At 73.2% G+C, this 115,343-nt stretch carries 84 protein-coding genes, 1 other RNA gene and 4 pseudogenes (1 of these 89 running past the window's edge); 56 read left to right on the forward strand and 33 right to left on the reverse strand.

The annotated features are described in order from the left end of the window. Positions 1 to 343 precede the first annotated feature (343 nt). Positions 344 to 727, reverse strand: coding sequence for a VOC family protein (locus ACIP4O_RS11180; RefSeq protein WP_401573971.1), 384 nt, complete (start codon positions 725 to 727; stop codon positions 344 to 346). Between the two features lie 119 nt (positions 728 to 846). On the opposite strand from ACIP4O_RS11180, the pseudogene ACIP4O_RS11185 reads away from it, so the two are divergent. Together ACIP4O_RS11185 and ACIP4O_RS11190 are read left to right on the forward strand one after the other, a co-directional pair. Continuing rightward, a pseudogene (locus tag ACIP4O_RS11185) lies at positions 847 to 1,018 on the forward strand (IS5/IS1182 family transposase); the annotation flags it as partial. Between the two features lie 70 nt (positions 1,019 to 1,088). Continuing rightward, complete coding sequence (locus tag ACIP4O_RS11190; RefSeq protein WP_401573973.1) at positions 1,089 to 1,484, forward strand: hypothetical protein; 396 nt, start codon at positions 1,089 to 1,091, stop codon at positions 1,482 to 1,484. Positions 1,485 to 1,494: 10 nt separating this feature from the next. Here the strand turns inward: ACIP4O_RS11190 and ACIP4O_RS11195 are convergent. After that, positions 1,495 to 1,853: pseudogene (locus ACIP4O_RS11195) on the reverse strand (IS5/IS1182 family transposase); the annotation flags it as partial. Between the two features lie 43 nt (positions 1,854 to 1,896). After that, the gene (locus ACIP4O_RS11200; protein ID WP_401573975.1) at positions 1,897 to 3,207 is read right to left on the reverse strand and encodes a hypothetical protein; all 1,311 of its coding nucleotides are present in this window, start codon (positions 3,205 to 3,207) and stop codon (positions 1,897 to 1,899) included. 157 nt (positions 3,208 to 3,364) lie between these two features. On the opposite strand from ACIP4O_RS11200, the gene mtnA reads away from it, so the two are divergent. From mtnA to ACIP4O_RS11235, 7 genes are all read left to right on the forward strand, one after another. Then, positions 3,365 to 4,498, forward strand: a complete 1,134-nt coding sequence (mtnA, locus tag ACIP4O_RS11205; protein WP_401573977.1) for an S-methyl-5-thioribose-1-phosphate isomerase — start codon at positions 3,365 to 3,367, stop codon at positions 4,496 to 4,498. Between the two features lie 4 nt (positions 4,499 to 4,502). Next, positions 4,503 to 5,192, forward strand: a complete 690-nt coding sequence (gene mtrA, locus ACIP4O_RS11210) for a two-component system response regulator MtrA (RefSeq protein WP_007822956.1) — start codon at positions 4,503 to 4,505, stop codon at positions 5,190 to 5,192. Between the two features lie 17 nt (positions 5,193 to 5,209). After that, a complete protein-coding gene (gene mtrB / locus ACIP4O_RS11215; protein WP_401573978.1) occupies positions 5,210 to 7,345 on the forward strand; it encodes an MtrAB system histidine kinase MtrB in 2,136 nt (711 codons plus the stop codon). Positions 7,346 to 7,487: 142 nt separating this feature from the next. After that, positions 7,488 to 9,248 carry an LpqB family beta-propeller domain-containing protein gene (locus ACIP4O_RS11220; protein WP_401574921.1) on the forward strand — a complete coding sequence of 587 codons (1,761 nt, stop codon included), beginning with the start codon at positions 7,488 to 7,490 and terminating at the stop codon, positions 9,246 to 9,248. A gap of 285 nt (positions 9,249 to 9,533) precedes the next feature. Continuing rightward, positions 9,534 to 10,073, forward strand: coding sequence for an ArsR/SmtB family transcription factor (locus tag ACIP4O_RS11225; RefSeq protein ID WP_401573980.1), 540 nt, complete (start codon positions 9,534 to 9,536; stop codon positions 10,071 to 10,073). Positions 10,074 to 10,102: 29 nt separating this feature from the next. Next, entirely contained in the window at positions 10,103 to 11,425 is a 1,323-nt protein-coding gene (locus ACIP4O_RS11230; protein ID WP_401573982.1) for an MFS transporter, read from the forward strand. A 151-nt stretch (positions 11,426 to 11,576) separates the two neighbouring features. Then, positions 11,577 to 11,975 (forward strand): VOC family protein, encoded by a 399-nt coding sequence (locus ACIP4O_RS11235; protein ID WP_361331933.1) that lies wholly within the window; start codon positions 11,577 to 11,579, stop codon positions 11,973 to 11,975. 45 nt (positions 11,976 to 12,020) lie between these two features. Here the strand turns inward: ACIP4O_RS11235 and ACIP4O_RS11240 are convergent, their stop codons facing one another. After that, on the reverse strand, positions 12,021 to 12,431 hold the full coding sequence (locus ACIP4O_RS11240; protein ID WP_401573984.1) for a DUF1330 domain-containing protein: 411 nt from the start codon (positions 12,429 to 12,431) through the stop codon (positions 12,021 to 12,023). Between the two features lie 132 nt (positions 12,432 to 12,563). Between ACIP4O_RS11240 and ACIP4O_RS11245 the strand changes: the two genes are divergently transcribed. After that, on the forward strand, positions 12,564 to 13,391 hold the full coding sequence (locus tag ACIP4O_RS11245; protein ID WP_401573986.1) for a helix-turn-helix domain-containing protein: 828 nt from the start codon (positions 12,564 to 12,566) through the stop codon (positions 13,389 to 13,391). 104 nt (positions 13,392 to 13,495) lie between these two features. Here the strand turns inward: ACIP4O_RS11245 and ACIP4O_RS11250 are convergent, their stop codons facing one another. Further along, positions 13,496 to 14,929, reverse strand: a complete 1,434-nt coding sequence (locus ACIP4O_RS11250) for a hydrolase (RefSeq protein ID WP_401573988.1) — start codon at positions 14,927 to 14,929, stop codon at positions 13,496 to 13,498. A 279-nt stretch (positions 14,930 to 15,208) separates the two neighbouring features. Here ACIP4O_RS11250 and ACIP4O_RS11255 point away from each other — a divergent pair, with 279 nt between their 5' ends. The 3 genes from ACIP4O_RS11255 (at position 15,209) to ACIP4O_RS11265 (ending at position 18,123) form a co-directional block, all read left to right on the forward strand. Further along, positions 15,209 to 16,009, forward strand: a complete 801-nt coding sequence (locus tag ACIP4O_RS11255) for a ComF family protein (RefSeq protein WP_401573989.1) — start codon at positions 15,209 to 15,211, stop codon at positions 16,007 to 16,009. A 307-nt stretch (positions 16,010 to 16,316) separates the two neighbouring features. Further along, on the forward strand, positions 16,317 to 17,024 hold the full coding sequence (gene hpf, locus ACIP4O_RS11260) for a ribosome hibernation-promoting factor, HPF/YfiA family (protein WP_401574922.1): 708 nt from the start codon (positions 16,317 to 16,319) through the stop codon (positions 17,022 to 17,024). Between the two features lie 346 nt (positions 17,025 to 17,370). Further along, positions 17,371 to 18,123, forward strand: a complete 753-nt coding sequence (locus ACIP4O_RS11265; protein ID WP_361331943.1) for a response regulator transcription factor — start codon at positions 17,371 to 17,373, stop codon at positions 18,121 to 18,123. A gap of 61 nt (positions 18,124 to 18,184) precedes the next feature. Here ACIP4O_RS11265 and ACIP4O_RS11270 read toward each other — a convergent pair whose 3' ends face one another. Both ACIP4O_RS11270 and ACIP4O_RS11275 read right to left on the reverse strand, forming a co-directional pair. Then, a complete protein-coding gene (locus ACIP4O_RS11270) occupies positions 18,185 to 20,371 on the reverse strand; it encodes a 2Fe-2S iron-sulfur cluster-binding protein (protein ID WP_401573991.1) in 2,187 nt (728 codons plus the stop codon). Between the two features lie 10 nt (positions 20,372 to 20,381). Continuing rightward, on the reverse strand, positions 20,382 to 21,140 hold the full coding sequence (locus ACIP4O_RS11275) for a siderophore-interacting protein (RefSeq protein ID WP_401573993.1): 759 nt from the start codon (positions 21,138 to 21,140) through the stop codon (positions 20,382 to 20,384). A gap of 146 nt (positions 21,141 to 21,286) precedes the next feature. Between ACIP4O_RS11275 and ACIP4O_RS11280 the strand changes: the two genes are divergently transcribed. Beyond that, positions 21,287 to 21,952: a TetR/AcrR family transcriptional regulator gene (locus ACIP4O_RS11280; protein ID WP_401573995.1), complete on the forward strand. Its 666-nt coding sequence runs from the start codon at positions 21,287 to 21,289 to the stop codon at positions 21,950 to 21,952. Between the two features lie 57 nt (positions 21,953 to 22,009). Here ACIP4O_RS11280 and ACIP4O_RS11285 read toward each other — a convergent pair whose 3' ends face one another. Further along, positions 22,010 to 22,885 (reverse strand): LysR family transcriptional regulator, encoded by an 876-nt coding sequence (locus tag ACIP4O_RS11285; protein ID WP_401573997.1) that lies wholly within the window; start codon positions 22,883 to 22,885, stop codon positions 22,010 to 22,012. Positions 22,886 to 22,981: 96 nt separating this feature from the next. Here ACIP4O_RS11285 and ACIP4O_RS11290 point away from each other — a divergent pair, with 96 nt between their 5' ends. Beyond that, complete coding sequence (locus ACIP4O_RS11290) at positions 22,982 to 23,701, forward strand: SDR family oxidoreductase (RefSeq protein ID WP_401573999.1); 720 nt, start codon at positions 22,982 to 22,984, stop codon at positions 23,699 to 23,701. Between the two features lie 159 nt (positions 23,702 to 23,860). Here ACIP4O_RS11290 and ACIP4O_RS11295 read toward each other — a convergent pair whose 3' ends face one another. Continuing rightward, positions 23,861 to 25,087 (reverse strand): winged helix-turn-helix domain-containing protein, encoded by a 1,227-nt coding sequence (locus tag ACIP4O_RS11295; protein WP_401574000.1) that lies wholly within the window; start codon positions 25,085 to 25,087, stop codon positions 23,861 to 23,863. 343 nt (positions 25,088 to 25,430) lie between these two features. Between ACIP4O_RS11295 and secA the strand changes: the two genes are divergently transcribed. Continuing rightward, positions 25,431 to 28,226, forward strand: coding sequence for a preprotein translocase subunit SecA (gene secA / locus ACIP4O_RS11300; RefSeq protein ID WP_361331956.1), 2,796 nt, complete (start codon positions 25,431 to 25,433; stop codon positions 28,224 to 28,226). 464 nt (positions 28,227 to 28,690) lie between these two features. Here secA and ACIP4O_RS11305 read toward each other — a convergent pair whose 3' ends face one another. Further along, the gene (locus ACIP4O_RS11305; RefSeq protein ID WP_401574002.1) at positions 28,691 to 29,152 is read right to left on the reverse strand and encodes an Rv3235 family protein; all 462 of its coding nucleotides are present in this window, start codon (positions 29,150 to 29,152) and stop codon (positions 28,691 to 28,693) included. Between the two features lie 181 nt (positions 29,153 to 29,333). On the opposite strand from ACIP4O_RS11305, the gene ACIP4O_RS11310 reads away from it, so the two are divergent. From ACIP4O_RS11310 to ACIP4O_RS11320, 3 genes are all read left to right on the forward strand, one after another. Beyond that, the gene (locus ACIP4O_RS11310; RefSeq protein ID WP_401574003.1) at positions 29,334 to 29,858 is read left to right on the forward strand and encodes a DUF6912 family protein; all 525 of its coding nucleotides are present in this window, start codon (positions 29,334 to 29,336) and stop codon (positions 29,856 to 29,858) included. Beyond that, on the forward strand, positions 29,859 to 30,557 hold the full coding sequence (locus ACIP4O_RS11315) for an HAD family hydrolase (protein WP_401574004.1): 699 nt from the start codon (positions 29,859 to 29,861) through the stop codon (positions 30,555 to 30,557). Positions 30,558 to 30,832: 275 nt separating this feature from the next. After that, positions 30,833 to 33,205: an ATP-binding protein gene (locus ACIP4O_RS11320; protein ID WP_401574923.1), complete on the forward strand. Its 2,373-nt coding sequence runs from the start codon at positions 30,833 to 30,835 to the stop codon at positions 33,203 to 33,205. Between the two features lie 60 nt (positions 33,206 to 33,265). On the opposite strand, the gene ACIP4O_RS11325 is transcribed toward ACIP4O_RS11320, so the two are convergent. Both ACIP4O_RS11325 and ACIP4O_RS11330 read right to left on the reverse strand, forming a co-directional pair. Continuing rightward, positions 33,266 to 33,679, reverse strand: a complete 414-nt coding sequence (locus ACIP4O_RS11325; RefSeq protein ID WP_401574006.1) for a PIN domain-containing protein — start codon at positions 33,677 to 33,679, stop codon at positions 33,266 to 33,268. Then, positions 33,676 to 33,939: a CopG family transcriptional regulator gene (locus ACIP4O_RS11330; RefSeq protein WP_361331963.1), complete on the reverse strand. Its 264-nt coding sequence runs from the start codon at positions 33,937 to 33,939 to the stop codon at positions 33,676 to 33,678. The genes ACIP4O_RS11325 and ACIP4O_RS11330 overlap by 4 nt, the downstream gene beginning before the upstream one ends. 742 nt (positions 33,940 to 34,681) lie before the next feature. Between ACIP4O_RS11330 and ACIP4O_RS11335 the strand changes: the two genes are divergently transcribed. Then, positions 34,682 to 39,652 carry an NAD-glutamate dehydrogenase gene (locus tag ACIP4O_RS11335; protein WP_401574008.1) on the forward strand — a complete coding sequence of 1,657 codons (4,971 nt, stop codon included), beginning with the start codon at positions 34,682 to 34,684 and terminating at the stop codon, positions 39,650 to 39,652. A 75-nt stretch (positions 39,653 to 39,727) separates the two neighbouring features. Here ACIP4O_RS11335 and ACIP4O_RS11340 read toward each other — a convergent pair whose 3' ends face one another. From ACIP4O_RS11340 to ACIP4O_RS11355, 4 genes are all read right to left on the reverse strand, one after another. Continuing rightward, positions 39,728 to 41,455: a glycosyltransferase family 2 protein gene (locus ACIP4O_RS11340; protein WP_401574010.1), complete on the reverse strand. Its 1,728-nt coding sequence runs from the start codon at positions 41,453 to 41,455 to the stop codon at positions 39,728 to 39,730. After that, positions 41,452 to 43,731, reverse strand: a complete 2,280-nt coding sequence (locus ACIP4O_RS11345) for a CDP-glycerol glycerophosphotransferase family protein (protein WP_401574011.1) — start codon at positions 43,729 to 43,731, stop codon at positions 41,452 to 41,454. The genes ACIP4O_RS11340 and ACIP4O_RS11345 overlap by 4 nt, the downstream gene beginning before the upstream one ends. Before the next feature lie 148 nt (positions 43,732 to 43,879). Continuing rightward, the gene (locus tag ACIP4O_RS11350) at positions 43,880 to 44,767 is read right to left on the reverse strand and encodes an ABC transporter ATP-binding protein (RefSeq protein ID WP_401574013.1); all 888 of its coding nucleotides are present in this window, start codon (positions 44,765 to 44,767) and stop codon (positions 43,880 to 43,882) included. After that, positions 44,760 to 45,740, reverse strand: coding sequence for an ABC transporter permease (locus ACIP4O_RS11355; protein WP_401574015.1), 981 nt, complete (start codon positions 45,738 to 45,740; stop codon positions 44,760 to 44,762). The genes ACIP4O_RS11350 and ACIP4O_RS11355 overlap by 8 nt, the downstream gene beginning before the upstream one ends. A gap of 130 nt (positions 45,741 to 45,870) precedes the next feature. Between ACIP4O_RS11355 and ACIP4O_RS11360 the strand changes: the two genes are divergently transcribed. Then, positions 45,871 to 46,605 (forward strand): TetR/AcrR family transcriptional regulator, encoded by a 735-nt coding sequence (locus ACIP4O_RS11360; RefSeq protein ID WP_401574017.1) that lies wholly within the window; start codon positions 45,871 to 45,873, stop codon positions 46,603 to 46,605. 71 nt (positions 46,606 to 46,676) lie between these two features. Then, complete coding sequence (locus tag ACIP4O_RS11365; protein WP_401574019.1) at positions 46,677 to 47,399, forward strand: leucine-rich repeat domain-containing protein; 723 nt, start codon at positions 46,677 to 46,679, stop codon at positions 47,397 to 47,399. Between the two features lie 36 nt (positions 47,400 to 47,435). On the opposite strand, the gene ACIP4O_RS11370 is transcribed toward ACIP4O_RS11365, so the two are convergent. The 5 genes from ACIP4O_RS11370 to ACIP4O_RS11390 all read right to left on the reverse strand — a co-directional run bounded on the left by ACIP4O_RS11370 (position 47,436) and on the right by ACIP4O_RS11390 (position 51,930). Further along, on the reverse strand, positions 47,436 to 47,828 hold the full coding sequence (locus ACIP4O_RS11370) for a type II toxin-antitoxin system death-on-curing family toxin (RefSeq protein WP_401574021.1): 393 nt from the start codon (positions 47,826 to 47,828) through the stop codon (positions 47,436 to 47,438). Further along, positions 47,825 to 48,019, reverse strand: coding sequence for a ribbon-helix-helix protein, CopG family (locus ACIP4O_RS11375; protein WP_361331981.1), 195 nt, complete (start codon positions 48,017 to 48,019; stop codon positions 47,825 to 47,827). The genes ACIP4O_RS11370 and ACIP4O_RS11375 overlap by 4 nt, the downstream gene beginning before the upstream one ends. 124 nt (positions 48,020 to 48,143) lie before the next feature. Next, the gene (locus tag ACIP4O_RS11380) at positions 48,144 to 48,521 is read right to left on the reverse strand and encodes a peptidase inhibitor family I36 protein (protein ID WP_401574024.1); all 378 of its coding nucleotides are present in this window, start codon (positions 48,519 to 48,521) and stop codon (positions 48,144 to 48,146) included. Positions 48,522 to 48,664: 143 nt separating this feature from the next. Continuing rightward, positions 48,665 to 50,254, reverse strand: a complete 1,590-nt coding sequence (locus ACIP4O_RS11385) for a glycosyltransferase (protein ID WP_401574026.1) — start codon at positions 50,252 to 50,254, stop codon at positions 48,665 to 48,667. Continuing rightward, on the reverse strand, positions 50,251 to 51,930 hold the full coding sequence (locus ACIP4O_RS11390) for a hypothetical protein (protein WP_401574028.1): 1,680 nt from the start codon (positions 51,928 to 51,930) through the stop codon (positions 50,251 to 50,253). Before ACIP4O_RS11390 ends, ACIP4O_RS11385 begins: the two co-directional genes overlap by 4 nt. A gap of 254 nt (positions 51,931 to 52,184) precedes the next feature. On the opposite strand from ACIP4O_RS11390, the gene ACIP4O_RS11395 reads away from it, so the two are divergent. Continuing rightward, the gene (locus ACIP4O_RS11395; protein WP_401574030.1) at positions 52,185 to 53,138 is read left to right on the forward strand and encodes an MBL fold metallo-hydrolase; all 954 of its coding nucleotides are present in this window, start codon (positions 52,185 to 52,187) and stop codon (positions 53,136 to 53,138) included. Between the two features lie 247 nt (positions 53,139 to 53,385). Here ACIP4O_RS11395 and ACIP4O_RS11400 read toward each other — a convergent pair whose 3' ends face one another. The 3 genes from ACIP4O_RS11400 to ACIP4O_RS11410 are packed head-to-tail and all read right to left on the reverse strand — an operon-like array spanning position 53,386 to position 57,078. Beyond that, positions 53,386 to 54,309 (reverse strand): carbohydrate ABC transporter permease, encoded by a 924-nt coding sequence (locus ACIP4O_RS11400; RefSeq protein ID WP_401574032.1) that lies wholly within the window; start codon positions 54,307 to 54,309, stop codon positions 53,386 to 53,388. After that, positions 54,306 to 55,727 carry a carbohydrate ABC transporter permease gene (locus ACIP4O_RS11405; protein ID WP_401574034.1) on the reverse strand — a complete coding sequence of 474 codons (1,422 nt, stop codon included), beginning with the start codon at positions 55,725 to 55,727 and terminating at the stop codon, positions 54,306 to 54,308. The genes ACIP4O_RS11400 and ACIP4O_RS11405 overlap by 4 nt, the downstream gene beginning before the upstream one ends. Positions 55,728 to 55,731: 4 nt before the next feature. After that, positions 55,732 to 57,078 (reverse strand): ABC transporter substrate-binding protein, encoded by a 1,347-nt coding sequence (locus tag ACIP4O_RS11410; RefSeq protein WP_401574036.1) that lies wholly within the window; start codon positions 57,076 to 57,078, stop codon positions 55,732 to 55,734. A gap of 416 nt (positions 57,079 to 57,494) precedes the next feature. Between ACIP4O_RS11410 and ACIP4O_RS11415 the strand changes: the two genes are divergently transcribed. After that, a complete protein-coding gene (locus tag ACIP4O_RS11415; protein ID WP_401574038.1) occupies positions 57,495 to 58,370 on the forward strand; it encodes a glycosyltransferase family 2 protein in 876 nt (291 codons plus the stop codon). A 143-nt stretch (positions 58,371 to 58,513) separates the two neighbouring features. Beyond that, complete coding sequence (locus ACIP4O_RS11420; RefSeq protein WP_401574040.1) at positions 58,514 to 61,258, forward strand: glycoside hydrolase family 97 catalytic domain-containing protein; 2,745 nt, start codon at positions 58,514 to 58,516, stop codon at positions 61,256 to 61,258. Positions 61,259 to 61,357: 99 nt separating this feature from the next. Here the strand turns inward: ACIP4O_RS11420 and ACIP4O_RS11425 are convergent, their stop codons facing one another. Continuing rightward, entirely contained in the window at positions 61,358 to 61,837 is a 480-nt protein-coding gene (locus tag ACIP4O_RS11425; RefSeq protein WP_401574042.1) for a GNAT family N-acetyltransferase, read from the reverse strand. After that, positions 61,834 to 65,331: an FHA domain-containing protein gene (locus ACIP4O_RS11430; protein ID WP_401574924.1), complete on the reverse strand. Its 3,498-nt coding sequence runs from the start codon at positions 65,329 to 65,331 to the stop codon at positions 61,834 to 61,836. Before ACIP4O_RS11430 ends, ACIP4O_RS11425 begins: the two co-directional genes overlap by 4 nt. 437 nt (positions 65,332 to 65,768) lie before the next feature. Here ACIP4O_RS11430 and ACIP4O_RS11435 point away from each other — a divergent pair, with 437 nt between their 5' ends. Together ACIP4O_RS11435 and ACIP4O_RS11440 are read left to right on the forward strand one after the other, a co-directional pair. After that, a complete protein-coding gene (locus tag ACIP4O_RS11435; protein ID WP_401574044.1) occupies positions 65,769 to 67,529 on the forward strand; it encodes a protein kinase in 1,761 nt (586 codons plus the stop codon). Positions 67,530 to 67,760: 231 nt separating this feature from the next. After that, positions 67,761 to 69,005: a serine/threonine-protein kinase gene (locus tag ACIP4O_RS11440; protein WP_401574046.1), complete on the forward strand. Its 1,245-nt coding sequence runs from the start codon at positions 67,761 to 67,763 to the stop codon at positions 69,003 to 69,005. An 86-nt stretch (positions 69,006 to 69,091) separates the two neighbouring features. Here the strand turns inward: ACIP4O_RS11440 and ACIP4O_RS11445 are convergent, their stop codons facing one another. Then, positions 69,092 to 69,955 carry an LLM class flavin-dependent oxidoreductase gene (locus ACIP4O_RS11445; protein ID WP_401574048.1) on the reverse strand — a complete coding sequence of 288 codons (864 nt, stop codon included), beginning with the start codon at positions 69,953 to 69,955 and terminating at the stop codon, positions 69,092 to 69,094. A gap of 79 nt (positions 69,956 to 70,034) precedes the next feature. Here ACIP4O_RS11445 and prfB point away from each other — a divergent pair, with 79 nt between their 5' ends. Both prfB and ACIP4O_RS11455 read left to right on the forward strand, forming a co-directional pair. After that, positions 70,035 to 71,150 carry a peptide chain release factor 2 gene (gene prfB / locus ACIP4O_RS11450; protein ID WP_361332011.1) on the forward strand — a complete coding sequence of 372 codons (1,116 nt, stop codon included), beginning with the start codon at positions 70,035 to 70,037 and terminating at the stop codon, positions 71,148 to 71,150. Positions 71,151 to 71,444: 294 nt separating this feature from the next. Beyond that, a complete protein-coding gene (locus ACIP4O_RS11455; protein WP_401574050.1) occupies positions 71,445 to 72,161 on the forward strand; it encodes a hypothetical protein in 717 nt (238 codons plus the stop codon). A gap of 69 nt (positions 72,162 to 72,230) precedes the next feature. Here ACIP4O_RS11455 and ACIP4O_RS11460 read toward each other — a convergent pair whose 3' ends face one another. Next, positions 72,231 to 72,431, reverse strand: coding sequence for a hypothetical protein (locus ACIP4O_RS11460; RefSeq protein WP_401574052.1), 201 nt, complete (start codon positions 72,429 to 72,431; stop codon positions 72,231 to 72,233). Between the two features lie 266 nt (positions 72,432 to 72,697). Between ACIP4O_RS11460 and ftsE the strand changes: the two genes are divergently transcribed. From ftsE to ACIP4O_RS11515, 11 genes are all read left to right on the forward strand, one after another. Then, the gene (ftsE, locus tag ACIP4O_RS11465) at positions 72,698 to 73,387 is read left to right on the forward strand and encodes a cell division ATP-binding protein FtsE (protein ID WP_007822907.1); all 690 of its coding nucleotides are present in this window, start codon (positions 72,698 to 72,700) and stop codon (positions 73,385 to 73,387) included. A 57-nt stretch (positions 73,388 to 73,444) separates the two neighbouring features. Then, positions 73,445 to 74,362 (forward strand): permease-like cell division protein FtsX, encoded by a 918-nt coding sequence (gene ftsX / locus ACIP4O_RS11470; protein ID WP_401574053.1) that lies wholly within the window; start codon positions 73,445 to 73,447, stop codon positions 74,360 to 74,362. A gap of 129 nt (positions 74,363 to 74,491) precedes the next feature. Then, a complete protein-coding gene (locus ACIP4O_RS11475) occupies positions 74,492 to 75,652 on the forward strand; it encodes a S41 family peptidase (protein WP_401574055.1) in 1,161 nt (386 codons plus the stop codon). Positions 75,653 to 75,670: 18 nt separating this feature from the next. Continuing rightward, a complete protein-coding gene (gene smpB, locus ACIP4O_RS11480; protein ID WP_401574057.1) occupies positions 75,671 to 76,153 on the forward strand; it encodes an SsrA-binding protein SmpB in 483 nt (160 codons plus the stop codon). Positions 76,154 to 76,313: 160 nt separating this feature from the next. Next, positions 76,314 to 76,700: a transfer-messenger RNA gene (ssrA, locus tag ACIP4O_RS11485) on the forward strand. A gap of 419 nt (positions 76,701 to 77,119) precedes the next feature. Next, entirely contained in the window at positions 77,120 to 78,055 is a 936-nt protein-coding gene (locus ACIP4O_RS11490; protein WP_401574059.1) for a sterol desaturase family protein, read from the forward strand. Positions 78,056 to 78,187: 132 nt separating this feature from the next. Next, positions 78,188 to 87,604 (forward strand): amino acid adenylation domain-containing protein, encoded by a 9,417-nt coding sequence (locus ACIP4O_RS11495; RefSeq protein WP_401574061.1) that lies wholly within the window; start codon positions 78,188 to 78,190, stop codon positions 87,602 to 87,604. Beyond that, complete coding sequence (locus tag ACIP4O_RS11500; protein WP_401574063.1) at positions 87,601 to 89,460, forward strand: phytoene desaturase family protein; 1,860 nt, start codon at positions 87,601 to 87,603, stop codon at positions 89,458 to 89,460. Before ACIP4O_RS11495 ends, ACIP4O_RS11500 begins: the two co-directional genes overlap by 4 nt. Positions 89,461 to 89,572: 112 nt before the next feature. After that, positions 89,573 to 91,303, forward strand: coding sequence for a phytoene desaturase family protein (locus ACIP4O_RS11505; RefSeq protein WP_401574925.1), 1,731 nt, complete (start codon positions 89,573 to 89,575; stop codon positions 91,301 to 91,303). Next, entirely contained in the window at positions 91,300 to 92,355 is a 1,056-nt protein-coding gene (locus ACIP4O_RS11510) for a zinc-binding dehydrogenase (RefSeq protein WP_401574065.1), read from the forward strand. The genes ACIP4O_RS11505 and ACIP4O_RS11510 overlap by 4 nt, the downstream gene beginning before the upstream one ends. An 85-nt stretch (positions 92,356 to 92,440) precedes the next feature. After that, positions 92,441 to 93,622 carry a cytochrome P450 gene (locus ACIP4O_RS11515; RefSeq protein ID WP_401574067.1) on the forward strand — a complete coding sequence of 394 codons (1,182 nt, stop codon included), beginning with the start codon at positions 92,441 to 92,443 and terminating at the stop codon, positions 93,620 to 93,622. 187 nt (positions 93,623 to 93,809) lie between these two features. On the opposite strand, the gene ACIP4O_RS11520 is transcribed toward ACIP4O_RS11515, so the two are convergent. Next, positions 93,810 to 95,309 carry an MFS transporter permease gene (locus tag ACIP4O_RS11520; protein ID WP_401574069.1) on the reverse strand — a complete coding sequence of 500 codons (1,500 nt, stop codon included), beginning with the start codon at positions 95,307 to 95,309 and terminating at the stop codon, positions 93,810 to 93,812. Between the two features lie 138 nt (positions 95,310 to 95,447). Here ACIP4O_RS11520 and ACIP4O_RS11525 point away from each other — a divergent pair, with 138 nt between their 5' ends. The 7 genes from ACIP4O_RS11525 to ACIP4O_RS11555 all read left to right on the forward strand — a co-directional run bounded on the left by ACIP4O_RS11525 (position 95,448) and on the right by ACIP4O_RS11555 (position 106,290). Continuing rightward, entirely contained in the window at positions 95,448 to 96,398 is a 951-nt protein-coding gene (locus tag ACIP4O_RS11525; protein WP_401574926.1) for a LysR family transcriptional regulator, read from the forward strand. A gap of 200 nt (positions 96,399 to 96,598) precedes the next feature. After that, the gene (locus ACIP4O_RS11530) at positions 96,599 to 97,681 is read left to right on the forward strand and encodes a translation initiation factor IF-2 (RefSeq protein ID WP_401574071.1); all 1,083 of its coding nucleotides are present in this window, start codon (positions 96,599 to 96,601) and stop codon (positions 97,679 to 97,681) included. 177 nt (positions 97,682 to 97,858) lie between these two features. Beyond that, positions 97,859 to 100,204, forward strand: a complete 2,346-nt coding sequence (locus ACIP4O_RS11535) for a glycosyltransferase (protein WP_401574072.1) — start codon at positions 97,859 to 97,861, stop codon at positions 100,202 to 100,204. Next, positions 100,201 to 101,514, forward strand: coding sequence for an acyltransferase (locus tag ACIP4O_RS11540; protein ID WP_401574074.1), 1,314 nt, complete (start codon positions 100,201 to 100,203; stop codon positions 101,512 to 101,514). The genes ACIP4O_RS11535 and ACIP4O_RS11540 overlap by 4 nt, the downstream gene beginning before the upstream one ends. Positions 101,515 to 101,619: 105 nt before the next feature. Continuing rightward, entirely contained in the window at positions 101,620 to 102,759 is a 1,140-nt protein-coding gene (locus ACIP4O_RS11545) for a uroporphyrinogen-III synthase (protein ID WP_401574076.1), read from the forward strand. Positions 102,760 to 102,941: 182 nt separating this feature from the next. Further along, on the forward strand, positions 102,942 to 103,568 hold the full coding sequence (locus ACIP4O_RS11550) for a CGNR zinc finger domain-containing protein (protein ID WP_401574078.1): 627 nt from the start codon (positions 102,942 to 102,944) through the stop codon (positions 103,566 to 103,568). 349 nt (positions 103,569 to 103,917) lie between these two features. Continuing rightward, positions 103,918 to 106,290, forward strand: a complete 2,373-nt coding sequence (locus ACIP4O_RS11555) for a HelD family protein (RefSeq protein ID WP_401574079.1) — start codon at positions 103,918 to 103,920, stop codon at positions 106,288 to 106,290. A 114-nt stretch (positions 106,291 to 106,404) separates the two neighbouring features. On the opposite strand, the gene ACIP4O_RS11560 is transcribed toward ACIP4O_RS11555, so the two are convergent. Further along, positions 106,405 to 106,914 carry an ArsI/CadI family heavy metal resistance metalloenzyme gene (locus tag ACIP4O_RS11560; protein WP_401574081.1) on the reverse strand — a complete coding sequence of 170 codons (510 nt, stop codon included), beginning with the start codon at positions 106,912 to 106,914 and terminating at the stop codon, positions 106,405 to 106,407. Positions 106,915 to 106,993: 79 nt separating this feature from the next. Here ACIP4O_RS11560 and ACIP4O_RS11565 point away from each other — a divergent pair, with 79 nt between their 5' ends. The 3 genes from ACIP4O_RS11565 to ACIP4O_RS11575 are packed head-to-tail and all read left to right on the forward strand — an operon-like array spanning position 106,994 to position 108,940. Beyond that, complete coding sequence (locus ACIP4O_RS11565; protein WP_401574082.1) at positions 106,994 to 107,425, forward strand: ArsR/SmtB family transcription factor; 432 nt, start codon at positions 106,994 to 106,996, stop codon at positions 107,423 to 107,425. Continuing rightward, positions 107,422 to 108,540, forward strand: a complete 1,119-nt coding sequence (gene arsB, locus ACIP4O_RS11570) for an ACR3 family arsenite efflux transporter (RefSeq protein WP_401574084.1) — start codon at positions 107,422 to 107,424, stop codon at positions 108,538 to 108,540. Before ACIP4O_RS11565 ends, arsB begins: the two co-directional genes overlap by 4 nt. After that, positions 108,533 to 108,940, forward strand: coding sequence for an arsenate reductase ArsC (locus ACIP4O_RS11575; RefSeq protein WP_401574086.1), 408 nt, complete (start codon positions 108,533 to 108,535; stop codon positions 108,938 to 108,940). The genes arsB and ACIP4O_RS11575 overlap by 8 nt, the downstream gene beginning before the upstream one ends. 281 nt (positions 108,941 to 109,221) lie before the next feature. On the opposite strand, the gene ACIP4O_RS11580 is transcribed toward ACIP4O_RS11575, so the two are convergent. Beyond that, positions 109,222 to 109,497 (reverse strand): DUF6087 family protein, encoded by a 276-nt coding sequence (locus ACIP4O_RS11580; RefSeq protein WP_401574089.1) that lies wholly within the window; start codon positions 109,495 to 109,497, stop codon positions 109,222 to 109,224. A 42-nt stretch (positions 109,498 to 109,539) separates the two neighbouring features. Next, positions 109,540 to 110,025: a hypothetical protein gene (locus tag ACIP4O_RS11585; RefSeq protein ID WP_401574091.1), complete on the reverse strand. Its 486-nt coding sequence runs from the start codon at positions 110,023 to 110,025 to the stop codon at positions 109,540 to 109,542. 286 nt (positions 110,026 to 110,311) lie between these two features. Here ACIP4O_RS11585 and ACIP4O_RS11590 point away from each other — a divergent pair. The 6 genes and pseudogenes from ACIP4O_RS11590 to ACIP4O_RS11615 all read left to right on the forward strand — a co-directional run. Further along, positions 110,312 to 110,461: pseudogene (locus tag ACIP4O_RS11590) on the forward strand (helix-turn-helix domain-containing protein); the annotation flags it as partial. Positions 110,462 to 110,532: 71 nt separating this feature from the next. Continuing rightward, positions 110,533 to 111,120, forward strand: a complete 588-nt coding sequence (locus ACIP4O_RS11595; RefSeq protein ID WP_401574093.1) for a DUF5753 domain-containing protein — start codon at positions 110,533 to 110,535, stop codon at positions 111,118 to 111,120. Further along, positions 111,117 to 111,320 (forward strand): DUF397 domain-containing protein, encoded by a 204-nt coding sequence (locus tag ACIP4O_RS11600; protein ID WP_401574095.1) that lies wholly within the window; start codon positions 111,117 to 111,119, stop codon positions 111,318 to 111,320. The genes ACIP4O_RS11595 and ACIP4O_RS11600 overlap by 4 nt, the downstream gene beginning before the upstream one ends. Positions 111,321 to 111,434: 114 nt before the next feature. Continuing rightward, on the forward strand, positions 111,435 to 111,872 hold the full coding sequence (locus tag ACIP4O_RS11605; protein WP_401574097.1) for a DUF397 domain-containing protein: 438 nt from the start codon (positions 111,435 to 111,437) through the stop codon (positions 111,870 to 111,872). Continuing rightward, positions 111,869 to 113,677, forward strand: a complete 1,809-nt coding sequence (locus ACIP4O_RS11610) for an RHS repeat-associated core domain-containing protein (protein WP_401574928.1) — start codon at positions 111,869 to 111,871, stop codon at positions 113,675 to 113,677. Before ACIP4O_RS11605 ends, ACIP4O_RS11610 begins: the two co-directional genes overlap by 4 nt. A 207-nt stretch (positions 113,678 to 113,884) precedes the next feature. After that, positions 113,885 to 114,382: pseudogene (locus ACIP4O_RS11615) on the forward strand (AAA family ATPase); the annotation flags it as partial. Positions 114,383 to 114,425: 43 nt separating this feature from the next. Here ACIP4O_RS11615 and ACIP4O_RS11620 read toward each other — a convergent pair. Next, positions 114,426 to 115,343: the final stretch of an FtsX-like permease family protein gene (locus ACIP4O_RS11620; RefSeq protein ID WP_401574099.1), read on the reverse strand. The gene runs 1,392 nt beyond the window's last position; the window shows 918 of its 2,310 coding nt (coding positions 1,393-2,310); the start codon falls outside the window, past its right edge — the gene reads right to left on this strand; the stop codon is at positions 114,426 to 114,428.

Genomic DNA, 115,343 nt, shown 5'->3' on the forward strand with positions numbered 1-115,343 from the left:
CTAAGCTGCGTAGCGCCGATGGTACTGCAAGGGGGACCTTGTGGGAGAGTAGGACGCCGCCGAACAATATTTGTGGGGGAGCCCCGCACCATTCATGGTGCGGGGCTTTTCCGCGTTCGAGGCTCTCCCTTCACCACGTCCGCCGCTGCGGCCGAGCACGCTGTGGGCCTGGGGGCGCGGGCGGACCCGCCACCGGATCGGATCCACGGGCTCTCCGCCCGCACCAGCCTCGTGATGCATCGAGTAAAAAGGCGGCGCCGACGCGCTGGCGACACGAGAGGTGAAGACCCAAGGTCCGCCGGACGGCAGCGAAATGGACACAGCAGGTCAAACGTTGCCTGATCTATTCCTCGTCGCGGCACAGGCAGAAGGGGTGGCCGGCCGGGTCGAAGAGCACCCGGATATCTTCCCGCTGCTGGAACTCCGCAACGGTGGCGCCGAGGGCGACCGCTTCGGCGACCGCTGAGTCCAGGTCGCCGACCTGGAAGTCGAAGTGCATCATCGGGCGTTGTTCCCCGTCAGCCGGTGGCCACACCGGAGCCCGATAGCCGTCCGCCTGCTGGAACACGAAGAACGGCCCTTGAGGGGAGGCCGCCACGATGGCTGTTCCCGGCTCTTCGTGCCCGATGTGCCAATCGAGGAGCTCGGCATAGAACTTCGCCAAACCGCTCGGGTCCGGCGCTTCGATCGTCGTCCCCCACCACATGCCGCCTCTTCGGGATCGCATGCTTGAGCGTATCCGGGGCCCCCACACACGTCGAGATCACCCGTCGAGATCACCCGGTGGCTTCGAAGCGGCTCAGCCCGCGCGATACGACAGGGCGAAGGTGGCCTGATGCAGCACCAGATCCTGACCGCGCTGTCGACGGCTCGCATGTACGGGCCCTCCGAGAGGGGCCCCCTCGGCCCCTCGCCGGTCGACCGTGTCCATCCTGACTCCAACCCCCACCTGACAGCCGATCGGCACGGAGCCCCCCTCGCCGTCTCGCTCACCGGCGGCAACCGCCACGACGTCACCTAGAAGTCGTCCGATGGGTCGTGAAAACCGATCACGGCTGGCCTGGTCTTCGCTGAGCGAAGGGGGTCGCATGTCGCGCTACACAGCCGAAGCAGAGATGAAGATGAAGGGGATCACGTTTCCGGCCTGGCACGGAAAGCACTACGTGACCCTGGCCGAGCTGCTGGTTCGCCTCGGCAGCTTCGGCCTGGACCTGACCTGGCGCGTCGAACTTGACGAGATCGTCGATCCTCGCTGTACCGAGGTGGAGAGACGGTCCGCCGACTCCGGCATGGACACGTTGACGCTTCTGTCGCTGACGACCCCCTCCCTCCAGTTGATCGACGCCGAAGCATGTGGGTTCGCCGGGGATGACCTGGTGGTCGTCCTGACCGAATTCGACAGTTCCTTGTGGGACGTCAGGGTTGTCGACGAGCGCGTACTCAGCGAACTCCGCCACCACTACCCGGGGGCTACGGACCTCTGAACGGGGCGCTTTACTTCGGGCGCAGCCATAGGCGGATCGCGGCCACGGTGACCGTCCCGTGGAAGACGTACGCCCGTTTGTCGAAGCGCGTGGCGATGGCGCGGAAGTTCTTGAGCCGGTTGATGGTCGCTCGACTTCGTTGCGCCGGCGGTAGATCGTCTTGTCGAACCCTGTTGGCTGGCCGCCCTGGCTGCCGCGGCGCCGGCGGTTGGCCCGCTGCTCTCTCGGCTCGGGGATCGTGTGCTTGATCTGGTGTCTGCGCAGGTGAAGCCGGTTGCGGCGTGAGGAGTACGCCTTCCGACGTTGCTTCGGCGCGGTTAGTCGGCGGTACGAGGGTCGGGTGCCCTGCGCACGTGCCGTGCGTGCCTCCATCCGTACCCCAGGGGCCCTGAACAGGGGGAGTTGGGGGCTGTCAGAGGGGGGTGGGGGCGGCCGGGTGGGTGGTGGACGCTGCCGCCAGATCGATGTCGAGGGACTCGCGGCGGATGCGCTGGTCCACGTAGAGGAGCACCGTGACGCCGGCGGTCAGGGGGAAGACGAACGTGGTGGAGGCGATCATGCCGGTGCCCGCGAAGAGCCAGAAGGCGGGGCCGTCGGTGAGGCTCTCCGCCGAGCCCGCGAAAGCGACCAGCAGGCCGAGGGCGTCGAAGGGGAGCATGATGACGAACTGGGCCACCGACGCGATGAGTCCGGTCAGCAGCAGGATGCCGAAAGTGCGCCACCAGGCGCCGTCGACCAGTTTCGCGGAGCGGCGCATCGCGGCCACGATGCCCTGACGCTCCAGAACGAGCGCGGCCGTGCTGAACGACAGGCGAATGTACAGCCATATCGCGAGAACCACGCCGCCCAGAATCCCGAGGACCGTCAGACCGTCACCGCCGCCCGCCGCGTCCACCAGGAGACCGGGGACGAGGCACACGAGGACGGCCGCAGCGACGACGAGGGACACCAGCACCGTCAGCCCGAGCAGCTTCCAGAAGCGCGGACGCGCCTCGCGCCAGGCGCCCTTCAGACCGAGGGGGCGGCCGAGGACCGCGTGGCTCGCCACCGAGGTCAGCATCCCCACCGCGAGCGTCGAGCCGAGCAGCGAGAGGAACTGCGCGGGGACCGATCGGGCGTTGGAGAGGCTCGTTCCGTCAGTCAGCGTGCCCTGTACGACGAGCGTGACGACCACGACGAGGACCGCGACCCCCAGCGAGATGCCCAGGACCGCCCTCCAGTGCGAGCGCATCATGCGGAAGGCGCCGCCGAGGATGTCCCCGAGGTCCAGCGGACGCAGGGGGACGATGCCCGGCTGGGGAGCGGGGGGCGGGCCGCCCCAGCCGAGTCCCCCACCAGGGCCGCCCCAGCCGGGACCGGGGCCCCCACCGGGTCCCCCACCAGGGCCGCCCCAGCCCGCACCCCAGCCCCCGGCGACCGGCCCGCCCGGCCCGGGCTCGCCCGCCCGTGTTCCGCCGTGGTGCCACCTGCTCGCCCCGGGACCGTGCGCCCCGCCCCGCTGCCCCGGCACCATCCCCGGCCGCCCCGAGCCCTCCGACCGCCCCGAGCCCTCCGACCGCCCGGCCCCCGCTCCCGCAGAGCCCTCCGCCCCCGCGACGCCCTCCGCCCCCGCCTGCCCCGCACCGCCCGGTGGTGGCGCCGAGCCGTCGCGCGGGAGTGGGGTGGGGTGTGGGGAGTCCGGTGTGGGGTCCTGGGGCGGGGTGGGGGCAGGGGTGTCCGTCATCGACGCTCCTTCGTGGGTGGTGCCGGGGCCGCTCAGGGGCGGTGGCGTGGGCACATCGTGTCACGCGAACAGGTGAGTCGACGGGGCTCCCGAACGGGTGGAACGGGCGGTCTCCGGTGGCTTCTGCCGGGCCCGCCGAGGAGGGCAGACTGGGGGGATGGCCGAAGAGTCCCCCGTACCGCAGAGCCCGCCCTCCCCGCACCCGGGGCAGTCACCCTCCGTGCTGCGCTGGTCCGAGCCGCCCGAGGGGCCCGTCGTGGTGCTGCTCGACCAGCGGCGGCTGCCGGACGAGGAGGCGGAGCTGGTGTGCACGGACGCGCCCGCGCTCGTCGAGGCCATCCGCTCGCTCGCCGTGCGCGGGGCGCCGCTGCTCGGGATCGCGGGGGCGTACGGGGTCGCGCTCGCCGCCGCGCGCGGCTTCGACGTGGACGAGGCGGCCGACGCGCTCGCCTCGGCGCGGCCCACGGCGGTGAACCTGGGGCGGGGCGTACGGCGGGCGCAGCGCGTCTTCCGTACCGCACGGGCTGCCGGAGCGGACCCCGCCGCCGCGGCCGCCGCGACGCTCGCCGAGGCGCGGGCGCTGCACGCGGAGGACGCCGCGGCCTCGGCGGCGATGGCCGCGCACGGCGCGGCACTGCTCGACGGGCTGCTGCCGGGCGGCGGCTACCGGCTGCTCACGCACTGCAACACCGGGGCGCTCGTCTCCGGGGGCGAGGGCACCGCCTTCGCCGTGGCGCTCGCCGCGCACCGCGCCGGGCGGCTGCGCAGGCTGTGGGTGGACGAGACGCGGCCCTTGTGGCAGGGGGCGAGGCTGACCGCGTGGGAGGCGGCGCGGCGCCAAATGGCGTATACCCTGCTCGCGGACAACGCAGCCGGTTCGCTCTTCGCGGCCGGTGAGGTGGATGCCGTGCTGATCGGGGCGGACCGGATCGCGGCGGACGGGGCGGTGGCGAACAAGGTGGGCAGTTATCCGCTCGCTGTGCTCGCGCACCATCACCGGGTGCCGTTCGTCGTCGTCGCGCCGCTGTCCACGGTCGATCTCGCCACGGAGAACGGGGCGGCGATCGAGGTGGAGCAGCGGGCCGGGCACGAGGTGACCGAGGTGCGGGGGCGCGGGGGTCTCGCGGTGCCGCTGGCGCCGCTCGGGACGAGGGCGTACAACCCCGCGTTCGACGTCACACCGCCCGAACTGATCAGCGCGATTGTCACGGAGGCCGGGGTCGTGACCCCGGTGACGGCGGAGGGACTGGCGGCTCTGTGTGCCAGTTCACGTCAGGCAACGATGAGCTAATGGGATGATGTCAGTCATGAAGGGACGAGTCCTTGTCGTCGACGACGACACCGCACTGGCCGAGATGCTCGGCATCGTGCTGCGTGGTGAGGGTTTCGAGCCGTCGTTCGTCGCGGACGGCGACAAGGCGCTGGCCGCTTTCCGCGACACCAAGCCGGATCTGGTGCTGCTCGACCTGATGCTGCCCGGCAGGGACGGCATCGAGGTCTGCCGGCTGATCCGCGCCGAGTCCGGTGTGCCGGTCGTCATGCTCACGGCGAAGAGCGACACCGTGGACGTCGTGGTCGGCCTGGAGTCGGGCGCCGACGACTACATCGTCAAGCCGTTCAAGCCCAAGGAGCTGGTGGCCCGTATCCGGGCCAGGCTCCGCAGGTCGGAGGAGCCGGCGCCCGAGCAGCTCACCATCGGTGACCTGGTCATCGACGTGGCGGGGCACTCGGTCAAGCGCGAGGGCCAGTCGATCGCGCTGACGCCGCTGGAGTTCGACCTGCTCGTCGCGCTCGCGCGCAAGCCCTGGCAGGTCTTCACCCGCGAGGTGCTCCTCGAACAGGTGTGGGGATACCGGCACGCCGCCGATACCCGCCTCGTCAACGTGCACGTCCAGCGGCTGCGCTCCAAGGTCGAGCGCGACCCCGAGCGTCCCGAGATCGTCGTGACGGTGCGCGGTGTCGGCTACAAGGCCGGACCGAACTGACATGGCCGGGGACTGACATGAGCAGGGGAAGCGCCGCACGATCCGCCGGGCCCGGCAGGTTCGGCCGGATCGTCGCCCAGGGCCGTGCCCTCGGCGGGGGCGTGGGTGCCAACGGCAGCCCGTTCCTGCGGCTCTTCTCACGGTGGGTGCGGCGGCCCTTGCTGCCCGTGGCCCGGCTGTGGCGCCGCAATCTCCAGCTGAAGATCGTCGCGACCACGCTGCTCATGTCGGTGGGTGTCGTGCTGCTGCTCGGCTTCGTCGTCGTGGGGCAGGTCCGCAACGGGCTGCTCGACGCGAAGGAGAAGGCCGCGCAGAGCCAGGCCAGCGGTGGCTTCCTCGTCGCCCAGCAGAAGGCGAACGCGGAGGGTCCCGCGACGGGCGCGGCGGCCGACGGCACCTCGCAGGGCGACGGGCAGGAATCGGGGACGGACGGCCGGCAGAACGCCAGCAGCTGGATGTCCGAACTCGTCACGCAGCTGGCCAGCGGTGGCCAGGGCTCGTTCGACGTCGTCGCGCTCGGCGCGGGCCCCGACAGCGGCACGACCGCGCGCAGCCCCCGCTCCTCGGGGCAGGTCCTGCCGCTGGAGAGCGTCCCCGCCTCGCTGCGCCAGGAGGTCGCGCACGGGACGGGCGCGTACCGCTCGTACACCCGCATCGTCTACGAGGCGGGCGCCCCCCGCCCGGCGCTCATCATCGGCCGCCAGGTCAACGACCTCTACGGGCAGCCCTACCAGCTCTACTACCTCTTCTCGCTCGACCAGGAGGCGAAGACCCTCAGCCTGGTCAAGACGACGCTCGCCACGGCCGGGATGTTCGTCGTGGTGCTGCTCGGCGCCATCGCGTGGCTCGTCGTGCGGCAGGTGGTCACGCCGGTGCGCATGGCCGCCTCGGTCGCCGAGCGGCTGTCGGCGGGCAAGCTCCAGGAGCGGATGAAGGTCACCGGCGAGGACGACATCGCGCGCCTGGGCGAGGCGTTCAACAAGATGGCGCAGAGCCTCCAGCTCAAGATCAGGCAGCTGGAGGAGCTGTCGCGCATGCAGCGCCGCTTCGTCAGCGACGTCTCGCACGAGCTGCGCACCCCGCTCACCACGGTCCGGATGGCGGCCGACGTGATCCACGAGGCACGCGCCGACTTCGACCCCGTCACCGCGCGCTCCGCCGAACTCCTCGCCGACCAGCTCGACCGCTTCGAGTCGCTCCTCGCCGACCTCCTGGAGATCAGCCGCTTCGACGCGGGCGCGGCGGCGCTCGACGCGGACGCCGTGGACCTGCGCCTCGTGGTGCGGCGGGTCGTGGACGGCGCGCTGCCGCTCGCGGACCGCAAGGGCAGCCGGGTGCTCGTCGTGGGCGACGAACAGCCCGTCGTCGCGGAGGCGGATGTGCGCCGGGTGGAGCGGGTGCTGCGCAATCTCGTCGTCAACGCCGTCGAGCACGGCGAGGGCCGCGACGTCGTCGTACGGCTCGGGGCGGCGGGCGGGGCGGTCGCTGTGGCGGTACGGGACTACGGCGTCGGCCTGAAGCCGGGAGAGGCCACGCGGGTCTTCAGCCGCTTCTGGCGCGCGGACCCGGCGCGGGCGCGTACGACGGGCGGTACGGGTCTCGGCCTGTCGATCGCCCTGGAGGACGCGCGGCTGCACGGCGGCTGGCTCCAGGCCTGGGGCGAGCCGGGCGGCGGTTCGCAGTTCCGCCTCACGCTGCCGCGCACGGCGGACGAGCCGCTGCGCGGTTCGCCGATACCGCTGGAGCCGGAGGACTCGCGGGCGGCCGCCGCGCGCAGGGCCGCGGACGGTACTTCCGGTACGGAGCCGGGCCGGCGCACCGCCGCCCCGTCCGAGCCGCCCGCGCTGCCCGCCGCGGTACGGGCCCCCGCCACCTCGCGCGGACCCGTCGCGGCCGACCCGACGGCGCTGCCGGGCAGCGGCGCGCGCGTGGTGACGCGGGCGCGGCGGCCGGAGGAGGCGGCGGGGCGCGCCGGGGATGCGGCGGGGCGCGCGGAGGACGCGGTACGGGGGCCCGGGGGCGTACCGGAGCAGGGCGGGAAACCCGCAGGGGAGCGCGGCGACGTGCCCGTACGGGAGACGGGTGCCGTACGGCGGACGGATGCCGAGCGGGACGGGACCGAGAGGGAGGCCGAGGTGCGCCATGCGCGATGAACGGGATCGTCGGGCGGCTGCCGTCCCCGAGCAGGTCGCTCCTGGCACCCCGGCCGCTCCGGCCGTCCCCCACCCGCGCCGTCGCTGGAGTGGGGGGCTCGCGCTCGCCGCGGTCGGGGCGCTCGTCGCCGGGTGCGCCTCGATGCCGGATCACGGGGACGTGCAGCCGGTGGACTCCTCGACGCGCAACGATCCCCGGGTGCGGGTCTTCGGGGTCGCGCCGCGGGACGGGGCGCGACCGATCGAGGTCGTCGACGGCTTCCTCGAAGCGCTCACGAGTGAGGACAGGGACTACGCCGTCGCGCGCAAGTACCTCACGGAGAAGGCGTCCGAGGACTGGCAGCCCGGCAGCAGGACGACGGTCCTCACCGACAGCGCCCTCCCGAGCGCGGCGCGCGGGACGCCCCCGAACGAGGCCGACGACGCGGAGCAGGCGACGAGTTACACGTACACCCTGACCGGCAAGAAGGTCGCGGTGGTCGACGACCGGCTCTCGTACCACCCGAGTGATGCCACGTACCAGGAGACCGTGCGGCTCGTGCGGACGGGCAAGGACAAGAAGGAGTGGCGCATCGACCGCCCTCCGACCGGTGTCGTGCTCGGCAAGAACGACTTCCAGCGCTTGTACTGGCCCGTCAACAAGTACTACTTCGCCGCGCGCACCGAGGCGGGCCGCGAGCCGCTCGTCGCCGATCCCGTGTACATCCGCTCGTGGGAGGACTCGGTCACGCAGACCGTCAAGGCGGTGCTCGACGGCCCCTCGGCGTGGCTCGGCGGCGTCGCCCGGAGCAGCTTCCCCGACCGGGTCGCGCTGCGCCGCGGCACGACCGCGCTCGTGCCCGACGACGACAACAGGCTGACCGTGCCGCTCGATGTGAACCGCGGCGACGTGAGCTCCGCCGAGTGCCGGAAAATGGCGACCCAACTGCTGTATTCGCTGCGTGACTTGGCGTCGACCAGCGTCAAGATGGTCGAACTGCGGGCCCGCAAGGGCTCGTTGTGCACGCTCGACGAGGACGAGGCGGACGCGGTCGTCCGGCAGGGCGCCGGGAAGCCGGAGGAGCCGAACCAGTACTACCTGGACAAGGACCACCGGCTCGTGAACTTCGATGACGCCGGCCGCGACGACGGGGTGCCCGGCGGGGTGCCGGGGCCGCTCGGCACGGGCGACCAGGAGTTGCGTTCGGCCGCGGTCTCGCGCGACGAGAAGTACGCGGCCGGGGTCTCCCTCAGCGGCGACCGGCTCTTCGTCTCGGCCCTCGCGGGGACGGGCGAACTGCGGCCCACGGGCGTGCGGAGCAAGGCGGCCGACGAGAAGGACCGCCTCTCGACGCCGAGTTGGGACGGCTTCGGTGACCTGTGGGTGGCCGATAAGGACCCGGAGAACCCGCGCCTGATGTGGGTGCGCAAGGGCTCGGCCGAGCCGGTCGAGGTGAAGGTCGCCGGGCTCGGCGAGGGAAACCGGATCGAGGCGGTGCGGGCCTCGTCGGACGGGGTGCGGATCGCGCTGCTCGTCCGCGAGGGCAAGCAGACGACCTTGCGGATAGGGCGCGTCGAACGCGTCGGCGAGGGCGAGGAGACGAGGATCGCGGTCGGCGGACTGCGTTCTGCGGCACCGCAGTTGGAGGAGGTCACCGCGATGTCCTGGGCGGGCGGCAGCCGCCTCGTCGTCGCGGGCCGCGAGGAGGGCGGCGTGCGCCAGCTCCAGTACGTGCTGAGCGACGGCTCCGTCCCGCCGAAGTCGACCCTGCCCGGCCTCAACGGCGTCACCGACATCGCCGCCTCGGACGACCCGGGCCTGCCGCTCGTCGCCCACTCCTCGGACGGCATCGTGCGGCTCCCGGCGGGGATGAACTGGGAGACGGTGTCGAAGCAGGGGACCGCGCCCTTCTACCCGGGGTGACGGTGCGGGGCGGGGCCCGCCGGGCCCGGCCCCGTGCCGCGTAGGGGCGCGCGGTCCCCTGCCCCCGGTCGGCCTCGCGGCCCGTACGCACGCCCGGCCCCGCACCCGTACGCACGCCCGGTCCCGCACCCGTACGCACGCCCGGCCCCGTACCCGTGCCGCCGGCTCGTTCCCTGCCCGTGCGCGCGGGCGAAGTGCCGTCCCCTCTTGCGAAGTTGAAGACCCCAAAGAAGTTCCGGCGATACCCTCTTGCCCAATGGTCAAGAAACGTTGACCATTGCTCGCATGCCTACCGATGAGCCCCCCGAGGCGTTTCACGTCACCACTGACGAGCAACTGCGCGCCGTCTCCTCCCTCACGCGTCACCGGATCATGGCCGTGCTCCGCTTCGAACCGGCGACGATCACGCAGATCGCCGAGCGGGTCGGCCTCGCGAAGGGGAGCTCCAGCTATCACGTGCGGCTCCTGGAACGGGCCGGTCTGGTGAAGGTGGTGCGGACGCGGAAGGTGCGCGGGGTCACCGAGCGGTACTACGCGATGGCCGCGCGGTCGATCGTGCTGCCGGAGCCCGGGGCGGGGCAGCCGGACGTGCTGATGCGGCATGTGGTGGCGGACCTGGAGGCGGCTCCGGCCTCGGGTGAGCGGCACGTACAGCTCAGTCATCTGCGCCTCACGCAGGAGCAGTTCGCGGAGTTGGGGGAGCGGCTGGAGGCGCTGGCGGCCGAGTACCGGCAGCTGTCCGACCCCTCGCTGCCGGACGTCTCCCTCGCCTTCGCACTGTTCCGCCCGGCAGCGGGGGACGAGGCGGGGAGGGAGGCCGAGTGAAGCGCCGAATGGGCCGGGAGGAAGGGAAGTTGCCGACCGGGTTCGGGAGGCTGTGGAGCGCGCAGACGATCTCCTCGCTCGGTGACGGCGTCACGCAGGCCGCGTTACCGCTGCTCGCCCTGACGCTGACACGGGACCCGATGGCGCTCGCCGTCGTCACGGCCGCGGGGACGCTGCCGTGGCTGCTCCTCGGGATCGTCGGAGGCGCGCTGGTGGACCGCTGGGACCGGCGGCGCACGATGTGGATCGCTGACGCGGGACGGGCGGTGCTGCTCGCGATACCAGCGGCGGCGGCCGTGCTCGACGTACTCAGCATCGCGCTGCTCGCGGCCGTCGCCTTCCTCCTCGGCCTCGGCGGCCTCTTCTTCGACACGGCAGCCAGCGCCTACCTGCCGGAGCTGCTCCGCCGCGACTCCGTACTCCTGGAGCGCGCCAACTCCCGTCTGCGCGGCGCCCAGACCGTCATGTCCGGCTTCCTCGGGCCGCCCGCGGGCAGTGTGCTGCTCGCGTTGGGACGGGCGGTTCCGCTGCTCGCCGACGCGGTGTCGTTCCTGTGCTCCGCCCTGCTCGTCCGTACCCTGCCCGGCGTGCCGCGGGCCGTGCCGGAGGTCCGGGAGTCGCTGCCGCGGCAGGCGCGGGCCGGGGCCTCGTACGTCTTCAGGGACCGCTTGCTGCTGGGGCTCGCGCTGCGGCCGGCGGTCGGGAACGTCGCCTTCCTCGCCGTGGACACCGTCCTCGCCCTCTTCGCCCACGACCGGCTCGGCATCGACACCTACGGCTTCGGTCTGCTCCTCACCGCCGAGGCCGCCGGTGGCCTGCTCGGCGCGGTCGTCGCCTCCTGGCTCGGCCGACGGCTGGGCACCGGCACGGCGCTGGCCTGCACGGCCGCCACCGAAGCGCTCGCCATCCTGGGCCTGGCCGCTGCCGCCAACCCGTACGCGGCCGGGCTCGCGCTCGCCGTCTGCGGGGCGGCCATGGGCGCCACGATGGTGCTCGGGCCCTCCCTGCGGCAGGCGATCGTCCCGGCCCACCTCATGGGCCGGGTCACTTCCACCTCCCGGATGCTGGCCATGTGCGCCGCTCCCCTCGGGGCCTTCCTCGGCGGCTGGCTGGCCACCGCCTACGACATCCGCACCCCGATCTACGCCGCCGCCGTCCTCCTCCTGGCGACGACGGCCGTCACGGCGTCCATGACGAGCAACGGCCGGGTCGAGGCGGCGCGGCGGGCTGCGACTGCGGAGGGTGGCGCGGGCGGGGCGGGCGGGGCGGAGCAGGCTGTGGCTGTGCCGGACGGTGCGGAGCGGGGCGCGGCCGGGGAGGGCGTCGGGGAGAGTGCGGCGGGGGCGCGGTGAGGGGGCGGGGCGGGGTGGGGCGGCGCGCGGGGGTGGCGAGCGGGCGGGCCCTGGCCCTCAGCGCCTGCCGCGCCTGCCGCGCCTGCCGCGCGCGGTGCCGTGCGTGCCGTGTCTCCCGGGTGGTGGGTCGCCGCGCCCGTAGGCTCGCGGCATGAGCGCTCACGGCCCCCTCCTCGTGCACCATCTCGGCGTATTCGTCACCGATTTCGCGGCGGCGGAACGGTTCTGGACGGCGGCCCTCGCCCCGCTCGGCATCGTCCCCGGCTACCGCGCGGACGGCCTGGCCGAGTACTGGCACGACGGCCACGACACCCCCTCGCTCGCGCTGCAACACGTCACGGACCCGGCCGCCGAGACCCGCGGCCTCCACCTCGCCTTCGCCGCGAGCACCCACGCCGAGGTCGACGCCTTCCACCACGCGGCCCTCGCGCACGGCGGCACGGACCGGTACGCGCCGCGGCACTGGGCGGAGTACCGGGCGTACTGCGCCTTCGTGAGCGATCCGGTGGGGAACAACGTGGAAGCGCTGGTGAAGGAGGGACGGGGGTAGCGTGCGCTCCCGCAGAGGGTGTGCCCCGCAGCGGGGTGGGCGGGCTCAGCGCGTACGGTCCGTGGGGGCTTCGCGGCCGGGGAACAGCCGCGCGATCTTCGCGTCGGCCCGGTAGTCCTCGCGTACTCCCTCGACCGCGAGGACCGTCGAGTCCGCGTGCGCGGTGCGCAGCGGAAGGATCTCCCGGTACTCCGGCGAGTCGTACCACTGCCGCGCCCTGACGAGGTCGGGGAACTCCAGCATCACGAGGTCGCCGTCCCACGTCCCCTCGTGCACGGTGGTGCGGCCGCCGTGCACGAGGAAGCGACCGCCGTACGGCGCCATCGTGGAGTCGATCCGCTCCAGGTACTCGGCGATGTCGGGGCACGTCTCGACGTTCCTCAGGTGGCCGATCACGAAGGCGCGCGGGGCGTCGATTCCCCTGTTCTGCTTCGGTGTTGGGACGGTGTACGGCATCGTCTTCTCCCTCGCGTTCCAGGCGGGTCCACCCGCTCGGGCCGATGCCCCGATCCTGCGCGCACCCGTCCGGCGCGGCCATGACCTCACAGGTCAAGGAGGGTCCGGTGCCGGGTCCGTACACTCGCGGGCATGAGCGGCCGGGGCGAAGTCGACGCGGTGGGGACGCTGTTGCGCACATGGCGCGAGCGACGCCGTTACAGCCAGCAGGAGTTGTCGGACCGCTCGGGCGTCTCGACGCGGCATCTGAGCCGGGTGGAGACGGGCAAGGCGCGCCCGACGCCGGAGATGCTCGTCCATCTCTGCGAGAACCTGGACCTGCCGCTGCGCGAGCGCAACCGCCTTCTGCTGGCCGGGGGTTACGCGCCGCGCTACCGGGACCGTCACCTGACCGACGCGTCGAGCGCCGTCGTCATGGACGGCCTGCGCGTCCTCCTCGACGCCCACCACCCGTATCCCGCACTGCTCCTGGACGAGTACTGGGACCTCGTGGACGCCAACGCCGCCGCCGACCGCCTGCTCACCGGTTGCGCGCCCGCGCTCCTGGAACCCCCGGTCAACGTGGCCAGGATCGCCCTGCACCCGGACGGACTCGCCGGACGGATCGGCAACGCGGCGGAGTGGGGCGGCCACCTGCTGCGGCAGATCGACCACCGCGCCGAACGCACCCACGACGAGCGGCACCACGCGCTGGCGGCGGAGATCGCCGGGTACGTGGCGGAGGCCGCGGCAGGGCGGGCCGCGGGCAGGGGCGCGAGCCGGTACACCGCCGCGCCCGCCGGTCCTGTGCTGAGCCTGGACCTCGCCGTGGACGGGACGCCGCTCCGCTTCTTCAGCACCTCGGCGGCCCTCACCACGCCGACGGACGCCGGCCTGGCCGGCCTGCACCTGGAGACGTTCCTGCCGGCGGACGAGGCGACCAGGGGGTGGCTGGCGGGTCCGCCGGGGGAGCGGGGGTGACGTCGGAGGGCGGATACGGGCGGTGGACGGGCGGGGGCTGTCTGGACGCGAGCACCCCGTGCGAAGGCGGGACGGAGCGGTGCCACGCTTGTCCGCAGCCCCGTTCACACCTTGAGTCTCACCGCCTCGATCCACAGCTTGTTGTCGTGGGTGCCCACGTAGGTGAAGGCGAAGCCGCTGTTGGGATCGTCGCAGGCCAGGCCGAGCCACGTGTCGTCGTGGACGTAGGAGGACTGGCAGACGGCGTCCTTGCCGCGGTTGACGCTGATGCTGAAGCCCATCAGGTACGGTGCGCCGTCGTCGGTGCTGCCGAGGTAGTGGTCGACGCCGTCGGCCGCGTTCGTCCAGGGGTCGGGGTAGTGCCCCTCCCCCTTGGTCGAGGCGGGATCGGGCACGTAGGCGCCGCCGGTCGTGCCGTTGGTCCCGGCGGCGGAGACGTTGACGGCCGTGAGCTGCGCCCCCGAGCCCGGTGTGCCCGCCGGCGCGTCGTCGCACGCCGGTTCGGTCCAGCCCTTGTCCTTCACGTAGACCCGGTAGCAGATGTGCCGCCCGTCCGGGTCCTTCGCCGCCAGTTCCCTGACGGCGGTCGCCGCGGTCCGCTCGGGTGCCTTCTTTGGCGGTTCGGACTCCTTCTGGCCGGAACCGCCCCCGCCGCCCGTCCCGCTCTCCTGCCGCGGCTCGGCGGCGACCGGGGGAGCGGAGGCGGCCGGCGGGGCCTTCGGCGCCTCCTGGGTCGGCTTGGGCTCGGGCGGCAGGGTGCTGACGCCCGCCTGCTGGAGCTGCTCGGTAGCGGCGGTGAGGACCTGGGGCTTGTAGGCGATCCACAGCATCACGAACGTGATCGCCAGCGCGGTGAGGACGCCGAGGCAGGCCGCCAGCCAGCGCGGCGCGAAGGCCCGCTGCACGTACGTGCCCTCCACGTCCAGCGGCGTGACGCCCGAGCGCCGCACCGCCAGCGTGAAGGGGCGCTGCTCCGAGGAGCCGAACCAGGTGATCCGCCGCGGCCGCAGCGTCGTCTCGATGAAGGCCGCGCGGCCCGGTTCGATCTGCACGTTGCCCGGACGGAGGTCGTACGAGAGCTGATCGCCGTTGTCGCTCCCGTTCACCGACGCGGTCACCTTGACGTTGCCGAGATTGTCCACGGCCAGTCGCGGACGGCCGCGGAAACGTCCCTTCACCACCGGCGGGACCAGCTCCGCGCGCACTTCCTCGAAGGGCGTGACCGTGACGACCCCTTCCGGGACCGTCGCCGCCTCCGGGTGCTCCGTCGGCGTGATCCGCACCGCGTACGGATGGGGTCCCGCCGCCGCGTCCGGCGTACGCGGCGGGGAGACGTCCAGACGTACCGTTCCCGTCGTGCCCGGGTACAACCGGAGCGACCGCGGTTCCACGACGGTCCAGGGGGCGAGTGCTCCCACCGCCTCGAAGTGGTACTCGTCCACCACGTCACCGGTGTTGCGCAACCGCAGCCGCACCGTCGTACTGCCACCCGGGTCCACTGTCGCGGAGGCGGGATCGAGGGAAGTCCAGAGGCTCACTCCCGGACCCTACGAGCGGAACGGACGTCCCGTCAGGTGCCCTTTGGGCATGGTGCGTGCCCGAAGAGGCGGCCCGGATGTCACGCCCCCGCGCGCAAGGGGGTTGACGCCGGGGCCGCACGCGGGTGAGCCGATTATCGGGCTTCGGCTGTGGACAACTCGGCCGTTCCTGTAACGGCGTTCACCCTTCCGGGTGGGCCGTGTGACGGGTTTCGGGAGTCTGTCCACAGATCTGCCGTGGCGGGGGTTCGGGGGGTGGGGGAGGGGGATCGTGGAGGTGTGGACGGGTGGTGGAGTGCTCTGGCCGAGCTGGTGCTGCCCGCGGAGTGCTTCGGGTGCGGGACGGCCGGGGCGCTCGCGTGCGGCGGATGCCGGGAGGTACTGGAGGAAACGGAGGTGCGGCGCGTGCGGCCCGAGCCGGCGCCGCCCGGCTTGCCGGGAGTGAGTGCGGCGGTCGCTTACGAGGGAGTGGTGCGGAAGTTGTTGCTCGCGCACAAGGAGCGGGGAGCCCTGGGGCTCGCCGGGCCGCTGGGAGGCGCGCTCGCCGCCGCGGTGCGGCACGGCGCGGGTGCGGGCGGGGACACGGGCGTTGGCGTGGGTCCGGTCGTGCTCGTGCCGGTGCCCTCGACGGCCCGGGCGGTGCGGGCGAGGGGGCATGACCCCGTGCTGCGGCTCGCGCGGGTCGCCGCGGGACGGCTGCGGGCGGGGGGACGCGCGGCGCACGTCGTCCCCGCGCTCGCGCTGCGCCGGGAGGTACGGGACCAGGCGGGGCTCGGCGCCCGGGAGCGGCGCGCCAATCTCGCGGGCGCGGTACGGGTACGGGCCGGAGCCGTTCGGCTCTTGCGCGAGGCCCCTCCCCGTACGACGGTCGTGCTGGTCGACGACGTCATGACCACCGGCGCGACGATTGCCGAGGCCGCGCGCGCATTACACGCGGCAGACGTGGAAGGAGTGCAGCGAGGAGATCGTTCCCTCCGTCCCCCGGGGGCGGGGGAAAGGATCACGAGGGCCGTCCGGGCGGCCGTCGTCGCGGTTTCTCCGCGCGCCTTCGAAATAAACCGGAAGCGAGCGGGAATTTAGGTTTTCGCAGGCGAGGAGGGGCGTATTTCGCCCGAACGGAGGTATCACTCGGCAGCGGGTGCCGTTTGACCACCGGGCGAGATATGTTCGGAGGTGGGGAGGTCACCGGCCGCGGGGCCGGAGGCTCTCCCGCGCGAGATGTCGCCCCTCGTCATGAAGGCGTGGCCCCTGGTGGGAGTGAGCCACCGGGGCGGAGGAGGTGGAGGTTCACCGTGTCCGGGGCTTCCGGGAATTCCGGGGGTCTGGAGCAAGTGGGAGTTTCTCCGCCGTGGGCGGAGTGAATCCGGGAACGGAGTTCTGCGTGGACATCGACATCGTCGTCAAGGGTCGCAAGACCGAGGTGCCCGAGCGGTTCCGCAAGCATGTGGCCGAAAAGCTGAATGTGGAGAAGATCCAGAAGCTCGACGGCAAAGTGATGAGTCTGGACGTCGAGGTGTCCAAGGAACACAATCCGCGGCAGGCGGACCGCTGCGACCGCGTGGAGATCACGCTGCGCTCGCGCGGTCCGGTGATCCGCGCCGAGGCGTGCGCCGCCGATCCGTACGCGGCCCTCGATCTCGCCGTCGCGAAGCTCGCCGCCCGGATGCGCAAGGAGCACGACAAGCGCCGCACGCGGCGCGGCACCGAGCGGCTGACCGCCGCCGAGGTCGCCGAGCGCGTCCCGGGCACCGCCGGGCTCAACGAGGACGGCACCTTCGCCGAGCCGGAGCCCGAGAGCGACGGCGGCGTACCGACGAAGAAGGTCGGCTCCCTGGAGGTCCAGGGCGACGGGCCGCTCGTGGTCCGCGAGAAGACGCACATGGCGACCCCGATGTCGCTCGACCAGGCGCTCTACGAGATGGAGCTGGTGGGACACGACTTCTACCTCTTCGTCGACGCGGAGACGAAGGAGCCGAGCGTGGTCTACCGGCGGCACGCCTACGACTACGGCGTCATCCATCTGTCGAGCGACCCCATGGTGGCCACGCCCGAACCGGCCGGTGCGGGCGGCGCGTTGGGCGGCCAGGAGAGCTGAGCCCGCGCTCGCGAGCCCCACTTGGGTGCTGACCCACCGGGGGCGGGTGTCCTTCGGCGGGCTGGAGTCCCGCGACCGGTGACCGGTCGCGGGACTCCAGCCTGTGGGGGGCCGGGCGCATGCGGAGTGCGCGGGAGTGCGGGCGGGCGCGGGGGCTACGTTCCGTACGCCGGTTCTGGTCGGTGCCCCTGGTGTGCGCTGATGCGCCCCCAGGGCTTCAAGCCGAGGTCCGGAGCGGCCCACGGGGAGGGCGGGACGTGGAATCATTGGCCGGACCGGCCAACCGGCCCGCAGCCGCACCCGGTTGAGTCGGCCCATACAGTCGTGGCTTCAGGGGGAAGAGACGATGGCGGACAGCTTCGGGCCGAGGCGGGACGCGGAAGCCGGGCGTGCCTCCGGCGGATTCCGCCCCGAGGAGGACGAGCCGAGGCCCCGCGCCGAACCGATCCGGGTCCTGGTCGTCGACGACCACGCGCTCTTCCGGCGCGGCCTGGAGATCGTCCTCGCCACGGAGGAGGACATCGAGGTCGTCGGCGAGGCCGGGGACGGCTCCGAGGCCGTCGAGAAGGCGACCGACCTGCTCCCGGACATCGTGCTCATGGACGTACGCATGCCCAAGCGCGGCGGCATCGAGGCGTGCACGGCGATCAAGGAGGTCGCCCCCAGCGCGAAGATCATCATGCTGACGATCAGCGACGAGGAAGCGGACCTCTACGACGCGATCAAGGCGGGCGCGACGGGTTACCTCCTCAAGGAGATCTCCACGGACGAGGTCGCCACCGCGATCCGCGCCGTGGCGGACGGGCAGTCGCAGATCAGCCCCTCGATGGCGTCGAAACTCCTCAGCGAGTTCAAGTCGATGATCCAGCGCACCGACGAACGCCGCCTCGTCCCCGCCCCCCGCCTCACCGACCGCGAGATGGAGGTCCTCAAGCTCGTCGCGACCGGGATGAACAACCGGGACATCGCCAAAGAGCTCTTCATCAGCGAGAACACGGTGAAGAACCACGTGCGGAACATCCTGGAGAAGCTGCAACTGCACTCGCGGATGGAAGCGGTGGTGTACGCGATGCGGGAGAAGATCCTCGAAATCCGCTGAGGGCGCCCCCGTTCACCGGCGGAGGTCTGCTCCGCCGAGGGCGCCCCGCGACGGCCTCCCCTCAGCCCGCTTCCGGGGAGCCCGGTCCGGCGAGGTCGAGGGTCACCCCGGACTGCGGACAACTGACGCACGCCAGCACCTGGCCCCCCGCCCGCTGCTCCGGCGTGAGGCAGGTGCGGTCGGGCTGCGCGACCTCGCCGCTGCGCACGCGCACCGCGCATTCGCCGCAGGAGCCGACCGTGCACGAGTACGGCAGGGGCAGCCCCGCCGCGAGACCGGCGTCGAGCAGGGTCTGGCCGGGTTCGACCACGGCCGTCCCGACGAGCTCCCCGTCCCTCTCGACCCTCAACTCCTGGGGTGCCGCGGTGGTCGCCGCGGTGACGCCCCCATTGAAGCGTTCCCGGTGCACGCGCTCGTCCGGCACGCCGAGTCGGTGCAGCACCTCCCGCGCGGTGTCCATGAGCGCTTCCGGGCCGCAGACGAAGTGATGGGCGGTGTCCGTCAGCGGCAGCCCGGTCAGCCAGCGGCGCAGGCGCCCGGCGTCGAGCCGTCCCTCGCGGCCGGTGAGGACGTGGGTGACCGTCAGCCGGCCCGGGTGCTCCTTCTCCAAACGGGCCAAGTCCTCCCCGAAGATGACCTCTTCGCGGCTGCGGCTGCTGTAGAGCAGAGCGATCCTGCCGGGCGAGGAGGGATCGGGCAGCCGGGCGCGGATCATGCTCATCATGGGCGTGATGCCGCTGCCGGCGGCGAGGAGCACCAGGTGCTCAGGGGGCCGCGCCGGGGCGTGGAAGGTCCCGGAGGGGCCGCGCAGCGCGAGGCGGTCCCCGGGGCGCAGCTCGCGGTGGGCGTGCGTGGAGAACCGCCCGCCCTCCACGTGCTTGACGGTGAGCTCCAGGCGGGTGGCGCCCGGCGCCGAGGAGGCCGAGTAGGCGCGCCGTACGGGGTGCCCCGCGAGGTCCGTGACCACGGTGAAGAACTGCCCGGGGCGGAAGTCGAAGGGACGGGGCTCGTCGGCCGTGTCCTCCAGGACCAGGGTGCGGACGGTGGGGGTCTCCTGCCGGATCTCGCGGACGCGCACGGAGCGCGGCGGGCTCTCCGCCGCCCCGTCGGCCCCCGGCTCGCCACGGCGGGCGACGGCGGGGGCGCGGGCCTCGTCGTAGCCCTCCTTGCGCAGCCCGGACACGTAGGCGCGGTCCATCACCTTCCGCAGCAGCGCGCTCAGGCCGGGAACGGCGGTGACGAGCTTGACGAGCCGTCCCGGAATCCGCCCGGATTCGGCGGCGTTGGCGGCCAGATGGGCGCCGCCCAGGGCCATCATGTCGGGTGCCGAGCCGCTGTCCAGGCGGGCGTCGGGGTGCCACAACCGGGCACGGGAGACGGCGTCGTTGCCTCGGAGCTCCGCGTACTCCACGTCGACGAGGAGGGCGAGGTGCGGTGGCATGCCGCGCAGTGCCAGGGTCTCCAGCAGCTCCGCGTCGTCCGTGATAGCGGCGCGCCCGCCGATGTGCAGGACGCCGCCGCGGCCGGGGACGAGGGCGGCGAGTGCGAGCCGGTCGTCCCGCAGCAGGTTGTGCAGGGTGTCCGCCCGCTTGTTGCCCTTGCGGTCGGCCAGCACCAGGGTGTGTCCGTCCAGGACGCGGGCCACCGTCGGCCGGTCCCCGCGCGGGCTCGTGTCGCTGCCGCCTGCCGTGTCCCAGGTGGACACGGCCAGGAAGGGGGAGGCGGCCAGGAAGTCGCTGACGCCCGGACCGGCCAGGGGCCCGGGGCCGGGGACCGGCCGAGCGGTGTGCGGCGAGGCGGGAACGGGCTCCCACAGGCCGGAACGGATGACCGCCTGCGCGCAGTGCACGTACGCCTCGGCGACGTCCACGGCCGTCTCCCCGCTCCTGAGCGCGGACGCGGTGCCGTTGACGCGCAGCACCTCACCGACGCCCGGCAGCAGGAAGAACAGCGAGACCGGGCCGGGTGCGACGACCGCCCCGGGGACGGGGAAGGAGAACCGCCGCCCGGAGTGGACGCGCGCGAAGCCGGGGCTGCCCCCGACGAACGTGGTGCGGGCGGTGCCGTCCGCCTCGCGGTAGCCGAGGGCCGCCACGGGGCTGCGGGCGAGAACGGTGCGGCACCCCGCGTCCAGGGCGCTGATCTGCTTCTTCGTGATCAGCGCGGCCGGGCGGCCGAGGACCGCCTCGACCTCCGCCACGGTGGTGAGCCGGTGCCTCGCGTCCGGCTCGGAGCTGTGCTGTCGCATGAGACCTCTCTCAGCCGGGGGCCGACCGGCCCAGTCGCCAGTAGCCGCAGAAGGTGACGTCCCGCTTGGGTACGCCGCGGTCGCCCACCAGGTGCCGCCGGACGCCCGTGGCGAGCCGGGACTCGCCCGCCACCCACGCGTAGAGGGGCCCCTCGGGCAGTGCGGCGGCGCGGACCGCCTCCAGGACGCGGGCACCGGGGCTCTCGCCGCCGCGGCTGAGCCAGTGGACGCGCACCCCGGGCGGCGTGGGCACGGACCGGATGTCGTGCGCGGCGGCCACCTCCACGAAGACCTCGGTGGGCGGCGGGTTCGGATCGCTGTCCAGGATCGACAGGATGGCCGGCAGCGCGCTCTCGTCGCCCACCAGCACGTGGCCCCGGGCGTGTTCGGGCGGCCGGTGCATCGAGCCGAGATCGAAGACGCCGGCCGGGTCGCCCGGCCGGACCCGGCGCACCCATGAGGTCATGGGCGAGCCGCCGTGGAGGGCGAACTCGATGTCGAGTTCCTCCTCCTCGGGCCGCAGGCTCCGGATGGTCAGGTTGCGCACCCACGGGCGGGACGCCTTCGGCATCAGCAGGACCTGCGCCATCCACCGCTCATTGGACGCGGTCGGCATCCTCAGCTCGCTCTGTCCCTCCCGGGGGAAGAAGAGCCGGACGGCCTGGTCGGCGCCCCCGGGGGTGAGGTCCCGTATGCCGTGGCCGCCGAGGGTGACCCGGGCGAAGCCGGGTGAGACCGGCTGGCACCCCCGTACCTCCAGGGTGATCATCCGGCGCTCCTTGGGGAGACTCACGCGGGGGATCACCGCAGTGCTCCTGGGCCGGGGGTTCTCTTGTCTTCGCAGCTCATGACAGTATTCTGAGCAAAAGCTCAGCTATTCGCTACTCGCTTTCCACCGGTCAGAAAGAGCTCCCGATGACACCCGCCGACCGCCGTCTCACCCCACGTCGCAAGCCCCGGCAGGTGCGCGCCGAGCTCACCCGCGAGCGTGTCCTCACGGCGGCTGCTCACGTTTTCGCCGAGTACGGGTACGCCGCCGGGACCACCAACCGGATCGCCGAACGCGCCCGCATGTCCATCGGCTCGCTGTACCAGTACTTCCCGAACAAGGACGCCATCCTCGCCGAGCTGCTGGTCCGGCACATCGACCGCGGGGCGTGGGCGGGCGCCGAGGAGTTGGACATGACCCCCGGCAGCCTGGAGGACGTGGTCCGCTCCCTCGTCCGCGACGCGATCGACCACCATCGCGACGGCCCGCAACTCCTGCGGATCATGATCGAGGAGGCGCCCGTCTCGCCCGCCCTGAGCGAAGCGATCGAGCGGCACGGCGCGGCCCGGGTGCGCCAGGTGCGCGAGGTCTTCGCCCGGCACCCGGACGTCCGCGTGCGGGATCTCGACATGGCGGCGCAACTCATCGTGGGGGCAGCGGAGTTGAACACCCACCAGCTCATGGCGGCCCCGAATCCCCCGCAGGTCGAGAGGCTGGAGGCGGAGCTGGTCGCCATGATCACCCGGTACCTGCGCGGGGACCGGTCGACGGCGGAGGAAGCGATCCCCGGTGGGCCTGGCGCTCACGGGTGACTCGTTGGCGCGGGTCGTCCGGCGGTCGCGGAGCCGAGCCCGTTCCGCCGGGCCGGCTCACTCCTGAGCGGTGCGCAGCCGCGTCGCCGTGCGGACCAGGGCCGCCAGGGGGCGGGAGCGGCTGGGGGCGGGCCAGGCGATCACCGTGGTGATGGGTGGGGCGTCGAGGACGGGGACGGCGACGTGCTCGGGCCACTGCCAGGCGCGGCTCGACGCGGGGATGACCAGCAAGGTCATGCCGAGGGCGACGAGTTGGGCGAGCTGGGACTGGGTGCGGACCTCCGGTCCCGGGCCGTCCGGGTACGTGCCGTCGAGCCGCGGCCAGCGGGCCATCGGGAGGTCGGGGACGGCGCTGACCTCCGCGAGCGTGAGGTGGGGGCGGGCCGCGAGGGGGTGCGTCGCCGGGAGGATCGCCACCTGGCCCTCGGTGTGCAGGTCCTCCGTGTCGAAGCCGGTGAGGTCGTCGACCGGGCGGTGCATGAGCGCGGCGTCCGCACGGCCGGTACGGAGCAGCCGGGCCTGTTCACCGACCTCGCACAGCAGGACCTCGACCGGGGGGACGTCCGGCTCGCGCTCCGCCGCGTCCAGGAGCCCGCGCAGCACCTCGTGCGAAGCCCCCGCCTTCGTCGCGAGCACGAGGCCCTGCTCCGTGGCCCCGGCCCTGCGGGTACGGCGCGCCGCCGCCGCGACCGCGTCGAGCGCCGCCCCCGCCTCCGTGCGCAGCACCTCGCCCGCCGCCGTGAGGGTCACGCCGTGGCGGTCCCGGTCGAGCAGGCGGACGCCGAGGCGGTGTTCGAGCTGCCGGATCGCGCGGGAGAGCGGGGGCTGCGTGATGCCGAGCCGCTCGGCGGCGCGCCCGAAGTGCAGTTCCCCGGCCACGGCGAGGAAATACCTCAGCTCGCGGACCTCCACGTCCCAGGCGTCGTCGTCCATGCGGACAGCCTAGGCCGGACGGTGATACCGGGCGGGTATCACAGCTGGCCGAAGCGGTATTGGACGCGCTCGGGCGGCCCGTCGAGCATGGGGTGCATGAGCGAATCGACGAAGACCGCGCTGGTCACCGGCGCGAACAAGGGAATCGGCCTGGCGATCGCGCGGGGCCTCGCGGACCTCGGTTTCACGGTCGCCGTGGGGGCGCGGGACGAGGCGCGGGGAGCGGCGGCCGCGAAGTCGCTGCGGGCCGAGGGGGCGCGTGCCTTCGCGGTCGCGCTCGACGTCACCTCCGATCAGAGCGTCGCCGCCGCCGCGCGGACCGTGGCCGAGAAGGCAGGGCGGCTCGACGTCCTCGTCAACAACGCGGGGATCAGCGGCAGCACCGAGGACGGCGCGCAGGACCCGACCACGCTCGACCTCGACGTGGTCCGCGCGGTCCTCGACACCAACGTCTTCGGCGTGGTCAGGGTGACCAACGCGCTGCTCCCGCTGCTCCGGCGCGCGCGGTCGCCGCGCATCGTCAACGTGTCGAGCACCATGGGCTCGCTGACCCTGCGCACCGGCCCCGTCCTGGCCGCCTACGGGCCCTCGAAGACGATGCTCAACGCCCTCACGACGCAGTACGCGCGCCGCCTCGCCGACACCCCGGTCCTCGTCAACGCCTGCTGCCCCGGCTGGGTCGCCACCGATTTCACCGGCCACGAGCCGGACCGCACCCCGGCGGAGGGCGCCGCGATCGCCCTCCGCCTCGCGACGCTCCCGGACGACGGGCCGCGCGGGGGCTTCTTCGACGACGGGGGAGTGGTGCCGTGGTGAGCGGGACGGGAACCCCCGGCGCCGGGCCTGCCCGGCTGACCGCAAGGCCAGTCCGTCCGCGCGCACGGTCCGCCCGTTGCGCACGGTCCGCCCGGCCGCCCGCACCGTCCGCCCGGTCCGCCCGCTGGCTCCTCCACCCCGGGCACGTCCTCGTACCGCTCAGACCTCCGCCCCCTCCAGCCGTCCCGCCAGCGCGGCGCCGGCCTCCCGCTCCAGCGCCTCCCGCAGCTCCGGCGGGTCCACGCGGTCCACGCGGACACGGGTGCAGCCGACCCACGTGGCCGCTTCCGCCAGGGCCCTCGCGGTGCCCTCGACCGCCTTGCGCGGGGTCGCCGTGCCGGGGACGTCGCCGCCCAGGGAGACCTGCCGGGCGACGAGGGTCGTGCCCTCGCGGGCCGGGTCGACGCGGGCGATGAGCCGGCCGCCGGAGAGGACCGGCATCGCGAAGTAGCCGTGGACGCGCTTCGGCTTGGGCACGTACGCCTCCAGGCGGTGCGAGAAGCCGAAGAGGCGTTCCGCGCGGGCGCGTTCCCAGATGAGGGAGTCGAAGGGGGAGAGGAGCGTGGTGCGGTGGCGGCCGCGCGGGCTCGACTCCAGAGCCTCGGGGTCTGCCCACGCCGGTCTTCCCCAGCCCTCGACCCGCACCGGGACGAGGCCGCAGTCCTCGATCACCGCGTCGAACTGCTCGTTCTTCAGCCGGTGGTAGTCCGCGAGGTCGGAACGGGTGCCGACGCCGAGCGCCCGGGCCGCGAGGCGGATCAGGCGGCGTACGCACTCCAGGTCGTCCAGGTCGTCGTGGAGCAGCTCGGCGGGGATCGCCCGCTCCGGCAGGTCGTAGACCCGTCGCCAGCCCGTACGCCGGACGCAGACCACGTCCCCGTACGTCAGCGCCCGCTCCACGGCGACCTTGGAACCCGACCAGTCCCACCACTCGCCGCCGTTCTTCGCCCCGCCCAGCTCCGTCGCCGTCAGCGGGCCCTCGTCGCGCAGCTGCGCGAGCACCTTCTCGTACGCGCCCGCCGGCATCTCGTGCCCCCACAGCGGGCGGTTGCGGTACGCGCGGCGGCGGAAGGCGAAGTGCGGCCACTCCTCGACGGGCAGCACGCAGGCCGCGTGCGACCAGTACTCGAAGGCGTGCGCGGGGGCCTCGGGCGGCGCCCAGTACGCGGATTCGACGGTTCGGCGGCCGATCGCGCCGAGGCGCGCGTACGGGACCAGCTCGTGCGAGCGGGCGAGCACCGAGATCGTGTCGAGCTGCACCGCGCCGAGGTGCCGCAGCACACCCCGCGCGCCCGCGCGCCGGTCGGGGGCGCCGAGGAGGCCCTGGGCGCGCAGCGCGATGCGGCGGGCCTCGTCGGCGGAGAGGGGGAGCGGCTGCGTCGTCATGCCGTGCAGCCTAGGACGGGGGACCGACACCGGGGCACCGGCGCAAAGGCAGAGCGGGAGCACCGCCCGGGAGCGCCGCGCGGGGGCGCCGCCGCCACGTACCGTCTCCCCGGTGTTCCCTCGCACAGCCTGGGCAGGGATACTGCGCTGCGGTGCGTACCGCTTTCCTCACCGAAGGTCGCGAAGCTCGCGAAGGTGGCGGAGAACGCCCCGGCACCTTACGAGGGCCTCACGCGTTGACTGTCTTGGCAGACCTCCCGGCGCGGGCGGGTCCTCGCATACGATGGCCGTTGCCCGAAGACTTGACCGTGCCAGGCCCCGACCGGCAAGGAGACCAACCCTCGTGTCCGTCCTCTCGAAGATCATGCGTGCAGGCGAAGGCAAGATCCTGCGCAAGCTGCACCGCATCGCGGACCAGGTCAACTCCATCGAAGAGGACTTCGTCAGCCTCTCCGACGCCGAGCTGCGCGCGCTCACCGACGAGTACAAGCAGCGCGTCGCGGACGGGGAGTCCCTGGACGACCTGATGCCCGAGGCCTTCGCCACCGTGCGCGAGGCCGCCAAGCGCGTCCTCGGCCAGCGCCACTACGACGTGCAGATCATGGGCGGCGCGGCCCTGCACATGGGATACGTCGCCGAGATGAAGACCGGTGAGGGCAAGACCCTCGTCGGCACCCTCCCCGCGTACCTCAACGCGCTCTCGGGCAAGGGCGTGCACCTCATCACGGTCAACGACTACCTCGCCGAGCGCGACTCCGAGCTGACCGGCCGCGTGCACAAGTTCCTGGGCCTGAGCATCGGCTGCATCCTCGCGAACATGACCCCGGCCGAGCGCCGCGAGCAGTACGGCCGCGACATCACGTACGGCACGAACAACGAGTTCGGCTTCGACTACCTCCGCGACAACATGGCCTGGTCGCAGGACGAGCTCGTCCAGCGCGGCCACAACTTCGCGATCGTCGACGAGGTCGACTCGATCCTCGTGGACGAGGCCCGTACGCCGCTCATCATCTCCGGCCCCGCCGACCAGGCCACCAAGTGGTACGGCGACTTCGCCCGCCTCGTGAAGCGCCTGGAGCGCGGTGAGCCGGGCAACCAGCTCAAGGGCATCGAGGAGACCGGCGACTACGAGGTCGACGAGAAGAAGCGCACCGTCGCGATCCACGAGCCCGGCGTCGCGAAGGTCGAGGACTGGCTCGGCATCGACAACCTCTACGAGTCCGTGAACACCCCCCTGGTCGGTTACCTCAACAACGCGATCAAGGCGAAGGAACTGTTCAAGAAGGACAAGGACTACGTCGTCATCGACGGCGAGGTCATGATCGTCGACGAGCACACGGGCCGTATCCTCGCCGGCCGCCGCTACAACGAGGGCATGCACCAGGCGATCGAGGCGAAGGAAGGGGTGGACATCAAGGACGAGAATCAGACGCTCGCCACGATCACCCTCCAGAACTTCTTCCGCCTGTACGACAAGCTCTCCGGCATGACCGGTACGGCGATGACCGAGGCCGCCGAGTTCCACCAGATCTACAAGCTCGGCGTCGTGCCGATCCCGACGAACAAGCCGATGGTCCGCATGGACCAGTCGGACCTCATCTACCGCACCGAGGTCGCCAAGTTCGACGCGGTCGTGGACGACATCGTCGAGAAGCACGAGAAGGGGCAGCCGATCCTCGTCGGCACCACCTCCGTCGAGAAGTCCGAGTACCTCTCGCAGCAGCTCGCCAAGCGCGGCGTGCAGCACGAGGTGCTCAACGCCAAGCAGCACGACCGGGAGGCGACGATCGTCGCCCAGGCCGGGCGCAAGGGCGCGGTCACGGTCGCCACCAACATGGCCGGTCGCGGTACGGACATCAAGCTCGGCGGGAACCCGGACGACCTCGCCGAGGCCGAGCTGCGCCAGCGCGGTCTCGACCCGGTCGAGCACGTCGAGGAGTGGGCCGCGGCCCTCCCGGCCGCCCTGGAGCGCGCCGAAGCCGCCGTGAAGGCGGAGTTCGAGGAGGTCAAGGACCTCGGCGGGCTCTACGTCCTCGGCACCGAGCGGCACGAGTCGCGCCGTATCGACAACCAGCTGCGCGGTCGTTCCGGGCGTCAGGGCGACCCCGGCGAGTCCCGCTTCTACCTCTCGCTCGGCGACGACCTCATGCGGCTCTTCAAGGCGCAGATGGTCGAGCGCGTCATGTCGATGGCGAACGTGCCCGACGACATGCCGATCGAGAACAAGATGGTCACCCGCGCCATCGCCTCGGCCCAGTCGCAGGTCGAGCAGCAGAACTTCGAGACCCGCAAGAACGTCCTCAAGTACGACGAGGTGCTCAACCGGCAGCGTGAGGTCATCTACGGCGAGCGCCGCCGCGTTCTGGAGGGCGAGGACCTCCAGGACCAGGTCATCCACTTCATGGACGACACGATCGACGCGTACGTCGCCGCCGAGACCGCCGAGGGCTTCGCCGAGGAGTGGGACCTCGACCGGCTGTGGAACGCCTTCCGCCAGCTCTACCCCGTGCGCGTCACGGTCGAGGAGCTGGAGGACGAGGCCGGGGACCGCGCCGGGCTCACCGCCGAGTACATCGCCGAGGCGATCAAGCAGGACATCCACGAGCAGTACGACAAGCGCGAGGAGCAGCTCGGCTCCGAGATCATGCGGGAGCTGGAGCGGCGCGTCGTCCTCTCCGTCCTCGACCGCAAGTGGCGCGAGCACCTCTACGAGATGGACTACCTCCAGGAGGGCATCGGCCTGCGCGCCATGGCGCAGAAGGACCCCCTGGTCGAGTACCAGCGCGAGGGCTTCGACATGTTCAACGCCATGATGGACGGCATCAAGGAGGAGTCCGTCGGCTACCTGTTCAACCTGGAGGTCCAGGTCGAGCAGCAGGTCGAGGAGGTCGAGGTCGCGGACGAGGCCCCCGAGGACGCCGTGCCGGCGGGCGCCGGGCGCCCGGAGATCCGCGCGAAGGGGCTCGACGCCCCGCAGCGCGCCGACCGCCTCCACTTCTCCGCCCCGACCGTGGACGGCGAGGGCGGCGTGGTCGAGGGCGAGTTCGCCTCGGAGCCGGGGGAGCCGGTGGTCGCGGGCGACGGAATGACCCGCGCGGAGCGCCGCAAGGCCCAGAAGGGGCGGCGGCGCAAGAAGTAACAGCTTCTGGCCGGTGGCCTGGCGGGAGTTGGCTGGGCCGGGTGGCCGGGTGGCCGGGTGGCCGGGTGGCCGGGTGGCCGGGTGGCCGGGTGGCCGGGTGGCCCGGTGGCTTGCGGTGGCTCGTCGTTTCGCGCGGGCGGGTTGTGGTGGTCGGCTCCATTGCCTTCGGGCGGTGGGGCCGATGGCCGTTTCCGGGGGTTCTTCCGCTTGTAGGGCTGGAGGGTTGAGCCGGGCGGGGGCGAACTGAGGGCTGGCTTTTCACTCGATGGGGGACGCGGGAATCAGCTCCTCGGGGGGCGGGAGTTGACGGGGCGGGCGAGAGGCCGGGGCCTCGGTCGTCGCGGGAGCGAGGGCGCGGCGTGGACGAGCGCGGTGGTCCCCGCCCGGGCGGGGGCGGCCACGCCGACAGGCCCCGGACCCACCCAGCGGTCCGGGGCCTGTCGGCGTGGCGGCGGGGGCTCGCGCTACGGCGCCAGCTCCAGCGCCGTGCACCTCCAGACGCCGTCGCCCCAGTCCTCCAGGCGGAAGGCGATCGCGTGGCAGCGTCCGTCCGCCTCCAGGGTCGCGCTCGCCTCCAGGACCCCCGGGCCGATCTGGGTGGCCCGCGTGGTGCGCAGGACCGGGGCGGCGGTGCGGTAGGGCGGGGTCGCGGTCGTCAGGTGGTGGAGGGCCGTGCCGGTGGCGAGGCCCCAGAGGTCCTGCGGGGTGCGGTGGCCGGTGAGGGCGGCCAGGAGCCGGCGGGCCCACTCGTCCTGCGGCGGGCCGGGGCGGGCATGCTCGCGGCGGCGGCCCGCGGGAGCGCGGCCTGCGGGAGCGCGGCCCGCCGGGGCGCGGCCCGCCGGGCCCGAGGGGCCGCGGGTGGCTCCGCGCCGACGGCGGCGCTGGGCGGGGACGCGCGGGGAATCGTCACTCTCGGTCGTGGGCATCGGGCACCTCTCTCCGGGGACACACAAGGCTGTTACTGGTTGGTAGGGGGAGACTTGGGGAGCCGGGGCCCACGACTCGTCACCGTGCGTGTGCGGCGACCTCGGCCTCGGGTTCACCGATCCGGGTGAGCCCCGCACGCCCCACGTATCCTTGCCGCACCGGCGAAAGGATGCGGTTGCCATGCGTGTGTACGTCCCGCTCACTCTCAGTGCGCTCGCGCGGGCCTATGAGGGCGGCGAGCTGGGGGCGGAATCCGTCACGGCGTACGCCGTGACGCCCGCGCTGCGCGAGTGGTACGTGTCCGACGACATCGAGGAGCTGGAGTACGCGGCGCTCAGCCGCGCCGCCGCCGCCTCGCTGCGCCTCCTCGCCGTCGACCCCGCCGAGGCCCGGCGCCGGGTCGTGCTCGCGATCGACGTCGCCGAGAGCGCGGCCCGTACCGATCCCGACCACGGGATGGACCCGGACTCCGTCGGCGAGGTGCGGCTCGCGGGCCCGCCGCGGCTCGCGAAGGCGGCCGCCGTGCACGCGGACGGCGAGGAGGCGGTCGAGGACGTGACCGCGGCGGCGGAGGCGCTCGGCGCGGCCGACCAGGGCGACGCGGACGCGCGGTTCGTCGTGGACGGGGCCGAGGACCACGAGCTGTTGTGGTTCGCGACGCAGGAGATCCCGTACCTCATCGCCCCGACCGCCGAGGAGCGCTGAGTGGGCGCGGCGAGCCCGGCCCCGCAGCCCGCGAGCCCCGCCCAGCACCTCGTGTGGGACTGGAACGGCACCCTGTTCCACGACATGGACGCGGTGCTCGGCGCCACCAACGCGGCCTTCGCCGAACTCGCCCTGCCGGGGCTGCGCTCGCTCACGCTGGAGCGGTACCGCGAGCTGTACCGCGTGCCCGTCACCGAGTTCTACGAGGCGCTGCTCGGGCGCGCGCCCACGCCCGGGGAATGGGAGCTGATGGACGGTACGTTCCAGCGCCACTACGCGCGCGAGAGTCCGCGCTGCGGGCTCACGGCGGGGGCCGTGGACGTGCTCGACGGGTGGCTCGGTTCCGGTCGCAGCCAGTCGCTGCTGAGCATGTACGGACACGAGGACCTCGTCCCGCTCGTCAAGGGCTTCGGCATCGCGGACCGTTTCATACGGGTCCAGGGACGGACGGGGCCCTCCGGCGGCAGCAAGGCCGAGCACCTCGTACGGCACCTGGCGGCGCTCTCCGGCGAGGTCGCCCCCGCCCGTACGGTCGTCATCGGCGACGCGGCCGACGACGGCCATGCGGCCCGCGCCGCCGGAGCCCGCGCCGTGCTCTACACCGGCGGCTCCCACAGCCGCGCGAGCCTCGCCCGCACGGGCTTCCCGGTCGCCGACTCGCTCGCGGAGGCGGTCGCGATGGCGGAGACGGGCGCCTGACAGACCCCCCGGAAACGGGCACTTGGCGGGCGTACCGGAAAGGGCACCTGACGGGCGTACCGGAAGGGCACCTGACGGGCGTACCGGAAGGGTGCCTGGCGGGCGTACCGGAGCCGGGCGCGCCCGGCCCCCATCTCCCTGGCAGGCCTTTCCCCGAACCGCTCACCCTCCGCAGTCCCTTGCGTACGCTGGGACGCGTTCGGTCGGGGCTCAGGGACGGGGCGGCGCGCGTGGCGTGGGACGGGTTCGGGTTCGGGCAGGGGCGGCGGGGCGGGTTGCCGGTCGAGGTGACCCGGTTCGTGGGGCGGGAGCGGGAGGTCGCCGAGCTGGGGGCCGTGCTGGGCGGAGTGCGGCTGCTGACCGTCATCGGGCCTGGTGGGGTGGGCAAGAGCCGCACCGCCTTGCGGGTGGCCGCCGCGGCGCGGGAGCGGTACCCCGACGGGGTGTGGCTCGCCGAGCTGTCGGCCCTGCGCGATCCCGAGCTGCTGCCCGCGACGCTCGCCGCGGTGCTCGGGCTGCCGGAGTCCAGCGCGCAGGAAGGGCCCGCCTCGGCCCCGTACGGGCCCTCGGGGCGGCCCGCGCTCGACGCCGTCGTCGCACACCTGCGCGAGCGTCAGGCGCTCGTCGTCCTCGACACCTGCGAACACCTGCTCGACGCCTGTGCGGCGTTCGCCGATCTCGTGCTGCGCGAGGCGCCCGGCGTGAGCGTCCTCGCGACGAGCCGCCAGCCCCTCGACGTCCCCGGCGAGCACTGCCGCGCCCTCGCGCCGCTCGACGAGGACGACGCCGTCGCGCTCTTCGCCCAGCGCGCCGCCGACGCCGCGCCCGGATTCGCCGCGCGCGGGGCCGACGCCGCGCGGGTACGGGCGCTCGTGCGCCGCCTCGACGGCATCCCGCTCGCGCTCGAACTCGCCGCCGTACGCCTGCGCGCCGCCCCGCTCGACCAACTCCTCGACCGCGTCGACGACCGCTTCCACGTCCTCACCGGCGGGCGCCGCACCGCGCTGACGCGGCACCAGACGCTCCGTACCGCCGTCGACTGGTCCTACGAGCTGTGCACCCCGGCGGAGCGGCTGCTGTGGGCGCGGCTCTCGGTCTTCGACGGGCCCTTCACGCCGGAGGCGGCGGAGGCGGTGTGCGCGGACCCGGGGGAGCGCGGCGATGCGGGGGAGGGCGGTGAGCTGCCCGCGCGGGACGTGTTCCGGCACCTCATCGGGCTCGTCGACAAGTCCGTCGTGCAGCGCCCGGGGGCGGGCGGCGGCCGGTACCGGATGCTCGACACCCTGCGCGAGTACGGGGCGGGCCGGCTCGCCGAGGCGGGTGGCGCCGAGGCGGTGCGGGACCGTTTCCTCACGTACTACGCGGCCCTCGCGGCCCGGCTGCACACGCGGCTCCTCAGCTCCGAGCAGCCCGCGCTGCACCGCACCGTCCACGAGGAGATCCCGCACCTGCGCGCCGCCCTCGGTCTCTCCCTCGCGGGCGACAGCCCGGGCCGGGCGAGCGCCGGGTTGCTCCTCGCGGCGCACCTGTGGCCGTACTGGCGGGCGCGCGCCGCGATCTCCGAGGGCCACTACTGGCTCGACAAGGGCCTCTCGCTCGTCCCCGAGGACCCGCCGGGACGCGTCGGCCGACAGGCGCGCGCCTGGGCGCTGCTCAGCTCGGGGTCCTTCGGCCTGTGGACCGGCGACCTCCCGCTCGCGGCCCGGCGGCTGACGCGGTGTCTCGCCGAGGCGCGCCGGTACGGGTACGAGGACGTCGCCCGGTACGCCGAGGGACACCTCGCGGGGACGCGGCTGCTGAGCGGGGAGGCGGAGGGGACGCTGGAGACGATGGCGCGGCTGCGCGCCGAGTTCGACGCGCGCGGGGACGGGCTCGGGATCGCGATGATCTACCACGAGGAGGCGATCGTGTGGGCGGTGCTCGGCGAGACGGACCGGGCTCGCGCGATGTGCGACCACATCCTCGGGCACCTCGCCGCGCACGCCCCCGGCGAGTGCCAGCTGCGTGCCGCCGCGCTCGTCGTACGGGGAGCGGCGCACTGGCTCGCCGAGCAGGGTGCCGACGGCGTGGGGGTGCCGCCAGGGGCCGGGACGAGCGCGGCGGAGACGGACTGGCTCGCGGCGCTGGAGCGTTGCGCGGAGATCGGGGAGGCGCAGCTGTCGGGGATAGCGGGGATGGGGCTGACCTGGGTCGCGGTGCGGCGGGGGCGGTGGGTGCGGGCGGCGTGGCTGCTCGGGTGGAGCGAGGGGGCGCGGAAGGTGGGCGGCGACCCCGTCTCCGTGCTGCCGCCGCTCCAGGCGTGGCACGAGGCGAGCCGGGCCGCGCTCCGTGCCGAGCTGGACGGGGAGGCGTACCGGAGCGGGTACGAGGCGGGTGGGCGGCTCACCGCGGCCGAGGTGCTCGACGCGCTGCGCGCCGACGCGGACCTCCCGGGCGGCAAGCGCCGCCGCCCGGCGCGCGGCGCGGACGCGCTGACGCGGCGGGAGCGGGAGGTGGCGGGCCTGGTCGCCGAGGGCCTGTCGAACCGCGAGATCGCGGAGCGCCTGGTGATCTCGAAGCGCACGGCGGACGCCCACGTCGAGCACATCCTCGCGAAGCTGGGCGTGGGCGCGCGGGGGGAGGTGGGGGCGGCGCTGGCGGGGGCGTGAAGGGGGCGGGGGGATCGGCTCGCGCGAGGGGGGGTGGGGCCTCGGGGGGGGGGGGGGGGGTCAGACGGGGATCACGGTCGCGTGGCGGCCCAGGAGTGCGGTCAGATCCTCGGGATCGGAGGTGAGGACCGTGACGGGGCCGGGGGCGAGGAGGGCGGTCGCGGCGAGCATCGCGTCGATGGCGTACTTGTGGCCGTGCAGACCGGCGGAGGCGAGGAGGGCGGAGGCCCGGCGCGCGATGTCCTCGGTCACCGGCTCCACGACGAGCCGGGACAGGGACCAGTCCAGGGCGGCGCGGTTGACGCGGGGATGGGTCACCTCGACCAAGGTGGCGGCCGAGGTGACGACGCGGAGGTCCTCCGCGCGGGCCAGGGCCAGCCAGGCCGTCAGGGCGCGGTCGCGTGCGACGGTCTTGGCGAGTCCCTCGCTGTCGAGGACCAGGGTGCCGCCCGGCACGGCGGCGGTACGGGTCACGCGGCGTCGGACACGTCGCCGGACTGCCGTGCGCGCGCCTCGTGGAGCTGACGGCGCAGGGCGTCGACCTCCTGCTCGGTCACGGGCCCGTGCTCCGCCTCGGCGACCTGGATCAGCTCGTTGAGGTCGTCCCGCTCGATCTGCCGCGCCACCGCCGCCGCCACGTACGAGGAGAGCCCGGAGGGGCCGCTGCGGGCGCGGGCGGCGGCGGCGATGTCGCGGGGCATGGTGATGGAGTACTTGCGAGTGGGCTCGGCCATGCTTCCCATGCTACCGCTCATGCCACCACGGGTGCTCCCGCCGGATTCACGTACGTATACCTAAAACCCCCGCCCTCCTACCTATTTCCTCCCGTACCGGCGCGATCCGTTCCCCCGCGCGGGAAGAATCGAGAGGCGTCGCCGGACGGACCGGGAGGGTCCGGGGGTGGGGGCGGGGCGTTCCGGTTCCCCCGTTCCGCGCTCCGCTTCCGGGGCCTTCTCCGGCGGGCGTGTGGGGCCGGCTGTCCTCGTCGGTGGGGCAGCCGGCCTGTCGGCGCGCGGTGGGGCGGTGTCTTTCGCGTCACACTCGGCGGGCTTGTGTGTCGGGGCGGTAAGAAGCGCGCAAATTCGCGGGACGCCCTGGTCGGGGCCCTGTTGAGGCGGGTGGGACGGCAGCGCCCTTATGCGACAAGGGAGATGCGGCGCGCTGTGCGTCCTGTCAAAGTCCACGGCCGTGATTTGTACACATACGGCTCATGACGCGGCCCCGGCGGGGAGCGTTAGCCTGGGTCCGTGATCAGCGCGATAGGCCGTGCGGGCATCGAGGCCCCCGCCCTTCGCCCGGCGCACGCACTCCGTGCCCCGGGCGCCGCTGAACGACCGCGCGGGTACGGCGCGCAGCCGGAGGCGGCCGCTCCGGCCGCCGAGGGCACGGGTACCGGCAGAGGCGGCACGGCGGGAACGTGCCGCCGCCACCTTCCTTCTACGTCACGCAACGGCGCGCGACAGGAGCCAGAGGATCATGCGGACCAAGCTGGACGATGCCAAGGACGAGCTGCTCGAACGGGCGGCCCGACTCGCTGAGAACCCGACGACGGGCGGCCACCCGCCGATCACCGTTCCGGCCGGCATCTCGCCGGGGACCCCCGGTTTCGAGAGCGCCCGCGTTCTCCCCTACCTCCAGCGCTACTACCGGCACACCGCCCCCGAGGACGTCGAGGGCCGTGAGCCCGACGACCTCTACGGCGCGGCGCTGGCCCACCTCAAGCTCGCGGCCGAGCGCCCGCAGGGCACGGCGAAGGTACGGGTGCACACCCCGACCGTCGACGAGAACGGCTGGTCGTCCCCGCACTCGGTGGTCGAGGTCGTCACCGACGACATGCCCTTCCTCGTGGACTCCGTGACCAACGAGCTGTCCCGGCAGGGCCGCGGCATCCACGCCGTCGTGCACCCCCAGCTCACCGTCCGCCGCGACCTGGCGGGCAAGCTCGTCGAGGTCTTCCCGGAGCCGCCCGCCGAGGCCGCGCACGACCTGCTCACCGAGTCGTGGATTCACGTCGAGATCGACCGCGAGAGCGACCGCGCCGACCTCGAACAGATCACCACCGCCCTGCTCCGGGTCCTCTCCGACGTCCGCGAGGCCGTCGAGGACTGGGACAAGATGCGCGACTGCGCGCTCCGCGTCGCCGACCACCTCCCCGACGAGTTCCCCAAGGGCCCCGCGTCCGCCGGGCTCAGGGACCAGGAGGTCCAGGAGGCCCGCGAACTGCTCCGCTGGCTCTCCGCCGACCACTTCACCTTCCTCGGCTATCGCGAGTACGACCTCGTCGCCGACGACGCCCTCGCCCCCGTGCCCGGCACGGGCCTCGGCATCCTGCGCTCCGACCCGCACCACGACAGGGCCGAGGAACACCCCGTCAGCCCGAGCTTCGGCCGCCTGCCCGCCGACGCGCGCGCCAAGGCCCGCGAGCACACGCTCCTCGTCCTCACCAAGGCGAACAGCCGCGCCACGGTCCACCGCCGCAGCTACCTCGACTACGTCGGCGTCAAGAAGTTCGACGAGAACGGCGAGGTCATCGGCGAGCGCCGCTTCCTCGGCCTCTTCTCCTCGGCCGCCTACACCGAGTCCGTCAAGCGCGTCCCCGTCGTCCGCCGCAAGGTCGACGAGGTCCTGCGCGCCGCCGGGGTCACCCCGAACAGCCACGACGGCCGCGACCTGCTCCAGATCCTGGAGACGTACCCGCGCGACGAGCTGTTCCAGACGACCCCGGAGGAACTCCTCCCCGTCGTCACCTCCGTGCTCTACCTCCAGGAGCGCCGCCGCCTGCGGCTCTACCTGCGCAAGGACGTCTACGGGCGCTACTACTCCGCGCTCGTCTACCTGCCCCGCGACCTCTACACGACCGAGGTGCGGCTGCGGGTCATCGACATCCTCAAGGAGGAACTGGGCGGCGAGACGGTCGACTTCACCGCCTGGAACACCGAATCCGTCCTCTCCCGGCTGCACTTCGTCGTCCGCGTCGCGCCCGGCACCGAGGTCCCCGACCTCAGCGACGGCGAGGCCGCGCGCATCGAGCAGCGGCTCATCGACGCGACCCGCTCGTGGCTCGACGGCTTCGGCGAGGCGCTGCGCGAGGAGTTCGGCGAGGAACGCGCCGCCGAACTGCTCCGTACCTACGGGCACGCCTTCCCCGAGGGCTACAAGGCCGACCACTCGCCGCGCGCGGCCGTCGCCGACCTCGCCCACCTGGAGGGGCTGCGCGGCGGCGAGGGCACCGAGGACTCCGCCCTCTCGCTCTACGAGCCGCTCGGCGCGGCCCCGCGCCAGAAGCGCTTCAAGATCTACCGCCTCGGTGGCGAGATCTCGCTCTCCTCGGTGCTCCCCGTGCTGACCCGCCTCGGCGTCGAGGTCGTCGACGAGCGCCCGTACGAGCTGCGCTGCGCGGACCGTACGACCGCCTGGATCTACGACTTCGGCCTGCGGATGCCCGACGGCAGCAGCGACCCGATCGGCGAGGAGGCGCGCGAGCGCTTCCAGCAGGCGTTCGGCGCGGTGTGGAGCGGCAAGGCGGAGAACGACGGCTTCAACGCCCTCGTCCTCGGCGCCGGGCTCACCTGGCGGCAGGCGATGGTGCTGCGCGCGTACGCGAAGTACCTGCGCCAGGCGGGCGCGACGTTCAGCCAGGACTACATGGAGGACACCCTCCGCACCAACATCCACACCACCCGCCTGCTCGTCTCGCTCTTCGAGGCGCGCCTGTCGCCCGAGCGCCGCAGCGCGGGGACCGAGCTGACGGACGGGCTGCTCGAAGAGCTGGACGGCGCGCTCGACTCGGTCGCCTCGCTCGACGAGGACCGCATCCTGCGCAGCTTCCTCACCGTCATCAAGGCGACGCTCAGGACCGGGTACTTCCAGAAGGGCGAGGACGGGCAGCCGCACGCCTACGTGTCGATGAAGTTCGACCCGCAGGCCATCCCCGACCTGCCCGCCCCGCGTCCCGCCTACGAGATCTGGGTGTACTCGCCGCGCGTCGAGGGCGTGCACCTGCGCTTCGGAAAGGTCGCGCGCGGGGGGCTGCGCTGGTCGGACCGGCGCGAGGACTTCCGCACCGAGATCCTCGGGCTCGTCAAGGCGCAGATGGTCAAGAACACCGTCATCGTGCCCGTCGGCGCGAAGGGCGGCTTCGTCGCCAAGCAACTGCCCGACCCGGCCCAGGACCGCGACGCCTGGATGGCCGAGGGCGTCGCCGCGTACAAGACCTTCATCTCCGCGCTGCTCGACATCACCGACAACCTCGTCGGCGGCAAGGTCGTCCCGCCGGAGCGCGTCGTGCGGCACGACGGGGACGACACGTACCTCGTCGTCGCGGCCGACAAGGGCACCGCGACCTTCTCGGACATCGCCAACGGAGTCGCCGAGGACTACGGCTTCTGGCTCGGCGACGCCTTCGCCTCGGGCGGCTCGGCCGGGTACGACCACAAGGGCATGGGCATCACGGCGCGCGGCGCCTGGGAGTCCGTCAAGCGGCACTTCCGCGAGCTGGGGCACGACACCCAGACCGAGGACTTCCGCGTCGTCGGCGTCGGCGACATGTCCGGGGACGTCTTCGGCAACGGGATGCTGCTCTCCGAGCACATCCGCCTCGTCGCCGCCTTCGACCACCGGCACATCTTCGTCGACCCCGAGCCCGACGCCGCGACCTCCTACGCCGAGCGCCGCCGCCTCTTCGAGCTGCCCCGCTCGTCCTGGGCCGACTACGACACCCAGCTGCTCTCCACGGGCGGCGGCGTCTTCCCCCGTACCGCCAAGTCGATCCCGGTCAACGCGCACATCCGGCGCGCCCTCGGCATCGACGAAGGCGTCTCCAAGCTCACCCCCGCCGAGCTGATGCGGGCCATCCTCCAGGCTCCCGTGGACCTGCTGTGGAACGGCGGCATCGGCACGTACGTCAAGGCGGGCACCGAGACGGACGCGGAGGTCGGCGACAAGGCGAACGACGCGATCCGCGTCAACGGCGCCGACGTGCGCGCGCAGGTCGTCGGCGAAGGCGGCAACCTCGGGCTCACGCAGCTCGGCCGCATCGAGTTCGCGCGCCAGGGCAACGGCGGCACAGGCGGCAGGATCAACACCGACGCGATCGACAACAGCGCCGGGGTGGACACCTCCGACCACGAGGTGAACATCAAGATCCTGCTCAACGCGGTCGTGCAGAACGGCGACATGACCGTCAAGCAGCGCAACGAGCTCCTCGCGAGCATGACCGACGAGGTCGGCCGGCTCGTCCTGCGCAACAACTACGCGCAGAACGTGGCACTCGCCAACGCCGAGGCCGAGGCGCCGAGCCTGCTCCACGCCCACCAGCGCCTCATGCGCCGCCTCGTCAAGGACGGCCACCTGGACCGTGCCCTTGAGTTCCTGCCCGGCGACCGGCAGGTGCGCGAACTGCTCAACTCCGGGCGCGGGCTCGCCCAGCCGGAGCTGGCCGTGCTCCTCGCGTACACGAAGATCACCGCCGCCGAGGAACTCATCGGCACCTCGCTGCCCGACGACCCCCACCTGCGCCAACTGCTCTTCGCCTACTTCCCCGAGGAGGTCCGCGAGCAGTACGCGGCGCAGATCGAGGCGCACGCGCTGCACCGCGAGATCATCACGACCGTTCTCGTCAACGACACGGTGAACTCCGGCGGCATCTCCTTCCTGCACCGCCTGCGCGAGGAGACCGGCGCTTCGCTGGAGGAGATCGTGCGGGCGCAGCTCGTCGCACGCGAGATCTTCGGCCTCGGCGCCGTGTGGGACGCGGTCGAGCGGCTCGACAACGAGGTGCCCGCCGCTGTCCTCACCCGGATCCGGCTGCACTGCCGCCGGCTCGTCGAGCGCGGGGCGCGCTGGCTGCTCAACAACCGGCCGCAGCCCCTGCAACTCGCCGAGACCGTCGAGGCGTTCCGCGACGACGTGCGCGCGGTCTGGGCACGCCTGCCCGAACTGCTGCGCGGCGCGGACGCCGAGTGGTACGGCTCGATCCTGAAGGAACTGACCGACGAGGGCGTGCCCGAGGAACTCGCCGCGCGCGTCGCGGGCTTCTCCTCGGTCTTCCCCGCGCTCGACGTCGTCGCCGTCGCCGGGCGCACGGGCAGCGAACCGCTCGCCGTCGCGGAGGTCTTCTACGACCTGGCCGACCGGCTCGGGATCACGCAGCTCATGGACCGCATCATCGAACTGCCGCGCGCGGACCGCTGGCAGTCCATGGCGCGCGCCTCGATCCGCGAGGACCTGTACGCGGCCCACGCGGGCCTCACGCAGGACATCCTCGCGGCGGGCGAGCCGGGCGACAGCCCGGAGCGGCGCTTCGAGGTGTGGGCGGGCAAGAACGCGCCGATCCTGACGCGCGCACGGGCGACCCTGGAGGAGATCCAGGGCAGCGACAGCTTCGACCTGGCGAACCTGTCGGTGGCCATGCGGACGATGCGGACGCTGCTGCGGGCGCACGGGTGAGCTGACGCGGTAGTACGGGTACGGGGGCGGTCTCTCGCGAAGGGGCCGCCCCCGTACCCGTATCCGTACCCGCTGTCAGCGCAGCGCCCCCCGGATCACCTTCGCCGCCCTGGACACCACCGACCGGCTCAGGCGGCCCGCCAGCGGGCCGAGCTTCGCCGTGGGGCCCGCGGGGCGCCAGCGGACCTCGATCCGCGCCGAGCCCGCCGCCTCGGGCGAGACCGTCACCACGTGCTCGACGGTCCCGCCGTACGCGCGGGGACGGGAGGAGACCGGGGTGAAGTCGAGCGGGCCCAGGAGCGGCGCGGTGTGGCGCCCGCGCCCCTGCCGCAGTTCGACCACCGGGTGGCGGACGCCGTCGAAGCCCTGGACGGGCAGCGGCGCCTGCCCCGGGTCGAAGCGCACCCGGCCCTCGAAGACGCCGGGGAGCACGGGGTCGATGCGGAAGGCGACCTCGTACCGCCTGCCGCCGGGCGCGAGCGCGAGCCGCGCCACCTGCGGGCCGACCGGGAGCCGCAGGAGCGGGTCGTACGTGCGCACCGTGAACCGCAGGGCCGTGCCGGGGCCCGTCTCCAGGTCCCGTACCTCGTGCCGGAAGAGCGCCGCCGAGAGCGGGCCCGCCTCGACGCCCTCCTCGCTCAGGTCCAGCTCCGTGCGCGCCTCCTGCGACTCGGGCAGCGGCTCGCCCCAGTACACGTGCCCCTCCTCGTCGTGGCTCACGTGCCGGGGGCCGACGGGCAGGCCGAGCCCGCGCGCGGCGCGCCGGGCCTCTTCCAGGCGTCCGTCCCGGACGAGCCGCAGCACGACGCGCTCGGTGCGCGGCAGCCGCGCGTACGCCGCGGGGGAGAGCGTGTCGAGGTACGGGGTGACCAACTCGGCGAAGCCCGTGAGCCATGCGTCGTCGCGGCGCGGCAAGTCGCCCGCGTACATGCGGAAGTCGTGCTTGAGGAACTTGTAGTCCTTCTCCGGGCGGATCGCGCCGTGCCCGCTCGTCCGAAGGAACTCGTCGATGAGCCGCTGGACATGGATGCGGTCGGCGACGTTCTCCAGGCGGTCGCGCTGGTTGGAGATCGACGCGCTCCCGGTGGCCGCGTACGGCTCGATGTACCACACGTACACCGGCTCGGGGATGACCGTGAAGGCGCGCGCGAGGCAGTACGCCTGCGCGGAGAAGAGCTGGTCCTCGTAGTGGATGCCCTCGGGGAAGCGGAGCCCGGCGCGGTCCAGGAAGGCGCGCGCGTACATCTTCGACGTCGACAGGTGCTCGAAGAGGAGCTCCGGCTCCTGGTCGATGCCCTCGACCGTGCGCCGCTCGGTCACCAGGTGGGGCATCCACAAGGAGGTCCTGCCCGTGTCGACCCGGACCCTGCGCACCGCGCCCATCACGAAGTCGACCTCGCGCGCGCGGTGCGCGGCGAGGAGCTTGGCGACGGCGTCTGGCGGGAGTTCGTCGTCGCTGTCGAGGAACATCACGTACGGGGCCGTCGAGACGTCGAGGGCGCGGTTGCGCGGGGCGCTGCACCCGCCGCTGTTCTCGGGCAGGCGCAGGTGGCGCACGCGCGGGTCGGCGGCGGCCAGCGAGCGCGCGACCTCGGGGGTCGTGTCGGTGGAGTGGTCGTCGCTGATGACGACTTCGAGGGCGCGGTGACTCTGCGCGAGGGCGCTGCGCACGGCGCGGGGCAGGCGGTCGGCGTCGTTGAAGGCGATGACGACGACGGCGACGTCGGGGGGCGGCGGCTGTGTCGCCGAAGTCGCCGCCACGGCAGGGTTGTTCTTCTGATCGGTCGTCGGCGTCGCGGTCATGCGGACACGGCCTCCTCGGGGTGGGGAGCGGGAGTGCGTTCCGAAAGCGGCAGCACCGGCGGGAGTTCGGCGTCCGGGGTGCCCAGGAACACGCGCCGGACGACGCGTTCGGCGGCGCGTCCGTCGTCGAAGGCGCAGAACCGCTCCCGGAAGGCGGTGCGTGCCGCGTGCGCGGCGGCGTCGCGCCAGGCCTCGCCCGCGAGGATCTCGGTCAGCTCCTCCTCGCTGCGGGCGACCGCGCCGGGGGGCCGCTCCAGGAGGTCGAAGTAGACGCCGCGCGTGGCCTGGTAGATCTCCCAGTCGTCGGCGTAGACCACGATCGGGCGGTCCAGGTGGGCGTAGTCGAACATGATCGAGGAGTAGTCCGTGACGAGCGCGTCGGCAGCGAGGGCCAGTTCCTCCACCGGCTCGTACGCGGAGACGTCGAGCACCCGGCGGGTCGCGCGCAGCCCGGCCAGCTCGCTCGGGCTGGAGGAGTAGAAGTAGTGCCCGCGCACGAGCAACACCGTGCCGGGGCCGAGGCGTTCGGTGAGGCGGGCGAGGTCGAGCCGGGGGTGCCACTCGCTCTCGTAGTCGCGGTGCGTCGGCGCGTACAGCACGGCCCGCACCCCGGGCGCGATGCCGAGCCGCGCCCGCACGGCACGTACCAGCTCCGGGCCGGCCGTGTAGTACACGTCGTTGCGCGGATAGCCGTGCTCCAGCTCGGTGTACCCGGAGGGGTAGGCGTGGCGCCACATGAGCGTCGAGTGCCGGTTCGAGGTGAGGCTGTAGTCCCACTTGTCGACGCGGCGCAGCAACTGCCGGAAGTCCAGCCCGTGCGCGGCGGCCGGGTAGGGCATCTGGTCCAGGCCCATGCGCTTGAGCGGGGTGCCGTGGTGCGTCTGGAGGTGGAGCTGCCCGGGCCGCTTCTCCCAACCCGTGGGAAAGTTGACATTGTTGACGAGGTACGTGGCGCGGCCCATCGCCTCCTGGTAGCGGGGCGTGCCCGGCACGACGTGCTCGGTCCCCGGCGGCAGCAGCGGCACGCGGGCCCGGCCACTGATCCACACGGGCTTGATGTGCGGGGCGATCTCGGCGAGCTTCGCGGCGATCGCGCCCGGGTTGCAGGTCACGCCCCTGTTCCAGTACGCGGTGAACACGGCGAGGTCCGGGTCGAGCGGCGCCTTGCGGGCGGCGCGGCCGCGGTGCGCGCGGACCTTCGCGCCGACCCTGCGCTTCTGCTTCAGCGCCAGCGAACGCCAGTGCCTGCGCCGGTCGTTGAACTCGGCGAGCCGCACGTAGCGCTCGTACGAGCCCGCTTCGAGCAGCTTCTGCCGCACCCCCTCGACGCCCTCGGGCGCCCGGTGGCCCTCCGGCTTGCAGGCGCGCGCGGCCTCGGCCGCCGCGAAGAAGAACCCCCGGTCGTGGCCCCGCTGTTCGCGGGCGATGATGTGCAGCCAGTCCTCGGTCATGAGGTCGTAGAGCGTGCGGCGCAGCGGCGCGGTCGCGGGGCCCGGCTCCAGGAGGCGGTACGCGGCCACGTACGGCTCGACGCGGCCCTCGGGGCCGCTCGCGGCGGGCGGCGGGAGCGTCGCGGCGCGCTGGGTGCGCGCGTCGAGCGCGAGCTGGTCGCTGCACGCGACGCGGTCGGCGAGGAGCAGCAGCGCGTACGCCGTGTACAGCGCGTTCCCCGCCGTGAGCACCTCCTCGTGCGCCCGCCAGAACGAGGCGCGCACGAGGCGCGTGCCGAGCAGCGGCGCGAGACGGAGCAGCCCGGGGAGCGTCACGAGCGGCAGCGGGCTGTGCCCCGCCTTGTCCAGGAGGGGACCGTCAGGGGAGGGGGTGCCGTCGGTCGACCACGTCGAGCGCGTGTGGTTGAGGAGGATCACGTCGGCGCGGTGGCGGCCCGCGGGGACCGAGCAGAGCTGGATCGCGCCGGTCAGCGCGTGCAGGCTCCCCGCCGGGAGCCGGTCCCGGCCCGCGACGAACTGCAACCACTCGCCGCCCGCCCGCCGCGCCCCCGCGACGCGCGCCTGCGCCTCGGTGGTGCCCTCGGGCACCTCGACGACGACGAGCGGCCCGTCCCTCGCCACCGCCCGCGCGGTCGCCTCGCGCGCTTCCGCGTCGGTCGGCACGACGACGACCTCGGCCCCGGGCTCCCGGCCCCCGCGGCGGCCGTCCCCGCCGTCCCCGCCGTCTCCGGGCGGGGGGAGCTGACGCAGCACCCCGGCCAGGCACTCGGCGAAGGAGCCGCGGACGTCGGGTCCGTGAACGATGACGGTGACACGTGGCGGCACGGTGGGGCCCCTTTCCCTCGGCACTGGTCAGTGTGCGTCCGGAAAGGGGCGGTTTCCTGCGGTGTGGGCTGTTCGGGTGGCGGGTGAGCCCGGGGGCGGCGGGCCCGCGACGGGTCCGGGCCCGCCGGGGACCTGGGCCCCGCCGGTGTCAGCGCGCCGAGAACTTCTCGTACTCCCGCAGGACCTCCGCCGTGGGCCCGTCCATCCGCAGTTCCCCGTGCTCCAGCCACAGCGCCCGCTCGCACGTGTCCCGGATCGACTTGTTGCTGTGGCTCACGAGGAACACCGTCCCGGCCTGCTCGCGCAGCTGCCTGATCCGCGCCTCGGAGCGCTTGCGGAAGCTCGCGTCGCCCGTCGCGAGCGCCTCGTCCACGAGGAGCACGTCGTGGTCCTTGACGGCCGCGATCGAGAAACGCAGCCGCGCCGACATCCCGGAGGAGTACGTGCGCATCGGCAGGCTCGCGAAGTCGCCCTTCTCGTTGATCCCCGAGAACTCGATGATCTGCGGCGCCCGCTCACGCACCTCCGCGCGGCTCATGCCCATCGCGAGGCCGCCCAGCTCGATGTTCCGCTCGCCCGTGAGGTCGTTCATGAGCGCCGCGTTGACGCCGAGGAGCGAGGGCTGCCCGTCCGTGTAGATGCGGCCCGACTCGACGGGGAGCAGCCCGGCGATCGCCTTGAGCAGCGTCGACTTCCCGGAGCCGTTGCTCCCGATGAGCCCGATCGCCTCGCCGCGCCACGCCGTGAACGACACGTTCCGCACGGCGTGCACCTGCCGCCCGCCGGGCCCCTGGCGCCGTACGAGCCGGTTCAGCGCGGCGGTCGCCGAGCCGCGCCCGCCCTTGGCGCCGTTGACGCGGTAGACGATGTCGACGTTCTCGGCGATGACGGTGGGGCGGCGGGCACCGGCGGCGGGTGCGGCGGCATCGGCGGGAGCATCAGCGGGGACGGGGGCCCCGGCGGGGGTGCGGCCGCCGGTGGGAGCGGGGCTCCCCTGGGCCGCGGGGGTCGTCTTCTCCGTACGAGTCTCAGCCACGTCCGTACCTCTCCTCGGCCTTCCAGAAGTAGACGAAGCCGCCGACGCCGCTCAGCAGCGCCCAGCCGAGGGCGATGGCCCACACGTGCGGCGGGAGCTGGTCGGCGTGGAAGCTGTCGATGAGCGCGAAGCGCGTGAGGTCGATGAAGACCGCCGTGGGATTGCACTGCATAACCGTGTGCACCCAGCCCGGCAGGTCGTGCTTGGCGAGCATGTGGTTGAGGCTGAACATCACGCCGGAGGTGTACATCCAGGTCCGCGTGATGAACGGCATGAGCTGCGCGACGTCCGGCGTCTTCGCGCCGACGCGCGCCAGAATGAGCGCGAGCCCCGTGTTGAAGACGAACTGGAGCACCAGCGCGGGCACCACGAGCACCCACGAGGGCCGCGGCCACACACCGAAGGCGAAGAGGATCACGACGAGCGCGATCATCGAGTACAGGAGCTGCTGGAGCTGCTGGAGCGCGAACGAGATCGGCAGCGAGGCGCGCGGGAAGTGCAGCGCGCGGACGAGGCCGAGGTTGCCGGAGATCGCGCGGGTGCCCGCCATGGCGCACGACTGCGTGAACGTGAAGATGAAGACGCCGGTGACGAGGAACGGCACGAAGTCGGGCACGCCCCGGCTGGTGCCGAGCAGCAGGCCGAAGATCAGCAGGTAGACGCCCGCGTTGAGGAGCGGGGTCATGACCTGCCAGAGCTGGCCGAGCTTCGCCTGGCTGTACTGCGCGGTCAGCTTCGCGGTCGAGAAGGCGAGGATGAAGTGCCGCCTGCTCCACAGCTGCCGCACGTACTCCGCGAGCGGGGGCCGCGCGCCGCTGACGGAGAGGCCGTAACGGGCGGCGAGCTGGGCGCCGCTCAGCTCCGCGTCGGGACCGCCGCCGGTCGCGGGGAGGCCGGGAGCCGCGGTGGCGCCCGTCGCGGCCCCCGGCGGGGGGTCCTGCCGTGGGGGGAGGGGATCGAGAACCTGGCTCACACGCGCCGCCTTCGCTGGGGGACGTCGGTACGTCGTAGGTACGCCGTTACGTCGGAACGCAACCGTATCGTCGTTGCGCAGCCTAGGCCGGTAGGACGTCGCAACGCAACCGTTTCGTCGTGCCCCGCCTATGCTGAAAGGCATGGCGAGTGGCGCGAAGGAAGACGGCGGGGAAACGGACGGGGCGGAGGCGGTGCCCGGCGGCCGTGCGGGTGCGGGCGACGGCGGCGGTACGGGTGCGGGTGAGGGCGGCGCCGCGGCGGCCTCCTCCGGCAAGGCGCGGCGGGCCCCCGCCGGTGCCGCAGTGCTGCGCGAGGACGTCACCGAGGCGATCCGCGCCGCCGTCTTCGCCGAGCTGGCCGCCGTCGGCTACGGGCGCATGTCGATCGAGGGCGTGGCGCGCCGCGCGGGCGTCGGCAAGACGGCCGTCTACCGCCGCTGGCGCTCGAAACTGCACCTCGTGCTCGACCTGGTCTCCGCGATAGCCCTCCAGGGCCTGCCCGCGCCCGACACGGGATCGCTCGAAACGGACCTGCGCCTGCTCTACGAGGTCGCTTCGCGCGCCTTGCGCCATCCGGCGGCGTCCCAGATCGTCCCCGACCTCTTCGCCGAGGCGGCGCGCAATCCGGACCTCCAGGAGGCCCTGGAGAAGGCCCTGCGCGAGGCACAGCGCAGCGTGGCCCAGGGCGTCCTGGACGCGGCGGCGGCGCGTGGCGAGATCCGCGCGGCCTTGGACCGCGACCTCGCCCTCGACCTGATCACGGGCCCGCTGTACTGGCGCGTCCTGGTCGTCCGCACCAGGACGAACCGCGGCTACCCGGCGGCCCTGGCGAAGACGGTCGCGGCGGGGCTGCGCGGGGCGTGAGCACGGAGCGCGTGAATACGGAGCGCGTGAACACGGAGCGCGTGAACACGGAGCGCGTGAATACGGAGCGCGTGAACACCGTGACGCTGGACCTGTGGCGCCGCCGCCTGGGCGCGGTGCCGCCCGAGGTCCTGACCCGTACGGACCTCACGACGCTGATCCTCGCGGACAACGACCTCACCGCGCTCCCGCCCGCCCTCGCGAGGCTGACCGCCCTGCGCACGCTGGACCTCGGCCACAACGCTCTGACCGAACTGCCGTCCGCGCTCGGCTCGTTGACGGGCATGGACGGCTGCCTGTACGTGCACGACAACCGCCTGACGCAACTCCCCGCCTCGCTCGGCGCCCTGACCCGCCTCCGCTACCTGAACGCGGGTGAGAACCCGCTGCGCGCACTCCCCGACACACTCGGCCGCATGGCCGGTCTCCTGGAACTGCGCGTACGCGAAGCGGAGTTGACGCACCTGCCGGACTCCCTCGGAAGCCTGACCCGTCTCCGCGAACTCCACCTCGGAGCGAACCGCCTGACGAGCCTCCCGCCCACGCTCGCGGGCCTGCGGGAACTGCGCCTCCTGGAACTGCGCGACAACGCGCTGACCACCCTCCCCCCGGCCCTCGCCCACCTCCCCCGCCTGCGCCACCTGGACCTGCGGGGCAACCGCCTCACAGCGCTCCCGCCCTGGATCACGTCCCTCCCGGCCCTGGAGAAACTGGACCTGCGCTGGAACCCGTGCGAGATCCCGGCGGGGCTGGCGGGGGAACTGGAGGCGAGGGGCTGCTTCGTCCTGAGGTGAGGGCGCTACCGGAGCAAGGCGTCCCGTCCGGCCTCGTCAGGAAAGCGGGAACCAGAGTGACAACCGCTTCGCGATCTCCGGGACGCCGATCGTGTCCTGGGCGACGTCCTCGACGAACGGGCCCGCTTCCGAGGCCGGCGGCGGAGCGGTGTCCGCGCTCCCGCCGTTGACGCGGAGGAAGACGCGCATGGCGAGCCAGGCGGTGCGCTTGTTGCCGTCGGTCAGGGCGTGGTTGCGGGCGACGGCGTGCAGCAGGGCCGCCGCTTTCTCGTGCGGTGTCGGGTACAGCTCGACTCCGAAGACATCGGTGCGCGGACGCTCGATCGCCGACACGAGGAGTCCCATGTCGCGCACGCTGTGTGCCGTGCCGTTCACCGCGCGGGCGATGGCCAGGATCTCGTCGACCTGGAGGTAACGGACTTCGGTCACTTCAGGTAGTCCAGGATCTCCGCGTCGCTGGTCATCAGCTCGGCCAGGACGTCCTCGACCCTGAGCTCGGTCCGCTCCTGGGCCTGGCGAATGGCCTCGATGGCCAGCTCCTGCTTGCTGCGCCCTTCGCGCCGGGCGCGTTCGGTGAGCTTCGCGTCGAGGTCCTCGGGGAGCCGTAGTGTCATCGCCATGAGTCGATGATACCGCTCTGGTATCAGTCGTCGCCGAAGCCGGAGGGTTCCGCCGTACGGCGGGGGAGTGGGGGCCGCGAGCCGTCGTCACCGGGAAGCGGCCCGCGCACCCCGTCCCCGAGGACTACTGCGGCTTGAAGGACCGGATCTGGTAGTTGCCCTGGAGGTTGCCCTTGCCGTTCTTCGGCGTGGAGCCGACACGGTGCTTGTAGTTGGTCTGGGTGTAGTACTGGACGCGGTGGCCGGTGCGGTTGAAGACGGAGCGGACGTTCTTGCCGCGCTGGATGAACGAGCAGTTGTCGGCGGTGTTGGCCAGCTTCGACTGGGACCACTGACACCGGGCCCCGGTCCCGTTCCAGCCGTCGTAGACGCAGAAGTACCCGGGGTTGCAGCTGTAGGCCGCCGGACTCTGCCGGGGTGCGGCGGAAGCCGCCGGGACCGCGCCGAGCGCCGCCACGCTCAGGGCGACGGCGGACACGGCGAGCGAAGACATACGGCGCATGAGGCGCTCCTCTGACTGGTCGGAAGGCTCTCCCCCTGCCGCGAACAGCCTCACCACCCCACCCCCGGCGAAAACGCCCCACCACCCCAGCACACACCACCGACCCGTCCCCCGACCGCCCGCGAGCGCGTCCCCGCGCCCCCTCACCCCACCCCCACCCACCTCCCCACCTTCCGCCGCACCACGTCCCCCATGCCCCGTGCTCCCGGGGCGACGCGTAGTGCCAGGGCGGCGGAGTGGGTGGCGTAGGGGTGGATCAGGACGAGGCCGTGGCGGCGGCTCGGGATGGCGGTGCGGCGCAGGTGGCCCGAGGAGGGGAGGGCGCGGGGGCGGGTGGTGCGCGTGGTGCCGTCCGCGAAGGCGAGCATCAGCCACACGTCCCACGTGCCCGCCTCCAGCTCCGTCAGGCGCAGGCGGAGCGAGGCCGTCCAGGTGCCGGGGGTCGGCCCCGCGGCCAGGCTCGCGCTGCGGCGCTGGACGACGCGGCCCGTGTCGCGGTGGACCAGCGCCGCCTGGACCGCGACCGGCCCCGCGTCCTCGACCCGCCCGTACAGCTCGTGCAGGCGCAGCCGCAAGCGGCTGCCGCGCGCCGCGGGCTTCAGGATCGCGTCCACCGCGAGCGGCAGGCGGTCCATCGGAGTGCGCTCCAGGCGGGCGAGCGAGACGCCGGGCAGGTCGGCGGCCCACACCGGGGAACCGGCCTCGTCGCGCGCGTACGGGGGCAGGAGGCGTGACGGCTTCGAGACGAGGTCGCGCAGGCGGCCCAGATCGCGCGGCGCGAGCGCGTTCCGCACCACCGCCGCGGCCGTGCGCGCCGGAGCGACCGCCGCGGCGATGTCCGCGGGCGAGAACGCCGTCAGGTAGGCGCGCGTCAGGTCCCACCAGGCGCGCTGGTACGAGGGGTCGTGACGCGGCAACTCCCGTACGTACATGCGCAGTCCGCGATCCAGGAACCCCGCGCGCGCCGCCCGCACGAGGCGCGGCTGCCCGGACAGCTCGGCCACCGCCTGCCGGTGCGCCCGCACCCGTGCGTGCCAGTTCTCGACGCCGTCCCGGTCGAGCGAGAGCGAGCGGCGCCGCTCGTCCCGCCGTACGTGCCAGACGTAGACCCGGTCCGGTACGAGCACCATGCGCGGGCGGGCCGCGAGGACCCGTGCCGTGAAGACGAAGTCCTCGTAGAGGTAGCGCCCCGGCGGGAAGCGGATCGCGTGGGCGCGCAGGAACTCCGTGCGGTACAGCTTGTTCACGCACAGCGTGTCGGCGGCGATCCGGGGGAGCGCCGAGGGCTCGCCGAGCGTGCGCTCCTTCGCGTACAGCTCGCGCTGCCAGGGGAGTTCACGCCCGCCCGGCAGCTCGCGGCGCACGCACAGGCCGCCCGCCACGTCCGCGTCGTGCGCCTCGGCCGCGCGCAGGAGGGCCCGCACCGCGCCGGGCGGGAGCACGTCGTCGCTGTCGAGGAAGAGGACGTACGGCGCCGTCGCGAGCTCCAGGCCCTCGTTGCGCGGGGTCCCGCAGCCGCCGCTGTTGACCGTGCGGCGCACGACGCGCAGGCGCGGCTCGCGCGCGGCGAGACGGTCGAGCAGGCGAGGGCTGTCGTCCGTCGAGCAGTCGTCGACGGCGATCACCTCGCGGACCTCATCGCCCTGCCCGCACGCCGAGTCGACCGCTTCGGCGAGGTGCGCGGCGTCGTTGTAGCCGATCACGACGACCGAGACACCGCCCTCGGGGGTCATCGCGAACTCCCCTCTCGCGCGGGGAGTTTGGCGAGTACCTCGCCCGTATCGCGGCTGAAGTCCAGCACCTTCGCCTCCTTCGGGACCCGCTGCCACCGCGAGAGCAGCAGCCACCGGACGTCGTACCGCCGCGCGATCTCCGCGCGCTCCGCCGCGCCCGCCCGCCCCGACAGGTACCGGTGCGTCGCCCGCCACCGCGCCCGCCGCTCCTTCTCGGGCAGCGCGGGGTCCGACCACACGGGCGCGACCGTGTCGATCCCGAAGCCCGGCAGGCTCCGCACGCCTTCGCGCTGGTCGGTCAGGACCGGCTCGCCCGGACGGACGGACGAGGCGGCCCACGCGTACGAGGCCCACTCGGGCAGCCGCCGCGTCTGCGGCGGGGTCCACTTCTCCGGCAGTACGGCGCCGGACTGCGCGAACACGAAGCCCGTCCCCGCCGCCGCCACGACCGCCAGCCCCTTCAGGGCCCGCCCGCGCCCCGCCCGCGTCACCTCCACGGCCACCGCGACCTGCGCGGGCAGCACGGCGAGGCCGAGGACCCGCCCGTACGTGAAGTGCCCCGACCCCCAGCCGTACGCCGCGACGGCGACGCACGCCGCGCACATCCACGTGAGCGCGTCGCGCGGGTCGCGGCGCAGGCGCAGCGCGAAGGCGGGGAGCGCGAGGAGGCCGAGGAGCCAGAAGCGCGCGAGGACGTCGGTGTAGAGCGCGGCGTGGGTGGGATCGAGCACGGCGGAATCGGCGCCGAGCATGAGGACGTCGAACCAGGGGAGCCAGGCGAGCGCGACGAGGAGGCCTCCGACGGGGACGGGCCACCAGGCCGCCCAGGCGCGGAGGGCGGTACGGGCGGAGGCGGTGCGCGCGGAGGTGGCGTGCCGTACGGGGCTGTCGGCTCCGCCGCGTACCCGCGCGAGCACCAGCACCGCCGCCCCCAGCACCCCGGCCACCCCGCTCACCGGGTGCACGAGCAGCAGCACCCCGCACAGCGCCCCGAGCCCGCCCCGCGCCCACCGCGAGGGCGGGTCCGCGCGCTCGGGGTCGGTCAGCTGCGCCGCGTACGCCCAGGTCAGGAGGGCGAGGCCGAGTGCGAAGGTGCTCGGGTAGCCGGCCACCACCGGGAGCGAGACGAGCCCGGCGAAACCGCTCCACGCGAGTGGCTCCGTCCCCCACAGCGTCACCAGGAGCGCCAGGGCGATCGTCGAGGCCCAGCGGCTGGCGGTGAACCGCTTCACGAAGGCGTTGAGCCCGAGCAGCACCACGAGCAGGTTCACGGGTGCGGCGAGCCGCACCGTCTCCCAGCCGCTCAGCCCGAAGAGCCGCGCGAGCACCCCCTCGGCGAGCGCGTACGGCGAGTAGTACGGGCTGCCCGCGCCCGGCAGGTCCGCCGCCGGGTGGCGCGGGTGCAGGAGGCTCGCGCGCAGCCGTTCGACGACCGCCGCGTGCTGCCCGAGGTCGCAGCACGCCTGCACCGACAGCGCGAGGAGGCTGACGCCGATCCAGAAGAGCCCGCCGAAGACGAAGAAGGGGGTGGGCCGCCAGCGGCCGAGCGCGCGGCTCGCGGTCGCGCCCGGCGGATTGCGGCGCCGGTGGAGGCGGGGCGGTGAGGAGGGCGGGGCGGGGGTGCGCGGGGTGGGGTCGTGCGGGGTGCGCGGGGCCCGGGCGTCGGTGGAATCCACGGCGAACGGGGTTCCTCTCGTGGGACGCGGCGCCCGTACGGGCCGGACAGGAGATCCGTCCCACGGGGAGGGGTAATAAACCACCTAAAAGCGTATTAATTGGTCAATATGAAGTAGAGGGGGTCGGGACCTCGCTTCACGACGGGGAGCCCCGGCGGGACCGTCTCCCGGCAGGACCGCCTCCCGGCGCGCGTGATCGGTGATGCTTGGGGACGACATCACGCGAGCGACGAGACAAAAGGGGGACGGGACACATGGTGGACTCATCGGCTTATGCCGAGGAGCGGCTGCGGCGACCGGCGACGGGCGGCTCGCTGCGGCTGGGCGGGACGAAGGTGTCGTACGTGCCGGACGGGGTGCTGCTGGGGCGGCCGGGCGCCTGGCTGCCGGACTCCACGGAGCGGACCTGGGCGGAGCATCCCGAGTACCTGGAAGCCTCCGGCTACCTCGTGGCCAGTGTCGGGGGCCTCCTGGTCGAGCACGGCGAGCGCGCGCTGCTGATCGACGCGGGCCTCGGCCCGTACGCGATGCCCGCCGATCCGGCGACGCCGAACGGCCCCGTGCGCGGGGGCGCACTCCTGGAGAACCTCGCCGCGCTGGGCCGCGACCCGGACCGGATCGAAGCGGTGGCCTTCAGTCACCTGCACCCCGACCACGTCGGCTGGGCCGCCCACATTGCCCCCGGCGCCGGGCGCCCCGCCTTCACGCGCGCCGCCTACCTGGTGGCCGAGCCGGAGTGGGAGCGGCACGGGTCGCCGCGGGCGGGGGAGACGGCGCAGGAGCCCGCCGCCACGCTCGCGCCGCAGGTCCGTACGGTGGCCGACGGGGAGGAGATCTTCCCCGGCGTACGGGCGAGGTTCGCCCCGGGGCACACCGCCGGGCACACCGAGTTCGTGATCACCGGCGGCGGGCGCCGCCTGATCGCCTTCGGCGACTCGCTCCACGCGCCGATCCAGGTGGACCACCCGGAGTGGTCCTGCGTCTGGGACGACGATCCCGCCGCTGCCGCCGCGCACCGCCGCCGCCTCGTGGCCGAGCTGGAGGAGCCCGGCACGATCGGCTTCGGCGTCCATTTCGCCGACGTCGTGTTCGGCCGGGTCCGGCGCGGCGGCCCGGGGCCGGCCTGGCGGCCTCTGGACGCCGAGGGCGCGGAGGACGCCGGAGGTGCCGGGGGTGCCGGGGGCCCCGGAGCACCGGTGGAGGGCTGAGGTCCGGGGGAGGCTGAGGGGGCCCCGCCCCGGGGTCGAGGCCCCGTACGCGGTACGCCGTGTGGGGGAGCTCCTCGCTCTCGGCGGGGCCTCCGCGCGGCGGCTGCACCGCGGGCCCGAGGCGTTCCGCGCGCGCGAAGGGGCGTGGCCTCGCCTTCGCGAAGGGGCCGCCTCGCCCCGTACGCCGCTCGCCCGCGCGAAGGGGCCGCCCCGCCCCGTACGTACGCGAAAGGCGGCCCCCCGCGCGCTACTTGACCGCCCCCGCCATCACCCCCGACACGAACTGCCGCTGGAAGGCGAAGAAGACGACGAGCGGGATGAGCATCGACAGGAAGGCGCCCGGGGCGAGGATGTCCACGTTGTTGCCGAACTGCCGTACCTGCTGCTGGAGCGCGACCGTGATCGGCGGGCTGCCGGAGTCCGCGAAGATCAGCGCGATGAGCATGTCGTTCCACACCCACAGGAACTGGAAGATGCCGAGCGAGGCGATCGCCGGGCCCGCGAGCGGCATCACCACCCTCGTGAACAGGCGGAGTTCGCCCGCGCCGTCGAGGCGTGCGGCTTCGAGGAGTTCGCGCGGGATCTCCGCGAAGAAGTTCCGCAGCAGGAAGACGGCGAAGGGCAGCCCGAAGGCGACGTGGAAGAGGATCACGCCGATCGTCGACTCGAAGATCCCTATCCAGCCGAAGAGTTTGGACACCGGCAGCAGCGCGACCTGCACGGGCACGACCAACAGCCCGACCACGAGCAGGAACCAGCCGTCCCGCCCGGGGAAGTCCATCCAGGCGAAGGCGTATCCGGCGAGCGAGCCGATCAGGACGACGAGGAGCGTGGACGGCACGGTGATGAGGACCGTCGACCACAGGCTGTGGGTGATCGCGCTGTTGTCGAGCAGGTTGCCGTAGTTCTCGACGGTGAGCTGGGCCGGGCTCGTGAGGACCTTCCACCAGCCGTCGTCGGCGATGTCGGAGGGCGAGCGGAGCGAGGAGATCAGCAGCCCGATCGTCGGCACGAGCCAGAACACGGCGACGACGAGGAGGAAGACGCGCAGCACACCGCCCGCCGCGAGGCGCGCGGCGCGGGCGGCGAACGACTCGCCCCTGCCCGCTCGTCGGGGGGGTTCGGGGCTTCCGGGCTCAGGGACCGTCGTCCCCGGTACGGCGGCGGTCATCGGCGTTCCTCCTTGCGTTCCCTGCGCAGCCTGCGGATGTTGAGCAGCATCACCGGCACCACCAGGAGGAACAGGAAGATCGAGATGGCGCTCGCGACGCCCGCGTCCCCGTCCACGAAGGCCGTGTTGTACAGCTCGACGGCGAGGACGTTCGCGTCGTCGCGCGCGGAGCCCGGCGGGATCACGTACACGAGGTCGAAGATCTTCAGCACGTTGATCATGAGCGTGACGAGTACGACGCCGAGCACGGGCGCGAGCAGCGGCACGGTGACGCGGCGGAAGACCTGCCACTCCCCGGCCCCGTCCACCCGTGCCGCTTCGAGGAGTTCGCGCGGCAGGCCCGCGAGTCCCGCGCCGATGAGCACCATCGCGAACCCGGCCCACATCCACACGTACGCGCCGATGACCGACCACGTGACGAGCGAGGGCCCGAGCCAGTTGATGCCGCCGTACGGTTCGCGGAAGTTGTCGGCGGGGAGCCGGAGTCGGGCTCCGTCGGCCTTCGCCGGGAGCGTGAAGCGGCCGTCCGCGCCGGCCTTCGCCGAGGCGACGACCTCGCCGTCCTTCACCGCCTCCACCCGCATCCCCGGGTAGCCGAGCTCCTTCGGGTCGACCTTGTCGAGCGTGCCGCCGCCGCCCTTCGTGAAGTCCTGCCACACCGTGCCCGTGATCTCGCCGCCGCCCGCGCGCTCCGGCGTGGCGGCGGGTTTCGCGCTGCCGGGCATGACGTCGGGCGCGACACCGACGAGCGGGAGGAGGACGGGCGTCCCGTCCCGTACCGGCTCCTTCGTCAGGAACGCGCCGCCCTTGACCGCCTCCAGCGCCGAGCGCGGGCGCGGGTGGGCCTTCGGGAAGGCGGAGGACTGCGCGAAGGTGTCGTGGACGGTCACGGCGACCGCGTTCGCGACGCCCCGGTCGGGGTCCTGCTCGTACACGAGCCGGAAGATGATCCCCGAGGCGAGCATCGAGATCGCCATCGGCATGAACACCAGCAGCTTGAACGCCGTTCCCCACTTGATGCGTTCGGTGAGGACGGCGAGGACGAGACCGAGCGCCGTCGCGACGGTCGGTGCCACGACGAGCCAGATCGCGTTGTTCTTGATCGCCGTCCGGATGTTCGGGTCCGAGAACATCTCGCGGTAGTTCCCGAGTCCGACGAAGCCGTCCCCCGAGGAGTCGAAGAGACTCCGTACGACGTTCCACACGATCGGGTAGAGGACGAGCGCGCCGAGCAGGACGAGCGCGGGGAGCAGGAAGAGGACGGCGAGCGAACGGCGGGTGCGGGTAACGGACTTCGGCCCTCTGCCCCGCGAGGATCTCGGAGGCTCGGGCGACGTACGGGGCGTGGGCACGCCCCCGCTGCGGGACGCGGGGGGCACCGGTACGGGACCGGCGCCCCCCGCCGCTTCGGCGGCCATCCCGTCAGTCCTTGTACGCCTTGGCCGCGTCCCGCTCCAGGCGCTGCTGGATCGCGGCGACGTCCTTCGGCTTCGCGAGGAAGTCCTGAAGAGCCTTCCACTCGCCCTTGTTGGGCGAGCCGCCGAAGGACTGCGGCATCTGGTCCGACATGTCGTAGCGGATGTCGTCCCCGGCCTTGATCAGGGCCTCGGCGATGCCGCGCTGCACGTCGTTCGGGTACGTGCCGGTGTCGAGCGCCTTGTTCGGTGAGATGAAGCCGCCGGTCTTCGCCCAGATCGCCGCCGCCTCGGGCGAGGCGAGGTAAGTGAGCAGCGCCTGCGCGCCCTTGGAGTCCTTGAGCGCGACGGCCGCGTCCCCGCCGACCACGGCGGGAGCCTCCCCGCCGCCCACGGCCGGGAAGGGGAAGACCTTGGCGTCGGTACCGATCTTCGCCTCCGTCTCTGCGATGTTGATGCCGACGAAGTCCGCCTCGAAGACCATCCCGGCCTTCGGCTGGTCGCCGCCCGTGAAGGTCTGTGTGACGGAGGCGGGGAACTCGGTGGCGAGCGCGCCCTTCGCGCCGCCCGCGAGCAGGTCGGGCTTGCCGAAGAGCTGGCCGAGCGTCGTGAGCGCCTGCTTCACGGAGGGGTCGGTCCACTTGATCTCGTGCCGCGCGAGCTGGTCGTACTTCTCCGGGCCCGCCTGCGAGAGGTAGATGTTCTCGAACCAGTCGGTGAGCGTCCACCCGTCCGCGCCCGCGACCGAGACGGGGGTGACGCCGGAGTCGGCGACCGTCTGCGCGGTCTTCAGGAAGTCTGCCCAGGAGGTGGGGACTTCGGCGCCCGCGTTGTCGAAGACGGCGGTGTTGTACCAGACGAGGGACTTGTTGGCGGCCTTGAAGTAGACGCCGTACTGCTTGCCGTCCACGGCGCCGAGATCCTGCCAGCCCTGCCCGTAGTTCTTCTTCAACTCGGCCTGCGCCTCGGCCCCCACGGGCTTCGCCCATTTGCGTTCCACGGCCTGCTGGATCGCGCCGACCTGCGGCAGCATGGCCACGTCGGGCTGGCCGCCACCTGCGATCTTCGACTCCAGGAAGCCGATGACGGGGTCCTGCGCGGCGACGTACTCGGTCTTCGCCCCGGTCCGCTTCCCGAAGTCGGCGAGCACCTTCTCGAAGGCGTCCCGCTCGGCCCCGCTCCAGACGGCGGCGATCTTCACGGTCTGCCCGTCGAGCTCGGGCAACTGGACGCCGGTGGAGGTCTGTTCGGCGGAAGCGGACGGCTTCTTCGTGTCGCTGTCCTTGTCCTTGCCGCTGTCCCCGTCGCTTCCGCAGGCGGTCAGCGCGACCGCCGTCCCGGCCGCGACCGCCATGAGCGCGAGTCCGCGCGACCGCCGCCTCCCAGAGCCTCTCGCCTCGCGCGTCCGTGCATCCCGAAGAGGTGCGTGCATCATCGCCCCGTTCTCTTCCGTCCCACTCCAACTACGGCTCGCCTCCCGGAGGTTGCCGGGAGAGGGGAACCTCTTCCCCCTCCCCGCACATCTACGCCCGCCCGCTCGGGGGGACAAGGGGGCGGGAGACGGCGACCTGCGGGGACACGACGCTTTGTGATCGGGCTGTGACCCGGAAGAGGGGTTCTCGGGGACGCGGCGGAGCGGGCGGCGGCCGCAGCGGTGCACGCTCAGGTACGGGAACTGATCGAGGCCATCGAGGCGGAGCCGGGCGCCGAGGATGCCGTGGGGGCGATAGGGTCGCGTCTCGGCAGTTATCGCCCCCGGGAGAACGTCGTATGTCCCTGCCCCGTATCGGTGTCGTCGTGGTCACGATGGGGACGCGGCCGCAGGAGCTGGACGCGTTGCTCGCCTCGGCCGGCAGGCAGGACGTCCCGGCCGCGCGGGTCGTGCTCGTCGGGAACGCCACGTCGCTCGACGAGGTCGCCACCGAAGCGACGAAGGTGCCGCTCGCGGAGAACCTCGGGTGTCCCGGGGGACGGAACGTGGCGCTGGAGCTGCTGCGCGACTCCGGTGACGTCGATGTCGTCGTGGAACTCGACGACGACGGACTGCTCATCGCGGACGACGTGTTCCGGCAGGTCCGGCGGCTCTTCGCCGAGGACCCCGGGCTCGGGATCGTCGGGTTCCGGGTCGCGGACGAGCACGGGCACACCGAACGGCGCTGGGTGCCCCGGCTGCGGGCCGGGGACCCCCTGCGGGGTGGTGAGGTGACCGCGTTCCTCGGGGGCGGGCACGCGCTCTCGATGCCGATGCTGCGGCGGATCGGGCTGTGGCCCGCCGCGTTCTTCTTCGGCCACGAGGAATCCGACCTCGCCTGGCGCGCCCTCGATGACGGCTGGACGATCCGCTACGAGCCCGGCCTCGTCCTCCAGCACCCCCGTACGTCCCCCGCGCGCCACCCCGGCCACTACCGCCACACCGCCCGCAACCGCGTCTGGCTCGCCCACCGCCGCCTCCCCGCCCCGCTCGTCCCCGTCTACCTCGCCGCCTGGGCACTCCTCACGACCCTGCGCACCCCGTCCCTCGCCGCGCTGCGCGCCTGGTGGGGCGGCTTCGCGGAGGGCGTACGCGGGCCCTGCGGCCCGCGCCGGCCGATGCGGTGGCGCACGGTGTGGCGCATGACGAGGCTCGGACGCCCGCCGCTCCTCTGAGCCCCGCGCGAACCCTCCGCCCCGGAAGCCATCCGTACCAACTCCTTGACGCAGGTGTCCGGTTCCGATGGCATGTGTGCGAAACCCTTTGGAAAAAGTGCGTTGTTGTTCGCCTGGTCGACGACACAGGAAAAAGGACACACATGCGACGAAAAAGGTACGAGAGGTTTCGGCGCGCCGTGATCGGCGTGACGCTGTCCGCCCTCGCGAGCGGCGGACTGCTCGCGGCCACCACGACCCCGTCCACCGCGGCCACCACGACCCCCACCGCGGCGACCCCCACCACCACCTGGACCGTGAGCGACCCCGCCCGCTCCGCCCTCACCGCCCGCCTCGCCCTCGACTCCGCCGGTGGACTGCGCCTCGCCGTCGCCCGCGACGGCGCGCCCGTGCTGTCGCCGGGCCGGCTCGGCATCCGTACCGACGAGCACGACCTGACCACCGGGCTGCGGCTGCTCGGCCGCGAGGACCGCACCGTCCACGACACGTACCGCATGACCACGGGAAAGCGGCTGCGCCGCTCGGCCACCATGCGGGAGGCCACGTTCACCTTCGGTGGCGCGGACGGCGCCCGTCTCGGCGTGGTGGTGCGGGTCTCGGACGACGGCGTCGCGTACCGGTACGTGCTCGACGAGCGGGGCCCCGTCACCGTGACGGGGGAGGCGTCCACCTTCGAGATCCCGGCGGACGCCAAGGCGTGGGTCCAGCCGTACGCGACGAGCTACGAGAGCGAGCGCACCGAGACCACGGCGGGCGCGGCCAACGAGGCGGAGCCCCGCACGTGCGCGGATGACACCTGCTCCTTCGGCTACCCCACGCTCTTCCAGGTGGACGGCAGCTACGTACTGCTGACGGAGGCCGACGTCGACGGCCGCTACTCCGGCAGCCACCTCGACCACAAGGACGGCTCCACCGCGTACTCCGTCGCCCTCGCGGACGACGAGCCCGTCACCTCGTCCGGCCCCCTCGCGACCCCGTGGCGCACCGCGATCGTCGGCAGCCTCGACACGCTCGTCGGCTCGACCCTCGTCGACGACCTCGCCCCGCCCTCGCGGGTCGAGGACACCTCGTGGATACGCCCGGGCATGGACGACTGGTCCTGGCTCAGCGACTCCTCCAGCCCCAGCGACTTCGACCGGCAACGCGACTTCGTCGACTACGCGGCCGCACACGGCCTGGAATACACGCTCGTGGACGCCGGGTGGAACGCGAGCTGGGTGCCCGAACTGGTCCGCTACGCGCGGGCCCGCGGCGTCGACGTCATCCTCTGGTTCGACTGGGCCGACCTCAAGACGCAGGCGCAGCGCGACACCTGGTTCTCGAAGATCAAGGCGTGGGGCGTCGTCGGCGTCAAGGTCGACTACATGTACTCCGACGCGCAGTCGACCTTCCAGTGGTACGACGCGATCCTGCGCGACACCGCCGCGCGGCACCTCATGATCGACTTCCACGGCGCGACGATCCCGCGCGGCCTGCAACGCACCTGGCCGCAGGTCATGAGCGTGGAGGGCGTACGCGGTGAGGAGAACGGCCAGAACCCGACTCGGGACGTCTTCCTCGCCTTCACCCGCAACATCGTCGGCTCGATGGACTACACCCCGACGTGGTTCTCCCGCCCGAACCGCCAGAACTCCCTGGCGCACGAACTGGCACTGCCCGTCGTCTACGAGTCCGGCTGGACGAGCCTCGGCGACAACCCCGAGGGCTTCGCGGCCCAGCCGCCTGCCGAGCGGTACCTCGAACAGCTCCCCACCGCCTGGGACGAGACCCGCTTCGTCTCCGGAGGGCCCGGTGAGCAGGCGACGGGCGAACGGCAGGCCGTCCTCGCCCGCCGCGACGGGGACCGATGGTTCGTCGGCGGCATCCTGGCGGGCACGGGCGGCACGATGAAGGCGCCGCTCGGCTTCCTCGGCAGGGGCACGTGGCTCGTCGAGACGATCGCCGACCAGGACGGTCAACTGCGGCGCACGGTGCGGACGGTGACCGCCAGGGACACGCTCGCGGTCCCCGCCGTCGCCAACGGCGGCTTCGCCGCGCTGGCCTGCCCCGCCACCAAGGGCCGCACCGACTGCGACCGGCCGGTGGCCACCGCACCCGCGACGACCCTCACCACCGACCCCGAAGCCGTGACGGTGGAGGCAGGGAAGAAGACGTCGTTCGGCGCCACCTTCACGCTCCCGGAGGGCTCCGCGCTGCGCGACGTGCGGATGACCGTGGACCGCGAGCGGCTGCCCGCCGGCTGGACCGCCACCGGTGCCGACGTACGCGCCCGCTCGCTCCCGGCAGGCAGGGAGCTGACGGGCCGCTGGACCGTGACCGTGGCCCGGAACCAGCCGGGCGGCACGGTGGAGGTGCCCGTCGTGGTCACCTACGCCCACCCGGCCGCAGGGAGCGCCCCGCCGGTGCACGTGGAGGAGGTCGTACGGGTCTCCACCCCCCTGCACGGCACGGTTTACGCGAGCGACCAGCCCTTCCTCGCCGAGAGCAACGGCTACGGGCCGGTCGAGCGCGACCAGTCCAACGGCGAGGCCGGCGGCCAGGACGGCGAGCCCCTCACGATCGGCGGCACGGTGTACGCCAAGGGCCTCGGCATGAACGCGCCGGGCCAGGTGCGGATCGACCTCCAGGGCCGCTGCTCCCGCTTCGAGGCGCACGTCGGAGTGGATGACGAGACCGAGGGCCGGGGCAGCGTCACCTTCACGGTCCTCGGCGACGACGACCGCCAACTCGCCGCCACGGACGTCCTCCACGGCGGCGATCCCGCCCAGCCCCTGACCGCTGACGTCACCGGCGTCCACACCCTGACCCTCACCGCCGGCGACGGGGGAGACGGCAAGAACTACGACCACGCGGACTGGGGACTCGCCCGACTCACCTGCGCGGACTGACACCTCGGCCCGTCGAGGGCCCCGGCCACGGGGCTGGGGCCCTCGGCCGCCGGGAAGCGCCTCCCGGCGCCCGTCACCCTCACCGGACAGGGCCCCTCGTCAGCCCAACGCCTTCTCCAGGCACACCAGTTCCACCCGGGACTCCCACGACGGCACCCGGTGGAAACCCGCGCGTCCGTACAGGCGCAGTGCGTCCTCGCGCCAGGACCAGACGGAGAGGCGCAGGGCGGGTGCGCCCGCCTCGGTGGCGAGGGCGGTCGCCCGCGCCATGAGGGCCGCGCCCACGCCGCGCCCCCGGTGGGCGGGGGAGGTCCACAGGCGTTTCAGTTCGGCGGGGGCGGACGCGGGGGTCCGGACGACGGCGCAGCCCGCCGGGGTCCCGGCGTCCGTCGCGAGGAGGACCGTCGCTCCCGCGAAGGACCGGGCGGGATGCTCGATTTCGGCCAGGTACGCGGCGGGGAGGTCCGCCAGGTCCTGGACCGGGACGCCCTTCTCCTCCTCCGTGCGCAGGTGGTACGCCGCCAGGAGCGCGCGCAGGCGGGGGTCCCCGGCGGGCACGGGGCCGACGTCCACGGTCACAGCAGCGGCTCCAGTGGTTTCGCCTCCGCCGCCCTCGCCGCGCGGTCCAGCGCGCTGGCCAGGAGGGCGAGATCGGTCGGGCCGTTGCCCAACTCCCGCACCGGGCGGGCTCGTTCCGGGGCGTCGCCCATCTTCGGCCACTCCAGCGGGGTGACCGTCGGGCGCAGCGTCGCCGTGCGCGGGATGCGGGCCGTCACGCGGCCCCCCTGGAAGGGGAGCGCCGCACCGTCCTGCGTCAGGAGGCGCCCCCGGCCGGGGGCCGGGTCCTCCGGGGCCGGGGACGGCGCGTCGAGCACGACCCGTACGCCCGCCGCGCGCGCCACGTACGAGGCCGCCGCCTTCTCCGTGCGCGCGCCCGCCGCGATCAGGTGCACGCCGAGCCGCGCCCCGTCCCGTACCACCGCCTCCAGTGCGCGGACCACCGAGCCGGCCGCCGGCCGGCCCGTCGCGCCGAGCGGCGGATCGAGGAGCGCGTCCACGTCGTCCACGAGCACGACGAGGCGCGGCAGCGGGCTCCGCCCGGCGGAGGAGGCACGGGGGCGCAGCCGGAGCGTGCGGCTCGGCGGCGCCTCGATGTCGCCGGTCTCCGGCCCTCGCGACTGCGCGGGCAGCGAGGCGCCCGGGTGGTCGGCGGAGTTCGCGGCCGTCGCGTCCGCCGGATGCGGGGCCGGACGCTGGTCCGCCTCCTGGTCGTACGGGACGCGGGGGCGACCGTACGGCCCGTGCGCGGCCCGCTCCTGCCCGTACCGCGACCGCTCCCGTTCGTACGTGGGCCCGTACGGCGGCTGTTCCTGGTCGAACATGACCTGTTCGCGTACCTCTTGCTCCCGTATGCGGCTCGTCCGCGCCGCGACCGACACGGCCGCCGCCCGTGGACCGCCCGGCCCCGCGCCCGTACCGCCGACGCCCCCGGCCGGCCCCTCGCCACCCGCGGGACCCGTGCCGGGGCCCGCCGTCCCCGGACCCGCCGTCCCCGGACCCGCCGTCCCGCGTGCCCGGACCCGGCCCGAGGCCGTGTCCCCGATACCCCCCTGCGCCGGTACGACGGGGTCCCCGCCCCCCGACGTCGCCTCGCCCCCGTCGAGCAGCCGCGCCCGCCGCTTCAGCTCGGCCGCGAGCGCCTGCGCGAACTCCCGCATCCGCACCGGGTCCTGGGCCCGCAGCACCGTCGTCACGTGCGGCAGATCCGCGCACACCCCGAGCCCCGCGCCCTCCGGCGGCGCCCCCGCGCCGTCCACGAGGACGAGCCCGAGCCGGTCCGGCCGCTCGCCCGCCGCGAGCGAGGCCGCCAGCGCCCGCAGCAACTCCGTACGACCGCTGCCGGCCGGCCCCTCGATGATCAGGTGCGGCCCCCGCGCCCCACCGAGATCCACGTGCGCCGGGCCCTCGGGCCCCGCGCCGAGCACGCCGAGCACCCGCCCGCCCGGCGCCTCCTCCGCCGCGCTCGCCCAGCGCGCGAGCAACGAGGCGGGCGTCGCGCGCGCGAGCCCCAACTCGTCGAGCAGTCGCACCGCTTGAGGCAGCGGGGACGCCGTGGCGGCCGTCCGGGGCGCCCCTTGGGCCGCGTCCGTGCGCAACGGCGCGAGCGCCCGCGCGAAACGCTCCGCCCACGCCGCCGAGACCGCGTCCACGGTGCCCGTCGTGCCCTGCCCGGCGAGCCGTCCGTGCGCCGTGCGCGCCACGTGCACGGCGGTCGCGACGTCGCCGCTCAGCAGCGCCACGGCCCCGCAGTCGCGGAACGCGGCGAGCCGCGCGCACGCCTCCTCGAAGATCTCGGCGACCGGCGAGGAGGCCGCGTCCGTCTCCGCGAGGCACACGAGGTGCACCCCCGCCGCGCGCCCCTCCGCGCCCGCGCACCACGCCGCCGCCTCGCGCAGCGCGGGCGTGCCCGGGTCGCCGTCGAGGACGACGAGCGTCCGCAGCCCCTCGTACTGACCGGGCACGCGCCCGCGGATCTCGGCGAAGCGCGCGGCGGCCTGCTCGTTGTCGTACGCGAGCAGCGCGCGGCACTCCTGCCCGCGCGTCGGGCGCACGTGCGGCAGCCAGCCGAGCCAGCCCCAGCGCGCGACGCGATCGGTGAGCGGCTGATGGCGGTCGGTGCTGACCAGGACGATTTCGAGGGTGTCCGGGGAGTGCAGCGCCGCGTACTGCGCGAGGACCGCGCGCGCGAGCCCGGAGAGGCGTTCGCGCGGGCCCGCGAGACCGAGCGAACCGCTCTCGGCGAGGCTGACGGTGAGCGGGACGGGCAGCGCGCCGCCCTCGGGGCGCGGGTGCTCGCCCGTGCCGACGCGGCAGGCCAGCGCCTCGGGGTGACCGGGGCCGCGCTCCCACAGGCGCGGTCCTGGCCCGAGCGCGGTGAGCAGCAGGAGAGCGGGATCGGGCCAGGCGTCGGCGGAGTGGGCGGGCAGGGGCGCGGGGGCGGGCGGAAGGAGGACGTCCGGCGCGGTGCCGCCGAGGCCGGTCGTCGTGGCCGGTCCGGCCGCCGTGGGCCGCCCCGCTCCCGCCGTGGCCTCCGGAGCCTCGTCCGTACGGGCACCCCGCCGCCGCCCCCAGCGACCGAGCCCGCCCTTGCGCCGCGCGGTCCTGCTCTCGCCCGGGTCCTGCGGCGCGGGGGCCTCCGTCTCGGGGACGCCGTCGAGCGGATGCGGACGCGCGTCCCGCCCCTCCCGCGCCGCCTCGCCCGCTTCCCGCTCCCGCGCCGCCCCGTCCGCTTCCCCCTCCCGCGCCTCGTGCAGTCCGCGCAGGTCCTGGGCGGCGTGCGTCGCGTCGGTGCCGTAGGGGGAGGCGGCGTGGGGTCCTTCGGAGGTTCGGGGTACTTCGGGCGTGCGGGTGCGGGGCACCCCGGCCTCGGCCCGCGATCCTTCGGCCGCCCCGGCGCGTACCCGTACGTGCCCCTCGCCGTCCGGCACCGTCGCCACCGGCGGCTGCGTGCCGCCCGCCACGACGCGCAGGACGGACTCGCCGACGCGCAGCAGGGCCCCGCGCGGGAGGGGCTGCGGGGTGCGGCCGACCGGGCGGCCCTCGATGCTCGTGCCGTTGGTCGAGCCGAGGTCGGCGACCTCCGCGCGGCCCCCGGGGCCGAGGACGACGGCGCAGTGCGCGCGCGAGACGTCGGGGTCGTCGAGCGTCACGTCGGCGTCGGCGGAGCGGCCGATGCGCACCTCACCGCCGTGCAGCACGTGCACGCCGCCCGCGTCGGGCCCCGAGACGACCTGGAGCTGCGGTGCCGCGGGGTCGGGCTCACCGGCGGGGCCCGCCGGGCCGCCGAGCGAGAGCACCGCGCCGTCCACGAGCGGCGGCTCCCCGAGCACCGCGCGGTGCGGGTCGAGGCGCGCGCCGTCCACCCACCACGAGGACGTCGTCTCGCCCGCGCGGGCCGCCTGCTTCAGCCCGGCGGCGACCGCCGAGAGCTGGGTGCCCGCCGGGGCGGTGACGAGGACGTCGCAGTCGCGTCCCGCACCCCTCCGTGCCAGGAGGCTGAGCCGAATCTGCATCCCGGTCACGCGTCCCCTCTGCGCGCGCGCACGCCGGGGAAAGGGCTTCCGCCCCCGCCGCGCACGGGCACTCGGCCTGTACGTACAGACACGCATCCTCGCACTTGCCAGAGACAACCCGCCCGTCGATCGCCGTCGATTGATCTTGATTGATCTGCTCCGGTCGGAAAAGTTCCATGTCGGACGGGGGTGATCGGCCGGAACCATTCGCTCCGCGGGCCGGAGGACGGGGCAGGGCGGGGCGGCCAGGGGGGCAATCGTCGAACACCCGGACGGTCCCCCAGGCTCGCGCACCTCCGGTACGCCCCTCCCGCGCACTACAGTGGGCGGAACTGTCCGAAGCGGCGGCCCCGCGGCCGCCGCCCCGAACGCGGCCGGCCCGGAGCCCCCACAGGTGCCCGGATGCGGGCGAGCCGGATGATCAGGGAGCGCATGACGTGCGGCCGGTAGGCAGCAAGTACCTCCTGGAGGAGCCGCTGGGACGCGGCGCCACGGGCACCGTCTGGCGTGCGCGCCAGACCGTCCCCGCGGGCGCCGAGGCGGCCGTGCAGGGGCAGCCGGGGGAGACCGTCGCCATCAAGGTCCTCAAGGAGGAGCTGGCGAGCGATCCGGACATCGTGATGCGCTTCCTGCGCGAGCGCTCGGTGCTGCTCCGGCTCACCCACCCCAATATCGTGCGCGTGCGCGACCTCGTCGTCGAGGGCGACCTGCTCGCGCTGGTCATGGACCTCGTCGAGGGCCCCGACCTGCACCGCTACCTCCGCGAGAACGGGCCCTTCAGTCCCGTCGCCGCGAGCCTGCTCACCGCGCAGATCGCGGACGCGCTCGTCGCGAGCCACGCGGACGGCGTCGTGCATCGCGACCTCAAGCCCGCGAACGTCCTCCTCAAGGAGGACCCCGACGGCGGCCTCCACCCGCTCCTGACGGACTTCGGCATCGCGCGCCTCGCCGACTCCCCGGGCCTCACCCGCACGCAGGAGTTCGTCGGGACGCCCGCGTACGTCGCCCCCGAGGCCGCCGAGGGCCGCCCGCAGACCTCCGCCGTCGACATCTACGGCGCGGGCATCCTCCTCTACGAGCTGCTCACCGGTCGCCCGCCCTTCCAGGGCGACTCCGCGCTCGAAGTCCTCCACCGGCACCTGAGCGAGGAGCCGCGCCGCCCGTCGAGCGTCCCCGAGCCGCTGTGGACGGTCCTCGAACGCTGTCTCAGCAAGAACCCCGACCGCCGCCCGAGCGCCGAGAACCTCGCCCGCGCCCTGCGCGTCGTCGCCGAGGGCGTCGGCGTGCACGCCAACTCCGCGCAGATCGCGGCGGCCGAGGGTGTCGGCGCCCTCCTCGCGCCCGACCCGGACCCGGCCCCCGTACCGGAGGCGCTCCCCCAGCCCGGCGGCCGGGAGGGGTCCCCGGACGCCGCCCCGACCGAGGTCCTCTCGCGCGACGGCCTCCCGCAGGGCGCCTACGACCCGGCGGCGCCCACCTCCGTGCTCCCCACCACCGGACAGGGCGCCGGTACGGGGCAGGACGGCCGTCCCGGCGACGCCGACCCCACCGCCGTCATGCCCCCCGTACCGCCCGGTCAGCAGGGCGGCGATCCCGACGCCCCGCACCCCTGGGAGAGCCAGCTCCGCGCCGCGCGCGACCGCAACGAGCAGACGCAGATCCAGTACCTCGACCCGAACGAGGACCCCCTGCGCCGCCGCCCGCACCGGCAGCAGTCCCCGCAGCAGCAGGGCCCCGGCCCGTACGGTTACGCGCCGCAACCGGGCCCCTACGACCCGCCGCAGCCGCAGCGCCCCACCTACCGGCAGGGCGGCTACCAGCAGGGGCAGCAGGGCGGACAGGGCTACCAGCAGCCCTACCAGCAGCAGCCCCCGCAGCCCCAGCCCCAGCAGTACGCGCCGCCGCCCGCCCCGCGCCGGCAGGCCCCGCCGCCCGCCGAGGCCCCGCCGCGCCGCGAGCCCAGGCCCCCGCGCGAGCCCCGCGAGCCGCGCCGCCGCAGCGCCAACCCGATGCACATCCCGGGCCTCGGCTGCCTCAAGGGCTGCCTCTTCACCGTGGTGATCCTCTTCGTGGTCGGCTGGATCGTGTGGGAGGTCAGCCCGCTCCAGGACTGGATCGGGACGGGCAAGGGCTACTGGGACCAGCTCGGCAGCTGGATCAAGGAAGTCTCGGGCTGGTTCTCGAAGCTGAACGGTTAGGGGGTCCTGCGGGCGAGTTCGGCGACAAGTCGACAATCGGCGGACGTCTTCGGACGCCGAACCGCCGCAAAACCGGACCGATCGCCGCCCCGATGTGCCGCGAAGGGCGATCCTGGGCACGGAAGACCCCAGGACGCGCGTAACTTTGCGCATCGTCGCATCGCCACGACTTTGCAAACGTCGCAACGCCACGCCCCGGGCCGTGCCGGGGCCCGACCTGTCGGAGCAGTTTTGGCACGCAAGATCGGCAGCCGGTACACCGCACACCAGCTCCTCGGGCGGGGCAGCGCGGGGAGTGTGTGGCTCGGCGACGGCCCCGAGGGGCCCGTCGCGATCAAACTGCTCCGCGAGGACCTCGCGGCGGACCAGGAACTCGTCGGCCGCTTCGTCCAGGAGCGCACCGCGCTGCTCGGCCTCGAACACCCCCACATCGTCACCGTGCGCGACCTCGTCGTGGACGGCAACGACCTCGCGCTCGTCATGGACGCCGTACGCGGCACCGACCTGCGCACCCGCCTCGACTCGGCCCACCGCCTCGCCCCGGCGGCAGCGGCGGCGATCGTCGCCGACATCGCCGACGCGCTCGCCTTCGCCCACAAGGCCGGGGTCGTGCACCGCGACGTCAAGCCCGAGAACATCCTCCTCGACATGTCGGGCACTCCCGGTCGCGCGGGCGAACACCCCGCGCTCCTCACCGACTTCGGCGTCGCCAAGCTCATCGACAGCCCCCGCTCCACGCCCACGGGCCGCAGCACCAGGATCATCGGGACGCCGGACTACTGCGCCCCCGAGATCGTCGAGGGCCTGCCGCCGCGCGCCGCCGTCGACATCTACGCGCTCGCGACAGTCCTGTACGAGCTGCTCGCGGGCTTCACGCCGTTCGGCGGCGGCCACCCCGGGGCGATCCTGCGGCGGCACGTGACGGAGACGGTCGTACCGCTGCCCGGCATCCCCGAGGAGCTGTGGCAGCTCCTCCTCCAGTGCCTCGCCAAGGCCCCGGCCTCGCGGCTGCGCGCCTCCGAACTCGCCGAGCGACTCCGGGAGATGGCGCCGCTGCTCGACAGGCTGCCGCCCCTGGAGGTGGACGAGCCGCAGCCCGAGCCGGCCGAGGCCGGCGAGGCGGTGACCGAGGAGGCGCCGAGCGGGACGCAGCGGGGAGCGGTCTCGCTCGTGCCGAACGCGCCGGGGAAGGACTCGGGGCGGGATACGCACACGAGCATGCGGGTGCCGGAGGTGGAGGAACTGTCCGGCGGAGCGCACGGAACGGCGCGCGTCCCCCGCGCCCCGGGGGCGCCCCGGCCGGGGTCCGCGCGGGCGCGGGAGGCGGCCTTGCGCAGGCGGCGGGTCCGTACGGGGATCGGGGCGGGGGTCGCCGTCGTGATACTCGCTGTCGCCGGGTGGCTCGTCGCGGGGGGCGACGACAGCGATTCGGGGGCGGAGCAGACGGGGACCGCGGCGGTTACCTCCGGTGGGTGAGCCGGTTTCTGGGGGCGCTGCCCCCAGGCCCCCGCTCCTCAATCTCCCCCAGCCTCCGGCCGGGAGGTACCCCCAGAGGGGCTGGATTAGGGCGCGCCCGAGGGGCTGAGATCGGCCCTCACGGCGGGGGCGACTTCCTCGCCCAGCCTCCTGATCGCCCTCTCGTCGTCCCCTCCCACGAGGAAGCCGCTGATGCCGTGTTCCACGGCCAGCTCCGTCAGGAAGGCCGGGGTCGCCTGTTCCGGCTTCATGATGTTGAGGAAGCGGCGGATCTCGCGCGGGTCCCGGCCCGCCTCCCGCGCCGCCTCGTCGATGCGGGCGTTCATCGCGGGCAGGGCCGCCGTGCCGCCGTCGAGGTAGTCGTACGAGGGGAGCCAGCCCGTCGCGAGACGGCCGGTGAGGGCGAGCATCCGGGGGCCGTACGCGCCGATCCAGACGCCGATGTCGTGGGCCGGGCGCGGGCCGCGCTTGGCGCCGTCGGCGGCGTAGTACGTACCCCTGTGGTGCACACCACCGCGTTCCCCGGTGTTCCACAGCTCACGGATCAGGGTGATCGCCTCGGCGAGCGCGTCCACCGATTCACCGGGCGGCAGTCCGCGACCGCCCATCGCCACGACGGCGTCGCGGAAGCCGCCCGCGCCGATGCCCAGCTCGAAGCGCCCGCCGCTGAGCAGGTCGAGCGTGGCCGCGGTGCGGGCCAGGACGGTGGGCGGGCGCAGCGGCAGGTTGGTGACGTTCGCCGCGAGGCGCACGCGCGTGGTGCGGGCCGCGACGAAGGCGAGGAGCGCCTGCGTGTCGAGGAGCGCGGGCTGGTACGGGTGGTCCTGGAAGGTCACGAGGTCGAGCCCCGCGCGCTCACCGGCCACGGCGAGCTCCACGACCTCGGCGGGCCGGGCCGAGGAGGGGGTGACGAAGGAGCCGAAGAGGAGGTCGTGCCCGTATCCGGTCATGCGCCTCACCCTGCCACGCGCACCCCCGACAGGGGGCGGGCTTCGCCCGAGCCCCCGCCGCCCGGTTACCCTGATGGACGTGGCAGTCGTCGATGTATCCGAAGAGCTCAAGTCCCTGTCCTCCACCATGGAGTCGATCGAGGCCGTCCTCGACCTCGACAAGATGCGGGGAGAAATCGCTTCCCTGGAGGAGCAGGCAGCGGCTCCGTCGCTGTGGGACGACCCCGAAGCGGCCCAGAAGATCACCAGCAAGCTGAGCCACCTCCAGGCCGAGGTCCGCAAGGCCGAGGGCCTGCGCGGGCGCATCGACGACCTGGGCGTGCTCTTCGAGCTGGCCGCCGACGAGGGCGACGCGGACACGCAGGAGGAGGCGGAGCAGGAGCTGGCCGCCGTGCGCAAGGCGCTCGACGAGATGGAGGTACGCACCCTCCTCTCCGGCGAGTACGACTCCCGCGAGGCCGTCGTCACGATCCGTGCCGAGGCCGGAGGCGTCGACGCCTCCGACTTCGCCGAGCGCCTCCAGCGCATGTACCTGCGCTGGGCCGAGCGCCTCGGCTACAAGACGGAGCTGTACGAGACGTCGTACGCGGAAGAGGCGGGCATCAAGTCCACGACCTTCGCCGTGCACGTCCCCTACGCCTACGGCACCCTCTCCGTCGAGCAGGGCACCCACCGCCTCGTCCGCATCTCCCCCTTCGACAACCAGGGCCGCCGCCAGACCTCCTTCGCGGGGGTCGAGGTGCTGCCCGTGGTCGAGCAGACCGACCACATCGAGATCGACGAGTCCGAGCTGCGCGTCGACGTGTACCGCTCCTCGGGCCCCGGCGGCCAGGGCGTCAACACGACCGACTCGGCCGTGCGCCTGACCCACCTGCCCACCGGCATCGTCGTCTCCTGCCAGAACGAGCGCTCGCAGATCCAGAACAAGGCGACCGCGATGAACGTCCTCCAGGCGAAGCTGCTCGAACGCCGCCGCCAGGAGGAGCAGGAGAAGATGAACGCCCTCAAGGGCGACGGCGGCAACTCCTGGGGCAATCAGATGCGCTCCTACGTCCTGCACCCCTACCAGATGGTCAAGGACCTCCGCACCGAGCACGAGGTCGGCAACCCCGAGGCGGTCTTCAACGGCGAGATCGACGGCTTCCTGGAGGCCGGCATCCGCTGGCGCAAGCAGCAGGAGCAGCAGAGCGCCTGAGACCGCGCGGGCCGCTCGGCCCACCTGTGATCTCTCCGCGGCAACTCCCCTTTTCGTCGGGGGAGTTGCCGCGTCTTTTTCTTACGGGAGTCTTCACAGGCGCAAAGCGGTACGAAGGCGGGCGAGGCGCTCTTAAGGCGCTTGACGTGTCTGCGGCGGGCCGGGAGGGTGGCGGGTGGCATGCGCGTTTCTGGGGCGTGTGCGCACGGGGGCACGATCCAGGAGGCCCCCCGTCCGCGCGACCCGTCGCGTCGTCCCACCTACGTACGTATCGCTACTGGGGGTAGTTAGCACATGACGAACAGAATCCGGGTCCGTGTGGCGCGGGTCGCCGCGGGAGCCGCCATCGCGGCCGGGGCGTCCCTGTCGGCCGCGGGCGCCGCGCACGCCGTCGTCTACAACGGCGACAACACGGGGCCGACGGTCGAGGAGACCGACCCGAGCGACCCGGGTACGGACCCGACGGACCCGGGCTCCGAGCCGACCGATCCGGACACCACGATCCCGGGCACCGACCCCACCGATCCCGGTACGGACCCGACCGACCCGGGCACGGACCCGACGGACCCCGGCACCGACCCGACCGACCCGGGCACCGACCCGACGGACCCCGGTACGGACCCGACCGACCCCGGCACCGACCCGACCGACCCGGGCACCGACCCGACGGACCCCGGCACGGACCCGTCCGACCCCGGTACGGACCCGAGCGACCCGTCCGGCCCGAGCACCGGGCCCTCGGACCCGGGTGCCCAGCCCAGCGACCCGGGCGCCCAGCCCTCCGGTGAGGCCTCCTCGCCCGCCGTGGGCGGCGGCAACGGCTCCACCGGTGCCGGGCCCGACAGCCTCGGGCAGCAGCCCGTGGAGCAGGGGGCGCCGAAGGACGAGCTGGCCGAGACCGGTGCGGCGGACACGACCGTCCTGGTCCTCGGTGCCGCGACCATGATCGCGGGCGGCATCGGCTTCCGCTTCCTGCCCCGGCTCACGGGCCGCGGCGGCCACACCGCCTGACGACAGACCGCGGGGGCCGGGTGCGCACGCACCCGGCCCCCACTGTTTCCTCACGTAATCTCCACGCGGTCAGGCGAAGCGCTCGGCGAGCACCACCACCGCCGCCACGCACGCCACCAGGAGGGCGAGCAGCGTCGGCGGGCTGAGCTGCGAGAAGGGCGACTGCCCCCGCGCCTCCTTGAGACGCTCGCGGCTCGCGCGGCACACCGGACAGCGGCCCTCGCTCACCGGAGCGGCGCAGTTCGCGCACACCAGTCGGTCGTAGGTCATGCGCTTCATCCTTCCGGCCGGGCCGTACCTCTCCACTGTGCCAGGTCCCGCCCGCCGTGGCGCGGGCGCGTGCGGGGGTGCGGGCGCGGGCGCGTACGCGCTCGCGGGCCGCCGCGCCCCTCGGGCCCGTACCCCCGCCCGCTTTGCCCGCGATCGTGCCCGGAACGGCGGATCGTCCGCGCGCGAGCCCGGGACGGTGTCGGCACGGCACCCCCGGGGTCGCGTATGGTCACGCTCACCTACCCCCGGCGATCCGTGGTGTTTTCGTGATCCGATTCGACAACGTCTCCAAGACCTACCCCAAACAGAGCCGCCCCGCACTCAGGGATGTCTCCCTCGAAGTCGAGCGCGGCGAGTTCGTCTTCCTCGTGGGGTCCTCGGGCTCGGGGAAGTCGACCTTCCTGCGGCTGATCCTGCGCGAGGAGCGCGCGAGCCACGGACAGGTCCACGTCCTCGGCAAGGATCTCTCGCGCCTGTCGAACTGGAAGGTGCCGCAGATGCGCCGCCAGCTCGGCAACGTCTTCCAGGACTTCCGCCTGCTGCCCAACAAGACGGTCGCGCAGAACGTCGCCTTCGCGCAGGAGGTCATCGGCAAGTCGAAGGGCGACATCCGCAAGTCCGTGCCGCAGGTGCTCGACCTCGTCGGGCTCGGCGGCAAGGAGGACCGGATGCCCGGTGAGCTGTCCGGTGGCGAGCAGCAGCGCGTCGCCATCGCCCGCGCCTTCGTCAACCGGCCCAAGCTCCTCATCGCCGACGAGCCCACAGGGAACCTGGACCCCCAGACCTCGGTCGGCATCATGAAGCTGCTCGACCGGATCAACCGGACCGGGACCACCGTCGTCATGGCCACGCACGACCAGCAGATCGTCGACCAGATGCGCAAGCGCGTCATCGAGCTGGAGAAGGGCCGCCTCGTCCGCGACCAGTCCCGCGGCGTCTACGGCTACCAGCACTGACCCCCGGCGTCCGCGGGCCGGCCGTCCCGCGGGCGCCTTGAGTTCTGAAAGGACGCCATGCGCGCCCAGTTCGTCCTGTCGGAGATCGGGGTCGGTCTCCGGCGCAATCTCACGATGACCTTCGCGGTGGTCGTCTCGGTCGCCCTCTCCCTCGCCCTCTTCGGTGCCTCGCTCCTCATGAGCGACCAGGTCGACTCGATGAAGGGCTACTGGTACGACAAGGTCAACGTGACCGTCTACCTGTGCGGCAAGAACGACGTCGGCGAGAGCCCGTCGTGCGCCAAGGGGGCGGTGACCTCCGAGCAGCGCCAGCAGATCGAGACCGACCTCAAGAAGATGCCCGCCGTCCAGACGGTCACGCACGAGACGGCCGACCAGGCGTACAAGCTGTACCAGAAGGAATTCAGCCGCTCGCCGATCGCCTCGCAGCTCACCCCGGACCTCATGCCGGAGTCCTTCCGCGTCAAGCTCAAGGACCCGAAGGACTACGACGTCATCGCGACCGCCTTCAAGGGGCGCGCGGGCGTGCAGTCGGTCCAGGACCAGAAGAGCATCCTCGACAACCTCTTCGGACTGCTCGACGGCATGAACTGGGCGGCACGCGCGCTCATGGCCCTCATGCTCGTCGTCGCGCTCATGCTGATCGTGAACACCGTCCGCGTCTCGGCGTTCAGCCGCCGCCGCGAGACCGGGATCATGCGGCTCGTCGGTGCCTCGGGCTTCTACATCCAGGCGCCGTTCATCATGGAGGCGGCGGTCGCCGGGCTCATCGGCGGGATCGTGGCCTGCGGGATGCTCGTGGGCGGCCGGTTCTTCATCATCGACGGCGGTCTCGACCTCTCCTCGAAGCTCAACCTCATCGAGTTCATCGGCTGGGGCCCGGTCATCGAGAAGCTGCCGCTCGTCCTCGCGACGAGCATCGTGATGCCCGCGCTCGCCGCGTTCTTCGCGCTGCGCAAGTACTTGAAGGTCTGAGCCGCCGCACGGTTCGAGGACCTCCGGGCGCCGCACGGTCACAGGCCGTGCGGCGCCCTGCGTTCGTCCGGCGGGCGGCGTTCGCGGTACGCGCCCTCGCGCGGCCCCCGCGCCACTAGACTCCCCGCCATGCCCGAGAGCCCCCGCGTGCCCAGACCCCGCGCCGGGCACCGCTTCCCGCTCGCCGCGCCGCTGCTGCTCGCCGCCGTGCTCGCGGCGGGGCTGCGCGGGGGGTGGCTCCCGTCGTACGAGGCACAGCGGGCCCGCGCCCCCGAGGGCGCTTGCGCCGTCTCCGGTGCCCGTCTCGACGGCGCCGTGCGCTCGGCGCTCGCGCGGGGGCGGTCGGGGACCGAGGCCGCGCGGGCACTCGTGAGCCGCTCGGGGCACCGCTGGGACGCGGTCTACGGCCCCGCGGCGTACACGGCGTGGAGCGAGGGCCTCACGGGCGCGTACGGGGGGGTGGGGCTCGCGCTCGCCCACGACGCGGACGGGGTGCTGAGGCTCTCGCGCGTGCGTCCGGGCGCGCCCGCGGCGCGTGCCGGCGCGCGGGCGGGGGAGCGGCTGCTCTCGGTGGACGGCAGGGAGGTCGCGGGGCTGCCCGTGACGCGGACGGTGGGGCTGCTGCGGGGCGAGCCGGGCACGCGGGTCGCCGTACGGCTCGCGGGCGAGGAGGGGAGCGAGCGGCGGCTCCTGCTCACGCGGGCGCGGCTCGGCGGGGGGCCCGTCGTGGCGGTCGAGCGGTACGGGGACGGGGGCGCGCGGGTGCGGGTGCGGGCGTTCACGCGGGGCGTGGGGGAGCGCGTGCGGGCGGCGGTCGCCGCGCTGCCGCCCCGCACCGCCGTCGTACTCGACCTGCGCGGGAACCCCGGCGGGCTGCTCGACGAGGCCGCGCGGGCGGCGGGCGCCTTCCTCGACGGCGGCGAGATCGCGACGTACGGGGACGGCGGGTCACGGCGCGTGCTCGGGGCGCCACGCGGCGGAGCGGGCGCCGGGCCGCTCGTGGTGCTCGTGGACGGCGGCACGGCGAGCGCGGCCGAGGTGCTGACGGGCGCGCTGCGGGACCGGGGGCGGGCGGTCGTGGTCGGGGAGCCGACCTTCGGCAAGGGCACGGTGCAGGTGCCGCGCGCGCTGCCCGACGGGAGCGTGGCCGAGCTGACCGTGGGCCGGTGGCGGACGCCCGCCGGACGCGGAGTGGAGGGCACGGGGCTCACGCCGGACGTGGGCGCGGCGCCCGGGGCCGCCGAAGCACGGGCCCGCGAGGTATTGACTGGCCTCGGTACCCCCTCGTAGTGCGAAAATGGAGGGACCATGGCAAAGGAAAAAGGACGCAAGCTGATCGCGCAGAACAAGAAGGCGCGACACGACTACACGATCATCGACACCTACGAGGCCGGGATGGTGCTCACCGGTACGGAGGTGAAGTCGCTGCGGCAGGGGCGCGCCTCGCTCGTGGACGGCTTCGTGCAGATCGACGGCGGCGAGGCGTGGCTGCACAACGTGCACGTCCCCGAGTACTCGCAGGGCACGTGGACGAACCACTCCGCGCGCCGGCGGCGCAAGCTGCTGCTGCACGCCGAGGAGATCGCGAAGCTGGACGCGAAGTCGCAGGAGACGGGGCACACGATCATCCCGCTGGCCCTGTACTTCAAGGACGGGCGCGCGAAGTGCGAGATCGCGCTCGCGAAGGGCAAGCGCGAGTACGACAAGCGGCAGACGCTGCGCGAGAAGCAGGACACGCGCGAGGCGCACCGCGCGATGTCGGCGGCCCGGCGCAGGCAGCGGGCGGCCTGAGCGGGGCCGTGCGCCGGGCGGCGCGGGGCGCTCCCGGAGCGGCTCCGCGCGGGCGGGAATGCGCTGGCACGTGAGGGCGTTGTTCCCGTACGATGGCGCAAGCACCGTACGCGGTGCGTGCGGCCGGAGCCTCGCGGCGACGGCTTTGACAACACCACAAGGGGATGATCGGTTTCGACAGCGGCTGTCGAAACAGGGGAAGCGAGCCGAGGAAGCGGCAATGATCTCGTAAACCATATGTCGCAAAAAATAATCGCCAATACCAAGCGCGATTCCTCCGCCTTCGCCCTTGCTGCCTGATTAGCAGCTAGCGAAGACTCCGCGGAGTGTCAGCCCGGGGCTGTTCCCGACCCGGATCCTGGCATCAGCTAGGGGACTAAACCTCTCACCCCGGTCACGGGGGTAAGAGGGAAATCAAACAGTGACTGAGCCCGTCGGAGACTTGTCCGCGTGATCTCCGGGGCCGAGAAAATCGCAGCGGACTGCGCTCGGAGAAGCCCTCTTTCCGCACCGTTGGACGCGGGTTCGATTCCCGCCATCTCCACTCCCTTTGTGGCCTCCGGCCCGTGACGTTCGCGTCACGGGCCGGAGGCTTTTTCGCGTTCGGGGCAGAACGCCTGGTGAGGGGGCGCGCGGTACCGGGGCGCGGGGCGGCGGTGTGCCCCCTTCCGTGCGACCCCTGCCCCTCTCTGTGCGCCCTATAAGTCTGACGAGCATATTAATTAACTCCTTTGAGTGGCGCAGGTATCCCGCGATGCCGTCCCTCCTGTTCAATGGCTCACGGCCGGATTCCCGTGCGCCCTTGCAGCACGGAGATTCGCCCGAAAGTGGGGGTTGGGCGGCGCGGGAACGGAAAACATTCCCTCAATCCGCTGCGGAATCCATTTCCGTATTCATTTGATTTTCGTCACGGTTGCGCGCTGCCCGACGACGGGCCGGCGGCCGCTGATCGCTGGGGGGTGCGCGATGCGCAGGAGGGAATCCGTCGTGACCGGGTACGGCAGGGCGCTGCTGCGTCTCCTCGCCTATCCCGTGCTGCTCGTCGTCACCGTGCTGGTCGCGGGATTCGCGCTCGCGCGGGACTGGGACCCGGAGCGGGTCAGCCCGTTCTTCCTCATGGGCGTCGTGCTCTACCTGGCCGTCCTGGAACGGCTCGTCCCGTACGAGCGCGACTGGCAGCCCACCGCCGCCGAGTGGCGCTGGTACGGCATCTGGTTCGTGCTCACGATGCTCGCGAGCGCCTTCGCGCAGTTCCTCGTCACGGGCCTCATGACGCTCGTGGCCACGGGCCACCCCGCATTGCCGCTCTGGGCCGAACTGCCCCTCACCCTGCTCGCCGGCTCCCTCGTCGGCTACGTCACCCACCGGCTCGGCCACACCAACCGGCACCTGTGGAAGCTCCACGGCGTGCACCACGTCCCGGCGAAGGTCAACGTGGCGAACAACGGCGTCAACCACGTGCTCGACATCGTCTTCTCCCAGGGCTGCGTGCAACTCCTGCTCGCCGCCGTCGGGTTCTCCGCCCACTCCGTCCTCGCCTCCGGGCTCTTCGTCGCGGCCCAGGGCTACTTCATCCACGCCAACATCGACGTCCGCATCGGCCCGTTCAACCACGTCCTGGCCAGCCCCGAGCAGCACCGCCTGCACCACAGCACGCAGCTCGCCGAGGCCGGGCACTACGGCTCCGACCTCTCCGTGTGGGACCACCTCTTCGGCAGCTTCACCTGGCGCCCGGGCCGAACGCCCGCCGCCGTAGGGCTCCACGACCCCACGTCCTTCCCGCGGACCGGCGACGTCCTCGGCAGCCTCCTGCACCCCGTACGGCGCTCCCCACGCCCACGGGAGGCGGAGGCCGCCGGCGAGGCCCCCGTGGCCCCCACGGACGGCCGGCAGGGCGCCTGAGCGAGACCGCGCCCCGCCCCGGCCTCGTACCGACGTCCCGACTCCGCACCGCCCCTTCTCCCGTACCACCACAGACTTTGCCGCGCCCCGGACCGCTCCCGGAGGACGCGCGAACCCGAGGAGTGTGCCCACATGGCCGCCGCCCGCAGCGAGTCCCCGGCCCCGGGAGCCCCGCGCGCTGACACCCCGCAGCCCGCGCAGCACCCCCGCCACGCCACCGCCCAGGACCCGCCCCCGTCCCCCCGCGCACCGGTCGCGGACGGCGAGAAGGTAGCGATCATCGGGATCGGCTGCCGGCTCCCCGGCGGCGCGGGCGACCACCGCGCCTACTGGCGGAACCTGATCACCGGCAAGGACTGCGTGACGCCCACGCCCCCCGACCGCTACGACACGACGACGCTCGGCAGCCGCCACCGCGACAAGCCCGGCAGGCTCACCGGCGGGCGCGGCGGCTACATCGACGGCTTCGACCGCTTCGAGCCCGCCTTCTTCGGGATCAGCGGGCGCGAGGCCGACCACATGGACCCCCAGCAGCGCAAGCTCCTGGAGGTCGCCTGGGAGGCCCTGGAGGACGGCGGGCAGCGCCCGCAGACCCTCGTCGGCTCCAACACGGCCGTGTACGTGGGCGCGTTCACGCTCGACTACAAGATCCTCCAGTTCGCCGACCTCGGCTTCGAGACGCTCGCCGCGCACACCGCGACGGGCACGATGATGACGATGGTCTCGAACCGCATCTCGCACGTCTTCGACTTCCGCGGCCCGAGCCTCACCGTCGACACGGCGTGCAGCTCCTCGCTCGTCACCGTGCACCTCGCCCGCCAGGCGCTCCTGCGCGGCGAGACCGATCTCGCCCTCGCGGGCGGCGTGCTGCTGCACATGACACCGCAGTACACGATCGCCGAGACGAAGGGCGGCTTCCTTTCGCGCAGCGGGAGTTCGCGCGCCTTCGACGCGAGCGCCGAGGGGTACGTACGGGCCGAGGGCGTCGGGCTCGTCGCCCTCAAGCGGCTCTCGGACGCGCTGCGCGACGGCGACCCGATCCACGCCGTGCTCACGGGCAGCGGCGTCAACCAGGACGGCCGCACGCCCGGCATCACCGTGCCGAGCGGCGAGGCGCAGACCCGTCTCGTACGGGAGGTGTGCGCGGACGCCGGGATCACGCCCGGACAGCTCCAGTACGTCGAGGCGCACGGCACCTCGACCCCGGTCGGCGACCCGATCGAGGCGAACGCGCTCGCGCGGGTGCTCGCCGAGGGCCGCGAGCCCGGCGCCGCCTGCTACGTCGGCTCCGTCAAGACCAACATCGGGCACACCGAGTCGGCCGCCGGGATCGCCGGGCTCATCAAGACCGCGCTCGCCGTCGAGCACAGGGTCATCCCGCCGCACCTGCACCTCGACACGCTCAACCCCGCGATCGACGCCGACAGCCTCCCGTACGAGATCCCCGCCGTCCCCACCCCGTGGCCCGCGCACGAGGGACCGGCGCGGGCAGGGGTGAACTCCTTCGGCTTCGGCGGGACGAACGCGCACCTGGTCATCGAGGAGGCCCCGGCGCGCCCCGCCGCCGGACCCGCCCCCGTCGCGCGCCCGTGGACCGTGCTGCCGCTCAGCACCCGCCACCCCGAGGCGCTCGCGCGCAGGGCGGCGCAGGTGCGGGCCGAGCTGGACGAGGACGTGGCGCTCGCCGACCTCGGGCACACCCTCGCCCACCGCAGGCAGCACCTGGAGTCGCGGCTCGCCGTCGTCCACTCCTCCCGCGACTCGCTGCGCGAGGCCCTCGACGCGTACGCCGCCGGGAACCCGCACCCGCGCGTCGTCGAGAACCGGCGCCTGGAGCCCGAGGACCGGCGGCTCGTGTGGGTCTACACCGGGATGGGCCCGCAGTGGTGGGGCATGGGGCAGGGGCTCCTCGCGAGCGAACCCGTCTTCCGGGCCGCCGTCGAGGAGTGCGACCGGGAGATCCGCGAGATCGCGGGCTGGTCGCTCCTGGAGGAGATGGGCAGGGACGCCGAGTCCTCGCGGATGGCGGAGACCTGGCTCGCGCAGCCCGCCAACTTCGCCGTCCAGTACGGTCTTTCGCGGCTCTGGCACTCGTACGGGGTGAAGCCCGAGGCCATCGTCGGGCACAGCACGGGCGAGATCGCCGCCTTCCACGAGGCCGGGGTCTACACGCTGCGCGAGGCGTGCGCGATCGCCGTGCACCGCAGCCGCCTCCAGCACAAGCTGGCCGGGACCGGCGGGATGCTCGCCGTGGGGCTCCCCGAGGAGGAGGCGGAGCGCGGACTGCGCGCGTACCGGGGGCGCGTGGCCGTCGCGGCCGTGAACAGCCCCGGCGCGGTGACCCTCGCGGGCGACACGGACGCGCTGGAGGAACTGGCCGCGCGGCTCACCGAGGAGCAGGTCTTCGCCAAGGCGCTGACCGTCGAAGTCCCCTACCACTCGCACAAGATGGACGCGATCAAGGATGAACTCCTCGACTCGCTCGCCTTCCTGGACCCGCAGGCGCCCCACACCCCCCTGGAACTCACCGGGATGGAGTCGAGCGCCGACGGAATCCGACTCGACGCTGCCTACTGGTGGCGCAATGTGCGCGAGCGCGTCCACTTCCGCTCCGCCGTCGACCGCCTCGCCCGCGACGGCCACCGGCTCTTCCTGGAGATCGGCCCCCACCCCGCGCTCGCCCACTCGCTGCGCGAGTGCGCCGAGGCCACCGGGCACGAAGCCGTCACCGTGCCCTCGATCCGCCGGGCCGAGGACGAGCCCGAGCGCTTCGCCGTCTCGCTCGCGACCCTGCACACCCTCGGCCGCCCGATCGACTGGGACGCGCTCCAGCCCGCCGGGACGACGGTGCCGCTGCCCGCCTACCCGTGGCGCGAGGAGCGGCACTGGGTCGAGCCCGCCAAGGTCGCCCGGGTGCGCCTCGGGCAGCTCGACCACCCGCTCCTCGGCCGCCGCGGCACGCACGCCGCGCCCACGTGGGAGTCCGCGCTCGACACCGAGCGGCTCCCGTACCTCGCCGATCACCAGATCCAGGGCACCGCGGTCTTCCCGGCCGCCGGGTACGTGGAGATGGCCACGCAGGCCGTACGGGCCCTGACCGGCGCCCCGCGCGTGCGCCTCGCCGGGATCGACCTGCGCAAGGCGCTCTTCCTCGCCGAGGACGCCACGAGCACAGTGCAGCTCAGCGTCGACCCCGAGACGGCCGCGTTCACGATCGCGACCCCCGGGGACGCCGACACCGAGCCCGTCGTGCACGCGGCCGGGGTGCTGCGCTCCGGACAGCCCGCCTCGCTGGGACCGGTGCTGGACGTGGCCCGGGTCCGGGCGCGCGCGGAGCGCCGTCTCGACGCGCGGACCTGCTACGCGGGACTCGCGGCGCTCGGCTACCACTACGGGCCCGCCTTCCAGGCCATCGAGGAGGTGTGGACGGGCGAGGGCGAAGTGCTCGCGAAGGTACGCCCGCCCGCCGGCCTCCTCGGCCCGGACGCCGGGAACCACCACCTGCACCCCGTACTGCTCGACGCCTGCTTCCAGGCGCTGCTCACCCGGCAGATCCCGGACGGCGCGGAGGAGACCGCCCCCGCCTCCGGGGTGCGGCTCCCGCTCTCGCTCGGCGACGTCGACCTCGCCGCGAGCGGCGACCGGGCGCTGTGGGTGCACGGCACGGTCACCCGGGACGACGGGCGGGAACTCCTCGCCGACCTCGCGCTGTACGACGCCGAGGACGGCACCCCGCTCGGGCGCGTGACCGGCTTCCGCGCCGCCGACATCGACCAGGTGTCCACGACGGTGTCCCGGGCGACCGTGGACTCCTGGCTCGCGGTGCCGGAGTGGGTGCCGCTGCCGGGCCTCGACGAGACGCCGGAGGCCGTCGCGCGGGGCCCGCGCGACTGGCTCGTGCTCGCCGACGCCACCGGCCTCGCCGACGCCTTCGCCGCGCTCGTCCGCGAACGGGGCGACCGCTGCCGACTCGTACGACCCGGGACGGAGTACGCGCGGGACGAGACGGGGGACGTGACACTCGCCCCCGAGGACCCCGTCCACCTGGACCGGCTCTTCGCCGAACTCGACGGCGAAGGCGCCCCCTTCCGGGGCGAGGTCGTGCACCTGTGGAACCTCGGGCACCCGGAGTTCGCCGGCGCCTCGGGCACGGACGTCGGGACGGCCACCGCGCGCGGCGCCTGGACGCTCGTCGCCCTCGCCCGCCTCCTGCGCGCCCGCCGCGACACCTGCCGCCTGCACGTCGTGACACGCGGCGCGCAGCCCGTCGCCGCCGGGGACACGGTCGAACCGCTCGGGGCACCCGCCTGGGGCGTCACCCGCGTCCTGCGCCACCAGGAACTCGCCGGACACCGGGGGAAGCTGGTCGACCTCGACCCCGTGCGCACCACCGCGTCCGACGAGGCGGCGACGCTGCTCGCCGAGTTCCTCGCCGACGACGAGGAGGAGATCGGCCTGCGCGGGGACACGCGCGCCACGCTGCGGCTCAAGCCCGCCGAGGAGCGACTCACCGGACCGCTCCCGCCCCGCCTGCGCCCGGACGGCACCTACCTCGTGACCGGGGCCTTCGGCGCGCTCGGCCGGCTCCTGTGCCGCACCCTCGTACGGCGCGGCGCGCGGCGCCTCGTCCTGCTGGGCCGTACACCCCTGCCGCCGCGCGCCGAGTGGCGCCTGCCCGACCCGGACAGCCGGGCCGGGCAGGCGATCGCCCTGGTCAGGGAGATCGAGGCGCTCGGCGCGAGCGTCGTGCTCGCGCCCGTCGACCTCACCGACGAGGCCGCCTTCACCGGCTGGCTCGCCACGTACCGCGCGGGTGACCCGCCCCCGCTGCGCGGCGTCTTCCACCTCGCCGGGCAGGTCCGCGACACCCTCCTCGCCGACATCGACCGCGAGGCCTTCGACACCGTCCACGCCCCGAAGACCGCCGGGGCGACCCTGCTCGACAAGCACCTGCGCGACGAACCCCTGGAGCACTTCGTGCTCTTCGCGTCCGTCGCCTCACTCCTCACCACCGCCGGACAGACCAACTACGCGGCGGGCAACGCCTTCCTCGACGCGCTCGCGCACCGCCGCCGCGCCGCCGGGCTGCCCGCGCTCGCGCTCGACTGGGGCCCCTGGGCGACCGGCATGATCGAGGAACTCGGCCTCGAAGCGCACTACCTGCACAGCCGCGGCATGAGCTCGCTCAGCCCCGACGCGGGCATGAGCGTCCTCGAACGCGTCCTCGGCCAGGACCTCGCCCAACTCGTCGTCGCGACCGTCGTCGACTGGCGCACCTTCCTCGCCTGGTACGACACCCCGCCCGCCCTCGTCCAGGACCTCGCCGCCTTTGCCGGTGACCAGGCCACCGACGACGAGGGCGACCTCCTCGCCGCCTTCCGCGCCGCCGGACCCGAGGAGCGGCGCGCGCTCGTCACGGAGCGGTTCACGCGCCTGGTCGCCGCCGTGCTCCGGGCCGCGCCCGAGGAGATCGACCCGGCGGGCGGCCTCGGCGCCCTCGGCCTCGACTCGCTCCTCGCGATGGAGCTGCGGGCCCGCTCGCAGGCCGAACTGGGCGTCGCGCCGCCCGTCGTCGCGCTCCTCAGCAACACCCCGCTGACCGAACTGGCCACCCGCCTGCACGAGGAGCTGACCGAACGCCTCGCGCACGACGAGGCCGCGGGAGGCGCCGCGACGACCGTCGAACTCTGGGACGACGACGGGGACTTCCCGCTCACGCAGAACCAGAAGGCCCTCTGGTTCCTCAAGCAGCTCAACCCCGACGGGCACGCCTACAACATCGGCGGCGCCGTCGAGGTGCGCGCCGAGCTCGACCCCGAGCTGATGTTCGCGGCCGTACGCAGGCTCGTCGCCCGCCACCCCGCGCTGCGCACCGGCTTCCACCTGCGCGAGGGCCGCCCCGTGCAGCGCATCGGCGACGGCCGCGAGCCCGACCTCGGCTGGTTCGACGTCGAGGGCCAGGAGTGGGAGGAGATCAAGGAGCGGATCATCCACGAGTACCGCGCGCGGTACGACCTGGAGCACGACGCGCTCTTCCGCTTCCGGCTCTTCCGGCGCGGCCCCGACCGCTGGGTCATCATGAAGGCCGTCCACCACATCGTCTCGGACGCGGTCTCGACGTTCACGTTCATCGAGGAACTCCTGGAGGTCTACGAGGCCCTGAAGGAGGGCCGCGAACCGGCGCTCGCGCCCGTGCCCGCGCGCTACGTCGACTTCCTCAACCAGCAGAACAGGTTCCTCGCCTCGCCCGAGGCCGCGCGGATGCGCGACTACTGGCGCGCGCACCTGCCCGCCGAGGTCCCGCTCCTCGACCTGCCCACCGACCGCCCCCGCCCGGCCGTGCAGACGCACAACGGCGCCTCGGAGTTCTTCGTGCTCGACGAAGCGCTCAGCGCCCGCGTGCACACGCTCGCGCAGCGCCACGGCGTCACCCCGTTCATGGTGCTCCTCGCCACGTACTACGTGTTGCTGCACCGCTGGTCCGGGCAGGACGACCTCGTCGTGGGCAGCCCGGTGACGGGCCGCACGCGGCAGGAGTTCTCCTCCGTGTACGGGTACTTCGTCAACCCGCTCCCGCTGCACGCGGACCTCTCCGGGGACCCGGGCGTCGGGGCGCTGCTCACGCAGGTGCGCGACACGGTGCTCGGCGGGCTCGACCACCAGGAGTACCCCTTCGTGCTCCTCGTCGACGAACTCGGCCTCCAGCACGACTCCAGCCGCTCCGCCGTCTTCCAGGCGATGTTCATCCTGCTCACGCACAAGGTCGCCACGGAGCAGTACGGCTACCGCCTGGAGTACATCGAACTGCCCGAGGAAGAAGGCCAGTTCGACCTGACGCTGAGCGTGTACGAGGAGGAGTCCGAGGGCCGCTTCCACTGCGTCCTGAAGTACAACACCGACCTCTTCGACCCCGCGACCGTGCGCCGCATGTCCGCGCACTACACCCGACTGCTCGACAGCCTCACGCACGCGGCCCCCGAGGAGCCCGTCTCGGCACTCGACATGCTCGCCGCGCACGAACGCGAGGAGCTGGTACGGGAGACGAGCGGGGCCGGGCGCGCCGCCCTGGAGCCCGGCGCGGTCCCCGTCCACCGCCTCTTCGAGCGGGCCGCCCGCGCGCACGCCTCAGTGGACGCGGTACGGGTACCGGGGGGCGAGTCGCTCACCTATGGGGAACTCGACCGCGCTTCGGCGGACTTGGCCTCGCGGCTCAGCGGTCTCGGCGTCGGCGCCGGTTCCGTGGTCGGGGTCGCGCTGCCCAAGTCGCCCGAACTGGTCGCGCACTTGCTCGCGGTCCTGCGCTCCGGAGCCGCGTACCTGCCGCTCGACCCCGCCCTTCCCGCGGAGCGCCTGACGCAGGTGCTCGCCGGAGCCGGGGCCGCGCTGGTGATCACGGCGGACGGGGTGGACGCACCGGACGAGCTGCCCTGCCCGCAACTCTCGGCCGCCGAACTCGCGGTGTCCGAGGCCTCCTCCGCTCCGGAGGCCGCCGACGATCTCGACGCGCCCGCCTACGTCATCCACACCTCCGGCTCCACCGGCGAACCGAAGGCCGTCCGGGTCGCCCACCGCAACCTCGCCGCCGCCTACGCCTCCTGGCACAGCGAGTACCGCCTCGGCGACGAGACCCGCGTCCATCTCCAGAGCGCGCAGCCCTCGTTCGACGTCTTCACGGGCGACCTCGTGCGCGCCCTGTGCTCGGGCGGCACGCTCGTCCTCGCCGGGCGCGACCTGCTCCTGGACACCGCGCGCCTGTACGAGGTGCTGCGCGAGGAGCGCGTGGACTGCGCCGAGTTCGTCCCGGCGCTCGTGCGCGGGCTCATGGACCACTGCGCCCGCGAGGGCGTCGGGCTCGGCTTCCTGCGGCTCCTCGTCGTCGGCTCCGACACGTGGAAGGTCGCGGAGTACGAGCGGCTCAGGGAGCTGGCGGGACCCGGCACGCGCGTCCTGAACTCCTACGGGGTCACCGAGGCCACGATCGACAGCGCCTTCTTCGAGGGCCCCGCCGAGGGGCTCGATCCCGGGCTCGCCGTCCCCATCGGCCGCCCGCTCCCGCACGCCACCCTCCACGTCCTGGACCCGCACGGCAACCCGCTGCCCGCCGGGATCACGGGCGAGCTGTGGATCGGCGGCGAGGGCGTCGCGCTCGGGTACGCGGGCCGGCCCGAGCTGACCGCCGAAAGGTTCACGGACCGCGAACTGCTGCCGGGGGCCGGGGCCGAACGGCTCTACCGCACGGGCGACCTGGCGCGCTGGGACACCGCCGGGCGCCTCCACCTCCTCGGCCGCGCCGACAGCCAGGTCAAGCTGCGCGGGCACCGCATCGAGACGGGCGAGATCGAGGCACACCTCGCCGCACGGCACGGCGTCGCGCGCGCCGTCGTCGCGGTCCGCCCCGGCACGGGCGGCGAGGACGCGCTGTGCGCCTGGTACGTGCCCGAGCCGGGCGCCGAGGTGAGCCGCCCCGCGCTGCGCCGCGCGCTCGCCGACGCGCTGCCCTCGTACCTCGTACCGGCGCACCTCACCGAGGTCGGCGCGCTGCCGCTCACCGCGCACGGCAAGGTCGACGTCCGCGCGCTGCCCGCGCCGCGAGCGGAGGACGCCCAGGCCGCGTACGAGGCACCCGTGACCCTCTACGAGGTGAGCATGGCGAAGCACTGGGAGACGCTGCTCGGGCTGGAACGGGCCGGGCTCGCGGACGACTTCTTCGCCTCGGGCGGCAGCTCCATCAAGCTCATCGAGCTGCTGCACCACCTGCGCACCGAGTTCGGCGTGGGCGTCCCCGTCAGCCGCCTCTACCAGGTCACGACGCTGCACGGGATGGCCGCCGCCGTCGAGGAACGCGTCACGGGGACGACGGCCGACGAGGTCCCGCACCTCACCTTCAACCCCGAGGCGCAGCGCCCGCTGTTCTGCTTCCCGCCCGCCGGGGGGCACGGGCTCGTGTACCGGGGCCTCGCGGCCTCGCTGCCCGCCCACCGGCTCATCGCCTTCAACTACCTGCCGGGCGACGACAAGGTGAGCAGGTACGCGGACCTCGTCGAGGCGACCGCGCCCGAGGGACCCGTACCGCTGCTCGGGTACTCGCTCGGCGGCAACCTCGCCTTCGAGGTCGCCCGCGAACTGGAGGCGCGCGGACGGGAGATCGCGCACGTCGTCGTGCTCGACTCGCGGCGCACGCTGGAGGCGTACGAACCGGGCCCCGAGGTCCTCAAGGCCTTCGAGACGGAACTGGGGCACCACCTCCACCAGCACACCGGCTCGGAGATCGTCACGGCGGCGGTCATGGAACACGCCGCCGAGTACCTGCGGTTCTGCGGGCGCACCCCGAACACGGGGACCCTCGCGGCGCCCGTGAGCGTGCTCACGGACGAGGACAAGGCGGACCTGTACGAGGAAGGGGTGCCGGGTTCCTGGCACGGGTCCTCGGCGGCGGGTCACCGGGTCCTGTGCGGCTTCGGGACGCACGCCGAGATGCTCGACGCGGAGCACCTGCCACGCAATGCGGAGCTGGTGCGGCGGCTGCTCGACGGGGAGGCGGCGGCGTGAGCGCGGCCGAGACGGCGGCGGGGGCGGCGGCTGTGGACGCGGGTACGGGGGCGGCCGGGGTTCCGGCCGCCCGGCCCGGCGGCGCCGGGGCGGTGCCCCTCGCCGACGCGGCGTCCCTCGCTGACGCGGCGTCCCTCGCTGACGCGGCGCCCGGGAGCGACGCGGCGCCAGGGACCGACGCGGCGCCTGTCACCGACTGGGAGTCCCGGGAGCGCACCCCCGGGACCCCGCCCCGCGTCCTCGTGATCGGCGCCGGGCTCGCGGGGCTCGCGGCGGGCTCGTACGGGCGGATGAGCGGGCTGCGGACGCTCGTCCTGGAGAAGCACGTCCTGCCCGGCGGCTGCTGCACCGCGTGGTCGCGCGAGGGGTACGTCTTCGACTACTGCATCGAGTGGCTCATCGGCACCGCCGAGGGCAACGAGGCGCACCAGGTCTGGCGCGAACTCGGCGCGCTCGACGGCAAGTCGGTGACGAACTTCGAGCTGTTCAACAAGGTCGTCGGCAGCGACGGCCGCGAGGTCGTCTTCTGGAACGACCCGGACCGGCTCGAAGCGCACCTCCTGGAACTGTCCCCGGCCGACGCCCCGCACATCCGGGCGTACTGCCGTGACCTGCGGCGATTCCTCAGGATCGAGCTGTACCCCTTCCTCACCGCGCCCGCGCTGAAGAGCTGGGGCGAACGGCTGCGCACCCTGCGTACCGTCCTGCCCGTCTTCCGGCTCTTCTGGCGCAACGCGGCGACGCCGATGCACGCCTTCGCGGACAAGTTCCAGGACCCCCTGTTGCGTACCGCGTTCCGCAACATCTTCTTCCAGGACCCCGAGGGCTTCCCCGTCCTGCCGTACCTCTTCAACATGGCGAGCGCCTACCACGGCAACGCGGGTTTCCCGCAAGGCGGTTCGCTCGGCCTCGCGCGCTCGGTCGAGGAGCGGTACACAGGGCTCGGCGGAGAGATCCGCTACCGCGCCCGCGTCGCACGCGTCCTCGTCGAGGACGACCGCGCGATCGGCGTCGAACTGCGCGGCGGGAAGAAGCTCTACGCCGAGCACGTCATCTCCGCCGCCGACGGGGACACCACGATCAAGGGCCTGCTCGGCGGCCGGTACACGGGCCCGCGGATCGACAAGCTCTACGAGGAACTGCTCGACCAGGAAGGGACGTTGTTCCCCGCCGTCGTCTCGGCCTTCGTCGGCGTCGAGGGCGGCCTCCCCGAGGGCGAGGCGCACAGCACGACGTACCTCCTCGACGAGGAGGACGCGGCGCGCCTGCCGGGCGGTCTCCAGTCCAGCATCGTCGTGCAGATCCGCTCCCGCTACGCGGACGGCTTCGCCCCCGAGGGCAAGTCCGTCGTGCACTGCACGTACTTCAGCGACTACGGATACTGGGCGGACCTCCGCGCGGCCGACCGCCGCGCCTACCGCGCCCGCAAGAGCGAAGTCGCCTCCTTCGTACGGGAGTTCCTGGAACGGAAGTGGCCCGAGGTGGCCGGGCGCATCGAGCTGGTCGATATCGCCTCGCCCGCGACGACGCGCCGCTACACCGGCAACCACAAGGGCTCGATCCTCGCCTGGAAGGCGTTCTCGGAGGCCGACGACATCTCCGCGAAGCTCGTCGGCAAGGACCGGATGCGCCTGCCCGGGCTCGCCGGCTTCTCCATGGCGGGCCAGTGGGTCGGCATGGGCGGCCTCATCCGCGCCGCGTCGACCGGACGCTTCGCCATCCAGTACCTGTGCGACGAACTCGGACTCCCCTTCCGGGCGTTCGAGAGCGAGAACGCCGAGCCCTGGCACCCGGGAAAGCTCGGCAGCCTTCCCCAACTGGACCGCTGGAACGAACGCGAGGAACGGGCCCGATGACGAGCGTCTACGAGGAAGGGCAGGCCCCATGACGAGCCGCCCCACCGCCCACCTGGCCCAGCTCGCCGAGGAGGAGCACCAACGCGCGCGGGCCAGGAGGCGCCGCGAGACCATGCTGATCATCGGGGCGGGGCTCGGCGGCCTCTCCACCGGCGTCTACGCGCAGCTCAACGGCTACCGCTCCCGCGTCCTGGAGATGCACGAGATCCCCGGCGGCTGCTGCACCGCCTGGGAGCGCGGCGACTACACGCTCGACGCCTGCGTCAGCTGGCTGCTCGGCAGCGGCCCCGGCAACGAGATGCACCAGATCTGGCTCGAACTCGGTGCCCTCCAGGGCAAGGAGGTCCGCCACTTCGACGTGTTCAACGTCGTCCGCGACACGGACGGGCGCGCGGTCTACTTCTACTCCGACCCCGACCGCCTCCAGGCCCACCTCACGGAGATCTCACCCGCCGACGCCCGCCACATCAAGGGCTTCTGCGACAACCTCCGCTCCTTCCGCAAGGCCCTCGCCGTCTACCCCTTCCTCAAGCCGGTCGGGCTCATGGGCCGGGTCGAGCGGATGCGGATGCTCGCCGGGTTCCTGCCGTACTTCAACGCGGTCCGCAAGACGATCTCGGTCCTCATGCGGGACTACTCGGAGAAGTTCCAGAGCCCGCTGCTGCGCAGGGCGTTCAACTACGTGCTGTACGAACGCCACCCCAACTTCCCCGTCCTGCCCACCCACTTCCAGATGGCCTCGCACGCCAACCTCTCCGCGGGCGTCCCCGAGGGCGGCTCGCTCGGCCTCGCGCGCTCCATCGAGCAGCGCTACCTGCGGCTCGGCGGGGAGGTCTCGTACAACACGAAGGTCGAAGAGGTCCTGGTCGAGGGGGACTCGGCGGTCGGGGTGCGGCTGAGTGACGGCAGCGAACTGCGCGCGGACATCGTCGTCGCCGCGTGCGACGGGCCCACGACGATGCGCTCGCTGCTCAAGGGCCGCGATCTCGGCAAGGAGTACGAGCGCCTGTACACCGACACGATCGAGAAACCCGGCATGGTCTTCCCCGGGTACGTGACGCTCTTCCTCGGCCTGAAGCGCGAGTTCCCCGAGGCCGACCCCTGCACGACGTACCTGCTCGACGACGAGATGGCGGCGAAGCTCACCGGCATCCGCCACTCCAGCATCAATGTCCAGTTCCGCAACCGGCATTACCCCGAACTGTCGCCGCCCGGCACGAGCGTCGTCTACGCCACGTACTTCTGCGACATCGCGCCGTGGCGCGCGCTCGACGAGGGACCCGAACAGCGCACGCGCCGCAAGGCCGGCGAGGAACTGCACACGCTGCCCGTCAAGCACGGGCGCGGCTACTACGCCGCGAAGCACCAAGTGCGCGACACCCTCGTGGAGTTCCTGGAGGAGCGCTTCCCCGGGCTGAGCGACGCCATCGCGGTGCGGGACGTGTCGACGCCGCTCACGCAGGTCCGCTACACGGGCAACTTCGACGGGACCGTGCTCGGCTGGCAGCCCTTCGTGGAGAGCGGCGAGACGCTGGAGGAGCTGATCAAGAAGTACGGGCCCGGGGTCCCCGGGCTCGGGAACTTCTACCAGTCGGGGGTCTGGGCCACGACCGGCGGCCTCATCCGCGCGGCGGCGGCCGGGCGGCACGTCATGCAGTTCGTGTGCCGAGACGACCACAAGGAATTCACGGCGTCCGTGGACACGCACGGACCGCTGCCGACCCACCGGGTCATCCCGGTGGGGCCGAGGGTGCCCGGTCCGGCGACGGGGCCCGGGGACGACGAAACCGCATCCGTACGCGTACCGCAGAAGCTCGTCCCGCTAAAGGAGCAGTCCCGGTGAAGACCAGCAAGTGGATCGTCCGTGAGCACGTCAAGGGCACCCCGGACGTCTCGCGCGTCTACGAGCGCGTGGAGGAGGACCTGGACACCGACCTCGCCCCGCACCAGATGCTCCTGCGCACGCGGTACGTCTCCGTGGACCCCTACCTCCAGGGCATCACGCTCGACACCCCGATCGGCGCGCACATGGGCGCCGACACCATCATGGAGGTACTCGACGCCGGACCCGAAGCTCCCTTTCGCGAAGGGGAGTTGCTCCAGGGGTACGGGGGCTGGCGCACGCATCTGGTGAGCGACGGGAAGCCCGAGCTGTGGGCCACGGGGACCTTCCCGATGGTCTTCCCCGCGTACCGGCGGCTGCGGCCCGAGTGGTACGACGAGGGGCTGCCGCTCTCGACGGCGCTCGGCGCGATGGGCGGGCCCGGGATGACCGCGTGGGGCACGCTGAGCAAGTTCCTGGAGGTGCGGCCGGGCCAGACACTCGTCATCAGCGGTGCCTCCGGCGCGGTCGGCGCCCTCGCCGGGCAGCTCGCGCGGCGCGCGGGCGCCCGTGTCGTCGGCACGACGTCGAGCCCCGCGAAACGCGACTACCTGCGCGGACTCGGCTTCGACGAGGTCATCCTCTACCGACACGGCGACAGCCCCGAGTCCATCCGCACGGCCCTGAAGACCGCCGCGCCCGACGGCGTCGACCGCTACTTCGACAACCTCGGCGGGGCCGTCACGGACGCCGTCTTCTCGATGCTCAACGTCGACAGCCGCGTCGCGGTGTGCTGGCAGTGGGCGACGCAGGTGGGCGGTGAGGCGATCGGCCCCCGCCTCTTCCCGTACATCATGTTCCCCCGCACCACGATCCGCGGGATCTTCTCCATCGAGTGGTTCACCGACGCCAACTGGCAGGCGCTGCACGAGGAGTTGGGCGGGAGCATTCGCCGCGCCGAGGTCGTGAGCGACCAGACGGTCTACGAGGGCTTCGACGCGATCCCCGAGGCGTACGGGAGTCTCTACGGGGCGCGCGAGGGGAACCGGGGGAAGGTGCTGGTGAAGGTGTGAGCGGCGGCCCCGGCGGGGAGCGGGGGCCACCCCGGGGGCCCGCCCGCTCCCGTACCCCTCCAGCTCCCCTCCCGGAAGGTCCGTCGTGACCAGTACCCTCCCTGCGCCCCTGCCCCCGATGCACCGCATCCCCAGCGCGCCCTGCGCGGCCCCGCACCCCTTCGTCCTGCCCGACGGCACGGCCGCCTGGCGCGTGAGCAGATACGAGGACGTGCGCGAAGTCCTCGGCGGCGGGAACTTCACGCGGGCCGCGCTCTACGCCGACGAGCACGAGGACCGGCCGAGCGGCGGCGGCATCGTCGACGACCCCGAACTCCTCTTCAACCAGGACGGCCCCGAGCACCTGCGGCTGCGCCGCACGGTGGGACGGGCCTTCACGCCGCGCGCGGTGACCCGCTGGGAGCCGTGGATCACCGCGACGGTCGAGGAACTGCTCGACGGGCTCGTACGGCGCGAGGGCCCCTTCGACCTCGTCTCCGGGCTCGCCCGGCCGCTCCCCGTCACGGTCATCACCCGGCTGCTCGGCCTCAACGGGGACGCGTGGGAGAAGATCGGGTACTGGAGCGACCTCGCCTTCACGGACGGCTCGCACTCGGCGGCCGAAGTCGAGTCGGGACTCGCCGACTTCACGAGCTTCGGCGGTGAACTCCTCGCGCTGCGACGCAAGGAACCCGGGGACGACCTGGTGAGCGGCATCGTGAGCGCCGCCGACGCGGAGGGCGGCATCCCGGAGCCCCAACTCGTGCGTCTCGTCTGTGGGATGGTGGTGGGCGGGCACGACAGCACCATGACGATGCTCGGCAATGTGCTCCTCTACCTCCTCGGCGAACGGCGAGACGCCTGGCCGCGCCTCACCGATGTCGACGCGGCGGGGCTCGCCGCCGACCGCCTGCTCCACCTCGTCCCCCTCGGCGAGGACCCCGGCAGCCTGCGCCGCTGTGTCGCCGACACCGACCTCGGCGGCGTCCGCATCCCGACGGGGGCGATCGTCGTGGCCGACACCGTCGCCGCGAACCGCGACCCCGAGGTCTTCCCGCCCGCCGAGAGGGACGACCTCTTCCGCGAACTCCCCGCCCCCACCCTGGCCTTCGGCGGCGGCCCGCACTACTGCATGGGCGCCTGGCTCGCCCGCCTCGAACTCCGCACCGCCCTGAACCGCCTCGCGACCCGCCTCCCCGAGCTGAGGCTCGTGCAGGGCGATGGGGGAGTGGAGTGGCGGCTGGGGACGACGTCCAGGGGGCCGAAGAGGCTGATGGCGGTGGGGTGAGGGGGGGTGGGGTGGGGTGAGGGGGGTGCGGGCGAGGGGGTGTGCGGGCGAGGGGGTGCTTCCAGGGGCGAGGGCAGCCCCCTCCCGCCCTGGGGGGCGACCCCGATTACCATCCTTCCGCAAGTTCCCCCCGACCCCGGCCATTCCGCGCAATCTGTGGATAACTTCGGCGAACCCGAAAAACGTCTCACTCCTTCGAGTGAGGGGTGCAAACGGGCATTTCGGGCGGTTCTCCCGTGAATGCCCAGGTGGGTGAGTGCTCACTCACCTCGCGGAGGAGTACCCCGGAGCTCTCCGGCCGCTTCGGCCCCGTCGTCGCGGTCGGGCGCTGCGCCGGGGTTGCGGAGGAGAGGGGCACCGCGGTGGTCTCGCGCCCGGTCGGCTCCGGAGGCGGCGGGGTCTCCCGTCCGCGTGCCCCGGCCCGTATCGCTGCCCACGCCCCAGCCGCCGCCACCGGCGGGAGTGTGTAGCCCAGCCATGGGTGGGTGCCGTCCGCGAGGTGCCCCGCCGCCGTCGCGCCCGCCGACGAGCCCGCGAGGATCGCGGTCACCGCCCAGCTCATCGCCTCCGTGAGGCGGCTCGCCGGGACGCGGGCGTGGAGGGTGTTCATCGCGGTGATCATCACGGGGGCCGTCGCCGTGCCGACGAGGAGGAGCGCGGGGGCCAGGGGCCAGGCGGCGTCCGTCGCCACCGCGCACAGCGGCGGGAGCAGGAGCAGCACCGTCAGGAGGGCGAGGCAGCGACCGAGGCGCGGGCCCTTCCCGTACGCGCCGAGTGCGAGCCCCGCCAGACCCGAGCCCGCCGCCTGGACGCCGAGCAGCACCCCTGCCGCGCCGCCCGTGCCGCTCACCGTCGTCACCTCCAGCGACCCGAAGACCACGCCCGTGCCCGCGAAGCAGCACAGCAGCGGCGTGAGTCCCCGCCACGGCAGCCGCCCCGTCCCGCGTCCCGCGCCGGGCGCCGGTCGCGCGTCCCCGGACGCCACGAAGGCGAGCGTCCCGCCGAGGAGCAGCGCCGCCGCCGTGAGCAGCCCCGCCGCCGGGGCGAACGACGTCGCGAGCAGCACGGCGAGCACCGGGCCGAGGGTGAAGCAGAGTTCGTCGATGACCTGCTCCAGCGCGTTCGCCGCGCCTTGAAGCCGGGAGCCGTCCGAGGCCGGCCAGGAGCCGTCCGAGGCCGGCCGGGAGTCGTCCGAGGCCGACCGGGAGCCTTCTGGCGTCGGCGGGGAGCCCTGTGACGTCGGCCGCTCGCCCCCGCGCGACCGCAGCAGCCGCGCCCACCGCGCCCGCGCCATCGCGCCCGTGTTCGGCGCGCAGCCGAGGAACGCGTACGTCGCGAAGTACGTCCACACCGGCGCCCCGTACCGCACGCACAGCACGAGCCCGAGCAGCCCGAGCGCCGCGAGCGCCGCCGCCCACGGTGCGACGTGCCGCTGTCCGTGCCGGTCGGTGAGCCGCGCCGTCCACGGCCCGGCGAGCGCCGTCGCGAGCAGTCCCGCCGCCGACACGGCGCCCGCGAGCCCGTACGAGCCGTGCGCCCGCGCCACGAGGAGCACGGTGCTCACGCCACACATCGCGGCGGGGAGCCGCGCCACGGCGCCCGCGGCGGTGAAGAGGCGCGCGGAGGGCAGGGCGAGCAGGGCGCGGTAGGGGGCCCACGGCGGGGCGCCCCGGAAGAGGATCGGCATGCGCCAAGCCTCGGTGTGCGCCCTTCGTCCGGTCCAACACCTGTCCGGGGCCGATTCACCGCTCCCCGTTGTCAATGGCACCGTGCCACCGGCTAGGTTCACGCCGTGGCCGCCCAAGATGACATCCCTCCGCGCCTCTTGCGCGCCTTCCTCGCCGTCGCCGACGAGCTGCACTTCACCCGCGCCGCCGCCCGCCTCTACCTCGCCCAACAGGCGCTGAGCCGTGATGTGCGGCGTTTGGAGCGGGAGTTGGGCGCGCAGCTGTTCGTGCGCTCGACGCGCAGCGTCTCCCTCACGCCCGAGGGTGAACTCCTCATCCCGCTCGCCCGCCGTCTCCTCGACGCGCAGGACGCGCTCCGCGCCGCCTTCGCCACGCCGGGTCCGCTCCTGGTCGACGTCAACAGCCCGGGCCTGCTGGGCGAACGCGTCGTCGCGCACGCGCGCACCCTCGCGGTTCCCGGCTGTGAACTCGTCGTCCGGTACGAGAGCGGGCTCACGCACGCCGCGGCCGAGATCCACGCCGGGCGCGTCGACGCCTCCTTCGGCCGCTTCGCCGGGCTGCCGCCCGCGCTCGCCGCGGGGCTCGACCACCAGCCCGTCGCCTACGAGCGCATGGGCATCGTCCTGCCCGCGGGCCACCCCCTCGCCGCACTGCCTCAAGTCCCCTTGGCCGCCCTCGCGGGCGAGGAGGTGTACGCGGGCGCGGGGAACGCCCGCACGGCCGAATGGACCGCGCTCGCCGAGGAGTTGTTCGCCCCGTACGGTGTCGCGCTCGCCCCGCCCGCGCCGCTCGTCGTCGGTGAAGCGGAGTTCGCGCGTGTCATGGCCGAGAAGGGGCGGCCGGTGCTCTCGGTGACGGGGCTGCCCGCGCTCGCGGGGAGTGTGCTGAGGCCGCTCGTCGAGCCCGTACCGCTCTCGCCCGTGTCCCTCGTGTGGCGCACGGGGCGGCGCCATCCCGGGCTCGACGCGCTGCGCGAGGCCGCGCACGCACTCGCGGGCGCCGAATCATGGCTTATTCGGCCACCTTTCGCATGGCTTCCGACCAAAGATGCACTCATCATGATGAGTCCCGCACAAGAGGCACTTTGACCATGAGTCAACGCGTTACCTTGCTCTTCCGGGCGCGGTGGGACAAATGGGGGGCGCTCGGGCCGGGTGGGGGCCCGGCCCGGTGAGGGGCGGCACCCGGGCCGCCCGCGCACCCGTACCAGCTCGATGGGGGAAGTGCGCACATCGTGGAAACTTGGCGAGAAGACGTCACCACGGGACGTAGTCACGAGCCGCAGGGCGTGACCGTCGATCTCGACAGCCTCGGCCGCCGCTCGGCCGACCTTCCGGCGCAGGACGGCGCCGGTACCGGAGCAGCCGACGACGGCGCCGAAGGGCCCGTCTTCGTGGACGCGTCCGGGCGACGCAGCCGCCGCTACCGCAGGCTCGGCCTCGGTCTCGGCCTCGCCTGCGGGGCCTACGCGGCCGTCATCGGCGCCACGCTCCTCTCGGGCAACTCGGACGCGCCCTGGCTGCCGCTGCCGCAACCGGCGGCGAAGGCACACGCGGACAAGGTCAAGCCCTCGCCGGCGCCGAGCACGGACGTCGAGGGCGGCACGGGTTCGGGGGCGGGCGCCGACGCCGCCCCGTCCGTGCTCCCCGCCGCCCTCGTCCCCGGCCTCCCGGGGCGCACAGGGCTGCCGGGGCTGCCGGGGACCCCCGGCATTCCCGACATCCCGAAGCTGCCCGGCGCGGGCACGGCCCCGGGCACCGGCGCGGTGCCGGGCAAGGGCGGCACGCCGGGCGGGGCCAAGCCGTCGCCGGGCGAAGGCGATGGGGCGCCGGGCACGAAGCCGGGCGGCGGTACGGGCACGAAGCCCGGCACCGGCTCGGGTACGGGGACCGGCCCCGGTTCCGGCGGTACGAAGCCGGGCTCGGGCGCGGGCAGCGGGGAGCCCGGTACGGGCCCGGGCGGCGCGGACCCGAGCCCCGGCACCGGTACGGGCAACGAGCCCGGCGGCGGCACGGGGAGCACCGATCCCGGTACGGGGTCGGGGAGCACGGACCCCGGCCCCGGCACGGGCACCGGTGGCGCGGACCCCGGTACGGGTACGGGTGGCGGCGCGAGCCCCGGCGCGGGGGAAAGCGGCGGCACCTCGCCCCAGACCGGCGGCGAGACCCCGCTCCCCGACCCGCCCGCCCCGGGCGAGGGCCACGGCACGCCCCGCGAGGGCACCCCTGACCCCGCCGACGCGGGGACGCCGGGAGGCGGAACGGGCGGAACGAGCGGAACGGGCGGTACCGGAGGTACGGAAGGCACCGGGAGTACCGGCGCGCCCGGACCGACGACGGCGCCGACGCTCGTGCCCACCGCGGCGGTCTAAGAGCGGAAGCAGGGGGCGGGGCGGGCCCGTGGGCCGGTCGCGCCCCGCCCGGCCGCATGCCCTCAACGGCTGCCGCCGCGCCCTCCCGCCCACCCCCGCACTCCCTGCCCGCCCATCCCGCACTCCGCTCGGAAACCCTCCCCACCCTCCCGCCTCCCCGAAAGGCCGTTCACCGTCATGGCCAACCGTTCCCGGCCACCCCGTCCCCGCGCGGGCTCCACCCGCTCCGGCTCCGCCTCTCGGTCCGGCTCCCGCCCGGGCACCCGCTCCACCCCCCGCCCCGGCGCCCGCTCCCGCCCCGCCTCCCGCAGACGTCGCAGGCGCGCCCTGCCGCTCCGCTACCTCCTCCCCGTCCTCTTCCTCTGCGCGGTCGTCGCGATGCTCATGCTGCGCGGGTACGTGCACAGCGAGATCATGGCCGACCACCGCATCCGGCCCGAGGCGGCGACCGACAAGGTGCCGGAGAAGATCCTGGACGGCGGCCCGGTCATCGACACGCGCGACGGGAAGGAGAAGTCGCTGCGGATACCGGACCACCGCATCGTCCTCACCTTCGACGACGGCCCCGACCCGACGTGGACGCCCCGCGTGCTCGACGTGCTGCGGCGGCACCACGCGCACGCCACCTTCTTCGTCACGGGCACGATGGCCTCGCGCTACCCCGCCCTCGTGCGCCGCATGGTCGCCGAGGGTCACGAGGTCGGCCTGCACACCTTCAACCACCCCGACCTCTCCTACCAGTCGAAGACCCGCATCGACTGGGAGCTGTCGCAGAACCAGCTCGCACTCGCGGGCGCCGCCGGGGTGCGCACCTCGCTCTTCCGGCCCCCGTACTCCTCCTTCGCCGACGCGATGGACGACAAGTCGTGGCCGGTGACCAAGTACATCGGCTCGCGCGGCTACTTGACCGTCGTCAACAACGACGACAGCGAGGACTGGCAGCGCCCCGGGGTCGAGACGATCATCGCCAACGCGACGCCGAAGATGCCGGGCAAGGGCGCGGTCGTCCTCATGCACGACTCGGGGGGCGACCGCGCGCAGACCGTCGCCGCGCTCGACCGATACCTTCCCGAACTCCAGGGCAAGGGCTACACGTTCGCGAACCTCACCGAGGCGCTCGGCGCGCCCAGCGCGCTCGCCCCGGTGAGCGGCCTCGAGCTGTGGAAGGGCCGTGCCTGGGTGTGGCTCGTCGCCGCGTCGGACAGTGTCACCGGCATCCTCGTCGCGGGCCTCGCCGTCACCGGCAGCCTGGTCATCGCGCGCTTCGGGCTCATGCTCCTGCTCTCCTTCGCGCACGCGCGCCGCACCCGCCGCCGAGGGTTCGCGTGGGGGGTGCCGGTCACCGAGCCCGTCACAGTGCTCGTGCCCGCGTACAACGAGGCCAAGTGCATCACCGCGACGGTGACTTCACTCACCCGGAGCGCGCATCCCGTCGAGATCATCGTGATCGACGACGGCTCGACGGACGACACGGCGGGCATCGTGGAGCGCCTCGGCCTCCCGGACGTCCGCGTCGTGCGGCAGCAGAACGCGGGCAAGCCGGCCGCGCTCAACCGGGGCATCGCGCACGCCTCGCACGACATCATCGTGATGATGGACGGCGACACGGTCTTCGAGGCCGCGACCGTCCGCGAGCTGGTACAGCCCTTCGGTGACGCGCGCGTGGGCGCGGTCGCGGGCAACGCCAAGGTGGGGAACCGGGATTCGCTCATCGGGGCGTGGCAGCACATCGAGTACGTCATGGGCTTCAACCTCGACCGCCGCATGTACGACATGCTGCGCTGCATGCCGACCATCCCCGGAGCGGTCGGCGCCTTCCGCCGCGACGCGCTCACCCGCGTCGGCGGGATGAGCGAGGACACGCTCGCCGAGGACACCGACATCACGATGGCGATCCACCGCGACGGCTGGCACGTCGTCTACGCGGAGAAGGCGCGCGCCTGGACCGAAGCACCGGAGTCCGTCGCGCAGTTGTGGTCCCAGCGCTACCGCTGGAGCTACGGCACGATGCAGGCGATCTGGAAGCACCGGCACGCCGTCCTCGAACGCGGCGCCTCGGGCCGCTTCGGTCGCGTCGGTCTCCCGCTCGTCTCGCTCTTCATGGTCCTGGCCCCGCTGCTGGCCCCGCTGATCGACGTATTCCTCCTGTACGGGCTCGTGTTCGGACCGACGCGGAAGACCCTCCTCGCCTGGCTCGGCGTCCTCGCCATCCAGGCCGTGTGCGCCGCGTACGCCTTCCGGCTCGACAAGGAGCCCATGACGCACCTCGTGTCGCTGCCGCTCCAGCAGATCCTGTACCGCCAGCTCATGTACGTGGTCCTCCTCCAGTCCTGGATCACCGCGCTCACGGGGGGCCGCCTGCGCTGGCAGAAACTCCGCAGGACCGGCGTGCTCGACGCGGGCGGAACCCCGCGCGGCAAAGACCTCGCGGAGCTCGCGGAGCCGCGCGCGGCACTCGGGGACGTGCGAGAGGCCGAGGGCGCGCGGGGCGACGACGAGAGCGAGCGGAGGCCGGTGGCATGAGCGGGACCGACAGCAGGCCGTACGAGGACGAGAGCGGGACGCGGCCCGTGCCGGGGGCGGGCGGCGAGGGCGCCACCGTACGGCTGCCCGTCCAGGAAAAGCCGGCCCCCGCGCCCGCGCCCGCCCCAGCCACCGCCGAAGCGCCCAAGTCCCGCCCCGGAAGGGACCGTTACCTCGACCTCCTCCGTTCCATCGCGCTCGTCCGCGTCGTCTTCTACCACGTCTTCGGCTGGGCCTGGCTCAGCGTCGTGTTCCCGTCCATGGGCGTGATGTTCGCGCTCGCGGGCTCGCTCATGGCGCGTTCCCTCGCGCGGCCCGCCGTGTCCGTGATCCGGGGCCGGCTGCGCCGCCTGCTGCCCCCGCTGTGGCTCTTCGCCGCGCTGCTCGTCCCCGCGATGCTGTACGCGGGCTGGCGCGCGCCGCGCGGCGAGGGCTTCGGCTGGTGGCTGCGCCTTGCCACGTACGTCGTGCCGATCGGTGCGCCGCCGTACCCCGAGAGCCTCGGCTCGGCGAGCGGCTGGCTCGAACAGAGCTGGGCCGACGAGGCGGCGGGACCGCTGTGGTACCTGCGCGCCTACCTGTGGTTCGTCATCGCCTCGCCGCTCCTCCTGAAGGCCCTGCGCCGCGCGCCCTGGCCGACGTTCCTCGCGCCCGTCGTGCTGACGGCCGTGATCGGTACGGGAGTTGTCACGATCCCGGGCGAAACGGGCCTGGCGTGCACCGACTTCGCGCAGTTCGGGAGCTGCTGGGTGCTGGGGATGGCGTACCAGGAGGGGCTGTTGCGCAAGGTGCCGCGCTATCTCGCGGTCTCGCTCTCCGGTTTCCTCATGGCCTTCGGGCTGTGGTGGGCGCTCGGCCACCCCGGTGACGACGGCATCGACCTCAACGACATCCCGCTCGCGCAGGCCACCTGGTCACTCGGCTTCACGGTGATCCTCTTCCAGTACGCCCCCTCCTGGCAGACCCTGCCCGGCCGCCTGGCCCGCCTCGACCGCTTCATCACCTTGACCAACAACCGGGCGGTCACGATCTATCTGTGGCACAACCTGCTCATCCTCGCCACCGTCCCGTTCATCGACCTCCTGTGGCGCCTCCCCGCCTCCGACGGCGGCTTCGGCACCTTCCTGGGCGACTCCTACGCGTGGTGGATGTTCCTGGCGGTCTGGCCCCTCCTCGCGCTGACGATCGTGCTCGTCGGCTGGGTCGAGGACGTGGCGGCGAAGCGGCGACCGAGGCTGTGGCCGGACGGGGGCGGGAAGAGGCACCGCCCCGCCTCGTATACCACCGCCCCCCGTCGCCGGGCCCCGTAACGCCCGCGACATACGCTGGGAACCGTCGCGTCACCTGCGCTTGGCAGGCTGGCGCGCTCCCCGGCGCCGGGCCGGGGGAGGGACGGACGGGCGAGGAACGGCGGTATGGGGCACAGCGGTACGGAGCGGGCGCGCGCGGAGCGGCGGGCGACGCCGCTCGCCGGGTTCACCGTCGCCGTCACCGCCGACCGCCGCGCCGAGGACCTCCTCGCCCTGCTCCGTCGCCGGGGTGCCCGCGTCCTCCACGGCCCCGCGATGCGGACGGTCCCGCTGGAGGACGACGCGGAACTCCTCTCCGTCACGGAGGACTTGGTCGCTCACCCGCCGCACGTCGCCATCGGTACCACCGCTGTCGGCCTGCGCGGCTGGTTCGCGGCGGCCGACAGCTGGGGGCTGGGCACGGGGCTGACCGAAGCTTTGCACGGGGCGCGGCTTCTGGCGCGCGGGCCCAAGGTGAAGGGCGCCCTGCGTGCCGCCGGGCTGACCGAGGAGTGGTCACCCGCCTCCGAATCCATGGCCGAAGTGCTCGACCACCTGAGGACGTTCGACCTGCGCGGGGCGCGCGTCGCCGTCCAGGTCCACGGCGATCCGCTGCACGAATTCCGTACCGCCCTCACCGAGGCCGGAGCCGAAGTCCTCGCCGTCCCCGTCTACCGCTGGCTGCCACCCGAGGACCCCGCCCCGCTCGACCGCCTCACCGACGCCGTGCTCGCGGGCACCGTCGACGCCCTCCCCTTCACGAGCGCCCCGGCGGCACTCGCGCTGATCGCTCGCGCGGAGACCCGCGGCCTACGGGACCAACTTCTGGCCGTCCTGCGGGAATCCGTGCTCGTCGCCTGTGTCGGCCCCGTCACCGCGGCGCCCCTCCAGGCCCTCGGCATCCCCACCGCGACCCCCGAGCGCTTCCGCCTCGCACCGCTCGTGGACCTCCTGTGCCACGAACTGCCGGCCAGGACACCGGCCTTGTCGGTGAACGGGCACCTCGTCACCCTGCGAGACGGCGTGGCGCTCGTCGACGGCGAGCCCCGCCCCCTCCCACCCGCGAGCGCCGCCCTCCTGCGCCGCCTCGCCGACCACCCAGGCCGCGTCGTTCCCCGTACCGAACTCCTCCGTGCCCTCCCCGGGCCCGGCAGCGACCCGCACGCCGTGGACTCGGCGATCAGCCGCCTGCGCGCGGCACTCGGCACGCCCGGCCTCGTCCAGACGGTCGTGAAGCGCGGCTACCGCCTGGCGATCGAGCCGTGAAGACGGAGCGCGCGCAGCCCTGCGCGGGTCCGAAGCCGAAAGGTCCCGCCCCCTCGCCCCGCACCCGGTAAGCGGGCCAGCAGGTCTCCACCGCCCCCTTCCCGTACGCCCCCGCCCCCGGCACCCTGGTGTCGCGCACCCCCGACCCCCGCTGGCCCCCACCCCTCGGCGGTGAGACGAACATGTCGCTGCTCCCCGTGGCCCCAGTGCCGTTCAGGTACGACGCCGGGCGGCCCTGTCTGGATCTGCTCGCGACCGGGCACCCGGTCGAACGGCTTGTGACGGGTGAGGACGTGGTCGGCTGGTGCGTGGGCGCGGGCCTGCTCCCGGCGCGGGGGCCGCTCCCGCAGCCGCAGCCGCACTGGCCGGCGGCGGTACGGGAGGTACGGGGCCACCTCGGGCGCCTCGTCGGCGCGAGCCTCGGCGGGCGAGGGGCCCCGCGGTCGCTCGACCGCCTCAACGCGATAGCGCTCGCCGCGCCGCCCGTCCCGCAGGCCGCCCGCGCCCACGACGGCCGCCTCGTCGCCGGGCTCCACTCGGCGCCCACCCTCTCCGCCCTCCTCTCCCTCCTCGCCCGCGACACCCTCACCCTCCTCACCGACCCCGCCCGCACGGCGCTCCTGCGGCGCTGCGAGGGCGAGGGCTGCCCCCTCATCTACCTGGACGCCTCCCGCGGCCAGCGCCGCCGCTGGTGCTCCAGCGAGGTCTGCGGCAACCGCGAACGCGTAGCCCGCCACCGCAGACGCACCGCCACGGGGGCTCCGCCCCCGCACCCCCGCTCCTCAATCGCCGGAGGGGCTAAAAATTGAGCCTCTGCGGCGATGAGCGAGACCTGCGGCAACCGCGAACGCGTAGCCCGCCACCGCCGCCGCGCCGGCCACAGCCCCAGCCCGCACCAACCCAGCCCCTCCACCCCGCACAAATCCAGCCCCTCCACCCCGCACCAACCCAGCCCCTCCACCCCGCACCAACCCAGCCCCTCCACCCCGCACAAATCCAGCCCCTCCGGCGTTTGAGGAGCGGGGTGTGGGGCGGAGCCCCACAAGGGCGCGCCCCGCGCAAACGCGCCACCTGCGCGGAAAGGCGAGCCCCCTCCCGCCCCCCGACAGGGTTGCCGTACGGTGGACGGCTGCTCAGCACCATCTGAAGGGGGCCTCGGTGGCCGATACACGCGACCACGAGATCAGCGTCGAACAACAGCATCTTGACCGCGCCTACCGCCGTCTCCTGGAGAAGATCGACGAGGCCGAGTACCTGATGCGCGACGCGGCCAAGCTCGGCCACGTCGGCACCCCCGGCGCCCTCGCGGAGCGCGACGCGCAGGTCCACCGGGCCGGCGTCCACCTCAACCGGCTCAACAACGAGTTCGAGGACTTCGTCTTCGGCCGCATCGACCTCCTCGCGGGCAAGGACGGCAAGAAGGGCCCGGACGGCGCCTACACCGCCGTCGAGGTCGCCGAGGACGCGATCACCCCCGACCACACGGCCGATATCGCGGAGACGCTGCACATCGGCCGTATCGGCGTGCTCGACACCGACTACAGCCCGCTCGTCATCGACTGGCGCGCCCCCGCCGCCGCCCCCTTCTACCGCTCCACGCCCGTCGCCCCCGGCCGGGTCGTGCGCCGCCGCGTCATCCGCTCCAAGGGCCGCCGCGTCCTCGGCGTCGAGGACGACCTCATGCGCCCCGAGCTGACCGCGTTCCTGGACGGCGCGCCGCTCCCCGTCGTCGGGGACGGCGCGCTCATGGCCGCGCTCGGCCGCTCGCGCGGGCACGCGATGCACGACATCGTCGCCTCGATCCAGGCGGAGCAGGACATGGTCATCCGCGCCCCCGCCGCCTCCGTGACCCTTGTCGAGGGCGGCCCCGGCACCGGCAAGACGGCCGTGGCGCTGCACCGCGCCGCGTACCTCCTCTACCAGGACCGCAGGCGGTACGCGGGCGGCATCCTCATCGTCTCGCCGACCCCGCTCCTCGTCGCGTACACCGAGGGCGTCCTGCCCTCGCTCGGCGAGGAGGGCCAGGTCGCGATCCGCGCGCTGGGCGACCTCGCCGACGACGCGGCGGGCCCCGGCGGCGCGAGCGCGTACGACTCCCCGGCTGTCGCGCGCGTGAAGGGCAGTGCCCGCATGGGCGGGGTCCTGCGCCGCGCGGCCCGGGGAGCGCTCGACCTGCCGGTCGTCGGTGGCTTCTCCGGTACGGAGCGGAGCGAGGCGGACGGACAGCTCACCTTCGACGCCCCGGCCCGGCCCACCGCGCCCCCGGAACGCCTGCGCGTCGTCGCCTTCGGCCGCCGTGTCGAGCTCGGCCCGGACGTCCTCAAGTCCGTCCGTCGCACGGCCCTTTCGGGAAGCGGGCCGATCAACTACCTGCGCCCGCGCGCCCGTCGCCTCCTCCTGGACGCCCTGTGGGAGCGCTCTGGCGGAGCGGACCGGCACAACGACCCGGAACTCAAGGCCGAGTTGAAGTCCGCCTTCGACGAGGACATCACGACGGAGGACTCCTTCACGGAGTTCATGGACGCGTGGTGGCCCGAGCTGAAGCCGCGCCGCGTGCTCGCCGCGATGGCCTCGGAGCGGCGGCTCGGGCGCTGGTCGCGCAAGGTGCTCGACCAGGGCGAAGTGCGCCGCGTGGCACGGTCGTTGCGACGGCTCGACCCGGACACGGGCGCGGGCCCGCTCTCGGTCCACGACGTGGCGCTGCTCGACGAACTGCACGCCGTGCTCGGCGCCCCGGCCCCGCCCAAGCGCCCCCGCGCCTACGACGCGCTGGCCGAACTCACCGGCGTGGAGGAGCTGATGCCGCAGCGCGAGGAGAGCCGCCGCGAGCGCGCCGAACGCCTCGCGGCCGAGCGCACGGAGTACGCGCACGTCATCGTGGACGAGGCCCAGGACCTCACGCCGATGCAGTGGCGCATGGTCGGCCGCAGGGGTCGCCACGCGACCTGGACCGTCGTCGGTGACCCGGCGCAGTCCTCGTGGCCGGACCCGGAGGAGGCGGCAGCCGCGCGCGACGAGGCCCTCGGCACCCGCCCCCGCCGCCGCTTCACGCTCACGGTCAACTACCGCAACCCGTCCGAGGTCGCGGCCGTCGCCAACCAGGTCCTCGCCCTCGCGATGCCCGGCACCGAACCGCCCCGCGCGGTCCGCTCCACGGGCCTCGCCCCGCGCTACGTCGTCGCGGCGGACCACGGCGGCCTCGCGGCCACGGTCCGCGCCGAGACGGAACGCCTGCTCGGCGAGGTGGAGGGTACGGTCGGCGTCGTCGTGGCGATGAACCGCCGCGCGGAAGCGGCGAGTTGGCTCGCGGACCTGGGCCCCCGCGTCGTGGCGCTGGGCAGCCTGGAGGCGAAGGGCCTGGAGTACGACGCGACGCTGGTCGCCGCCCCGGCCGAGATCGCCGAGGAGTCGGTGGTGGGCCTGCGCGTCCTGTACGTGGCCCTGACCCGCGCGACGCAACGCCTGACGGTCGTGGCGGGCGACCGCGACGCCCCCGACGAGAACGGGGTGCCGGACCTGCTGCGGGACTGACGGGCCGGGAGGGGGGCGTCCGTCCCCCTCGGCGCGGAGGAACGGCGGCTGCTCGCCGTGCCGCTCGTCGCACAGGTGCGTCCCCCGCCCGCCACGGGACGCGTGTGCGATGCCTCAGCCGCCGCACCCGCAGCCCGTGACCGTCGGCACGCCCTCGGCCGTCGGCACGCCCTCGGCCGTCGGCACGCCCTCGGCCGTCGGCCGGTCGGCGCAGCAGGTGTCTGCCTTGCCGAGCGCAGGACTCCCGCCCATCTGTTCGGCGTCGGCCTTGACGACGTACACCTCCCACGACTCCTTCCCCGGGCCGTGGACCCAGACCTTGTCCTGGAGGGCATAGCAGCAGGAGGTGCCGTTCTCCTCGAAGGTGGCGAGCCCCGCGTCCTTGAGCCGGTCGGTGGCCGCGGTGACGGCGCCGGTGGACGCGACCTCCACGCCGAGGTGGTCGAGGCGGGTGGCCTGCCCGGGCTCGCCCTCGATGAGGACGAGCTTCAGCGGCGGCTCGGTGACGGCGAAGTTGGCGTAGCCGGGGCGCCGCTTGGCCGGTTCGACGCCGAACAGCCTGGAGTAGAAGGCCACGGAGGCTTCAAGGTCGGCGACGTTCAGAGCGAGCTGGACACGGGACATGACGGTTCTCCCCGACGGTTGATTCGAAGTCTGTCGATGCAAGCTTGCGTCCTGGTTTGAAGGGTGTCAATATAGAAGAATGTCGAAACAGGGACTCCCGGTACTCGGTCAGGACGGCTCCGAGGACTGCTGCCCAAGGCTGCTGACCACGCCGCTGGACGAGGCGCGGGCCGTCGAACTGGCCCGGGTGTTCAAAGCGCTGGGCGACCCGGTGCGGCTGCGGCTGCTGTCGATGATCGCCTCGCGCGCGGGCGGGGAAGTGTGCGTCTGCGACCTCACCCCGGCCTTCGACCTGTCGCAGCCGACGATCTCGCACCACCTGAAGCTGCTCAAGCAGGCCGGGCTCATCGACTCTGAACGGCGCGGGACCTGGGTGTACTACCGTCTGTTGCCGCACACGACCGACCGCCTCGCCGCGATCCTCACCCGTCCCGCCGGAGAGCCGCTGCCCGCCACGACGTCCGCCGGAGAGCCGCTGCCCGTGACCGCGCCCGCCGGGGCCGCGTCGTGAGCGCGGGGGCGGCCCCCGGGCCGGAGCCGGTCGCCGGACGGCTGTCGTTCCTCGATCGCTTCCTCGCGGTGTGGATCGTGCTGGCGATGGCGGCCGGACTCGGACTGGGCCGATCCGTGCCCGGTCTCGGGGACGCGCTGGCGCGGGTGACCGTCACCGGCGTCTCCCTGCCGATCGCGCTCGGCCTGCTCGTGATGATGTACCCGGTCCTGGCCAAGGTCCGCTACGACCGTCTCGACACCGTCACCCGCGACCGCCGCCTGCTGGTGACGTCCCTGCTCCTCAACTGGCTCGTCGGTCCGGCCCTGATGTTCGCGCTCGCCTGGACCTTCCTGCCGAACCTGCCCGAGTACCGCACCGGCCTGATCGTCGTCGGGCTCGCCCGCTGCATCGCCATGGTCGTCATCTGGAACGATCTCGCGTGCGGGGACCGCGAGGCCGCCGCCGTCCTGGTCGCCCTCAACTCCCTCTTCCAGGTCCTCGCCTTCGCCGCGCTGGGCTGGTTCTACCTCTCCGTGCTGCCGGGGTGGCTCGGCCTGGAGCGGACCGCGCTCGACGTGTCCGTGTGGGAGATCGCCCGGTCGGTACTGATCTTCCTGGGCATCCCCCTGCTGGCGGGCTTCCTCACCCGCCGCCTCGGCGAACGGGTCCGGGGCCGCACCTGGTACGAGACGCGATTCGTGCCTCGGATCGGGCCGTTCGCCCTGCTCGGGCTGCTGTTCACCGTCATCGTGCTCTTCGCCCTCCAAGGCGATGCCATCACCTCCCGGCCGCTGGACGTCGCACGCATCGCGCTGCCCCTGCTGGTCTACTTCGCGGTCATGTGGGCCGGGTCCATGGCCGTGGGCCGCGCGGTCGGCCTCGGCTACACCCGGACGACGACGCTGGCCTTCACCGCCGCGGGCAACAACTTCGAGCTGGCCATCGCCGTGGCCATCGCCACGTTCGGCGCGACCTCGGGCCAGGCACTCGCCGGAGTCGTCGGCCCCCTCATCGAGGTGCCCGTCCTGATCGGCCTCGTGTACGTTGCCCTCGCGACCCGCCGCTTCTTCCCCCGGCCCGCGCAGACGGCCGGCTCGACGGCCGTCTCCCCGGAAAGCCCCGCCCGTGCCTGAGACCAAGCCCTCCGTGCTCTTCGTGTGCGTCCACAACGCGGGACGCTCCCAGATGGCCGCCGCGTTCCTGACCCACCTCTCCAAAGGCCGCGTCGAGGTCCGCTCCGTCGGGTCCGCGCCCGCCGCCTCGGTGAACCCCGTCGCCGTCGCGGCCATGGCCGAACGCGGCATCGACCTCTCCGCCGAAACCCCGAAGGCGCTCACCACCGAGGCCGTCCAGGCATCCGACGTGGTGATCACCATGGGATGCGGGGACACCTGCCCCGTGTTCCCCGGCAGGACGTACCGCGACTGGCCGCTCGACGACCCCGCCGGCCAGGGGATCGAGGCGGTCAGGCCGATCCGCGACCGGATCGAGCACCGCGTCCGCGACCTCCTCGCCGAGATCCTGCCTCGCTGACCTAGGGCCTGTCTGACAATTCCCGTCGTCGCCCGGAGGGCGGCCGTGCGGCGTCAGGTGCGTGCTCTCGGCGTGCCGCCCCCAGGCCCTCGTACTGGACGTACTTGGGTCTGGGGGCGGCGCGGCGAGTGGGGGCACCTCCCGGCCGCCAGGCTGGGGGAGCGTGCATGGCGTCGCACGGCAGACGGGAATTGTCAGACAGGCCCTAGGAGGAGAGCGGTCTGCCTTCCTTTGACCGACCGCTCTGCGCACCGCACCCGTCGAACCTCGGCGGGGCGGGCTCAGGGCTCTCGGGTCCAGGACCCGGAGCACCGGTCCGCCGAGCCCGGCGACTCCTCCCCGGGACGGACCAGCCGCAACGCCTCCGCGAGATCCCGCGTCACGGCGAACGCCTCCCACGCGCACCCGCTCCACCGCTCCACGAGACGGGGCTCCCCGGGCCGCACATGCGCCCCGCGCGCCCGCCGCCCCTCGTACAAGGGCACGACCCTGAGCCGCCCCACCCGCTCGTCCCGCCGCGCGGCCCACTCGGCGAGCGGCTCCTCTTCCTCACCCATTCGCCCGAGTCTGTCCCACAAGAGCCCGGCCGACGATCCCCCTCACGGGTGACGCCCCGCCTCCCGCCCCGCCTCCCGCTCCTCGCACCGCTCGGCGAGCCGCCGCAAGCCGGTCGCCAGCAACCGAATGTGCGCGAAGCGCTCCCAGGCGGGCGTGGCGCGGGTCGGCCGCCGCTCCGGCCCGAGCAGATCCCGTACGTACGCGACGAGCGCCGCCATCGCGCGGTCGTCCCCGTAGTCCGGCAGCCCGAGGAGCAACCAGGCCGAGGCATGCGCGAGTTGCGCCATGACGGAGCGCAGCTCGGGGAGCGTGGTCGTCCCGAGCCCGAGCGTGAGCCCCCGCCTGCTCGCGGCCACGGCCTCGCGCAGCCCCTGCCGCCTCTCCGCCTCCGCGCACGGCAACGCCCCGACGCCCCGCTCCCACAGCCGCGCGACGACTTCGTAGGCCGCCCCGATATCGGTCGAGAACATCTCCCCGGTGGCCTGATCCGCGGCGCCGATCCGGCCCTCTCCGACCGCCCCGCTCACCGCCCCTCCTCCTCATGCGGGTGCCGCCGCACGAGCACGCGGCAATCGGCGGCCCGCGAGTGGTCCCCCCGCCCCTCGGCCGCCGCCTCCTCACGCCGAAGCCGTGCGCAGACGGGACAACTCTCAGGTGGCGGAGCCTCGTTGAATTCGCGAATACGCACGGACCGCGTTCCTTCCCGGGTGACGTTTCGGGTGATCGCGACTCACAGTGCCCGCCCGGTGACTACCTTGGCCAGCAGACGCCGTCGCCCCTTCCAGGGCAACAAACGGGACATGCGGGGTGCATATGCCAGAGCTGAAAAGCGAGCCCACACCTGTGAGCCTGCGCAAGATTGTGGCCATTTTCCGCCGGGAGCGGGGTCTGAGCCTCCAACAGGTCGCGGACGGCGCGAAGATCGACCGCAGTTATGTCCACAGGCTGGAGAGCGGCGACCGGGCTTCGCCGGGAGTGCGGGTGGTGCAGGCGCTGGACGACTTCCACGAGGCGGATGGTCTGGTGGTGGGGGCGTGGCTGCTGGACAGGAGCGGTTTTACCAGGACCGCTACGCGCGGTTCAAGGCGGCGGAGGCCCGGGCGACGATCCAGCACAAGTACACGGTCGTTGTGCCGGGGCTGCTTCAGACTGAGGCGTGGGCCAGGCTCGTCCTGTCGCAGGACCCAACTGTCGATCCGGACGGGCTGGAACGCCTAGTGGCCGAGCGCCTGGATCGCCAAGAACTCCTCCGCCGCTCTCCCGCTCCCCATCTGCGCGTGATCCTTGATGAGCTCGCCCTGCTGCGACGCCCGTCGGACCTCGTCACCTGGCAGGAACAACTCCGCCAGTTGATCGACTCAGCCCAGATGCCCGCCATAGTGCTCCAGCTGCTTCCCGTCACCGAAGGAGTGCACGACCTCATGGGCGGCAGCCTCACGTTGTTGTGGGCAGATGACGGCACGGCAGTGGCTTATGCGGAAGGAAACAAGCACGGCCAACTCATCGATGATCCGGACGAGGTGGCTGAGCTGCGGCTGTCCTACGATGGCGTACGCGACAAGGCACTAAGCCCCACGGCAACGCTTGAGAAGCTGCGCCAACTCTTGGAGGAGTCTCAATGAACGCCGTCCCCGCCAACTCCCTCCCGGTCTCGTGGCGCAAGTCCTCGTACAGCAACGGTGGGGACAGCAACTGCGTCGAGATCGGCCTCGGCCACCCCACCGCCGTCCCGGTCCGCGACTCCAAGGTCCCCGCCGGCCCGGCCCTCCTCGTCTCGCCGGAGGCGTTCTCGGTGCTGATCGACGCGGTCGCCACCCGCTGACGCAACTCCCCGCAGCCCGCCGCCCGATGACTAACGGACGGCGGGCTTCGTCGTGCGGGGAGTTGGACAGAAATGCGTTGACCAGCCCCAGTCAACGCACAGGGAGCAGCCCGGATGCCCGACCTGTCGGCCCCCACCTGGCGCAAGTCCTCCAACAGCAGTGGCGGCGACAACAACTGCGTCGAGATCGCTCCCAACCACCCCACCGCCGTCCCCCTCCGCGACTCGCGAGCGCGGGCACGACCACGAACACCTTCGGCGCCAACGACGGCGAATCGCTCACCAAGTCGGAAGGCGCGGACGGCTCCACGTTCTCCGCCGCGTACGGCAACACGGCAGCGGGCTCGAAGTACTCGCCCTCGGAGTCCACGGACGGCCAGTCGAACAAGTCCGCCTACACCTACAACGGCGCGGGCAACTTGGCCTCCTCCAGCAACGCGGAGGCGGCCGAGGCGAAGGTCGACTACAACGACGACGGCACCGTCAAGACCAGCACCGACCCCGGCAACAACACCGATACCTCGTACACGTACAACAGCGACAAGCAATTGACGAAGGTCGACCCGGCCAGCGGCTCACTCAAGTCCCAGTCGTACACCTACGACGCACGGGGCCGCCTGGCCACCGCCACGGACGGCCGCGGCATCACGACCACGACCACGTACGACGACGCCGACCGCGTCCTGAAGGTCGACTACAGCGACTCGACTCCGGACGTCGCCTACACCTACGACGCGTTCGGGCGGACCAAGACGCGTACGGACGGGACGGGGACGGTCACCTATGGGTACGACGACCTGGGCGCGATGACCTCGCGGACCGCGACGTCGGGTGGCGGCACGCTGTCGTACACGTACGACAAGAACGGCAACCGCCTCACCACCACCGACGCGCGCGGCACCACCCAGTACACGTACGACCAGGCCGACAAGCTCACCCAGGCGATCACGGACGCCCCGTCGACGAAGACGAAGATCGGCTTCAGTTACGACGACCGCGGCCGTCGCACGGACACGTACTACGGCACCAACGACGCGAAGACGATCTTCAAGGCGCACGTGCACCAGGACTACGACAAGTCCGGCCGCATCAGCCGCGTCTGGGCCGACCAGGGCCCCGCGACAGACCCGACGCGGCAGTTCGACGCGACGTACTGCCGCAGCCTCGGCTCCACCTCATCCTGCTCGACCGACAAGGCCGACAACACCGGCCTGATCCAGTGGAGTAAGGACAACCTGAGCGGCAAGACCACCAAGTACACGTACGACAAGGCGAATCGCCTGACGAAGGTCGCGACGGACGGGGGTGGCAAGACGTACACCTACACGTACGACGCGCGCGGGAACCGCAAGTCCTCCTCGGACGGCAGCGCGGACCAGTCCCTGGCCTTCGACGCCGCCAACCAGATCACGTCGACCGGCTACGCCTACGACGCCCAGGGCAACCAGACCAAGACCGCCAAGCTGTCCACGGTCACCTACGACGCCGCCAACCGCATGACCGGCGCCAAAACCACCAAGGGCACCAGCAGCTACACCTACGCCGGCGAGGACGCCACCGAACTCGTCTCCCAGACCAGCGACGAGGGCGAGAAAACCGACTACGTCTACGGCGCCCCGGACCAGTACGGCATGCCCGTCATCGAACAGGTCAAGCTCAAGGAGGGGACCGCGTACATCGACCACGACCCCACCACCGGCCAGCCCCTCTCACTCCGGACAACCAACGGGTACGAGGCGTACTACATCGTCGACGGCATCGGAAACCCGGTCCAGTTCATCAACCAGTCCACGGTCCAGTCCACGATCTACGACTACGACCCCTACGGCACCGTCCAAACGACGAAGGAAACCGGCACCGCCGGCACCCAGAACCCCTACCGCTTCGTCGGCGGCACCTACGACAAAACCACCGGCTACGTGAAATACGGCCAACGCTGGTACGACCCCACCACCGGCCGCTTCACTACCCAGGACAAGTACAGCTTCCTCGCCAACCCCGCTCGCGGAAACCGCTACGCGTACGCAGGCGACGACCCGATCAACAGCACTGATCCGACAGGGAAATGGTCGCTTGATGTTGGCGCCAGCTTTTGTCGTGTGCTCTGCGGTGGTGCTGGTGTTTCGATCAACGACGACGGTTCGGTTCACCCCTACATCGAAGGCGGTACCAGCACCGGAAAGGGTCTCAGTCCCACATTTGAACTCAGTAACGGTACTGCCGAAAAGGGTTTCACAGGTTCGGTTTCCTGTGAAATTGGAGGCATGTCATATTCGAAATCAACTGATGGCGCGGAAGGTGCTGGCCCCGGTGGGGTAGAGCCGGGGTGCGATGCATCAGGGAAATACACCTTCTAGCCACAATCGAAGAAGAAAAAGGGAGATGCGGCATGTGGATAGCAAATTACAGGCCTGACGGCCCGTCGTGGGCGCCCATAGCGGCCGTCGTCGTCTTCGCTGTATGCCTGGCTGTCGCCATCGGATTGACGATTCGCGCTCGTCGCCGGGGCCGCGACTAAATGGCAGAATGTCGGGTACGCATGCATGCGGAAAAGCAACACCCCCATGTACTGCGTGCTGACCTCTGTCTTAATTCCCCGGCATAATGAAGGGGAGAGGTCATCGTGGCGCGACCAGGAGAGCGGGGCGGTCACTTGGAAACCGCCCCGCTCTCCTTACCCGTCCGCCACGGAGGCCCTGCGCGCGGACGCGGGCAACCTCGCCCCTTTCCTGCGTCGCGTGGGCGAGGAACACGCTGCGGCCTACGGGCAGATCGTGGTCCGGTCGGTCGCGCCCTTCTTCCGTGAGTTCGTCCTCACCGAGGACGCGACGGAGCGGGTGTCGCTCCGCTGGAAGCAGTACGGCTCCGACACCGTCTTCCCGCCCGACGCGCTCTCCGACGGAACACCGCGCTTCATCTGCCTCGCCGTCCTCCTGCTCCAGCCGCACCCGACCGCCCTGCTGGTCCTGGACGAACCCGAGCTGGGACTGCACCCCTTGGCCCTCACCGTCCTCGCGGAACTGTCCCGCTCGGCGTCCGCCCGCAGCCAGATCCTGGCCGCCACACAATCCGTGACGTTCCCGGAGTCGTTCGTTGACGGGACACCTACTCGGTGCGCAGCACCGAGGCGATGGTCATCCGCGCCGCCGACCGGGCCGGGACCAGGGCTCCGAGGACCGCGATCGCGACACCCGCCAGGAGCATGGCGGCCAGCTGCGGCGCGTGCCACACGTCCTTCATGGACGAGGGGAAGTCCACCACCCCGACGTTGTCCACGACGAGGCGGTGCGCCACGATCCCGAGCGGGATGCCGAGCAGCCCGCCCACCGTCCCCAGCCCGGCGACCGAGGCCACCGTCATCACCACCACCTGCCGGGGAGTCATCCCGATCGACTTGAGCATGCCCAGGTCCCGGCGCCGCTCACGGGTGTTCAGGAGGACGGTGTTGAAGACACCGAGCGACGAGACCAGGGTCAACAGAACCGTGAACACCGTGGAGAAGGTGATGACGGTGGCGGTGCCGGCGTTGCCGGAATCCATCACCGACGCGTGCAGGCCCGGGTCGAGCGCCGCGACCGCCTCGGCGTAGGCGTGTGCGTCGGCGCCGGGGGAGAGCCGCACCGTGTACTCGGTGGCGTGGGCGTCCGGTGCGAGTCGGGCGAACGTCTCCCACGTCGCCTCTGCGGCATTGGCGTGGCCTTCGATGAGCTGCCCCACGACGGTCGCGGTGATCTTCCTGCCGTTCAGCTCCAGCGTGACCCGGTCGCCGAGCTTCAGCCCGCGTTGGGTCAGGAAGGCCGGACCGGCCACGATCTCGCCCGCCGCGGCCGGCGCCCGGCCCTTGACGATGGTGCGCTCGTACAGGGAATCGTCGCCGCGGTAGAAGTCGACGAAGACGGGCTGGGTCTGCCCGGTCATGTTCGCCTGGGACAGCGCGCGGGCCCGTACCCCCTCCGCACCCGGCAGGGACCGCAGCCGGTTCTCGATCTGCGGGTCACTGAGGCGGGGCGGGGTCCGGTCGTT

Source organism: Streptomyces sp. NPDC088923 (assembly GCF_044749745.1).
Lineage (GTDB): Bacteria > Actinomycetota > Actinomycetes > Streptomycetales > Streptomycetaceae > Streptomyces.

Bases quoted from the DNA above. Each gene is read 5' to 3' on its own strand.
- ACIP4O_RS11180 (WP_401573971.1), bottom strand. From the start codon at position 727: ATGCGATCCCGAAGAGGCGGCATGTGGTGGGGGACGACGATCGAAGCG.
- ACIP4O_RS11190 (WP_401573973.1), top strand. From the start codon at position 1,089: ATGTCGCGCTACACAGCCGAAGCAGAGATGAAGATGAAGGGGATCACG.
- ACIP4O_RS11200 (WP_401573975.1), bottom strand. From the start codon at position 3,207: ATGACGGACACCCCTGCCCCCACCCCGCCCCAGGACCCCACACCGGAC.
- mtnA (WP_401573977.1), top strand. From the start codon at position 3,365: ATGGCCGAAGAGTCCCCCGTACCGCAGAGCCCGCCCTCCCCGCACCCG.
- mtrA (WP_007822956.1), top strand. From the start codon at position 4,503: ATGATGTCAGTCATGAAGGGACGAGTCCTTGTCGTCGACGACGACACC.
- mtrB (WP_401573978.1), top strand. From the start codon at position 5,210: ATGAGCAGGGGAAGCGCCGCACGATCCGCCGGGCCCGGCAGGTTCGGC.
- ACIP4O_RS11220 (WP_401574921.1), top strand. From the start codon at position 7,488: ATGCCGGATCACGGGGACGTGCAGCCGGTGGACTCCTCGACGCGCAAC.
- ACIP4O_RS11225 (WP_401573980.1), top strand. From the start codon at position 9,534: ATGCCTACCGATGAGCCCCCCGAGGCGTTTCACGTCACCACTGACGAG.
- ACIP4O_RS11235 (WP_361331933.1), top strand. From the start codon at position 11,577: ATGAGCGCTCACGGCCCCCTCCTCGTGCACCATCTCGGCGTATTCGTC.
- ACIP4O_RS11240 (WP_401573984.1), bottom strand. From the start codon at position 12,431: ATGCCGTACACCGTCCCAACACCGAAGCAGAACAGGGGAATCGACGCC.
- ACIP4O_RS11245 (WP_401573986.1), top strand. From the start codon at position 12,564: ATGAGCGGCCGGGGCGAAGTCGACGCGGTGGGGACGCTGTTGCGCACA.
- ACIP4O_RS11265 (WP_361331943.1), top strand. From the start codon at position 17,371: ATGGCGGACAGCTTCGGGCCGAGGCGGGACGCGGAAGCCGGGCGTGCC.
- ACIP4O_RS11270 (WP_401573991.1), bottom strand. From the start codon at position 20,371: ATGCGACAGCACAGCTCCGAGCCGGACGCGAGGCACCGGCTCACCACC.
- ACIP4O_RS11275 (WP_401573993.1), bottom strand. From the start codon at position 21,140: ATGATCACCCTGGAGGTACGGGGGTGCCAGCCGGTCTCACCCGGCTTC.
- ACIP4O_RS11280 (WP_401573995.1), top strand. From the start codon at position 21,287: ATGACACCCGCCGACCGCCGTCTCACCCCACGTCGCAAGCCCCGGCAG.
- ACIP4O_RS11285 (WP_401573997.1), bottom strand. From the start codon at position 22,885: ATGGACGACGACGCCTGGGACGTGGAGGTCCGCGAGCTGAGGTATTTC.
- ACIP4O_RS11290 (WP_401573999.1), top strand. From the start codon at position 22,982: ATGAGCGAATCGACGAAGACCGCGCTGGTCACCGGCGCGAACAAGGGA.
- ACIP4O_RS11295 (WP_401574000.1), bottom strand. From the start codon at position 25,087: ATGACGACGCAGCCGCTCCCCCTCTCCGCCGACGAGGCCCGCCGCATC.
- ACIP4O_RS11305 (WP_401574002.1), bottom strand. From the start codon at position 29,152: ATGCCCACGACCGAGAGTGACGATTCCCCGCGCGTCCCCGCCCAGCGC.
- ACIP4O_RS11310 (WP_401574003.1), top strand. From the start codon at position 29,334: ATGCGTGTGTACGTCCCGCTCACTCTCAGTGCGCTCGCGCGGGCCTAT.
- ACIP4O_RS11330 (WP_361331963.1), bottom strand. From the start codon at position 33,939: ATGGCCGAGCCCACTCGCAAGTACTCCATCACCATGCCCCGCGACATC.
- ACIP4O_RS11335 (WP_401574008.1), top strand. From the start codon at position 34,682: ATGCGGACCAAGCTGGACGATGCCAAGGACGAGCTGCTCGAACGGGCG.
- ACIP4O_RS11340 (WP_401574010.1), bottom strand. From the start codon at position 41,455: ATGACCGCGACGCCGACGACCGATCAGAAGAACAACCCTGCCGTGGCG.
- ACIP4O_RS11360 (WP_401574017.1), top strand. From the start codon at position 45,871: ATGCTGAAAGGCATGGCGAGTGGCGCGAAGGAAGACGGCGGGGAAACG.
- ACIP4O_RS11375 (WP_361331981.1), bottom strand. From the start codon at position 48,019: ATGGCGATGACACTACGGCTCCCCGAGGACCTCGACGCGAAGCTCACC.
- ACIP4O_RS11380 (WP_401574024.1), bottom strand. From the start codon at position 48,521: ATGCGCCGTATGTCTTCGCTCGCCGTGTCCGCCGTCGCCCTGAGCGTG.
- ACIP4O_RS11385 (WP_401574026.1), bottom strand. From the start codon at position 50,254: ATGACCCCCGAGGGCGGTGTCTCGGTCGTCGTGATCGGCTACAACGAC.
- ACIP4O_RS11395 (WP_401574030.1), top strand. From the start codon at position 52,185: ATGGTGGACTCATCGGCTTATGCCGAGGAGCGGCTGCGGCGACCGGCG.
- ACIP4O_RS11400 (WP_401574032.1), bottom strand. From the start codon at position 54,309: ATGACCGCCGCCGTACCGGGGACGACGGTCCCTGAGCCCGGAAGCCCC.
- ACIP4O_RS11405 (WP_401574034.1), bottom strand. From the start codon at position 55,727: ATGGCCGCCGAAGCGGCGGGGGGCGCCGGTCCCGTACCGGTGCCCCCC.
- ACIP4O_RS11410 (WP_401574036.1), bottom strand. From the start codon at position 57,078: ATGGCGGTCGCGGCCGGGACGGCGGTCGCGCTGACCGCCTGCGGAAGC.
- ACIP4O_RS11415 (WP_401574038.1), top strand. From the start codon at position 57,495: ATGTCCCTGCCCCGTATCGGTGTCGTCGTGGTCACGATGGGGACGCGG.
- ACIP4O_RS11420 (WP_401574040.1), top strand. From the start codon at position 58,514: ATGCGACGAAAAAGGTACGAGAGGTTTCGGCGCGCCGTGATCGGCGTG.
- ACIP4O_RS11430 (WP_401574924.1), bottom strand. From the start codon at position 65,331: ATGCAGATTCGGCTCAGCCTCCTGGCACGGAGGGGTGCGGGACGCGAC.
- ACIP4O_RS11445 (WP_401574048.1), bottom strand. From the start codon at position 69,955: ATGACCGGATACGGGCACGACCTCCTCTTCGGCTCCTTCGTCACCCCC.
- ACIP4O_RS11455 (WP_401574050.1), top strand. From the start codon at position 71,445: ATGACGAACAGAATCCGGGTCCGTGTGGCGCGGGTCGCCGCGGGAGCC.
- ACIP4O_RS11460 (WP_401574052.1), bottom strand. From the start codon at position 72,431: ATGACCTACGACCGACTGGTGTGCGCGAACTGCGCCGCTCCGGTGAGC.
- ftsX (WP_401574053.1), top strand. From the start codon at position 73,445: ATGCGCGCCCAGTTCGTCCTGTCGGAGATCGGGGTCGGTCTCCGGCGC.
- ACIP4O_RS11475 (WP_401574055.1), top strand. From the start codon at position 74,492: ATGCCCGAGAGCCCCCGCGTGCCCAGACCCCGCGCCGGGCACCGCTTC.
- smpB (WP_401574057.1), top strand. From the start codon at position 75,671: ATGGCAAAGGAAAAAGGACGCAAGCTGATCGCGCAGAACAAGAAGGCG.
- ACIP4O_RS11490 (WP_401574059.1), top strand. From the start codon at position 77,120: ATGCGCAGGAGGGAATCCGTCGTGACCGGGTACGGCAGGGCGCTGCTG.
- ACIP4O_RS11495 (WP_401574061.1), top strand. From the start codon at position 78,188: ATGGCCGCCGCCCGCAGCGAGTCCCCGGCCCCGGGAGCCCCGCGCGCT.
- ACIP4O_RS11505 (WP_401574925.1), top strand. From the start codon at position 89,573: ATGCTGATCATCGGGGCGGGGCTCGGCGGCCTCTCCACCGGCGTCTAC.
- ACIP4O_RS11520 (WP_401574069.1), bottom strand. From the start codon at position 95,309: ATGCCGATCCTCTTCCGGGGCGCCCCGCCGTGGGCCCCCTACCGCGCC.
- ACIP4O_RS11535 (WP_401574072.1), top strand. From the start codon at position 97,859: ATGGCCAACCGTTCCCGGCCACCCCGTCCCCGCGCGGGCTCCACCCGC.
- ACIP4O_RS11540 (WP_401574074.1), top strand. From the start codon at position 100,201: ATGAGCGGGACCGACAGCAGGCCGTACGAGGACGAGAGCGGGACGCGG.
- ACIP4O_RS11545 (WP_401574076.1), top strand. From the start codon at position 101,620: ATGGGGCACAGCGGTACGGAGCGGGCGCGCGCGGAGCGGCGGGCGACG.
- ACIP4O_RS11550 (WP_401574078.1), top strand. From the start codon at position 102,942: ATGTCGCTGCTCCCCGTGGCCCCAGTGCCGTTCAGGTACGACGCCGGG.
- ACIP4O_RS11560 (WP_401574081.1), bottom strand. From the start codon at position 106,914: ATGTCCCGTGTCCAGCTCGCTCTGAACGTCGCCGACCTTGAAGCCTCC.
- ACIP4O_RS11565 (WP_401574082.1), top strand. From the start codon at position 106,994: ATGTCGAAACAGGGACTCCCGGTACTCGGTCAGGACGGCTCCGAGGAC.
- ACIP4O_RS11580 (WP_401574089.1), bottom strand. From the start codon at position 109,497: ATGGGTGAGGAAGAGGAGCCGCTCGCCGAGTGGGCCGCGCGGCGGGAC.
- ACIP4O_RS11600 (WP_401574095.1), top strand. From the start codon at position 111,117: ATGAACGCCGTCCCCGCCAACTCCCTCCCGGTCTCGTGGCGCAAGTCC.
- ACIP4O_RS11605 (WP_401574097.1), top strand. From the start codon at position 111,435: ATGCCCGACCTGTCGGCCCCCACCTGGCGCAAGTCCTCCAACAGCAGT.